Raw genomic sequence first — 111,983 nt, forward strand, 5'->3', positions numbered from 1 at the left:
TCTGACGCTTCACTAGCGGGTGTTTCTTCATCACCGCCTTGATGGTCTCGCCAGGCGGGAGCGGTAGGGTTGGGCCTTTGCCGAGGCGTTTGAAGTTAGTCCAAGAAAAATCGTACGGGTCGAACTCAGGCTGCGCTGCGGTCACTAGTCTTCTCTCCCAATGCGACGCCAGCGGCGCGCACGATTTCTTGTGCTACTTCAGTTTGAAAAGTCGCTGCGGCCGAGCCGAAAGCGGATGGCGCAAAGACGCGTCGCGAGCCGTCTGGCCGCTCCATCAGTTTCAGGTTGTACAGCCGCACGCCGCCGACCAACTGAAGGTCGAAGCGCGCTAGCGTTCGCCCGCCCGTTTCCGGCCGGATTGCAATGATTTGCACTGTCTGGGTATCCCTGTTCTGGGCGCGCGTCACAAATATCTAAAGGGACGCTGGCAAGCAATATCAATAACTTATCACAGGATGCGGAACTGCTCGCGCGCCTCGAAGGCCATGGCTGACCGGCAATAGTCGAGAAGCTGCTGCCAAGAGGAGAGGATTTCGCGGCCATGGACCTCGCTGCGCGCCATGCGCTGGGCCGTCGCCGCAATGACCTTCAGGTCGAGCGCTACCACCGGGCCCACGCCCTTGACCTCCTGGAGGAGGCCGACGGGCGCGCCAAGCACCTCGGCCAGGGTACCGAAGCGGGAGAGCAGCGCCTTGGCGACCGGCTTGGTGTCGGCGCGCGGGATCAGGCGGAAGAGCAGGAGTTCCAGAAGCTCATAGTCGGGCAGGGCGTCGGGACCTGCCGAGGCGAAGCGTTCGCGCAAACGGTCGCGATGGCCGAGATAATGCGGCTTCTCCTCGATCCCCTTGGTCTTCGCGGCAGGCCCGGCTGTCCCAGGAGAGTGCATGGTCGCGGAAAGCTGCGCAGGCTTTTCTGCAAAGAAACTGCGCTCGTCGTCGTCACCTGACATCTCGTCTGCCCCCCAGCTCCCCGACTGCGAGCGCCGGGAGAACGAAACATTAGGCCGGCAGGCCGGGGCGGTCGAGCTTTTTGGGGGAGAGCGTGAAGATCTCGCAGCCGGTGTCAGTCACGCCGATCGTGTGTTCGTATTGCGCCGACAGCGAGCGGTCGCGTGTCACCGCGGTCCAGCCGTCCGACAGGACTTTCACATGCGGCCGGCCGAGGTTGATCATCGGCTCGACGGTGAAGATCATGCCGGGCCGCATCTCGACGCCCTCATTGGCGCAGCCATAATGCAGGATGTTGGGCGCGTCGTGGAACAACTGGCCGACGCCGTGGCCGCAGAAGTCGCGCACCACCGAGCAGCGCTCGCCCTCGGCATAGCTCTGGATGGCCGCGCCAATGGCGCCGGTGCGGGCGCCGGGCCTGATCGCGGCAATGCCGCGCATCAGGCATTCGTGGGTGACTTCGAGCAGGCGTTCCGCCGCGCGTTTTATGGTGCCGACAGGGTACATGCGCGAGGAATCGCCGTGCCAGCCGTCGAGGATGTAGGTGACGTCGATGTTGACGATGTCGCCATCCTTCAGCGGCTTGTTGTCGGGGATGCCATGGCAGACGACATGATTGATCGAGGTGCAGGAAGACTTGGTGTAGCCGCGGTAGTTGAGAGTCGCCGGCAGCGCGCCATGATCCATGCCGAACTCGAAAACGAAACGATCTATGGTGTCGGTGGTGACGCCGGGCGCAACCATCGGCACCAGTTCGTCGAGGCAGCGCGCCGTGAGGTCGCATGCCTTGCGCATGCCGGCAAAACCTTCCTCGCCATAGAGGCGGATCTGGCCGGTGTTTCTGAGCGGTGCCGTGGCGGCGTCGAGATAAGTGACCATTGGTGTCCGTCTTGCCGGTGTGGCTCTGCAAGGGAGCCGGCGTGAAAATCTCCCCAGATTTGGCACTTGAGGGCAAAAGGTTCAAGGAAGAACTGCCCGGACACGACCAAGCGGCAGGGATATTCGGCGCGCCCCGGTGTCCTTGACGCCCTTGTTCCTTCCCTTTCAGTCGACCGTGCGGTAGGGCGAGGGAGGTTTTTGGAGATTTCATGAGCGTCGAGCACGCCAGATTGCCTGAAGCGCCGTTGAAGGCGGCCTGCTCATTGCTGATGAGCCTTGTGCTGCTGGCGATGCTGTCGCTTGGCCGGGCGGAGGTGCCCGTCTTTGCCGGAGCAGCCTCCGGTGTCGCCAGCGCCGGCGTGGAGCGGTCCGGCGAAGCGGCGGCGCTGCTGCGCATCACCGGCAAGGGGCAGGCGCTGGAAGTTCGTTCCGGCCGGCCGGCCCTGGTTAAGTTCGCCGGCGGCCATCCGGCCCTGCCGGCTCGGGACACCGTCTTTTCCTGGTTTGTTTCGGTTCCGCCGGCAGAGGTCGTCGCCGCCGACAGGGACGCCCGCACACCGTGGGCGACTGCCAATCAGCCGCGCGCGCCGCCATCGGTTCCGGCCTGAGCGGTTTCAACCGCTCCTTCACTCAAACCACTTCCTGTTCGCGCCTCGATCCGCGCGGCGGCTTCGGTCGCGCAGCGGTGCGTAGCGCGTCATTTCCGGATTGTTTCCATGCAACGTATCAAGACACTCAAGAGCCTTTCGCGCGCGGCCTGCGCCGCCATTTTCCTTTCCGTCCAGGCGCTCATCTGTATCGGAACCGTCTACTGGGCGCTGACGGAGACGCTCGGCCTTTCGGCGACAGGGGCACTTGTCCCTGGCGGGATTTTCGCTGTGCCGTCTGCTCTCGTGCTGCTTACGGCGGTGCGCATGGCCTTCGATGCGGAGACCGATCCCGCCAACCAGTAGCCGGACCGCCAAGGCGCCCGCGCTCGACAAGGCCGGGCGCCTTGGCGCTTGCTTGCGGCGGCTGCGGCAAAACGTCCATGACCGCGGAGACGCCACATTCCTGCGGTAGCGACCGGCCAGAGCAACTTTTTACGACGGATGGCGTTGCCGCTGGTGACGACAGTTCGGGAGATGGCGGATGGACAGACTGCAATTCGAGGTGCCGGTGCGTATCGCGCCCGGACCCGGCCTGCCTGTCGAGGAGATCTACAGCGTCGAACAGGCCCTTGATTTTCTCCAGGCCTGGCCGCTGCGCCGGCAAGGCCCGATTTACCAGAAGGCCTTCAACGCCTGCTTCGGCGCCACCGTGGACGTGGTCAAGACCGAGGATGCCTGCCGGGCGTTCATGGCGTTCTGCCGGGTGACCGGGCTGATGGCCCGGGACATGATGGCGCCGCGCAAGCGCGGTGGCCAGGCGAGAGGGCTGCAAGCCTGAGGTACGCTGCGCTCTTCGTTCTCCTGGCCGAACGAAGCATCGATGCCGATGCCATTAAGCTTCCGTTTCCACTTTCGCGGCTACGCCATGCTTGTTCGGCAATGGTTGATTCGTTGCGTCAGTCTCGTGGTTCGGAAGATGTCCCCAGAAAAAATCCGTGCATTCCCGATCGACCGTCAGGCATTCCTGGTTCGGGAGGTGGCTGCCAGGCTCGACAGTTTGCATGGCGACAGCGCCACCTCGTTCTGGAGGGCCAAGGCGACGGAGTTGTTCGATCTCGTCGTCAGGTCAGGCAGGGACAGGGCGGCGGCCAGCGACGAGGTGCGCAGGTTCTTCTTCGCCGTGCAAAAAGAGATATCGGCCGGCGCGGCCACTGAGCCGATGCCAATTCTTTCCGCCTGAAGTGCTCCGCAAGGCGTCCCACAGCCGGTCCATGCCACCGCTAGCGGAACAGATATTTTGAAACTTCGGGGTTGCCGCGTCGCCACATGACGTTGTCAAGGAAGTAGTGGTGCACGTTGATGAAGATCAGCACTATGAAGAAGAACAGCGACGAACCCAGGACTTCCTTGTCGTAAGGGATCAAGGCAGTCAGTGCCGCCGGGATCAGCCAGAAACCGAGACCGCCGAGGACCCCGCCGGCGACGACGAACCCCAGGACTCGCGTCCTGTAGATCGGACCAAGAACGGACAGGATTCTGGAGTCCGGAACCTTTTGTGCATCGGGACCGTCACGCTCGACATTGCTTTGATAGCGCCAGACCACGGCCAGGTACTGCAGCGAATGGAGAGCCGGCACCACGAGCAGCCACAGCGGGTTTATTCTCACGACCAGGATCCAAAGATATAGGGACGCGATATAAGCGACGACGCCGTTATACGGCAGGCTGCCGCCATTTTTACTCCAGCGATTGATCAGCATCACGACGGTGGCGGCCGTGGAAGCGGCCGCGGCCGACAGCGCAATCGTGTTGAGCCACGCAGGCGTAGCAAACGTATAATATTCCAAGCCGTAATATTTTGCTTGGCTGACCGCCGTGTTCGTCTGAAGCCATGCGAACAGCCATACGGCATAGCTGTTGACCAGCAAGATTTTCTTGTCCGGATTGGTGAAGAACCTGCGCTTCAACACGGCGTCCACCATCAACATGCCGTAGCCTTGCTTGACGTAGTGCCAGCCCACGAAAAAGAACATCGCGTTGGCTGCGTTTCCGAGCAGCCGGGCGTTCGCCGTTATCGAGCCGTAAGCAAAAAACCCGACCATGAGCAGGGGAACGACAATGCCGGCGAAAATGTAGCGGATCTGGAGGCCCCTGTCGTATCCCTCGCCGCGCACCTTGCTTCCAAAATTGCGATAGAAGAGTTGGTAAGAGTGGGCGAAATGCGGATAGTTTATCAAGTAGGCCAGGAAAAACATCGCCGCCGCAACAAGGCTGTCGTATTTGGTAGGCACGAAGAACAGGGCCGGCAAAATCAGGAATGCGCTGCCGCCAAGCATGAGGAAGTCGGCCAGCGGGCCAAAGAGATATCTTTGTGGCGGCGTCGCCGCAGGAGCTCGAGCATCCGCCGAAAGGTGAACTGCCATATTAGCATCCCCTGGGAAAGCCGATTTAACCATCGAGCCTTGCCCTCGACAAGGTCGAGGCGGCGGAATGGTCAACACGTAAAATGACGTTTCGGAAGGGGGTGTTACCCTGTCCGGCGCAATAGCTCTTGACGCCGAAAGGAGCGGAGGGGACATCGAGTGAAGCTGGTACGCCCAAGGGGAATCGAACCCCTGTTACCGCCGTGAAAGGGCCTATTCAACCTGCCGCCATTGTCCGCCATTGTTCGCCGAAAGCCGCAGAAACAAAGGTGTTGAGCATTGTCTCGCCGCTGTTGTGCGCTAGCGTACGGAGCGGTATATTTGACCCATATTTGACGGTTTTGCGGAAAGTCGTTTGTCAAAGTCCCTTCAGGAATCCCCCATAACGACTCCAAACGCGCGCGCAGCGCTCGACCTCGGCGTGCACTGGCGCGGCATCGACCCCGAAGTCCATCTCGGCTACCGCAAAGGAAAACGCGGTGGCGTCTGGCTTGTGCGCTGGCGCCACGGCTCGGGATATAGGCAGGCGCCGGTCGGCACAGCCGACGATAAGGGATCAACGAAGGGCGGTCTGACCTATGAAGCGGCGGGCAAAGCTGCGCGCCTTCACGTCGAGACGCAGCGGGCGCAGGCTGAAGCAGACGCGAGAGGGCCAGCCCTAAAGGTGAAGGGGGCTGTTGAGGCCTATGTTGGCGCCCGCGATGCGCGGGAAGGCAAGCGTGCCGGTCGGGATAAGCGGTCTGATGCCGGTCAACGCCTCGGCCGGTATGTTCTCGGCGAAGGCGAACGCGGTGACTTGGAAACTATTCCCTCGGCCGCCCCGCTCGCTGATGTGGATCTTCACGCCTTAGAAGAAAGCGACCTGCTGTCCTGGCGAAATGGCCTGCCGGCAGCGATGAAGGCCACGACGCGACAACGACTGGTCAACGACCTGAAGGCAGCGCTGAACGCTGCTTATGCCGCGAACAGGGGCAAACTGCCGTCAACGCTCCCAGGAACCATCAAGCAAGGGCTCCGAGCCGCTGTCGCCGAAGAGACTGACGCCGTCGCAAGAGACAACCAGATATTGCCTGACGCTGACATAGGCCGGCTTCTCCGCGCTGCTCGGGAAGTCGACGCCGAACAGCAATGGGATGGGGACCTGTTTAGGCTGGTGCTGATCCTTGCCGCTACCGGGGCGCGCCTATCGCAAGTAGCTCGGATGCGCGTTGCCGATTGCCAAATATCACAAAGCCGGCTGATGGTGCCTACGAGCCGCAAGGGTAGGGGCGCGAAAAGCGGCACGATTACCGTTCCAGTCGGGCGTGATGTAGTAGATGAGCTAGTCCCGATAACAGCGCAGCGGTCGCCTGATGCTGTCCTGCTCGAACGCTGGCGACATGAGCAGGCGCCTGGCAAGATCGAATGGCATCGATCAGGGCGGGGCTCGTGGCAGTCTTCCGCCGAACTCGCTCGGCCATGGCAAGCGATCCGCGTCCGCGCCGGCCTGCCTGATGTCATTCCCTATGCGCTGCGTCATTCGAGCATCGTGAAGGGCATCCGCGCCAACTTGCCCATCCGACTCGTTGCCGCAATCCACGACACCAGCACAGCAATGATTGAGCGCCACTATTCGAAATGGATAACCTCGGGCCTAGAAGAACTGGCGCGCTCTGCCATCGTGCCGCTGGTGCCTCATAGCGGGGATGCCCAAGTCCTCCGATTGAAGGTGTGACCGGTGCATGTCGGGGAAAACCCAAAATAGCCGTTCGTTGGCATGCGTTGGTGCTTGACCGCTGATTCGGTCGGGCCGATACTGCCAAATCAGTTTTGAGGGACCGGGTTTGAGGACCACGATTCGCGGCATTGTTGCTGCGATGGCCGGCAGGGATGGCGGCTGTTCTCTCATTCTCCATTGCATATCAGGGACGGGCGAAGTCGAGATTTTCTTGACTCGTTTTACCGTGGCTAAAGACCAGAACCAAAAGGGAACAAATCCTTTGGGGATAAGCTGTGGAAAAGTCCCTTGTTTCTCGACCTAACTTATTGAAAAAACGGAGATAATGACGGGTTGAGAAATAATTGTTAACACTATTTTCTGTGTTCGACAGCGAGTCACAGCAAGTGATAATATGTACGCGTTAGTTCGGACCAATTCGCCGTGAACCGAAAGGAGATTGAAGAATATGGAAGTTACGCCAAACGCCTTCACCATCAAGCGGCTTTGCGCCGCCTACGGTGTCGGTCGGACCTTCGTTTACGAAGAAATCAAAGCCGGCCGGCTTGAGACCCGCAAGGCGGGGCCACGCAAGGTACTCGTCCGCAAGGTCGACGCCGATGCCTGGCTGGACAATCTGCCGAAAGGGAAACTGAAACCTGCCCTAGCAGGGGAAGCTTGAGCGGCGGTCGCCAAACCAAAGCCGCTCAAGCCGATCTGATCCCGATAGTTTTCACAACCCCTTGCAGATTACGAAAGGAAGCAGACCAATGAACGACATAACAGGGGAATTTCCCCACGCGAAATCAATTCCTGCGACAACGCCGAAGAAATCCACAGTCACGGTGCGCATCGAGCCCGATGGCCGGACCATGCGTCTTGATGGTCGAGCCGGATGGATGTTGACCAAACTGGTGGAAGCCGGAAAGCGTGGCGTCACGACACTCGAACTTCCCGCAGGGATTAGGGTCGCGCATGCCGTGTATTTGTTGCGCCGTGACGGATTTATCGTTTCCTCGGAAAATGAAACTCACGGCGGCGATTTTCCAGGGCGACATTCCAGATATCGAATCGAAACGCCGCTCAGCATCGTTGATGCAGCCGTCCAGGTGAGCGCATGAGCGCCGAAGCTGGCAAGACGCAAACCCCCGTCGACCTCGCAGCCTCGTGGCTGGCTACCGGCTCGGCGGACCGGACAAAGGCAATCATTCCCCAAATTCAAGAGCGGTTCGCCTTGCCGCTCAAAGACGCGGTCGAGGCCTGCCGGCAAGCAGCGCTGATCCGGGCGAGGGCAAACTGATGGTCGACAAGTACGATTGGGGCAAGGCTTGCCGCTTCTTCCCAGGTTTTCGCGAGTCGCCCGGCGTCCAGCGCACGGCATGGACTCTGATGGACCTCTACAATGAAAAGGTCCATTGCGCCTACCCAACCAGGGAAACGCTTTCCCAGCAGCTCGGGGCGGCGCCGGAAACGGTGTCGAAATGGGTTGGCATGCTCAAGGAAGGCGGGGCGCTTGGTTGCGCTCCGCTGCACGTCCTTCCTGCGGAATCCCAGGAATTCATCGGACGCTCCGCAAAAAGAGCGCAGGTCTATCTTCTGAATTTCTCATGGGCGGTCGACGTGTTAAGCCTGCTGGACGAGTACACATTCGATCGCCAGCAACAGCTTTTGCGTAAGGTAATCGTTCGATCACCTTTGCCTTCGATAGGTGATCAGGTGGTTACCTCCATAGGTAATCAGACAGCCACTTCGTCAGGTAATCATGTGGCCACCCTTATACCTTATGATCAAACCTTATGTGATACCTTAGAAGATAAAAGGGGCTCCGAGGCTTCAAATCTTAGCGTCTACACACGCGAGAGGGCCGCCTGATGCCCTTTCACCTGAAAAACGCTCGATCCAGAGAAAATTCTCTCGCGAAGCAATGCGACTGCATGGCTAGAATACAAATGTATTCAAAGGGTTATGCGTTTTGCCATAGCAAAATCGTAGCAAATGCTAGGCGTGACCTCAACGAAATCAAAGGCTTGCGCCCGATATCCCCTTCTTGGAGGGCTTCACCATGCCATGCGTTGTGATCTGCTTCCCGATGCGCCGCCGGGTTGGCAAAATTCGGAAGACGGCCAAAACCTTGGCCGGCCTGAAAGGGAAGGGTGCTGACCACTATTGGCGCCAGACCGTGGCCGGCCTCGTCGGGCAACTCACCAAGGTGGGATTCTCCGAACCGGAAATCCGGGCGCACATCGGCGCCTTCAATGATGCGGTGCAAAGCCAGTTGCAGAGGGTGCCGGTCCAGAACGATGGTGACGCGGCATGACCGGGCGCTGGCAGGACGTGGAACACGGCTGGGTTATTCTCGACAGTCGGCAGAAAATATGGGGCAAGCAATTCTTCCCCGTGCAGGATGGGGCAGACGGTACGGCCCTACGCTGCGTGGCGCCGCCCTATACGGTTGTACCGGCTCGGCGGGTGAGCTACTTCACGCGCGTCAGTCGGTATAGTCGCCATTTCAACACGCGGTCTGACGTGCTGCTGGGTGCCGGCCAATGACGGTCATCGAGACAGCGGACGGCTTCATCGTGGCCGATGGTGCGGCGACGCTGGCCGGTCCGTTCCCGACCAACTCCGAAGCATGGCGCGCGGCCGATCGACTGGAGGGCTCACCCATATCGCCGGCTGAAAAGCGGGCGGACTGGATATCGAACAAGATCCTTTCAGCGGGTCCGGCTCCTCGACGGCCGGCAAAGCGGAATTCTGCGGATTCCGGTGGAATTCCTGGGAAGTCCGGTCGAAAGGCGAAGCGGGCGGCCAAAAAGCAGCGCAAGGCTGAGAACCGGCTGAAGGTCAATGCGGCCAAGGCCCCGGCCTGGTTGCGGAAGGGTGCCTCGGCGAAGTTCGACCCACAAGGCAAGCGGGCTTTCAACACCTCGCAGCTCGGCACATTCGGCGCCGCCTCGCCAGTGCGGAACATAAACCTGGCGGATTATCTGGCTTCGAAAGGGCAGACATCGTGACCATTGCGGAGCGAAGGGCGAGGGAACGGCAGGAACGAGAAAACCCCTGGCGGCCGATCGGCGAGGCGAAAGCCGATGGCATGATCTGCGAATTGCGAATGAGCAACCTCACGGAACTCGGATTTCAACGGTACTTCTTCCACGGCGGTATCTGGTATCGGATCGATCCTCCGAAGAGGATGCACGCTCGTTATGATGGGCTGGTTGAATACCGACCCACAGGCATCACACTGAGCAAACACCGCCGGGAGAACGCTGTCTGGCTGGCGGAAGAAGGTGGGGCCTATGAGTATCGAGGGGGAGAATATCTGCCGAAGCCGAAGCCCTATAAATCCTACTGGCGGGCTCCTGACGAGAAAGGCGACCAATGAACCAGCACGCGCAAGCTAGCCTCTGGTACGTGGTGGAATCGGCGCCATCGGCTGAGCGCAAGGCGCGCGATGAACTGCTGCGCGCCAACTACGATGTGTTCTGGCCGTTCTGGCGGAAGGAAATCAAGCATCATCGAACGAAGAAATGGATGATGAAAGATTTCCCGCTGTTTGTCCGCTACGGGTTTGTTCGCCTGGCGTCACCTGACCGCTGTTCCGAGCTGGATGATGTCGACGGCGTCAACAAGGTGCTGCGCGTCCAGGGTTTCCCGGTGCCGGTCAATGACGATGTGATTGTGCGGATTCGGCGGGCAGTGGACAGCGGCGCCTTCGATGAAACGCGGGAACAGGGCTACCGGCTCCATGCCGGGGACAAGGTGCGGATCGCCGAAGGGCAATTCCTCGGGCTTGAAGGCCTCATTGACGCGGTGAAGGACAACAGGAAGGCAAAGGTGCTGGTCTCGATTTTCGGCCGATCGGTGCCGACATCGATAGAACTTGAAAATCTGGCGAAGGTAGCGTAATACCACACACAGGCGATTTGCGGCTGACTGAGCGGGATCTTCGGATCACTCGCCGGGCCGATGCGGGGCAACAATTTCGCCGCCCCCGCGCTCCGGGACATATTCCAAAAAACAAACGTTAGCTGCTGTTTGCAAACGTTGGTCGCGTGACTGTCACGCACCGGTCACGTGACCGTAACGCGTTATGTAACGTTACGTGGCGTTACCGAGACGACTTACGATGTCATCCATTCGCTCGGCCACAAAATAACCAACGCCTGGCCCGCAAAAGATTTCAGTGCCTTGTCCGCTATGATGCGGGTTCATCGAAATGGCTTGATCAAAGTTGATCGCGACGGGTGTGTTCAGATCTTTGTCTGTGAGTGTGAGCCACATAGCGCCCTCCCAAGTTGATGAGACCAGCAAAGCACCTGGCTCAACGCTGCGCCGACCGCTGCAAGCATATTAGTCTACGCTAATATCTTAACGTCCCGCCAGTGGCTTTGTTCCTCCAAACCATGTCGCAATTGGCGGGTTTGGGCTCATCCGTGGAATCGCCGATAGCCATCACCGAGGCCTGGGTTTCGAACAACCGGCCTGTGTGAGGACTGAAGATCCATAGGCAACTCACGTACGCGACCGCAACGGAGATCAGCAGAGCGGTCGCGACGGATAGGAGGTGCATAGGTGGGCCTCTTTGTTGCAGACCCGCTCACAACCGCCTGCAACCCGTTCGGTTCGACATGAAATATTTACCGTGTTGGCATGGTTTACGAATGGTTTAGCCGGCACGTCGGTCGAATTGAGCAATTTTGTAAAAGCTCAGCAATTTCTCCCAAGAGTCGATCTCACCAACGCGGACAGCCAGCCACATGGCCGCTGATGCCGCAGAGGGCCAAAGCATGTCACGACCAACACTGTTCACTGAAAACCTCGCGGACACGATTTGCGAGAGGATTGCAGACGGCGAAAGCCTTCGCTCGATATGCGATGGCGACGACATGCCGAACAAGTCGACGGTATTTCGCTGGCTGGCCGCCAACAAGCCTTTCGCGACCAGGTACGCGCACGCGCGCGATGCCCAGGCCGACACGTTCGTCGACGACATGGTGGACATTGCCGACGACGGCCGAAACGACTGGATCGAGCGCAAGAACGCTGACGGCGCGGTTATTGGCTGGCAGGAGAATGGGGAGGCGCTTCGCCGGTCGACATTGCGGGTCAGCACGCGACAGTGGATCGCGGAGAAGATGAAGCCGAAAAAATACGGCAGCAAGCTTGCGCTCACCGATCCTGACGGCGGCGCTTTGACTGTCAACGTGGTGAGCCGTGCCGAGCGTCGACCTTCCGAGTAATTGGGAGCCGCGCGACTATCAGAAACCGGCATGGGATTCGTGGCTTGAGGGCTGCAACCGCCAGCTTCTGATCTGGCATCGCCGCGCCGGCAAGGACGACATCAATCTTCGAATGCATTCGGTCGCCGCGTTCAATCGTGTCGGCACCTATTGGCACATGCTGCCGGAATATGCCCAGGCAAGGAAGGCGATCTGGGAAGCGGTCAATCCGAACAGCGGCCAGAGGCGGATAGATGAAGCGTTCCCGCATGCGATCCGGGCGAACACCCGCGAGAACGATATGTTCATCCGTTTCAAGAACGGGTCGACATGGCAGCTCGTCGGGTCTGACAACTACAACGCCCTTGTCGGGTCTCCGCCAGTCGGTCTGACGGCTTCGGAATGGGCGCTGGCGAACCCGTCGGCATGGGCTTACCTCTCACCGATCCTCGCCGAGAACGGCGGCTGGGCCTCATTCATCTCGACGCCACGCGGCAACAATCATCTGAAAGGGATGCTGAAGCGGTTCGCAGGTGACGACCGCTGGTTTACCCAAGTCCTGACGGCGAAGGACACCGGGGCGATATCGCTACAAGCGATCGAGGATCAGCGCGGGGAATACGAAGCACTCTTCGGCAAGGCCATGGCCGATCTGCTCATTGAGCAGGAATTCTACTGCTCTTTTGCCGGCGCGATGGTCGGTTCCTATTGGGGAGCGGAATTAGCCGCGGCTGAAGTGGAAGGCCGCATCGGCGTCGTGCCGATCAACTGGAAACACCCGGTCCATACCGTCTGGGATCTTGGCAAGGCGGCAAACAACCCGATCTGGTGTTTCCAGGTCATCAACGGCAAGCCCCTGATCGTCGATTTCTACAGGCCGGAAAGCGACGATCTGGAAGACTGGTGCAAGTGGCTGGACAACAAGGGCTACCACGGCACTGACTATGTCCCGCACGACGCCATGCAACCGAATTGGGGAGCCAAGCGCACCCGGTTCGACACGCTGAAGCTGCATGGCCGCAAGCCGAAAATGGTGCAGATGGTCAGCGTGGCCGACGGCATCAACGCTGCGCGCGAGACGATCAAGGTTGCAGAATTCGACGAGGGTCGCTGCGGAGAAGTAGGCATCGAAGGGCTGAAGGCTTTCCGGCGCCTGTGGGACGATGAACGAAAGTGCTTTCTCGACATTCCGGTCAAGGACTGGGCCGAGCATATCGCATCAGCCTTTCGCTATCTCGGTCTGGCTTGGAAAGACGCGGCGCCAGTCTATGAGCCGCCGCAGAAGCCGAAAGAACTCGCCTACGAAGTCACCAAGGACGGCGTGATCCGGTCGAACATGACCGTTCGCGAAGCCGTCGACGCTCGGATCAAGCGCCGGAAGCGGCGCGGCGGGGTTTGACAGGAGCCGGCATCCTTCATGGTAAAAAACAAAAAGACCTCATACGTCAAGGGCAGCGCCGGGACCGCCGTCGGTCAGGCTCTGCGCAAGACCGGCAAGAAGTGGCTGGACAAGATCCAGGCCGCTGGCAAGGCGGAAAAGCATTGGCTGGACTGCGCGGCCATTGCGGTCAAGGCCTACACCAGCGAAGGCAATCTCGTTGACACCGACGAGGCCACAGGCGCGGCCTACGATTTCAACATCCTCTACGCCAATGTCGAGACCATCGTCCCGGCCGTCATCAATTCCGCGCCGATGCCTGACATTCGCCGTCGGTTCGGCGCGGACGATCCGGTAGCGCGCGATTTCGCGCAGATAATTGAGCGGTCTATCCGCATTCAGGTCGACGACAGCAAGCTTCAGGTCGAAATGGAAGCCATGGCACAGGACGCGTTCCTTGCTGGCCGTGGCGTCATCCGGCTTCGCTTCATGAGCGATATCGTCGGTGGGGAAACGACAGACGACGAGTTGCGCGACCTGGCCGAAGCTGATGGCGTTGTCGACGGCACGGAAGACGACGAACAGGACGACGCGTCGGCCGACGCAGCAGCCACGCCAGCCAGCCCTGAACGCTCAGAGAACGAGCGGCTGCGCTTCGAGGCCGTGAGCTGGAAAGATTACCGTCACGGCCCTTCGAAGCGCTGGGATGACCGCCCATGGGATGCATTTCGCCATTCGATCGCCTGTGACGACTACGAAGACTTCATCGACGGCGATCTGGTCGCCAGTCAGCAGGCCGACGGCGATACCGACCAGGAAGCCGACACCGACTATGACGTCTGGGAAGTGTGGGACAAGAAATCCCGAACCGTCCTGTTCGTCAGTGTTCGCGATGGCAAGGTGCTGAAGAAGGTTCCCGACCCGCTCGGGCTTTCCAATTTCTTCCCGATCGCTACGCCCGTGCAGCCGATTGAGGTCAACGGCCGGTTGATGCCGGTCAATCCGTTCTCGATCTATCGCCGGCTTGCTGACGAGCTCGACACGACGACCAAGCGCATCCAGATCATCACCAAGCAATTGAAGGTGAAAGGCTGGTACGCGATCAGCCCGGCCGACATTCAAAACGTTCTCGATGCCGACGACAACGAATTCGTGCCGATCGCGGATGCCGAGATTTGGGCGGCCAAGGGCGGGCTACAGAATGCCGTACTGTTCTGGCCGGTCGAAAAGCTGATCGTCGTCCTGTCCCAACTCTACGGCGTCCGCGACCAGTCCAAGCAGGCCATTTACGAAATCACCGGAATTTCGGACATCGTGCGGGGCGCCAGCAAGGCGACAGAGACGCTTGGTGCTCAGCAGTTGAAAAGCCAGTGGGGTTCGCTGCGCATCCAGAAGATGCAGCGCAACATCGAGCGCGCTGCCCGCGACCTGTTCGTGATGATGTCGGAAATCATCCCGGCGAAATTCTCGCCCGAGACCCTTCAGAAGATGACCGATATCCAGATCCTGCCGACCCAGCAGGATCTGACACCGGTCCCAGTTCCACCGCCGCCACCGCCACCTGCGCCCGGCCAGCCACCAATGGCGCCCGAACAGATGCAGCAGTTGCAGCAGCAGGCGATGCAGGCGCAGGAAGCGGAGAAGGCGCGGCAGGCAAAGCTTCAGCACCTGAACCAGTTGCAAGCGCTCATGCAGGACCACGCCAACGCCTATTTCAGGATCGATGTCGAGAGCGACAGCACGATCCAGGCCGACCTTACGCGGCAGAAGGCAGAGGCCACCGGCTTCATGCAGGCGGCCAGCCAATACTTCCAGGCGGTTGGTCCGCTGGTGCAGCAGGGCGCGCTTCCGATGGAACTGGCGATGGAAATCTTCGGTTCGTTCTCCCGGTTGTTCAATCTGGGCAAGAGCGTCGAAGACGTGGTTGACGAGCTGGTTCAGATGGCAAAGGCGAAGGGCAAGCAGCCGGCCGGACCGAAGCTCGATCCCAAGGCTGAGGCCGCCGCTGCCGACCAGAAACGCAAGGTCGAGGATGCCCAGGTCGATCGCGACATCAAAACTCAGGATGCCGAAACGGACCGGAACATCAAACAGCAAAACGCCGCGCTCGATCAGCAAATCAAAGGCACCGAATTGCAGATCAAGCAGGCCCAGCTTGCCATGGTACAGCGGCAGACGGCGGCTCAGCAGTTCGGCATGACAGGAGCGATTTGATGGGTGAGCGATTTGTCTGGCGCGATGGTCGGATCGTCAATCGCGAAACCGGGGCGCCGATGAGCGTTCCGGACGGACCGCTTTCCGCGCCGATGATCATGCCGAACATGCCGGAATACGCCAGCCCGATCAACGGCAAAGTCATCACGTCAAGGCGCGAGCGGCGCGAAGACATGAAACGGAACAACTGTGTCGAGGCCGGCGATCCCGGCTGTTCCCCGACGGGCGGCAAGCTGAAGAACAAGGCCTTTTGCGCGAAGCGAGGCCTGAAAGTGAGCGAGGAATTTTTATGAGCGTCGAAGACCTGAACAATGCCGCGGCTGCGGACCTGAACAACGGTGCGGTGGCGATCAGCGAGGATGAGGCGCTTGGCGCTCTCTATGATGAGGCCGAACAGGAAGACGACGCCGGCCCCACCCGAGACCAGGGCGGCAAGTTCACGGCCGCAGACGGCAAGACCGCTGCGGACAATGCCTCACTGGAAGGTGAGGGCAAGGGAGAGGCCGGCGACGACGCCGCTGGTTCGACGCTCGCGGCGTCCGTCGTGCCTCTCCCGGCTAACTGGAACGGCATGGATGCCGATTGGGCGAAGATTCCGCCAGACGTTCAGGCCAAGATTGCGGCGCGCGATACGGACATCCACAAGCGCATGTCGGACCAGGGTCGGCAACTGACGGCATTTCAACCGATCGCCGAGAGCATCGAGCGCAACAAGGATCTGTTGGCCGGCAAAACCACGCCGGACGGTCGCCCCTTCACGGCGCCCGCCGCCATTGACGCCTTGCTGAATGCGCAGCGCCGGCTGGAAACCAATCCAGTCGCCGGCCTGCTTGAAATTGCCCAACGGTTTGGAGTGATCGAGCAAATTGCTCAGGTCCTCGCCGGGCAGGCCAAGGTTCCCGCCGATCGACAAACAGCCGCCCTCGGGGCCGCTGATGTTGAGCGCATCGTGCGAGAGAAAATGAACGAGAGTGCAACCGCGTCTGCGATGGAGGCGGAACTTAGCCGCTTGTCGAAGGACAAGCCGCTTTATTCCGAAATTCCTGAAGAAGACATGGTGCACTCGATTTCCAAGGCACGCGCAAAGCTCGGCGATAGCGCTTCCCCGGAAGCCCTGTTCGACCTGGCCTATGACATCGCCGTGAACGCCGATCCCGATCTGAGGACGAAGGCAGCCAGCTTGAAAACAGCCGCTGCGCACGACCCGAAACGAACGGCAGACGCGAAGCGGGCGAACTCGGTCAACGTGACCTCCAAATCCACGGGCAAATCGAGAGAACTCACCGAAGACGAGAAGCTCTCTGCGCTCTACGACGAAATCCAATCCAAAGGATAATCAGCCATGGCAACGCCATCGACTATCTTTACGCAGATGGTCTCTTCGACCATGCGTAACGTCGCGACCGAAGTCGCCGACAACGTGAGCAAGCACACTCCCGTGCTGAAGCGCATGAAGCAGAAAGGCAAGATCCTTTCTGGCGGCTATGAAATCCAGATCCCTCTGGAGTATGCCGAAAACGAGACCTACCAGCGTTACAGCGGTTTCGACACGCTGAACACCAACGCGTCGGACATTCTGACCTCGGCGAAGTACGACTGGGCACAGATCGCCCTGCATATCGTCTCGTCGGGCAAGGAACTGCGCCAGAACTCCAGCAAGGAGAAGATGGTCCCCTTGGTGAAGACCAAGAAGGGCAATGCTCTTCGCACCGCCACGAACAACTTTTCCGTCGACATGTTTTCCGACGGTTCGCTGGCAAATCAGGTCGGCGGGTTTGCCCACCTGATCCAGACCAACGGCCAGGGTACGGTCGCGGGGCTGGATTCGTCGCAGTGGACGTTCTGGCAGAACAAGTTCCGCGAGATGACCGGAACCAACGCCTACACGAAGGACACCATCCTCGGCGAAATGAACCTGCTCTGGATGGACACGACCAACGGCGCCGACCATACCGACCTGATCGTCTTCAGCCACGATCTGTTCTCGGTGTACGAGGCGTCGCAGCAGCAGTTCCAGCGCTACATGGATGCCGACCTCGCCGAGACCGGCTTCAAGTCCTACAAGTACAAGACCGCCGACGTGGTGTTCGACGAGAACGCCAATTTCACGACGACGGCCGAAAAGGGCTACTTCCTCAACACCGACTATCTGTACCTGTTCCAGCACAAGGACGCGCAGTGGTCGATGGATGACGAAAAGAAGCCGGTCAACCAGGACGCGGTGGTTATCCCGCTGCTCTGGATGGGCAATTTCGCCTGCTCGAACCGTTCGCGGCAGGGTGTCCTGCTGGACGCGGCATAAGGAGATCAGACCATGACTGCTTTTGTTGGCGCCAAGCTTGGCGCGACCTACACCGCTGCGCAGTTGAAGGGCGCGGAAGCGTATGCCGTGCCCGGCATCGGCGATGTCTATGTCAGCCACGACAACAAGACCTATCGTTTCGTCCAGTACAATGGCGGAGCGGGTGCGATTGCTGCCGTGGCCGGCAACGTCACCTATCTCTATGCGCCGGCCGGTGTCTCTACCGGCGCGTCGACTGTCGTTACGTCCGATCTGTCGGATTCGGCGGAACTCGGCGCGGGCGTGCTTCAGGCGGCCCCGGCCAGCGGTGATTACTGCTGGATCCAGGTCAAGGGCGTTGCCACGCTCAACACTGCACTGACCGCTGGCGCCGACGGCGATCCGCTGACGCCTTCGGGTTCGACGGACGGCACGCTCGACACCGTTGCAGCCGCGACCGACGCGGTTTGCGCCTATGCGATCGACGCTTCGGCGAAAATCGTCATGTGCGCCTTCCCGCACTAACCACGCGACAATCTGACGAACGAAGCGCGGCGGTCCTTGGTGGGGTCGCCGCGTCCCTTTCGCTCACCTTCCAAAGGACAGAACCATGACCACCGAAGGCACTCCAACTTTCATCATTCACGGCTTTAAGCAGACATTGGAACTGCTGCCGAAACGCGCGGCCGACCCGATGTCCGAAAAGACCGACGCCCAGGGTTTCCTGCTCAATGCGGGCGGCTTCCGCGTCATGGAACGCGTGGCGGAGGATTGGGTGATCTACACCACCTCGCTGGCGCCGCAGAACACGAAGCAGACGGAACGTGTTCGCCACATGATCCCGGACCTCGAGAAGCTGGGGAAGAACCCGACCTCGCCGAAACTCCGCTTCATGACCGAACGCTGGTCTGTGATCGAGCCGGCATACGCGGCATGGAAAGAGGGCAGGGAAGTCCCGACCAATGGTACGCCGCTTGGCGTCTGGCCCGGCGTCGAACAGGGCCAGGTGGATGTTTTCCGCCGCTTCGGCATCAACTCAGTCGAAGGTGTTCGCGATCTGCCGGAAGCCTACATTGAAAAACTTCAGATGCCGAACGTTCGCGCTCTGAAGAAGCAAGCTGGCCTGTTCCTCGACAACCTGGGCGCGGCCAACGCAACGCAGCGAGAAACCGAAAAGGACAACCAGCTTACGGCACTGCGCGAGCGGCTGGCTGAAATGGAAAAGCTGCTTGATCAGCGCACGGCGCCGACCGATCAGCCGGCCGACGACGAGGTGACGGAACTTCGCGCCCAACTCGACGCCAGGGGCACGCCCTATGACAAGCGCTGGGCTGCTCCGAAGCTCCGGGCAGCACTTCAGACGGAAGCCGCCTGACCATGACTATCCTGACCGTCATCCAGCAGGCGGCAATGCCGGTCGGGCTCGACAAGCCGCTTGCCGTGTTTACGAACACAGATCGCGAGTGGCAGGAAATGCAGGTCGTCGCCAACGAGGCGGCGACCGTCATTGCGGAGGCCTTCGACTGGCAAAAGCTCCGCAAGATTGCGACCGTCACAGGTGACGCTGTGGCGGAGGGCTTCGACCTCCCGACTGACTATGGTCGCATGCTGGCCACGTCGTCTCTCTGGTCAAGCCGCTTCACTTGGGACATGCAGCATGTCGTCAGCAGTGACGACTGGCTGGGCATGGAAGTCTGGCCCGCAACGCCGATTTATGGCCGCTGGACCATCTTCAGCAACCAGATACATATCCTGCCTGTGATGGCGGTGAGCGAAACCGCGAAATTCTTCTACATCCAAAATCAGATTGTTTCCGGCGGTCAGACTGAATTCCTGACCGACACCGACACGTTCGTGTTGAGCGAGCGGCTGTTGAAGCTGGCAATCATCTATTTGTGGAAGCAGTCCAAAGGGCAGGACTTCGCCGCGGAACTTTCCGACTATGAAATCGCGCTTGCCCAGGAGATGGACAAGGACGGCGGCTCCAAGCCGGTCGTTTCCGGCAATAGCTGCGGTCGCTCGTTCCGCCGCACGAACGTCTGGCCCGGAACTGTCACGGGCTGATCGGTGAAAAGCGCATATCTCGCCAAATTTGCGCAGCCCGGCCGGGCGCGCAATGCGCAGATGCAGCCTTTGCCGGTGCCGCGCGGCGGCTGGTATACGTCAGGCAATCTCGCCCAAATGCCGCCTGCAACGGCGCAGAGGCTTGAGAACTGGCGGCCAACCACGACAGGCATCCAGCAGCGCGGCGGTTCGCTCACCCACGCCAGCATCACGGATGGCAGCGAGGCCACCATTTCGCTGATCACCTACAATGCCGCGAGCAACAAGCGCCTGTTCGCCGCGAGCGAGACTAAAATCTTCGACGTCACAACAGTGGTCGACCCGCTGGTCCCGCCGTCGCCGGATGTTACTGGTCAAACCAACGGCTACTATTCCTTCCTGAATTTTACGACAGGCGGAGACGAATACCTCACCGTCGTCAACGGCTCCGACCCGCTGTTGCTATACAATGCCATCGATGGCTGGATCCCGATCACAGGCATCTCTAGCCCCGCCATTACCGGCGCTGACACGTCAACGCTCTCCTTTGTCTGGGCCTATCGCAATCGTGAGTTCTTTATCGGTCCGGGCCTGATCGCATACTGCCTGCCGGTTTCGTCGATTGCCGGTCCGCTGACCACGATCGATCTGAACGGCGTGTTCATGAACGGCGGTGCGCTGGTCTTCGGTGCCACCTGGTCGACCGATACGGGAGACGGGCTCGACGATAAATGCGTGTTCGTGACCAACCAGGGTGAAGTCGCAGTATTTGAAGGGGCAGACCCGTCAACAGCAGCAGACTGGAACCTTGTCGGTCGCTATGACCTGGCAAAGACCATGGGGCCGCGCTGCACCATGCGATCTGGCGGCGACCTGCTGATTGGCGTCGAAAACGGCATCGTTCCCCTGTCGGCGGTCGTTACAAAAGATATCGCGTCGCTGGAGTCTGCACTGGTTACGGCGGCGATTTCGCCGGACTGGCGGCGCGAGGCAGCGGCTCGCGACAGCTTGCCCTGGGAAATCGTCAAGTGGCCGCGGAAGTCCTATGCGATTGTTTCCTTGCCTGCTACGGCCGACGAACAAGCGCTCTGCTATGTGGTGAACACCGATACCGGGGCATGGTGTTCCTACACGGGTTGGGACACCCGCTGCATGGTGCTCCACAACAACGAGCTTTATTTCGGAACCAATGATGGCCGTGTGAAGCGGGCGGAAGTGACCGGCTCCGACGACGGCGCTCCGATCTATTACACCTGCATCGCCAATCCCGACGCAGTTGGCTTGCCAAGCGTTTTGAAAACGGTCCTTCAGGCGCGCGTCATCTTCAAGGGCACGACACCCTATAACGTCAGGCTCTCGGTTTCCATGGACTATGCCGTCGACTTGCCGGCACCGCCCGATGCTGCACCGGACACGGGCGGGGGGAGCCTTTGGGGAATCGGTCGTTGGGGCATCGCGCGATGGGGCGCAACCGTGGCTTCGCCAATGATCGGTTCGCAGATCAAGTCGCTCGGGCGAACTGGCTACACGATGCAATGGCAACTGCAGATCACGGGTGCGCAGTCGATCACGCCCAATCTGGAAATGATCAGCATCGACGTAGCGTATGAAACTGGCAAACCGGTGATCTGATGACGGATTATACGATCAGCAAGGAAAGCTTCGTGGCCGCGTGGCCGGAGATTGAACCTTTAGCGCGGATGCATTTCGAGGAAACGCGAGCACGCTTCGCCACCGAAGGCATGCCGATGGGGGCGTTCAATCCCCGGCTCGATGTCTACAAGAAAGCCGACGAAGGCGAGTACCTGCACACGTTCGTTGTCCGCACTGAAACGGGCCAGGCCGTCGGACATTCGACGGTCTATATCCAGACCGATATGCACAATCGCGAGCTGATCGGGAAAGAAGACACGATCTACATTCACCCCGATCACCGAAACGGTGTTGGCAGGCGCCTGACCAAACACATTCTCCAATTCCTGAAATCGCAAGGCGTTGTTCGCGCCACCATTGATGCCCGCACAGATCCCCGCGCCGTCGCGCTTTGGCGCCGCCTTGGTTTCAAGCCGGTTGCCGAAGTCATGATGATTACTTTCGAGGAGCGCTCCGATGAACATGCATCTTAAATTCGGTCTCTATGATCGAGTGCTGCGTTGTGCGCCGGACATGCCGGAGCCGCCCGATCCGAAGGAAACAGCAGCGGCCCAGACCGGGACGAACATCTCGACGGCCCAGGCCAATGCTGCGCTCGGCAACGTCAATCAGGTCACGCCCTATGGGAACCTGACGTACACCCAGTCAGGCCAGAAATTCATCAGCGATGCAACCGGCGGCCAGACCTATTGGCAAGGCCCAAACGGCCAAATCCAGTCGGCGGCGCCCCAATCGATACAGGGTGCTTCCACAACGACCAAGCAGCCAATCTACCAGACCGTGAACGGCCGGAATGGCGACCGCCAAATTCAGGTCGGCACGAAGGATGTCACGACGCCCGGCGCATCCTCCATGCCTGCTGGTTGGTCTCAGGTGCAGGGCTACTATGTCCCGCAATATACCGCGACACAGACGCTCTCACCGTCGCAGCAGGCGATTTTTGACCAATCGCAGGCGGCCCAGGGCAATCTCGCCAAGCTGGCAAACAGCCAGTCTTCGTTTTTGAACGACTATCTCGGCAAGCCGCTGGATTTGTCGAAGATCCCGGCCGCAGGTAATGCTGCCAACCTTCAGACGCCAAATTATCAGCAGTTCGCCAATGGGCCGCAGCTCGCGACCAGCTTCAACAATGGCGGCAAGATCCAGAACCAGATCGCGGGCGCTGGCGATATCCAGAACCAGATCGGCGACGCAGGGCAGATCACCAGGGATTACGGCCCCGCTGATGGCTACGCCGGCAACGTTCAGCAGGTACAGGACGCGCTTATGTCGCGCCTCAACCCGCAGATCGACCAGCAGCGCGCAGCCCTCGAAACGCGCCTTACCAACCAGGGCATCCGCCTTGGCTCGTCCGCTTACGAACAGGCGATGAACCAGTTCAATCAGGGCTTGAACGATCAGCGGACATCGGTGCTGTTGCAGTCTGGTCAGGAACAGTCGCGTCTTGCCAACCTGGATGCCCAGCGCGCCGGGTTTCAGAACTCGGCCCAGCAGCAGGCCTATAACCAGCAGCTCGGCAATGGTCAGTTCGCCAACGCTGCGCAGGCCCAACAGTACAGCCAAAACGCCAACAATGCGCAGTTCGGCAATGCGGCGCAGCAGCAGGGCTTCAATCAAAACCAGGCGTTGGCCGGTTTCAGCAACTCCGCGCTTCAGCAGATGTTCGGCAATTCGAATCAGGTCACCGGGCAGAACAATCAGCTTCAGGATCAGCGCTTGAATGCGCAGCTTGCGCAGTTCAACGCTCAGAACCAGCAGCGCAGCCAGGCACTGAGCGAAGCCTACGCGCAGCGCTCGCAACCCATCAACGAAATCGGTTCCCTGCTTTCAGGCGCCCAGATCCAGCAGCCTACTTTCGTCAACGCCAATATGCCCAACATTCCGACTGTCGACTATGCTGGGCTGGTCAATGACAACTACAACCAGCGGCTGGCCATCGCCCAACAGCAGGCCCAGGCATCACAGGGCATCCTGGGCGGCCTGTTCGGCCTCGGCTCTGCCGGCATCATGGCATCCGACCCCGATTTGAAGAAAAACAAGCGCAAGGTGATCGACCTCGACGACGACGGAACGGGCTTGTGGACCTACAACTACAAGAACGATCCGAAGGGCGCGCCGAAGCGTCTCGGGCTCATGGCCGACGAGATCGAGCGAAAAGTACCGGATGCCGTTTCGTTGCGTCCTGACGGATATCGTCAGGTCGATTATCCCAAGGCGCTTACAGGCCTCTTTGCCATGGGTGCGGCGGCATGAGCTCCTACATTTTCGACGGCAACAAGCCGCGCGCACCGATGACGCGTGACGAGCAGATGCGCGCTCAAATGGCGATTGCCGGACAGATGCCGACTGACATCGGATCGGGCATTTCGGCAGTTGGTCAGGCGCTCATGTACCGAATGAACAAGAACGGCAGCTTTCCAAAGGCGCCGGGCGGCGGCAACCCACTTTTGGGCTTGTTCGGCCTTGGCGCAGGCAGCGGGGGTCTTTCCTGATGATCTCCTACATCTTCGGCCCCGATCAGCAATACAAGACGCCCGGCGAACGGGCGAAGGCGCGCGCGGTTGCGAATGCAATATTGATGAACCAGGGCGCGCCGAAAAACGTCGGCGAAGGCTTGTCGGCAATAGGTCAGGCGCTGCTGTTCCGCTCGATGATGGGCAAGGCGGACGCGTCGGAAGCCGCGGGCAAGACTGCCGCCGATGCCGCGTTCAATCCCGTGCTGGCCGCGCTTGGCGGCTCGACCGCTTTCCCGGCCGCGCCCGGCGTGTCGAGCAAGGTTGCCGACGCAGTGGCTGGAAAGCCAAAGGCCGACAACCCGAACCTGCCGTCGAGCATGGATTTCGCGAATGCCCAAGCGGACGCCAGCCAGACAGCCGATGAAGCCGGTTTGCCGCCGACCGCCTTCGCTGGCGTGACCCGGGCAGGGAAGGGCTGGACTGAAGTCCAAACCGCAGACGGTCAGACAATCCGGCGCGAAGGTGCCCGCAACTGGCGAAACAACAATCCCGGCAATATCGAATACGGGCCACTTGCGCGAAGCATGGGCGCGGTTGGCACGGACGGCCGGTTCGCTGTATTCCCCACCTTGGAGGCCGGCCGCACAGCCAAGGAAAAGCTGTTGTTCGATGGTCCTGGCTATCGCGGCAAGACATTGGCGGGTGCTATCTCGCGTTGGGCTCCCCCGAGCGAAAACGATACGCCCGCCTATATAGGCGCGATGGCGTCGGCGGCAGGTGTTTCGCCTGATACGCCGCTCTCGGCTTTCTCTCCGGAGCAGCGTTCGCGTGCGCTTGTGGCCATGGAGCATATCGAAGGATTTCGGCCCGGTCGGGAAATCCCGTCCAGTGGCGGAGCTCTTGCGGCTGTCAATGCCGAAGCGGCCGGCCAGCCGGTACAAGTCGCGAGCCTCGATCCAAGCGCCGGTATCGGTGGCGGCGCCCGCCCGCTGCCTGCCGAATATGCCAGCAACGGCACGACACAGGCGCAATGGGCTGCGATGAACCGGCCCGGCGAGGATCTAGCGCCAGTTGCCAACGCTGCACCGGCTCCTATGCCCATGCAGGGGCCGCAGGGTCAGGCAGCGCCAGCATCGGCGAGCCCGATCGCTCAGGCGTTGTTCGGCAAGCCAGCGGCACCGCAGCCACAGATGACCGCCCAAACCGATCCGTCGATGGTTCCTGCCGCCGCTGGTGGCGCTGCGGACACGTTTAACGCTGCCCAAGGCCCAAACATGCAGCAGCTTTACAACGCGCTCCAGCAGCCGTTCCTGAGCGATGCCCAGAAAGGCATCATCGAGGCCGAAATTCAGCGCCAGCAACAGGCGGCGGACCCGCTGCGCCAGTTGCAGTTGCAGAAGGCGCGCCGCGACCTGACCAACCCGCAAAAGAACTGGCAGCGGCTGGACGATACGCATTTGTTCGACCCGGAAAGCGGCGAGATCAAAGCGGCCGACGGCGGCGCGAGCAATGGCAAGTTCCGTTTCAAGGGCAGTTCGGTCGAGGCTCAGGGTCTCAATGGCCTGATGGATGCCGGCCAGATCACCGAAGACCAGGCCCAGCAGCTTGCGGCCGGCAAGACCATCACCGATCCGACAACGGGCGCCATCATCTTCATGACGCCGCAGGGTGTTTTCGGTCAATCGCCACAGGGCGGCCAGCCTCAACCGGTGATGCCGTCGCCGCAGGCGATGCCTCAGCCCCAGGGGCAGCCCCAGAGCGCGCCGATGGCACCGCCGGCCCCGAATGCCGGCCAGCAGCAAGCGCCCGCTGTGGCCCCTCCCGCTGCCGATCCTGCCAACCCGCAACAGCAGGGAATGATCCCGTTGACGGGGCCGAAACCGGTCAAGCCTCCGACCGAACAGCAGGTGCGCAATCAGCAGCTCTATCAGGTGGCCGCACCCGAACTGAAAATCGTGGAAGACAATTTCGGCGCGCTTTCCAACCTGAGCGATCAGGCTTGGTCGGCGATTCCTGGCGCCGGCAACTACGGTGCAAACTATTTGCAGACGCCGCAATATCAGCGCGCCAACAACTCGCTGAAAACGATCATCGCGACGTATCTCTACAGCACGTCAGGCGCCACCGCGAACCCCGGCGAAGTTGAAAATCAAGCCTCCATTCTCATGCCGAAACCGGGCGAAGATCCCACCTCTGTCGCGGATAAACTTGCGCGGGTCCGCGTCATGGTCGACTCGATCAAGACGGCTGGCGGCGGCGGGGGTCAGGCGGGCGATCCTGCTGCCGATCCGAAGGCGGCACTTAAGCAGAAGTACGGGCTCGACTAATGGCTGACCTCGCGCGCATCAAGAACAACATCGGCAAGATGGTCGCTCAGGACGCACCTGAAACGGACATCGACGCCTACATCGCGTCCGAGGGCGTCACTCTCGACGACGTGCGCGCATTCCGACCGGGAGGCACGGCGGATGTCGCTCGGGCCGACGCCAGCGCCAGGGCGGGCATCGAACAGGCCACGGCCATTGCATCGTTGTCACCAGAGGAACGTCGCGCGCGGGTCAAGATCGATCCTGAAACCGGCGAACCTCCCGGCGTTCCGACCTACCAGCCGAAAACTTCGTTGGAGGACAAGGCAGGCGCATTCTCAACGGGCGGCCTTCAGGGTGTCCCGATTGTCGGGCCTTATCTCGACAAGGCCTCCAGCGCCGCCGCTGCGGCCATGGCTATGCCTTTCACGGGACGGTCGTTCAATGAGCTCTACGATGAGGGAGACCGCTACAGCCAGGACGTGAGGCGAGACAATCCGCACACGGCCACGGCTGGCGGCGTGACCGGCGCCGTTGCTGCCACTGTCCCGGCCATGGTGGCGGCGCCGGCAGCGTTTGGCATCGGAGTGGAATCCCTGCCACTACGGCTAATGGCATCGACGGGAAGCGGGGCAGTCATCAATGGCTCTGACGCCGCTGTTCGATCGGGTGGCGATCCAATGCAGACGGCAATTGGGACGGGGCTCGGGGCGGGTCTTGGCATGGCCGCGCCCGTCGTCGCGCCGCTGGTCGGCAGGGGCGTGAAGGCCATCGCCGACAATGTGCAAATCAGCGCAATCGCTCGGGCGCTCGGGCTCGACAAGCGCGCCGTTTCCGTTCTGGCAAAAGCTGCAAAGGACGACGCCATTGACCCGGCCGCGCTGCCCGATCTCGGTGCCAATGGCATGATGATGGATCTTGGCCCGAATATGCGGCACACGGCCGGCGCAATTGCCGCCACGCCTAGCGAAGGAAAGCAGATCGTTCGCGGCGCTATCGGATCGCGTGATGCAGAAGCGAATTGGCGCATCCGGTCAACTCTTGACGATACCCTTGGCTCGGCTCCCACGCCGTCGCGCGTCGCTGAGCGGATCGATCGCAATCAGCAGCATTTGCAGCCTGAGTACCGGGAGGCCTTGCGGGACGCTGCGCCGGTCGACACGCTGCCGATCGCCCGCTACCTCGAACAGGAAGCCCAGAGTTTGCGAGGCGAACCGCAGCGCGTCGTCCAGCGTGTCCGCTCGATGCTCGACCATCAGCCTACGCCGGCAGATATCGCCCGTGCTCGCGCTCTGGGTGAGCCGCCTCCCGGTACTTCTCTGGTGAGCGACGCCGCAGAACTGCTGAACACCCGTCACGCCATTGACGATATGCTGGAGACGACGCAGGGATCGAATGCGGTCAATGCGCTTACCACAGCCAGGCAGGCGGTCGACGATGAGCTTCGCGCATCCGTGCCCGGCATCAAGGAAGTCGACGCAAAATATGCGGAGCTGGCCCGCCAGCGCACGGCACTTCAACGCGGCCAGACGGTGCTTTCCGATGGCAGGGAAGCGCCCCGGCCTGATGAGCTCGCGGCGGAAGTGAGGCAGGGCGCCTTGCCGCAGGGTATGCAAATCGGGCCGTCAGCCGTTCCGCTACGCCTGCGCGAAGGTGCCCGCGCAGAGATTGAGCGCATTGTCGGGACCAGGGCGAACGACCGCGTTGCGCTTCAGCAGATCATCAAGGGCGAAGGCGATTGGAACCGGGCGCGCTTGTCGAGCCTGTTCGGCGCCGACAAGGCGAGCGCGATCATCGATCTGCTCGACCGGGAGCGGCTGTTTGCCGATACGTCGAACATCGTGACGCGGAATTCGGAGAGCGCCGCGCGACTGGCTGCTCAGCGAGCCGTTACAGGCGACGAGGGGTACAGCTTTGGCGTGCCCGAAGCCTTCATGGCTGGTGGCGTTCGTGGCGTGGCGCGAGCGTCAGGCTACAAGGCGGCGGAGAACATAATCAATGCGCTGCGCAGCGGTGGAAATGAGAAAGCGATATCGGATATGGCACGGTCGCTGACGGCCGGACAGCAGAGCCCAGTGTTGGCAGCACTCATGAAAGCCAGCCGGGGATCTCCGCTGCAACAGTCACAGGTCGATCGTGTTGCGCGCGCGTTGCTGCTCTCGGGTCCGTCCGCCGGTCGCTAGTGACTTATCTTTGCGGTCTTCAAAATACCAGATCAGCAGCACTGAAAAGGTGCCAATCAAAAAGCCCGCGACTAAGCCCATCATAAACCTGGGCTCCAAGCTGCTGAGAAACCAGTCCAGTCCCTGATGCAACACCGCAAGCACCGCGACGGTGATCACGGCGGCAATGATTTGCAGGACGGTCGTTCGCGACATTCGCCCTTCTAACTGATTTTCGGCCGCTCGGTAAGAGCCGGCCATTCACAGCCAAAAACCTTCAGCGGAGAAAACGCCGATGCCCTTCGTCAACGGTCTCTATCAGTTATTGCCTGGCGTCTATGGTGTCTTTGATCAGCCGATCGACGAAACCGACTACAACGCCCAGATCGACGACTTCGCCGCGGCTTTCAATTCGGTCCGCACCATCGCATCTGGCGGCACCGGCGCATCGACCAAGCAAGGCGCGATAAACAGTATTTTCAGCGGCGCGGAATACATCAAGGACAACGCGTTCCTCCTTGCCGATCCCGCCGATGTGACGAAGCTTTTCCGCATCGATGTCGGCGCCGTGGCTGGCGGCACGACGCGAGTCCTGTCCATGCCAGATGCCGATGTCTCGATCAGCGGCTACATGGGGGGCCTGCTGAACACGGCGAGCAGCTTTGCCCTGCAAACGGCGCTCGGGATCACGCCGGTTCCAGTTATTAAGAATGTCGTCGGGGCCGTGAATGCGGTTAAGGCCGACAACGGTGCCTTCTGGAGAATTACGGGAACCACGACAAGTGTTACCCTCGCAGCCGCCGCTACGCTGGGCGCGGGCTGGACCATTCTGCTGCGAAATGACAGTCCTTCCAGCATCCCGATCGATCCGAACGGCGCGGAAACCATAGACGGCGCAGCGACGTTGACCCTGATCAAAAATGCAAGCGTTCTGATTACCTGCGACGGAACGGCCTTCGAGACCATGTTCCTCAATCAGGCGGTAGTCGATGCTGCAATCGCGGCTCTGAAGGCCGGCGCAAATACATGGTCTGGCCAGCAGTCATTCTTCACTGCCGGCACGCCCGTTCTAGTCAATTCGAACGACGGCACCGAGGCGAAAATTCGACTGTCCGATATCGGAGTGGTCCGGGGATATATCGGTTCGAACGCGGCCGGGGTTGGGATTTACAACCACCTTGGCGCCTTGCTGGCACAATTCCTCAATACTGGCTCGTTTTTCCAGATGGGCACATTTTCATCTACTGGCGCGTCCGATGGATTTAGGGTGAGCGCTGCCGGCCAGGCCAACTTTTCAGCGACATCGGTCGGCACTGTCACGCGCGCAACGTTCACCAACCCCAACAATACGGTCGGAAGCATTTCGACTACTGGCAGCGCGACCACCTATGCGACCACCTCCGACGAAAGACTGAAAGAGAATTTCCAATCCTTCGACAGCGGCGCGCTGATCGACGCCCTCAATGCCTATCACTTCGACTGGAAGGTCGGCGGCACCGGGTATGGCGTCAAGGCGCAGCAAACATACGCGATTTTCCCTGACGCCGTGGCCGTCGGCACCGGAGAGCCAGGAGATGAAGAATTTATGCCTTGGGGCATCGATTATTCGAAATTCGTCCCGATCCTCCTGGCTGAGGTAAAGGCGCTGCGCGCCCGTGTCGCCACACTCGAAGCTTAAGAATCCCCAACGAAAGGCTATTATCATGGCAACCGTGGCAATCACGCTCGGCAGCATCGCACAGCGAACCTACAACGACGCTCCAGTCTATGCATCTGTAGCACTGGGCAGCCAGGCGCTCGCATCTAGCGGCGCGTCCCAGCAATCCACCGTCGTTTCCGCAGCTCCCGATTTGATCGACAAGACCTTCCCGGTTTGGTCGATTACCGCTTCGGGTGGCAAAGTCTGGGTGAAGTTCGGCGCAAATCCGACCGCGTCGGCCGGCGATGGCTGGCTCATCCTTGATGGTCAGACGCGGGATTTCGGCGCAGCCATGACGGCTGAAAAAGTCGCGGTGATCGACGGATGAGCCCGATGTCTCTCGGGCTCGGCTTGGGCCTCACACGCCAGTTCAAAGCCAGCGGCGGCGCCCCGCCGGCTTTCGATCCCACCTCGCTCTTTGGCGTCTCGGATGACGGCGGCTGGTACGATGTCTCCGATCTGGCCACCCTGAAACAGGATTCGGGCGGCACCGGAGCCGTCTCGGCGGACGGCGATCCTGTCGGCTTCATCGGGGACAAGAGCGGCAAGGGCCGTCACCTGCTGCAAACCACAAGCGGGGCTCGGCCTACATTGCGGATTGCCGGGCCTCTGAAATGGCTGGAGTTTACAACCGGCAAATTCATACTTGAAAATTCGGCCGGTTTTGTTCCGGTTCCGGGGACCTACCTTGGTGCTGCCTGTAAGCCGCAGGACAATAATACCGGAGGTATCATTGCGGCGCTAGACCAAGGGTCTCCAGGCTCAGTCCAATTTGTCATTACTCGCTCTAGTGGAACTGCAACTACCGCGTACTATTTCGGTTTGGATGACCGGTCTGTTGCGTCTATATCCGGCCCAAACAACATCAACATGTATGCCGACGCTCAGAGCTTCAATGATGCAGGCCGGGGCAATAGTGATCTGAGGGTAAATTCCGCAAACGCCAACGGAACCACCAATGCGGACGTGATCCCGATTACGATCAATCAGTGTCGGATCGGTCTAAATCTGTTCGGTTCCCTGGGTACCGCTAGCGGGGCCTATAACTTCTACGCCGGTATCGTCATTAACCGCGCCCTGACTGCGCCAGAGCGCGCCGCCTGCACCACCTTCTTCGGCGCCAAAGCCGGGCTGACGCTCTAGCCTTTATCTTCCCTGTCTTCGATCACCTTCAAGCGTTCAAGGCTTTCGATTGGCAAAGCTAGACGATCGGTAGATCGGTTGCTGCTTAAAGACAACATTCTCAATATGTCCAAACCAACGCCAGCTTTCAGCTTCTCATCTGACACCAGCGCTACGACAAGCTGAAGTAAAGCACCTTCTACAGCCAAACTCCGCTTCGTCGTTTCGTCGATCGATATCTCCAAAATTCCCTCCTTTGCTCGATTTTTGCCGATTCCCACTTAATCCCAAACCGTGAGGAAAAACCATGGACCGCAACTTCGCGCGGGCGCTTGCGCTCGTCTTGAAATCCGAAGGTGGATGGAGCGACAACCCGAAAGACCCCGGTGGCGCCACCATGAAGGGCGTCACCCTTGCCAATTCCGCCGCTACGTGAAGGCGGACGCCGCCAAGGCGGATCTCAGGAAGATCAGCGATGCCCAACTCGCCACGGTGTACCGCCGCTTCTACTGGGATGCGGTGGCTGGCGCCGAGTTGCCCGACGGCGTGGATTACGCAGTGTTCGATTTTGCCGTGAACAGCGGGCCAAGCAGGGCGGCGAAATATCTTCAAGCAGTGGTCGGCACCGCCCAGGACGGCCGCATCGGGCCCGAGACGCTCGCTGCCGTCGGTTCCAGACCGGCCGCCGTCGTCATCGACAATCTCTGCGATGCCCGCCTGGCTTTCCTGAAGCGTCTTTCGACATGGGGCACGTTTGGCAAGGGCTGGCAAAGCCGCGTGGCGTCAGTGCGCGCCAATGCTCTGAAGATGTCGGCACAGCCAGTAGCAGCCCCGCCAGCGCCCGTTAAGCCTGTGCCGTCCCAGCAGACGCCCGCGCCGGCTTCAGCCGCTCCTGTCCCGCCCGCGGCGGTGCAGCCCGGCACTGGACCGGCATCAGAGCCGCCCAAGGCCGGCAATCGCCTCATCGCCAGCATCATCGCCGCTCTCGCTCTTACCGCCATGGCCGCTGCTGGCGCGTGGCATCACGTAACCATGTTTGTTTCGAACCTCTTCTGAAGGGAACCCCGCCATGTGGGAAAAGCTGAAAGCCTTCTTCGCCCATAGCGAAACTATCCTGTTGGCGCGTGTCCAGATGTTCGCCGGCATCGTGTTCGGTGCGTTCCTGGCGCTCGATCCAAGCCTGTTCCAGGCCTATGTGCCAGCGGAGTACGTCCCGCTCTACCTGCTGGCGATCGGCATCCTGACGGAATATGCGCGCCGCCGCCGTGCCGATCTCGGCAAGGACCAGTGAGATGGGCTCAATTCGCCTTCGACTTGTCGACTGGCTTCAGCGCATCCGCGATCACATTTCCAAGGGCCGCATGCAGGCTTTGCGCGACTCCCAGGTTCATGCGCAGTCTTGCGCAAATTCTGGCCTCGGGTGCATTCCCGGCATCTATGACCGCAGTGGCCAAGGACAGGTAGAGATTGCCGCCGTATTGGCGGATCTCTGTGATCCAATCAACAAACTCGACGCCAATGTCGCGCTCGACAATCACCCAAGTCTCTTCGCCTATCTTAAGGGTCTTGCCGGTCCCAAGAACCGCCTTGATCTCGTCAGTCAATTCAACCTCCCTCAAAACCAGAATCTCAATGTTTCAAACCTGAACGCGAACGCGGTGGGTGTCGAGTCATGACCGCGCTCCTGGCATTCCTACTCACCCATACCTCGATCGCCATTGCCGCCCTTGGCGCTCTGGCAACCGTCCTTGGCATCGGCTGGGGCAATCTGCGGGGCGCCAAGCGTGAGCGCGACAAGCAGGCCGTGGCTGAAGTCGCGGCCCGAGACATCAAGGACCAGGTGCAGAACGATGTTGGCGCTTTGCCGGCCGATGCAGTGCGAAAGGAGCTCGGCACATGGTCAAGGGATTGACGCTCGCTCTGCTCATCGCGCTTGCCGGCTGCGCCACCACAAAAGGCAGCTTCTGCGCCCTCGAAAGCCCCACGCGGCTATCGGCTGCGGCCATCGTGGCCCTGTCGGATGCTGAGGCGAGGGGCATTCTCGCGCACAATCTTACTGGCCAGAAACTCTGCGGATGGAAGCCGTGATGCATGATCTTTTCGACCTCCTGGGCATCAAAGGGCCGGTTGTCGTTGCGGGCCTCGCCGGAGGCATCCTGCGCGCATTGTCCCGCCATCGATACAAGCTGCGGGAAATGATCGCTTCGCCCATCTGCGGAGCCCTGGCGGCGGCGTATCTCACGCTGCCGGCGGTCGCCTACTTCCAGGCAACGGGCTTGCCGATGCCGGACCCAACCAATGACACGACCACACTGGCCGCCGCCTTCCTGATCGGCGTCTCGGCTATGTGGATATCGGACATCCTGTTCGAGTATGTCGTGCGGAAGATCAAGCCGGCGCCTGAAGACTAGCTTTGCGTCACCGGTATGGCAGCAGCGGCGGCGTCGGTTCGCTCGTCACCGCCTACTGGGTTTGGCGCGTTCTACGGGCGGGGTGAGAATCCCTAACATCTGGAGAAAATGGAAAGATTAGTGCCTCTCTTAAGGCTAACAAAGCACCTAGTCGGCTTTCCAGTTTAGTGTAAAAGCGTCTGCCGGTGGGTGATTTGGGCGGATGAAGAAACTTTCAGCGAAGCAGAGACGACGCCAGATTTATTGGGCGAGGAGACATTTTAGGAAGCCAAGGCGCAAACCTGCCATGGGATTTGTGGTTTCTGCTGCCGGCCAGGAGCGCGTTTTCCTGTCGGCGCCTCGGCGATCGATGCCGTCAAATTTTTGCGTCGTGGAAAACACGACCGAAACCATCAATTTCATCAACAGTCTACGCCAGAGACTTGTAAAGCCCCCCGTGTCCGGAACTAGGGCTGTTCGCTCCCGCCTTGACCCTAGCCGCCGCTCGCCGGGCGCGCCACGGTGGATTGGTCCCTACATCGACTTCGCAACGATGCAGCACATTTCTCCCGCTTCGGCGCTGATCCTTGCAGCGGAATACGACAGGGCTCGCAGTCTGAGGGCAAGTCGGATTGGGGAACTCGGCAAGCTTTTCGTCGTGAATCCGCAAGATTGGGACGAGAGTGTGCTCGAGACGCTGTTTGAGGTCGGCTTTTTCGATATTCTCGACATTGCTCATACAATCTCGGCCCCCGACGGGGAACGCCGCATTCTACGATTCCGCAGTGGCAAGGAGAATGATGCGACAGCGATCGGGGCCATGTTGGATGAGATCGAACGCATGTTTAAGGACGTCGGTCTGAACGCAAATGACGCGTGTTTCGAACTGAACGGCGCTTTGGGGGAGGCAATGGAAAATACCGTTCGCTGTGCTTATCCGTCAGGCGGTTCGTTCCACATCCCGCACGTAGGCCGATGGTGGATGACCGGCGCGCTCTCCAAGTCGCTCCGGCGAATGAATGTCGCTATTTTTGATCAAGGTGTGTCGATTCCTGGATCGTTGAAGGGATGGAAATTTTATGGTGGGTTTGCGGAGCGATTTCTAAATGCAGTAGGCATCCCGCCCGATCTGTCGGAACCGAGATATGACGGCAGAGTTATTGAGCTGGCCATTGAGGAGTCGGCAACCTCGACAAATTTGGAAAAACATGGCAAAGGCTTGGGTCACATCAAAGCCTTCGTTGACAGTTGTCAGAGCGGTCGGCTCACCATAGTTAGTAGGTACGGCTTTTACATGTACGAAAAAGGCCGGAAACCAGTCGTCAAGAGTCTCAATGCCAATCTTGGCGGTACGTTGGTAGAATGGGATGTGATGATATGACAGCACTGAGCGCTCATACCGGAAGCCTCCCCAAACGCAATTCAGCGATCGACCAGGTCGATGTTGGGAGGGATTTCAGCAAAACGACGGGGGGCCGCTATCGTAAGCTAGGCCCCTTCAGCGGCGAGCAGTTTCGTCAGGAATGGCTTGTGCCGAAAATGAAATCGGCCATTGAGACCGGTGAACGTTTCCGAGTACGGATCGACACAGTGAGCCGGAGCTACCAGCCCTCTTTCCTCGACGAGGCATTTGCAGGATTGGTCCGCGATGAAGGATTTTCAAAGCCCGATGTTCAGCGGCTTCTTGTGATTGTAAGCGATGAGCCGAGGTTCCAGAAATATAAGGCGTTGGCCGAGTCTTACATCAACTCGGTGAACTGATCTGGCCCAAGCGGACTATTGGTGGATCGTTCCGGTTATCAGTTTTCTCGCATCGCTCTTGGGTGCGGGCGCGGCTTTTGCCGGCTTAGTGTGGCGATATCGTGCCGATTATAAGCGGGACGTTTTATCGAAGCTTTTGTCGGACATTCAAGCGGCGGCTGATCTTTCCACTGACTATTGGACTAGCGACCCGTCAAAAGGCGACCTGGAGGTGATCTCGCAGTGCGCCATACTTGAAGCTCGAATCGGTGGCTCGTTAGAGCGGCTCGAGACGGCGATTGACGCGGCGAGGCCGATGCTCAATCGCATCGACACTCTCGGAATGGAGCTCCCATGGGCCGCATTCTTCGACAATATGGCAGGCGGGCAGTTCGGCGAGCCTGACCGCGGACCGGATCTTGAGCGAGCAAAAGAAGTGCAGTTCGCAGCAGCTGTGCTCGTTAGGGACCTCCGCGTGGCCACAGACAGAAAAATGCTCGGTGGTCGTGCTTGAACGTCGCACCGCATGATCCTTGGAACATTGGCTGAAGAGCTTCGGCCCTTGCACTGTTCCCATTCAGTGCCATTCCCCGATGACACTTGCCCGCGGCCGAAAGGTGGCGGGCTTTTTTCATTCGGCCCGGAACGACCAGCGCCGTGAGAGGTTAGGCGTCTGGCCGATGCTCCTCCCTCCCGCCCCCCTCCCTCCCGCAACGTCGGCTCAAAAGCCCGTCTCGGCTCGCGCCGGGGCGGGCTTTTTGTTTGCCAAGCGAAACGAAACGGCTTCCGGGAAGTTGGAACCCAGAGGAGGCTCCGATGAGAGATACCGGCGACGGACGCGAGGATGATCCGGGCATTCAGTTCCTCGCCCGGAGGCTGGCCAGAGAGGTTGACATCTCCGTGGCCGAGGCGCGCGGCCTGATCAAGCTCATCGGCACCGACTGGAATTCCCTGGTGCGCGAAGCCAAGGTTTGGAGAGAATTAAAGGGCTCTGCCAGTTAACCAAGGGGAAGGTTTCGTCAAGGCTTCGATCCCTCTGAGGATGCTGTCAGTCGAGCAGCATGCGCGTTCTGGCTCCGAGCAGCAGCTCGCTGTCGGGCTGCCGAGACACTCTCGCTCATTGTCGTCGGAAAGCCAGCTAGGCCATACGCGCTCACGACCGACCCGAAGCGCTTGATGAAAAGTTTGTGATTTGGGAGGTGGCGGTCCCTGTCGATCAAAGCGATTGTGATGTAGCCGAACTTTGCGTGTAGTCGGCGGACGCCATCTAGCAGATCGTCATCCGAGTAGTATCTACCTCGTTGGCCGGTTGGCGGGCATATAAACCCAGCCGCATTATATGCGGCCTGTAGGCTCCCGAAGTGCACCCAATATGCATGCGCCGATGGTGTGTAGGGGCAATTGTTTATTATCGCCTGCGAGAGCTTCTTTTTCTCTCGTAACAGGCGCTTCAGATTTCTGATCATGTCGGGTTCCCGGAGGGCAAAGACCCGTCCCAACCTGAATTCCCGCTGCACTCGGGCAAATGTTTTGGGGTCGATAATCGGCTCCATCACCCTGGTCCGGACCCAAAGATCCGGAGGGTTGTGGCGCACCGGATTTTTCATTTTGTGGTTGGTCCGGTTAAAGACGTAGTATCCAGTCATCAACTCGGTTCGCAGCACGCCTTTGACCCGTCCCCAACGCCATAAGTCGCCATCCGTCGACGGTATCTTTTCGTCATTCAACGTCTTAGCGATGTTCGCGATGCTTTGTTTCTGCTTAAGAAACATGCGAAAAATTCGCCGTACAATTTTGAGCTGCTCGTCAGGCCCAGGCATAAAAACAACGCGGTCTGATTTGAGACCCTTGCGGTCGCCCGGTCCGAGGAACAATCGCGGCGTTCCATCCTGGCTAATCAGAAACCGTCTGATGCCATAAGGCACAGGGCCGCCCTGTTTAAATCCGAGGCAAGCTTGCTGGATTTGCGCTCTGTAGATTTTGCTTGAGAGTTCGCGGCTGTACTCGGCTGCCATTACCCGCTTCAGGTTCTTTACAATGCTGGCCACCATGCTGCCGTCATTATCGAAGGGCTCACCACAGTAATGGACATTGACCCCGGCATTGCGGCAGATAAATTCGTAGTGCGCGGCTTGGTCCGTGTCCTGAAACCGTCCCCATCTGCTGACATCCAGTACGAGGATCGCGGAAAAACCGCCTTGGCCAGTCACAGCATCTGCGAGCAGCCGCTGAAGTCCGTCTCGTCCTTTCAGGCTCAGCCCACTCTTACCCGCGTCGGCATAGGTCTTGACGATAGCGAAGCCTCTCATCTCGGCATACCCCGAAATGGCCGCTCTTTGGTTTTCCAGCGAGTAGCGCTGATGTTCGGTTGACATGCGAAGGTATTGCGCTGCCGGGACGCGGAGCGCAGTCGAGAGTTCGGGCATCGCCGGCCCTCCTTAATACCATTTGGCGGTATTCAAGGGAGAGTAACACGGGGCGAGTTTTTCAGATTAAAGAAACTTGCGATATCCATTGTCTCAGATCATTTAGCGCACTGTAGTGCGCAGGATCAGATCGGCGCGGTGCAGCTTGCCGGGGACCGGCCCGGTGGTGCGACAAGCAGTTTCAAAGCCGTTCCCGGGGTTCGAAGGCGCTGCCGCTCGAACTATCCGCCATCAATGCCGATCCGACCGACGCCCTGGACGCCCTTCGTCTGATGTGGCATTTTATACGCGTTCGCGCATATCACCATTTTATACGCATTGGCGTATCGTCGGAGGACCATCATGCTTGATGCGATAGCGCGCAATGAAAAGCAGATCGGCGCCATCCTGCGGCGCGCCCGTCGCAAAGCAGGGCTTACGCAAGAGGCGCTTGGAGATCGAGCGCACCTCCGCCAGGGCACAATATCGCACCTTGAGGCCGGTAAGCCTACGGTGCAGCTGCGCACCTTGATGGCAACGCTTTCTTCCCTCGGCCTGGAAATTGTCGTTCGTCGGCGCAGCAGGGGCAACCCTGCTGATTTCGAGGACCTGTTCTAACGGATCTACCGTGCCGACGTTTGCCGGCATGGCGACGTGCTATAACATTTGGTGCGGTGTCGATCCCCGAGCTGAGGTTCGCTTAGAGTAAGCCTTGACTGAGCATTAGCTATCGCTAACGATTATGTTTGGGCAGGTGGTGCCCTTTATCGCCTGCCAAGATCGGCGTCACCCCGATCGGGGCCCGTGTCCTCCGCCGAGGCGCGGGCTTTCGCTTGCCCAAAGCGAAGCGCCCTAAGCGCTCCCGTCCGTTTCGCTGTCCTCATCGATTTGGCGCACCGGGAGATAGGCGTTTGTCTCCAGCCACTCGCGTAACACAATCTGGATGAGGTCTGACCGGCCGATCTTCATCTCAGCGGCGATCGAGTTGAGCGCATCGTCCGTCGCCGGCTCCAGCGGGACGCCAGCTACGTTTCGGAGCATCAGAGCAGCGCGACGAAGAATGATTTGAAGATCCGCCCGCGGAATGTCCGCAATTCGGTCGGCGGCACTTTCTAGCTCTTCGGCGAAGGATGCTCGGGTCATGGGTCCAAAGGGGAGGGGGCAGTTTCGCGTCAGGCCACCTTGGCCGTGCGTTTCGCAGGAGCCTTCTTCTGCGGAACCGGCTTCCGCCCAAGGCCCGAGGCCTTCGCCAAAGCGGACCGCTGTTCCGCATAGTTCGGCGCCACCATTGGATAGTCGGCTGGCAGCTTCCACTTGGCGCGATATTCGTCCGGGGTCATGCCGAGTCCAGCGAGGTGACGCTTCAGCGATTTGAACTTCTTGCCGTCGTCAAGGCAGACGATGAAATCTCGCGTGACGGACTTCTTTGGATTAATTGCTGGGCTAAGTTGCTCAGCAACCGGCGGCACATCCTTGCTAAGCGAAGAAAGCGAAGCGTGAACAGACGCGATCAGATCGCCTAAATTCGAGACTGGCAGGGCATTGTTGCTCACGAACGCTGAAACAATATCAGCCGTCAGTTCAATAAGCTCCTCGGCGTTTCCGTCTTTCACTTCTGGCATTTGGTATTTGTCCTGGTTTGCGTTGATGTATCTTTATTTGTTGCGCTGAGAGAGCGCAACCTTCGGAAAACGTGCCTCAGGGCTTCTTCAACCTGACGCCTGGGCTTCCATGATTCAGGAACTCGATGCCGGCTTCCTCAAGAACGGTCATCACCGCGCGCACTTTGTCCAGTCCGCTAGTCAGCCCCGCAGCGCCTCGCTTCTCCATGGCGCTTACGGTGTTGATGTTGATCCCGGCACGCTTCGCAAGCGTTCCCTGGTCCATGTCAGCCAAGGCGCGCGCGGCGCGAAGCTGGTTTCCGGTTGTGAGCATTCTGTGTTCCTCTCTTACCTGACTAGTAATTTTTCATACTTTGCTGTTGACGGCAAGCTAATTCCAATTCATGGTGAACTGGTAAATATTACTAGTTAATAAGGAAACAACCCATGCCGAACACCGCTGTTCGGGCTGCCGCCGAAGGCATGCCCAATCTGAACCGCCGCACCGCACTCGCAGCTACCGCTGCCCTCATCGTCACTGCGGCCGGCAGCGCGCCTGCCCAGGCCTCGCCAGTGTCCGCCGAATTGCTTGCTCTGATTGCGAACAAGCATACGCAATACGCTCGCTTCATCGCCGCGATCGATCTGACCACCGAACTGGAAGACGCGTATCTGCCGAAGACCGCCGAACTCTACGTCCCCCTGTCCATTGGTGGCGGGCAGTCACGTACGCTGCGCTATGGGGACCTCGAGGAAGTCGAGGCCGATTTGCGGGTTGAGATCCAACGCCGTTACGCGGAGCAGCGGCAGAAGCTCGTGGCACTCGCCAAAGTGGCGCCGGATCTGGGCAAGCAATCGGTCGCCGCGCTCCGCAAGGCCGAGCAGGCTGATTTGCGGACGTTGAAGCGGCTGATCAAGGGCGAGCGCGCACGGCGTAGCGCTGTCGGGCTTGAACAGGCGATCAACGAGCGCAACGAGGCTTCCGACGCCGAACGCTACGCATTGAATGCCGTCTGCGCCTATCGTTGCACCACCATGGAGGAACACCGCGTCAAGGCCGAGTTCTTGCTGGAGTTCGCCACCGGCAAATTCGGCGACCTCCAGCCCGAGGACGTTGACGCGCTGCTTTGGTCCTTCCTGCCGGAGGAAGCCTTGGAGGAAGCGGTCAAGGCCGTGGAAGGCGGTGTAGCGTGACCGGCCCGAGCGATAACCTTAACGACCTTGAGGGCGATATCGCCAACTTGGCTACGCTGGTTAACACAACTGTCGATATCGCTGTCGAAACCGACACGGACGCTAATGTCCAGCGGCTTCTTTGGATTGCCCGCGCTCTGGCGAAACAATTGACCGAGACAGCGGCGGCCTGCCACCACAAGGTCATGAGCGAGCGCAAAGCAACCGCCTGATCAATTGCCCTTCGGACATTTAAGCCCGCTGCCTCACGGTGGAGGGCTTTTCATTTGGCGGTGGAGCGTAGCGGGATTAGCGGGCGGAACTGCGCCTAGTCTGTTGTGCAAACCGCCGATAAGGGAGCCAAATCCAGGATGGTCGATCTGGTCAAACCCGAAGGGCAGCGGCGGCACAGAGTGTGGAAGGACAGGTCCGAAGAACAACGAAGATACCGGGCTAAGCACAAGGAAGCGCACGCCGCATACATCAGGGCGTATCGCCTAGCTCACGCTAGCGAGATTGCTGAGAGGAGCAGGATTTATCATATTGAACACCGCGATAAGATCATTGCGGGCAAGAAAATTTATTATGCTAAAAATCGTGTTCGGATAGCAAAGCAGTGGGCCGAAAAACAACTCAGATTGAAATCCATGAACGCTATTCGCCACGACCCGGACACGGTCTATCGGGTGGTCAGTCGGGCAGTCAGTTCCGCACTCCCGCGCTTCATGCGCGACGACGTCATTAACTCGATGCTCCTGGCCGTCCTTGAAGGGGAACTGCTACTCCAGCATGTCGGCTCTCGCATGAAGGACTATCTCGGCCGCTACAACCGGGAATACGACACCTTCAAAACGCTATCCCTTGATGCGCCTATGGGAGGTACGGACCTCAGGCGAATCGATTTGCTGGAGGCGCCGGCCCCTTACGAAGCAGAGGACGAGGACGAGGATATCCTGATGTTGAAAGGGCAGCATTTTCGGCTGTGAATGTACGCCAACGTCCGCCGCGATTTGCTGCGCTTATTCCACGCTTATTGGACGGATCGGCGCTCGAAGCTGCTAAGTATCTGAAATTGCTGGTACGCCCAAGGGGAATCGAACCCCTGTTACCGCCGTGAAAGGGCGGTGTCCTGACCGCTAGACGATGGGCGCGCTCAGATGAAAGCGGCTTATACTGGCGTTGTGCGCAACCGGCAACCCGTCAGGTGCCGGCTTGGACAACTTTTTTCCTGCCTGCCGAAGCGAGTGATTCACGCAGCGCCAGCGGCAATTTTTCTGGCGGCCGTCACCAGCCGCTGCGTGGATTTCCGGGCACTTTTCAGACGATTGCGGAAGCGGCCCGATGCAAATGCATGGCGCTCAAAAGTGAGCTCCGTTTCAGCGCGACGCGCTTTGGCGCGTCCAGCCGAACCGGCCCTGGTCAGCCTTCGCCACCGCTGCGCCGGCGGCAGCGCCAGTTCCAGTCGCGCTCGGGGCCGACGTCGACATGGACCGATTCGGTGTGGCAGTAGGTGCCGACGCCGCCGCGGCCGGGCATCGTCCTGACGTAGCTCGCCAGCTCCCATTTCGAGACGCCCGGCACCTGGATGTCGGCGGCGGCGCAATACATGTGCAGCGAATTCTTGGCGCCGTTGGCACGGCGGTTGCGGGCGGGGTCGCGATAGCCGGAGGTGACGACCATCTTGCGGCCGTAGTGGCCTTCGATCGTCTTGAGCACGCGCACCAGCGAGGGCTTGAGGCACGCCACGTCGACGCTCTCGTTCTGCTTCAAGAGGCCGTTAGGCGCGAGGCGCGCCATGCCGGCGGCGGAGGCTACCTGGTAGAGGCCGCCCGAACCTTCATCCTCGTTGAGGTCGACGTCGCTTTCGTCGTCGAGGCCGGATTTGCGCTTGATCTCGAACAGCGCCGTCTGGCGGACGCCCGGCAGGGCATCGCTGCCGGTGATGTGACCTGAGTCGTCGCCGAGCGAAGCCAGCTGCACCGGTTTCGCCGTGGAATCGGCCGAGGCCAGTGTAATGATCGGCTTTGCCGCCGCCGGGGCGGGCTTGGCCTGCACAGCCGGCTGTTCGCCTGCGCGCGTGTTGACCAGTGGAGCGGGCTTCGCCGAAGCCGGCGTGGCGCCAAACATCGAGGCCAGGAAACCCCTTTTCTTCGGCGCCTCCGCTTGCTGCGCCTCGCCAGCGGTCACATAGACCGGATTGTTCATCGCCGGTGTGGCGGCCTGCTTCGGCGCCGTCACGGCCGCGTCGGCGGCGGCGATCTTCTGCGCCGCCGCATCGGTCTGCTGCGCCGTCTGCGGCTGCTGCTCCAGCGATTGCGGCGTGTTTCCGGCAATCGTTTCAGCTTCAGCCGGCGCGGTGAGCGGGAAGGCCGCCTGCGGCTTGGTAATCGGCACGTAGGCGACCGTCTCGGGCAGCGCTGTGTCGCCTTCCGCCATCACTGTGGTCTGCGTGGTCGCCGTCTGCGACGACGAATCGCCGGCCACGATCGGCTTGTTTGTCGAGGCTGCGTTGATGTCCGACGCGGAGGCATTGTAGCCGGGCATGCCAACCGACATTGTGGGGTCGCCGGCCGAGGTGCAGGAGGCCAGGAGCACGGAGCAGAGCGCCGCCGCAATGGTGCGGCGTTCTCCCTTCGCGAGGCTCCACCCTGCTGATTTCAAAGTCAAATTCCCCCTCGATATCCGATCGGTATATCCTTGGCGCGGCGTCCGAACGGCTGCGTCGAGGTGCCCCTTGTCTCCGATCCGGAAACGAGACCTGTGTCAAATCAGCAAGCCTGGAAGTATTTTTGCGGCAATTGCCGAATTTAGGCGGCAAGATGGTTGACGACACCATTTCGCCCGCTTTTACGGGTCCGTCAACTCACCAGACATTACAGTCGGTTACACACGCACCTTGACATAGGTGCCGGGGGCATCACCAAAAGTTTTCATATGCTTGCCTGCTTTGCGGGCAGGCACGCGATTATTGTCCTTAGCCTCTATCCAGCTCTGCCAGTGCGGCCACCAGGAGCCAGGATGGTCGGTGGCCCTTGCGATCCACTCGCCGAAGTCGCCCTCCGGCTTGCCGCCGGTCCAGTACTGGTACTTGCCCGATGCGGGCGGGTTGACGACGCCGGCGATATGACCGGAGCCCGCCATCACGTATTCGACCTCGCCACCGAAATATTTCGAGCCGAGGAAGACGGACAGCGCGGGAGCGATGTGGTCTTCCCTGGAGGCGAGGTTGTAGACGGGGATCTTGATGTCGGCGAGCGAAACGGTGCGTCCGGCAAGTTCCATCCTGCCGCGCGAGAGGTTGTTCTCGAGATAGCAGTTGCGCAAATAGAAGGAGTGGTTGGCCGCCGCCATGCGTGTCGAATCGGCATTCCAGTAAAGCAGGTCGAAGGGCAGGGGATCCTTGCCGCGCATGTAGTTGTTGACGACATAGGGCCAGATCAGGTCGCCCGAGCGCAGCATGTTGAAGGCGGTCGCCATCTTGGTGCCGTCGAGATAGCCCTTTTCGTTCATCGCCTTTTCCACCGCCGCGACCTGTTCCTCGTCGACGAACACCTTGAGGTCGCCGGCATAGGTGAAATCGACCTGGGTGGTGAAGAAGGTCGCCGATTTGATGCGATCGTCACCCTCCTGCGCCAGCAGGGCAAGTGCCGCCGCCAGCAACGTGCCGCCGACGCAGTAGCCGATAGCGTTGACCTCTTTCTCGCCTGTGGCCTTCTCGATAGTGTCGAGGCCGTATTGCAGCCCCTCTCTTGTATAAGCCTCCCAGTTCTTCATGCCGTGGCGTTCATCAGGGTTGATCCAGGAGATGACGAACACGGTGTGGCCCTGTTCGATCGCCCAGCGGATGAAGGATTTCTGCGGGTTGAGGTCGAGTATGTAGAACTTGTTGATCCAGGGCGGGCAGATCAGCAGCGGCCGTTTCAGCACCGTCTCGGTGGCGGGATCGTATTGAATGATCTCGGCGACGTCGCTGCGGCCGACCACCTTGCCGGGGGTGGTGGCGATGTTGCGGCCGATCTCGAAGGGCGAGTAGTCGGCCTGACGCAGCTTCAGGTCGCCCTTGCCGGCCGCGATGTCCTCGGCCAGCATCTTCATGCCGCGCACAAGATTTTCGCCGTTCGAGGCGATGGTTTCGCGAAACAGTTCCGGATTGGTCAGGATGAAATTCGACGGCGAGATGGCGTTGGACACCTGCTTGACGTAGAAGCTCGCCTTGTGGCGGGTGTGGTCATCCAGGCCTTCGGCGTGCTCGACAAGATCAGCCGCCCAGCGCGAGGTGACGAGATAGGCCTGTTTCAAGAAATCGAAGAAGGCGTTGCGGCCCCATTCCGGATCCTGGAAACGCTTGTCGCCGCGCTCCGGCTTGACCGCGTCCTCGGTTCGCTCGGCATCGGGGCTGACGCGCCGGATGGCGTTCGCCCAAACCGTCATATAGCCGGCGAACAGCCGCGTCTGCGCTTCGAGCGCGCGTTGTGGGTCGGCAAGCCAGTATTCGCTGAGCTTGGAGAAGGTCTTCACCATGTCGACGACCGGTTCGGCGACATGGTCGCGCACTTCGCCCTTCTCGCGCGGCTCGGCCCAGGCGGAAGCCGCCTTGCCGGCCTGCTCGATCATGCGCGCCATGTTCAGGGCGAAGCGTTCCGGGTCCTTCACCAGATATTGCTCGACCGTCGAAGGTCCGCCATCTTCCGCTTTGCCCGAATCGGGTGTTTTGGACATGGTGCGCGGGGTTCCTCCCGAAGCGTTTTCTTGACATATTACCATGGGACATCCGACTGGGTCCAACCTCGCTCTACCCCGGCTGCCAAGGAAACAATATGACGATTAACATTGGCGAGACTGTTTTTTTCGGCGCCGGTCGTTTTTGCCGCATCGGTGCGGCAATTGCCCTGCTGTGCCTTGGGGCCTGCTCGAGCACCAATACCAGCGGCCCGGTGCCCATCGCCACATCAGCGGGACCGAAGGATACCGGCACCTTTCCGAACCTGAACATCCCGCCGAAAGTAGCGGCCAAACAGTTCACCGATGCCGAGAGGAATGCCAGGCTCGCGGAATTGAAGGGGGACGAAAGCGCGCAGGCAGCCAATGGCGGCGCCCCCAACGTCACCAATCAGGCGGCGCTGACGGACCTGGCCAGCAAGCATGGCGCGCAGACGCTGAAGCAGATCGAAGGCAAATGCGACCCCACCCTCGACCCTACCTGCAAATAAGTATATAGCGCGCGCCCAAGGCACTTGCCGACACGGTGCGCCTTGCCAAACGCCAAGTGATGTCTGGAACTGCCATGGAAGAGTTTCACAAGGTCCGCCGGCTTCCGCCCTATGTCTTCGAGCAGGTCAACCGGCTCAAGGCCAGCGCCCGCTCGCGCGGCGCCGACATCATTGACCTCGGCATGGGCAATCCGGACCTGCCGACGCCCAAGGCAATCGTCGACAAATTGTGCGAAGTGGTGCGCGATCCGCGCACCCATCGCTATTCCTCCTCGCGCGGCATTCCGGGCCTGCGCCGCGCCCAGGCCGCTTACTATCAGCGCCGCTTCGGCGTGAAGCTTGATCCCGATACGCAAGTGGTGGCAACGCTGGGTTCGAAAGAAGGCTTCGCCAACATGGCGCAGGCGATCACCGCCCCTGGCGACGTGATCCTGTGCCCGAATCCAACCTACCCGATCCATGCTTTCGGCTTCATCATGTCGGGCGGCGTCATCCGGTCGCTGCAGGTGGAACCCGATGACGGTTTCATCCCGGCGGTCGAGCGCGGCATCCGCCATTCGATTCCGAAGCCGCTGGTGCTGATCCTCAACTACCCGTCGAACCCGACGGCGCTGGTCGCCTCGCTCGATTTTTACAAGGACGTGGTGGCGTTCGCGAAGAAGAACGACATCATCATCCTGTCGGACCTTGCCTATTCGGAGATCTATTTCGACGGCAATCCGCCGCCTTCGGTGCTGCAGGTGCCGGGCGCGATCGACGTTTGCGTCGAGTTCACCTCCATGTCGAAGACCTTCTCAATGCCCGGCTGGCGCATGGGCTTCGCCGTCGGCAACGAGCGGCTGATCTCGGCGCTGACCCGGGTGAAATCCTATCTTGATTACGGTGCGTTCACCCCGATCCAGGTGGCGGCCGCGCACGCGCTCAACGGCGACGGCGCCGACATCGCCGAAGTGCGCGACATCTACCACAAGCGGCGCGACGTGATGGTCGATGCTTTCGGCCGCGCGGGCTGGACCATTCCGGCTCCGGCTGCGTCCATGTTCGCCTGGGCTCCGATTCCGGAGCCGTTCCGCCATCTCGGCTCGCTCGAATTCTCCAAGCTGCTCATCGAACATGCCGACGTTGCGGTGGCGCCAGGCGTCGGCTTCGGCGAACATGGCGATGATTTCGTGCGTGTCGCGCTGGTCGAGAACGAGCACCGGATCCGGCAGGCGGCGCGCAACATCAAGCGCTTCCTGGCGACCAGCGCCAAGCAACCCAACAATGTCGTGCCGCTTTCCGCCCATCGGTAAGCTTTCCGCACACAATTTCGTTTGATCTTTCGGGGGACATCGCCGGCCATGGCTGAAGCTCTGCGTGTTGGAATTGCCGGCCTCGGCACGGTCGGCGCGTCAGTGGCGCGCGTGCTGCGCGACAAGGCGGCGGAACTGACACGGCAGTGTGGGCGCGACATCGTCGTGTCGGCGGTTTCGGCGCGTGATCCCAAGCGCGACCGCGGGGTCGATCTCAATGCCGCGAAATGGTTCGACGATCCTGTCAAGATGGCGCAGGCCGCCGAGATCGACGTTTTCGTCGAGCTGATCGGCGGCGACGAGGGGCCAGCGTTTGCGGCTGTGAAGACGGCGCTCGAGGCCGGCCGTCATGTCGTTACGGCGAACAAGGCGCTGCTGGCCAAACATGGTGTCGCACTGGCCGAGATCGCCGAGAAGAAGGGCGTGCTGCTCAACTACGAGGCCGCGGTGGCGGGCGGCATTCCCGTTATCAAGACCATGCGAGAGGCGATGGCCGGCAACTCGGTCACCCGCGTCTTCGGTATTCTCAACGGCACCTGCAACTATATCCTGACCCGTATGGAGGCCGAAGGGATCTCGTTCGATGCCTGCCTCAAGGACGCGCAGCGGCTGGGCTATGCCGAGGCCGACCCGACCTTCGACATCGAGGGCCATGACACCGCGCACAAGCTGTCGATCCTGACCAGCCTGGCCTTCGGCACCAAGATCGCCGCCAACGACATCTACATGGAAGGCATCTCCAACATCACCCAGGCCGATATCCGTGCGGCCGGCGATCTCGGCTACCGGATCAAGCTGCTTGGCGTTGCCCAGCGCACCGACAGCGGCATCGAGCAGCGCGTGCATCCAACCATGGTGCCGACAGCCTCGGTGATCGCGCAGGTCCACGGCGTCATCAATGCGGTGGCGATCGAGACCGACATCCTCGGCGAACTGCTGCTCTCCGGCCCCGGCGCCGGCGGCAATGCCACCGCCTCGGCCGTCATCGGCGACATCGCCGATATCGCAAAGAGCCGTCCCGGCTTCCAGCACGGCCCGGTCTTCGGCAGGCCGGCGAGGGAATTGAAGCCTTACAAGAAGGCGCAGATGCGCAGCCATGCCGGCGGCTATTTCATCCGGCTGACCGTGCATGACCGCATTGGCGTGTTCGCGGCCATCGCCAAGCGCATGGCCGATAACGATATCTCGCTGGAATCGATCGTCCAGCACGCGATCAGCGGCGAAGTGGCGGCGCAAAAGACGGTGATCCTCGTCACCCACGAGACCACCGAAGCCGCGGTGCGCAAGGCCGTGGACGGTATCACCAAGGATGGTCACCTGACCGACAAGCCGCAGGTCATCCGGATCGAACGGGCAGGATAGATATTTCCTTCCGTCGCGCACCACTGGATTGCTGCGACGATACTGTTGCGGCCGATGCCGCTGCCTGGCTCGCCGGAACCAATCCCGGCCAGCGCCGTTCTCACGAGGTGCAAACCGAGGGAATGCCAATGGCCGAAACATCGAAATCCGACACCCCCCAGATCGACGACATCCAAAAGACGCTCGAAAAGCAGATCGCCGACCTGCGCAAGGAGATCACCAGGATCAACAAGAGCCTTTCGGAGCGAGGTGCGGAACTGGTTGACGAGGCCTCGGCTCAGGCATCCGACGTCTACGACAGCGCGGCGAGCCGTGCGTCGCGAACGGCTCAGCAGTTGCGCAGCCACGCCCAGGCGGTCTCGGAGGTCGCGCGTGAAAACCCGGGCACGACGACGGCAGTGGTCGGCGTCATCGGGCTGCTGGGTTTTCTGGCCGGCCTCGCCGTTGGCCAGTCGATGAATGACAGCCAGCGCCGCTGGTATTGATCCGGTAACGACCGAGCCGGTTTTTGCCGGCTTACCTGTCCGTCGAGCAATTTCCAGGGGAGCACTATGGCTTCTTCCGTCCTGATCGGCATCCTGATCACGTTCCTGGTGATCATTCTGGTGCTTTACCTCATTCAGCGATTGCCGCTGGACGCCAGGATGCGGCAGATCGCGCAGATCATCGTCATCATCATCGGCATCGTTTCGCTATTGAAATATCTGGCCGTGTTTTAGATCTCGATACCTACTTTGAAAGCGGCCCAGGTTCGCCGGAATCGTGCTATCCATAATTTAATCGGTTGATATTGCAGGCTTTTCGAGAAAACCTTCGAGAGGTCTTGCCGTTGTCATGCTCGTTTGACACAAGAGGCGCGCCTCCGGCGGGAGGCGGCATGCGAACGAGGATCGACCTGATGAACGTGGCCCACAACATTATCGCCGGACTTGACCGGATACTCACCATGGAACTGGTGCGCGTCACCGAACGCGCCGCCGTCGCGGCCGCCAGGCTGCGCGGACGCGGTGACGAAAAGGCCGCCGACCAGGTCGCGGTGGACGCCATGCGCCAGGAGCTCAATCGCCTCGCCATCAAGGGCACGGTGGTGATCGGCGAAGGCGAGCGGGACGAGGCGCCGATGCTCTATATCGGAGAGGAGGTCGGCACCGGCAAAGGCCCGGCGGTCGACATTGCGCTCGACCCGCTTGAAGGCACCACGATCTGCGCCAAGAACCTGCCCAACGCGCTGGCCGTCATCGCCATCGCCGAGAAGGGCAGCCTGCTGTTCGCGCCCGACGTCTACATGGACAAGATCGCCATCGGCCCGGGCTATGCCGAGGGCGTCATCGACATCGATGCCTCGCCGGCCGAAAACATAGCCAGCCTGGCAAAGGCCAAGGGCGTCGCGGTGTCCGACGTTACCGCTTGCATCCTCGACCGTCCGCGCCATGGCAAGCTGATCGACGCCGTGCGCGCCACCGGGGCGGCAATCCGGCTGATCGGCGATGGCGACGTCGCCGGTGTCATCCACACCACCGATCCCGAGGAAACCGGCATCGACATCTATCTCGGCATTGGCGGCGCGCCGGAGGGCGTGCTGGCCGCGGCGGCGCTGCGCTGCACGGGTGGCCAGATGCAGGGCCGCTTGATCCTCGATACGCCCGAAAAGGTCGCCCGCGCCGGCAAGATGGGTATTGCCGACCCGAAGCGGGTCTACCGGGCCGAGGACATGGCGCGCGGCGATGTGTTGTTCGCGGCCACCGGCGTCACCGACGGCAACATGCTGGCAGGGGTCAAGTTCGGCCGCAACTACATCACAACGCACACGATCGTGCTGCGCTCGTCGTCGCGCACCGTGCGCGAGATCAAGGCCCGGCATCAGGACCTGGAAAAGTTTTGATGCATTCCTGACTGGCCGTCGCATATTGTGGGCAATGATCATCCGCAAACGTCGCCTCGCATGACGGGCGAGAGACGCCTTTTTCTCGATGTCCGACAGTCGGCCACCGGTGTTTCCTGGGAACATCGGCTGACCGAGCGGCAGGACATGGTCGCGCTTGCCATCGCACAGGGGCACGGCGTGCCCGATATCGTCGCGCGCGTGCTTGCCGGACGTGGCGTGACGGCGGAACAGGCGGAGCGCTTTCTCGACCCGACGATCCGCGACCTGCTGCCGGACCCGGCTTCGCTGACTGACATGGACAAGGCGGCCATTCGAATAGCCGCCGCGGTGATGGCCCGGGAGAAGGTGGCGATCTTCGGCGACTACGATGTCGATGGCGCCGCCTCGTCGGCCTTGCTCAAACGCTTCCTCGCGCATTTCTCGATATCGTCGGAAATCTACATTCCCGATCGTATCTTCGAGGGTTACGGTCCCAATCCCGAAGCCATGCGCGAGCTCGTCTCGCGCGGCGCGACGCTGATCGTCACCGTCGATTGCGGCACCAACAGCGCGGCTTCCATCGACGCGGCCAATGCCGCCGGTGCCGATGTCGTGGTGCTCGACCATCACCAGGTCGGCGGCGCCTTGCCGGCGGCACACGCGGTGGTCAACCCCAACCGCGACGACGACCTTTCCGGGCAGGGCCATCTCTGCGCCGCCGGAGTGGTTTTTCTCGCGCTGGTGCAGACGGCCAAGGTCCTGCGCGGCCGGCTGGCCGACGCCACGCCGCCGGACCTGCTCTCGCTGCTCGATCTCGTGGCGCTGGCCACGGTCTGCGATGTAGTGCCGCTCACCGGCGTCAACCGTGCCTTCGTCGTCAAGGGCTTGCAAGTGGCGCGCCAGCAGAAGAACGAGGGAATGTCTGCGCTGGCGCGGGTCTCGCGCGTCGGCGAGCCGCTCAGCACCTTCCATCTGGCCTACCTGATCGGACCGCGCATAAACGCCGGCGGGCGCATCGGCGACGCCGCCCTCGGCAGCCGGCTGCTTGCGACCGACGATCCGGTCGAGGCCCGCACCATCGCCGAGACGCTCGATCGGCTCAACCAGGAGCGGCAGCTGATGGAACACGAGATGCTGGCCGCGGCGCGTGCCGAGGCCGATGCCGAGCTTGCCGGCGGCAGCGGGCCGGCCATCGTCGTTACCGCTAGCACCAACTGGCATCCCGGCATCGTCGGCCTGCTTGCCTCCAGGCTCAAGGACCATGCCCGACGGCCGGCCTTCGCCATCGCCTTCAACGCCACCGGCACCGGCACCGGTTCAGGTCGCTCGGTGTCGGGCTTCGATCTCGGCCGGCTGGTGCGCGAAGCCGCAGATGCCGGGCTGATCGTCAAGGGCGGCGGCCATGGCATGGCAGCCGGCATTACCGTCGAGCGCACGCGGCTCGGCGAGCTCAGGGCATTTTTCGAGGAGCGCGCAGCAGCCGACGTGTTCCGATTGCAAGACGAGGAAAGCCTGGCGATCGACGGCGCGCTTGCCGCCGAGGGTGCGACGCTGGCCTTGCTGGATGCGCTGGAAAAGGCCGGCCCGTTCGGTGCAGGGCATGTCGCGCCTGTTTTCGCGCTGCCTCGCCATCGGCTGGCCGACGCCCGGCTGGTTGGCACCAACCACATCCGCGCCGACCTCCAGTCGGGCAGTGGCGGTCGCATCCAGGCGATCGCCTTTCGTGCCGTCGACACGGTGCTCGGCGACTTCCTGTTCAAGAACCGCGGTAAGACGATCCACGTCGCCGGCTCATTGTCGGGCAATTACTGGAACGGCAATCGCAGCGTGCAGTTCCGCATCGTCGACGCGGCACGCGCCTGATGCGTCTTTGATCAGGCGAGAACCGTCTGAAGCCGGGTCAGTTCGCCGATCTGTGCCATCGTTGCCCTATAGCCGATCTGGATCGCCTCATCGGCGCGGTGGAATTCGGTCAGACCGATGTGGCTGAGCTTGGGCTGCAGCGACATGTCCGGCGGATCGCCGGCAAGCCTGGCGCGCGAGATTCGGTCTTGGATGATGTTGAAGGCCTCGACCATGACGCCGGTGATGCCAAGCCGCGTCTGATGCGCCCGGTGCTCCGGGTCGAATTGGCCACTGCGCGGTGCATCGTTCTCGACGACCAGTTCGCCGGCGCTATGCTTGATGACGGCGGCACGGCCGAACAGGTCGTAATGAAGGTTGACCGCGACAACCAGCGGCTGCTCATAGGCACGGCAGACCGACACCGGCACCGGATTGACCAAAGCTCCGTCGACCAACACGCGGCCATTGCAAGTCACCGGCTCGAACACGCCAGGCAAGGCATAGGAAGCGCGCATGGCTGTTATCAGCGAGCCGTTCGACAGCCAGATCTCATGGCCGGTGCGGATTTCGGAAGCGACCGCGACGAACGGCTTGGACAAATCCTCAAAGCGAATGCCGGCCACATGCTCACGCAGGCGAGCATCCAGCTTCATGCCGCCGAACAGACCGCTGCCGCGCAGGTTTAGATCGAGCAGGCCGAAGATGCGCCGCCTGGTCAGGCTGCGGGCGAACTCTTCCAACTCGTCCAGTTTTCCGGCGAGGTAACAGCCGCCGACCAGCGCGCCGATCGAGGTGCCGGCAATCATCGAAACCTCGATGCCGGCTTCATCGAGCGCGCGCAGCACGCCGATATGCGCCCAGCCTCTTGCGCAACCGCCGCCCAGTGCAAGCGAGATGCCAGTTTTCTTTGGTGATGTTGTTTCGGACGCGCCTCCGGACGAAGCGGGACCATTCGCCTCTCGTACGTCCGCTCTGTTACGCAATGACGCCCACTCGAGCATCATGATCTCCCTTGTCCCACAGCTAATATATAGGCGGGCCGTATCGAAATGGTGAATCTATGTGGTTGGCTGCGGGCAAAAGGTTCAAGCTGGTCATTCACGGGAGCTTCCGATACGTTTTTTCCGCATCGAACAAGGGCTCGCTGCCATCGTCGGCAAGCATCGCCTTGCCGTCGATCAGCCCCACCGTCCGATAGAAGCAGGAACGCCGGCCTGTGTGACAAGTTGCGTCGTGGCCTAGCACTTTGACGCGCAACCATATGGCGTCCTGGTCACAATCCGTGAGCACCTCGATGACATGCTGGAGATTGCCTGACGTTTCGCCCTTCTTCCACAGCGCATTCCGTGAACGCGACCAGTAGTGGGCGATACCTGTTTCAAGCGTCAACGCCAGAGCCTGCGCATTCATGTGCGCGACCATCAAAAGCATGCCGTCCGCCGCATCGGTGACGACGACGGTGACCAGGCCGGCGGCATCGAAGCGCGGTGAAAACACCCCGCCTTCTTCCAGCGCTTTCTTGTCTGAGGGAGCCTTCGGAAATTCCAGTGCCGACATCGCCGGGCTATCTTCCTGTTTGACCATGACTATCCGAAAACCGGTATCCACTTTCGGAATCATGGTCCGGCGATGCTGGGCGAGGCGGCTTACACCCCACCGCCACGCACCATGGTGACGAAACGAACCTGTTCTTCGGGAGTATCCTTGAACACGCCGGTGAAGGTCGAGGTCAGCGTGGTGGAGCCCTGCTTGCGGATGCCGCGCATGGCCATGCACATGTGCTCGGCCTCGATCATCACTGCAACGCCGCGCGGATTGAGCACATCCTGAATGACGCCGGCGATCTGCGCGGTCATGGCTTCCTGGGTCTGCAGGCGATGGGCGAAGATATCGACCACGCGCGCGATCTTGGACAGGCCGACGACCTTGCCGTCCGGCAGATAGCCGACATGGGCCTTGCCGATGATCGGCACCATGTGATGTTCGCAATGCGAATGGAACTGGATGTCCTTGACGATGACAAGGTCGTCGTAACCTGCCACTTCCTCGAAGGTGCGGCCAAGCTCTTCGGCCGGGCACATGTCATAGCCGCCGAACATTTCCCGATAGGCCTTGGCCACCCGCTTGGGCGTGTCGACCAGCCCTTCGCGATCGGGGTTGTCGCCGGTCCAGCGCAAAAGCGTGCGTACCGCAGCCTCGACCTCGGCCTCGCTCGGCCGGTCGGTGACGGGCTTTTCCATGTAGGCCGACTGGGGCATGAACTTCTTGATAACGGCATCCATAAAGGCGTCTCCCGTAGTCCCTCTCTCAGGAGGAACGAGTTGAACGGACCACGACCTTTCGGCGTCGGAAACTCGTCCGGTTTCCAGCCCCGTAAGCGGCGTGAGCAAACTGCGGCAAAGACGTGGGCTTTTCGTCGCCTTGTCGATACCGGACTGCCACCATTATATATGGTCATGACGAGCGAAAGAAAGACGCGTCAGCGGCAAACGCTGTTCGCTTGGCGGCGACGGACTGGAAAATAATGATCAACGACGTCTACAATGCGAAAATTCTCGGTTTTGCCGGAAATATCACACGGATCGGCCGGCTCGATCATCCCGACGCCAGCGCGAGGGCACATTCCAAATTGTGCGGCTCTACCGTTACCGTCGATCTCAATATGGCGGACGGCGTGGTTACCGATTTCGCACATGACGTGAAGGCCTGCGCGCTCGGCCAGGCCTCGTCCTCCATCATGGCGCAGCATGTGGTTGGCGCTACGGCCGACGAATTGCGCGCGGTGCGCGAGACCATGCTGAAAATGCTGAAAGAGAACGGAGCGCCGCCGGAAGGCCGCTTCGCCGATCTCAAATATCTGGAACCGGTGCGCGACTACAAGGCGCGCCATGCCTCGACCATGTTGACCTTCGACGCGGTGGTCGACGCGATCGGTCAGATCGAGAAGAAGCGCGCCGAAGAAGCCGCCTGATAGCCCCTTTGGCGGCCTATCGGGGCCGTCTGCTTTCGGCGAATTCGCTTCTCACCCAGTCGGCGAAGGCGGCGGCTGGCTCGGGGAGATCGCGCAGGCTTCTGGCCACCAGCCAATAGGCGCCGGACGCGACGTCGATGTCGAACGGCTTGACCAACGTGCCGGAGGCGAGCTCTTCACCGATCTGCAGGAGATCGCCCAGCGCCACCCCGTGTCCGAGCAGAGCGGCCTGCTTCGAAAGCGATGCATCCGCCAGCATGGGACCGCGCGCGGGCACCGCGTCGGCAGGCACACCGGCCGCCTCGAACCAGCGCGCCCAACCCTGTCGGTTTTCCTCATGCAACAGCGTATAGCGGCCAAGGTCGGCCGGCTTGTCGAGGGGAGGCCCCGCGGCAAGCAGCGCCGGCGACAGAACCGGTGAATCAACCGTCGAGGCAAGCTGCTCGGCCTCGCTGCGCGGCCACGACACAGCATGCGCACTGAAGCGTAACGCAAGTTCAGGCTGGTCGCCGCGAAACTCAATCAGCCTTGGATCGACTTCGAGCGCGACGTCGATGTCGGGCCGCAATTGGCGAAAACGGTTGAGCCGCGGCACCAGCCATACCGATGCCAGAGACGGCTCGACGCTGACACGAACCACTCTCTGGGCGGGCGCCGCCACCAACTCGGAAAGCAGCGCGTCGATGGCGTCGAAACTCCTGACCAGCTGACTGAGCAGGCGGCGGCCCGCATCGGTCAGTTCGACGCGGCGATGGTGACGTTCGAACAGGGGCCGGCGCAGAAAGATCTCGAGCTCGCGGATCTGTCGGCTGATCGCCGCCTGCGAGACGAAGAGCTCCTCGGCCGCCCTGCTGAAGCTCAGGTGCCGCCCGGCTGCTTCAAAGCTCCTCAAGGCCGTCAGCGGCAGTCGCCCACGCTTCATTCGCATAACCCAGGATTATCCGAAGTGGAAATTATACTCGTTTGAAGGCGAAGGCCAGCGGCGGTCTACTCGTCGTCAAGGAGATACGGCCATGATCCAGTTGCTGGAGATTTTTGGCGATGTGATGCGGATTGCAACCTATCAGTGGCGTGACGAAAGAACCCGTCGGAAGCACCACGAAGAGCAGTCTAGCCCCCGCCGATGGGCACTGCCGGCTGATCGGCAGCCACTTCGCCGCTTCCGCCCGTGAAAGCTCAGCAAGCAGGGGCGGGATTGCGTTCTCCCGATGTAGCCCACATCTATCGTGTGGAAAGACGGAGATCGCAGTGGGCGACCAGCATGGGCATGCACATACAGCCGGGCCGCCGCGGCAAGGCCGCAACTGGTCCGGCCCGTGGCGCAAGACCCCCGGCCGGGTGTTGGGCACGTCGCTGGTGCGCCTCTATCAACTGACGCTGTCCAGCTTCATCGGCAATTCCTGCCGTCACCTGCCGACCTGCTCGGAATACGCGCATGAGGCGATCGCCCGCCATGGCCTTTGGGCCGGCGGCTGGATGGGATTTTTCAGGGTTCTGCGCTGCGGACCATTCGGCACCCATGGCGTCGACCTTGTTCCGGAGGTTCTGGCGGATCGGTATGTCTGGTTTACGCCGTGGCGATATTGGCGGATCGGCGGCAACCACGACGAGGCGCGAAGCTGACTGCCGGTCAGTTCTTCAAGGCAACCGTTTACGATCTGGTAGGGTTAACGGCAGCCTGCACAACAACTGCGAATTTGAGACAAAATCGAGACAAGAGACCTCGCTAAGCCGCTCGCCGAACCCCCCTCTGGAGCGAGCATCCAATGCGCAATGTCGACCGTCTTCCCTTCATCCTTGCCGGAGTCCTGTTCCTGCTTGCCTGGCTTCTGGGATTTCCGATGCGCGCGCAGTCGGCGCCGCTCGGGGATGTGCAATGCACGCTAATCGCCGATGCGCAGAGCGGCAAGACGCTTTACCAAAACGGCGTCTGCGATCAGCGGTTCAGCCCGGCCTCGACGTTCAAGGTGCCGCTGTCGCTGATCGGTTACGATGCCGGCATACTAAGCGACGAGCACACGCCGAGCTGGGACTACAAACCTGAATTCAAGGCGGTCAAGCGGGACCACAAGACCGTCGATCCGATGATCTGGGAGCGGGACTCGGTGCTGTGGTATTCACGCGAGATCACCCGCCGGCTTGGACCGGAGAGCTTTGCCGGCTACGTCTCGAAGTTCGGCTATGGCAATGCGGACGTTTCCGGCGATCCCGGCAAGAATGACGGCCTGACTCATTCCTGGGTGAACTCCTCGCTCAAGATCACGCCGGTCGAGCAGGTCGATTTCCTGCGTAAGCTCCTCGCCGGCAAGATGCCGGTCTCGGCCAAGGCTCACGACATGACGAAAGCCATCCTACCCAGCTTCAAGGCCGGCGACTGGACCGTCCAGGGCAAGACGGGCAGCACCAGGGTCGGCGAGGGCGGCAAGGACAGGCGTTCACTCGGCTGGTTCGTCGGCTGGGCACAGAAAAACGGCCGCCAGATCGTGTTTGCCCGGCTCGTCGTCGATACGAAGCGGAGCGATATGCCGAAGGGGCTCGCGACGCGCGCGGCCTTCCTGAAGGACCTGCCGCTGCTGATTAAATAGCCGAGGCTTTACGGCGGCGGCGTCTGCCCATAAAAGACTGCCGCCGCCGGACGCCTCCGGCTATCTGGCAGGCCGCAGCCTCGAACGGCTGACGACCTGCATTTCACCACCCGCGCTCGTTTGCGGGACTGGATAGGAGAATACCTGATGCTGAATGCCGTTTCCCTGACATTTCCCGATGGCTCCGTGCGCGACTACGATGCGGCGATGACCGGTGCAGGCCTTGCCGAATCGATCTCCAAGTCGCTGGCCAAGAAGGCCGTGGCCTATGCCATCGACGGTACCGTGCGCGATCTCTCCGATCCGCTCGGCAAGTCCGGCAAGATCGAGATCATCACCCGCGACGATCCGCGCGCGCTGGAACTCATCCGCCATGACGCGGCACATGTGCTGGCGGAGGCCGTGCAGGAGATATGGCCGGGAACGCAGGTGACCATCGGGCCGGTGATCGAGAACGGATTCTATTACGACTTCGCCCGCAACGAGCCGTTCACCCCGGACGACTTCCCGGTGATCGAGAAGAAGATGCGCGAGATCATCGCGCGCAACAAGCCGTTCACCAAGGAAGTCTGGTCGCGCGACAAGGCCAAAAAGGTCTTCGCCGACAAGGGCGAGCGCTACAAGCTGGAACTGATCGATGCCATTCCTGACGATCAGGATCTCAAGATCTACGCGCAAGGCGACTGGTTTGACCTTTGCCGCGGTCCGCACATGGCCTCGACCGGGCAGATCGGCAATGCCTTCAAGCTGATGAAGGTGGCGGGCGCCTATTGGCGCGGAGATTCGAATAACCCGATGCTGACGCGCATCTACGGCACGGCATGGGCTGATCAGGCGCAGCTCGACGCCTACCAGACAATGCTGGAGGAAGCCGAAAAGCGCGACCACCGAAAACTCGGCCGCGAGATGGATCTGTTCCACTTCCAGGAAGAGGGGCCGGGCGTCGTCTTCTGGCATGCCAAGGGCTGGAAGATGTTCCAGAACCTGGTCAACTACATGCGCCGCCGCCTCGACGAGCAGGGCTACCAGGAGGTCAACGCACCGCAGGTGCTCGACAAGAGCCTGTGGGAGACGTCGGGCCATTGGGGCTGGTACCGCGACGCCATGTTCAAGGTCACGGTTGCCGGCGACGATACCGATGACGACCGCGTCTTCGCGCTGAAGCCGATGAACTGCCCTGGCCATGTGCAGATTTTCAAGCACGGGTTGAAATCCTATCGCGACCTGCCGGTAAAGCTTGCGGAATTCGGCAATGTGCATCGCTACGAGCCGTCGGGCGCGCTGCATGGGCTGATGCGCGTGCGCGGCTTCACACAGGATGACGCGCATATTTTCTGCACCGAGGAGCAGCTGGCGTCGGAGTGCCTGCGTATCAACGATCTGATTCTGTCGACCTATGCCGATTTCGGCTTCGACGAAATCAGCGTGAAGCTGTCGACCCGGCCGGACAAGCGCGTCGGCACCGACGAGGCCTGGGATCACGCCGAAGCGATCATGGGCGGCGTCCTGGAGACGATCAGGACGCGATCGGGCAACCGCATCAAGACCTCGATCAATCCTGGCGAGGGCGCCTTCTACGGGCCGAAGTTCGAATATGTGCTGAAGGATGCCATCGGTCGCGAATGGCAATGCGGCACCACGCAGGTCGACTTCAACCTGCCGGAGCGTTTCGGTGCCTTCTACATCGGCTCGGATTCCGAGAAGAAACAGCCTGTTATGGTGCACCGTGCCATCTGCGGCTCGATGGAGCGCTTCCTCGGCATCCTGATCGAGAACTATTCCGGCCATTTCCCGCTGTGGTTCGCGCCGCTGCAGGTAGTGGTGGCGACGATCACTTCGGACGCCGACGGCTATGCGAACGAAGTGGTGGCGAAGCTGAAAGCCGCGGGCTTGTCCGCCGAGGCGGATCTGCGCAACGAGAAGATCAATTATAAGGTCCGCGAGCACAGCCTAGCCAAGGTTCCGGTCATTCTTGTCTGCGGCAAGCGCGAGGCGGAGGAGCAGACGGTCAACATGCGCCGGCTCGGATCGCGCGACCAGGAGTCGCTGGGTCTCGCCCAAGCGGTCGCGCAGCTGACCGAAGAAGCGATCACGCCCGATCGCCGGCGCCAACGCGCCGCCTGATCAGACAGTATTTGAAGCCGAAATGGCGGTGGAGCAGTCCACCGCCATTTTTATACCCCGCCGTTCTCACATCCCGCCGTTTTCACATCCTTGTCACGGCAGTCTTGTAACAAGCCCTCATGCTCAAGCTGAAAATGCGCGAAAAACCGTTTCCCGAGCTTTCCTATGCCAATCCACGACAGCCGGTCCTGACGCGGTGGGTCATCCATTCCATCGAAGGCCTGTCCGGACGCGATCGGTTTGCAGCGCTTTATGATTTTTGGCGCCGCCAGGTGGTCCCGACCGGCGAGCGCGTGTTCAGTCGCATGCTCGAATTGATCGACGTGCGGGTGCGAACCCCCGACCAATGGCCCCCGAAGAACCTGCCCGACACGCCGCTGGTGATCGTCGCCAATCATCCCTTCGGCATCGGCGACGGCATTGCCGCGCTGTCGCTGGCCGAGCAGCTTGGGCGGCCGTTCCGGGTCATGATCCACAAGGATCTGCTCAAGATCAGCGAGATGGAGCCCTACTCGCTGCCGATCGACTTTTCCGAGACCAAGGACGCTCTGAAGAACAACATGGCGGTGCGTCACGAGGCTGTGCGGCTCTTGAAAGAACGTGTCACCATCGTGGTGTTTCCGGCCGGCGGCGTCGCCACCGCGCCGAAAGGTTTTGGCCAGGCACGCGATCTGCCATGGAAGATGTTTCCGGCCCGTCTCGTGCAGGATGCCAAGGCTTCCGTAGTGCCGATGCATTTCTCCGGCCAGAACGGCAGGCTGTTCCATCTGGTCAGCGGCCCCATGAACATGGCCGAGCGCGACGGGCGCGTGGCGAAGTTCGTCGGCAAGGCATCGCTGACGCTGCGCATTTCGTTGCTTATCCACGAGTTCGCCCGGCTTTCCGGCAAGTCGATCGACGTGCGTGTCGGCGATGTGCTGAGTTGGAATGAACTGGAGCCCGTGCGCGACCGCAAGGCGCTGCTCGAGCGCCTCTATAGAGGCGTCTTCGATCTGGCGCCGCCGGTTCCTCGCCGCCGGATTCCATTCCTGCCGGCACGAGCCAAGCTGGCGGCGTAGGTCCATTTCGTGGAGATCCGAAGGGAAAGCGGCTCGAGGCTTTCCGGAATTGACTAATCCGCGCCTTCTTCCGGATCCATCGCGGCGGCTTCCGTCGCGAGAACCTCGATTTCCTGGTTCTGTCCGGCCACGACAGTGAAATCCTTCTGGTAGATGCGGTCGCGGTTCTTGGCGATGATGGTGTAGTCGCCTTCGGCCAGCACCATCGAGGCGAAGGCGCCGACGGTTTCCTTGATCGGATCGCCGGATTCGTTGAGCAGCGACCACGACGTGTCGGCGATCGCTTCGCCGCCCGCTTCACGCACCAGCTTCAAGGTAATCTCGGCGGCGTGATGCTCGACGGTGGCTTCGGTCAGCTTGCCGGCCTCGACGCGGATGTCGGAGCGGATGACGGCATTGACCGCGCCATAGGTCGAGACCACGTGGTAGATGCCGGCATTGAGACGCACGACGCTGTTGGGCTCGACGTCGGGAATGATCAGCGCGCGATCGCCATTGGGTTCGGCATTGCCCTCATAGATCGAGAAGCGCAGCTTCTTTGGCGGGATGCGCGCCCCTCCCGAAAGGACGGCATCGAGCTTCAGGCCGCCGGCATCGAGCACGAGGCTCTCGCGCTTGGCGTCCTTGCCAACGGTGATGCGCTTGGTGGCACCGGCCCGGCCGTAGGAAGCGTGAACCAGATAGCTGCCGGGTTCGAGCTGGAAGACCGCCGTGCCGCCATGGGCGGAAGCCACCATCGGCAATTTGCCGTTGACGGCCTCCGGCTTGAAGACGCGCCAGACGATACCGCGAGTGATATCGCCTCCCTTGTCGGTCAATTGCGCGGACAAGGTGATGGCGCCGCCGCCACCAAGCGCCAGCGATGTCTCGCCTTTCGGCGTCGCGTAGCTCGAAATTCCGGGAAGTTTCAGGTCGCTGACGCCATCCACATTCTGCGCCACGGCAAAGGAAACCGGCGCCATGAGCAGCAGGGTGCAGACCCAGATCAGGAAAAGACGCAAAGTCCCCTCAAACATGCCTTGCGTTGAAGCCCATGGCGGTGGCAATTTCAAGGCTTAAGAGTCCGACCGATACGACTCTCCAGCCTGGCGCGCCCGCGTCGATGCCCGAGCCGCCCCGCATTCCCATGGCGCGCTTCAGCTCAAAATCGAACTTAGGAGACTTGCGCCCATGGCGTCCCCGATCATCGACTTCCTGCTGACCCGCAATTCAGCGCCGATACCGGAGTTGAAGGAGCCCGCGCCCGGCGACGCCGAGATCGCCACGATGATCGCCGCCGCCACGCGCGTGCCCGATCATGGCCGGCTCGAGCCCTGGCGCTTCATTCTTTATCGCGGCGATGCCCGCATCGAGATCGGCAGGAAGCTGGCGGCCCTTGCCGAACAGCGGGAGGGACCTTTACCGGATGGCCGCCGCAACCAGGAGCTGGCGCGCTTCTCGCGCGCGCCGCTGGTGATCGGCGTCGTGTCGGTGCCGAAGGAAAATCCAAAAATCCCGCAATGGGAGATGTTCCTGTCCGGCGGCATGGCGGCGATGAACCTGATGATTGCCGCCAACGCACTGGGCTATGGCACCAACATGATCAGCAACTGGTATTCGGACGTGCCGGAGGGCAGGGCGATCTTGGGGCTGGCGCCGCAAGAGCGCGTAATCGGCTTCGTCCATATCGGCTCCTATGGCGGCCCGGCGCCGGAGCGGCCGCGCCCCGATCCGGCAAAGCTTTATGCGGACTATGCCGGGCCCTGGGCGGGCTAAGTGTTCTACGAGCCGTCAAAGGGGCACGGACTGCCGCACGATCCGTCGAAGGCGATCGTGGCGCCGCGCCCGATCGGCTGGATCTCGACCCTGAACGGGGCCGGCGAGATCAACCTCGCGCCCTATTCCTTCTTCAATGCCGTTTCGACAAGGCCCTTCATCGTCTGGTTTTCCTCCGAGGGCGAGAAGGACAGCGCCTCCTTCGCCCAGGAGACCAGCGAGTTCGTCGCCAATCTGGTCGGCCGCGATCTCGCCGAGAAGATGAACCGGACGTCGGTCGACGCGCCGCGCGGCGTCAACGAGTTCGTTTATGCCGATCTCGCCATGGCGCCGTCGCGTCTTGTCGCGCCGCCGCGCGTGGCGGCCGCACCCGCCGCACTCGAATGCAAGGTGACCGAAGTGTTCCGGCCAAAGGCCCTGGACGGAACGCCGACCAGCGCCGTCGTCGTGGCCGGCGAAGTGATCGGCGTGCATATTGACGATGCCTACCTGAAAGACGGCCTGTTCGATATCAGCAAGGCCGGCAATGTCGCTCGCCTCGGCTACATGGATTATGCCAGCGTCAACGAAGTGTTTTCGATGCGCCGGCCGCGTTGGGGCAAGGATTAGCCCGCAAGGGGGCCCAGTCACTGTGCTTTCCTGACGGCGAGCCGTCATCACGACGCGCCCTGAGCTTGATGACGCGGGATGACGAAACCTTCTGCACACCAGGACCGTTTCGTCCAGGCGCGGGATGGGCGATAGTCCGCTGAGGGGCGGCGGTAGTCTGTTGCTGGTAAATGCCGACGGCAAATATCATGGAAGGTTGATCATGGTCTCGAGATTGATCCTCCAGACGTTCGTGTGGTTCGGCGCCATGGGCGCGCTGCTTTTCCTGACAGCGGGTACGCTGACCTGGCCGGGAGCCTGGGTATATCTGGCGGTGATGACCGGGCTGAGCCTGACCCTTGGCGTGACGCTGGCCCGGCGCGATCCCGGGCTGATGAACGAACGGCTGAGCTCTCCCATCCAGAAGGACCAGACCGCGGCCGACAAGGTTCTGTTGAGCATACTCCTGCTCGGCATATTTGCCTGGCTGGCCTTCATGGGTTTCGACTACCGCTTCGGCTGGTCCGTCGTTCCGGTCTGGGTACAGGCGATCGGTGCGCTGGTTCTGCTGGTCGGACTATGGATCAGCTATCTGACGATGCTGGAGAATAGCTTCGCGGCGCCCGTCGTGAAGATCCAGGCGGAGCGCGGACAGCAAGTGATCACAACGGGTCCCTATAGCTATGTGCGCCATCCCATGTATGCCGGCGCCATCCTCTTCTTTGCCGGCACGGCTCTCCTGCTCGGCTCCTGGTGGGGGCTGGCACTGGTCGTCGTGTTCATCGTTCTCTTGGCCATCCGCACATTCATCGAGGAAAAAACGCTTCGCACCGGCCTGCGCGGCTATGACGACTATGCGGCCCATGTCCGCTACCGCCTGATCCCGTTGGTCTGGTAGCGGTCAGGCGGAGATTCCGGCTGCCCGGGCGCGTGCCAGAAGCCGCTCGGCCAGCCGCAGATGCGGCCGGTCATACATCTTGCCGTCGATGCCGACGACGCCGGGATTTCCCGCCGCCTGGAATGCCGCGACAATTGCCGCCGACTGTTGCACCGCTTCCACCGAGGGCGTGAAGGCGGCGTTTATGACCGGCACCTGATCAGGGTGGATCGCCATCTTGCCGGTGAAGCCGTCACGTTCGGCCTCCCTGCATTCGGCCTCGAAGGCCGCCATATCGCGGAAATTCGGGAAGACGGTGTCGATCGCCGCGACTTCCGCCGCGCCGGCGGCGAGAATGGTCATGGCGCGAGCGAAGCGGAATATTTCGGTGTAACGGCCATGTTGGTCGCGGGTGGTGCGCGCTCCGATCGCCGCCGACAGGTCTTCCGCGCCCCAGGTCAGCCCGGCAAGTCGCGCGCTTGCCCCGGCGTAGCTCGCCGCCGCCAGCACGGCCGCCGGTGTTTCGGTAATGATCGGCAGGATTTTTGTCGCGCCGTCGGCCAAGCCGTTCTCCGCTTCGCGCAGCCTGAGCTTTGCCGAGAGGTGCTGGACATCCTGGCCGCCAGCCGATTTGGGCAGCATGACGCCGTCGGGTTTTGCCGGGATAAGCGCCGCAAGATCGTCGTCCGTCAATCCCGTCGAAAGGTCGTTGACCCTGACGTAGATTGCCGACCTTGTTTTCGCCCTGTGGCTGGCGATGAAGCGCGCCGCGGTCATTCGCGCCGATGCCTTGTTTTGGGGCGCCACCGAATCCTCGAGGTCGACAATGACCACGTCTGCGCCGGCGCCAAAGCCCTTCTCCAGCTTCCTCTCGGAATCGCCGGGAACGAACAGCAGCGAACGCATCAGGCTACCTTCTTCAGCATCATGGCCTGTCTCGTGCACTTGGCGACGAGGTCGCCGTTCTGGTTATAGGCCCGATGTTCGAACTCGACGATGCCGCGATCGGGCTTCGACCTGGATTCGCGCACCGAGACGACAGTGGTCTCGACGCGGATGGTGTCGCCATGGAAGACCGGATGCGGAAACACCGTTTCCTTCATGCCGAGATTGGCGACCGTCGTACCGACGGTGATGTCGTTAACCGAAATGCCGATCATCAGGCCGAGCGTGAACAGCGAGTTGACCAGCGGCTTGCCCCATTCGCTCCTGGCGGCGAAATCGAAGTCGATATGCAGCGGCTGCGGGTTCAGCGTCATCACCGAGAACAGCATGTTGTCGCTTTCGGTGACAGTCTTGCGCAGCGTGTGCTGGAAGACATGGCCGACGACGAACTCCTCGAGATAAAGCCCAGCCATTTCATTCTCCTCCGCTGCTGGACGGTTGATAGGCGCTGCATCCAGCGCTCGCAAGCCAGTTAACGAACATGGTGAACGCTTCATAAACCAATTCGGCCTAACGTCCGGCACGGGGTCGGAAACCTTCCGGCAAGGGGCGAAGCAGGCGGTATGGTTGTTGTCTCGCATTTCCTGAAATGGATCTACACGGCCAGGGTATCGGAGCGCGCCGCGGCGGCAAGCGCGCTCGCCCGCGCCTATGTCGACGCGGAATTGCCGTTCGAGGATCGCTGCGCCGCCGCGGCGGCGCTGACCTTGCTGCTCGACGACGCATCGTCGAAGGTACGGCTGGCGATGGCCGAGCCGCTGTCCATGAGCCATCACGCACCGCCCCAGATCATCAGCGCGCTTGCTTCCGACCAGCCGGAAGTCGCCGGCGTCGTGCTGACGCGATCGCCACTGCTTACCGACGCAGACCTGATCAATCGCGTGGCTTCAGGTCCGAAGGCGACGCAAAAACTGATCGCCGATCGGCCATTGGTCTCGATGGCGCTGTCGGCGGCTATCGCAGAGATCGGCGAGGCGGAGGCCTGCGCCGTGCTTTTGGCCAACAGCGGCGCCGATATCGCTTCGTTGAGTTTCCGCCGCATGGCCGAGCGCCACGGCCATCTGCCGCTGGTGCGCGAGGCGCTTATATCGGATGCACGCCTGCCTGCCGACTGCCGGCACATGCTGCTCGTCAAGCTCGGTGAGATGCTAAAGACCTCGCCGCTGGTCATGGCCTTGATGGGAGCCGCCCGGGCCGACCGCGTCATGCGCGACGCCTGCGTTAAGGCCTGCGTGACGCTGATCGAGGGCACGCGCCAGGAAGAACATGCAGCACTGATCGAGCATCTCAGGCTACGCGGCGATCTCACCGCGAGCTTCCTCATTCGCACCATCGCGCATGGCAAGGTCGACTTCTTCGGCTCGGCGCTGGTCGCGCTCAGCCAGCAGTCCGCCCAAAGAGTGAGGGCGCTGCTGGCCGGCGGACACGACGTGGCCTTGCAGGCGCTGTTCCGCAGTGCCGGCCTGGCTGCCGCCACGCACGCGGTCATCTTGCGCGCGCTGAAAATCTGGCGAGAGGTCGCCAACGGCAAGCGCGTCGCCGGCGTGCAGGAAGTCAGCTGGCTGATGCTGAAGGAATTGGGCGGACAGTCCGCGGAAGGCGATCTCGCCGCGCTGATCAAGTCGATCCATCTCGCTGCGTTGCGTGAAAATGCGCGCGGCCATGCGCTGGCGATTGCCGCCGCTTAACTTAGCCTTTATCCCTGGCAAAAAAATCCGGGAAATCCTCCATCGCCGCCGCGATAATCCGTAGTGACGCCGCAATCTGGAGCATTTCACCAGTGGCGTTTCGCTGAGCGATGCCGGCGGCATACTGCCGGGCGACGGCAATGGTGGCTGTCTGCGGGTCGCCCGGGGCGCGGAAGAGCAGTTCGCGTGCCAGTCCACGCAGGAAGTTGGCGATCGAAAGCGTCGTCTCGGCCGGAACCGCGTGCGCCTGCTGCGCGGCACGTAGCCGCAGGATCTCCAGACCGACGGTGACGGCGGCGACACTGCCGCCCAGAACCGCTTCACCCTTCCTGCCGCTGGTCTGCACCAGCGGCATCAATTGGTTGATGCGGTCATAGGCGAGGCTCTCGAAGGCCGAACGCCTCGGCACGCGCTCGTGCAGGCAAAGCCGCGCCAGATCCTCGCGCATGGCCCGCACGATGCGGTGCGCCGCGAGCCATGGGTCGGCGGGCAGCACGATGATGAAGACGCCGATTGCCAAAAGGATGCCGACCAGGATCGAGGCCGAGCCGGCGAAGAACGGGCCCGGGTCGTAGGTCATCGCCTGGTGCGGGCTGAGGAAAGCAAGAAAATTGATGGCGAAGGCCGTCGCCACGCCGACATAGCGGGGATTGGCCATGGCGAGCGCCGCCGGCACCAGGATCGGTACGACGAACAGCATGAACCAGCCGAAACCAGGAAAAACGGGAAGCGCGATCTGGCCGACGAGAAAGGCAAAGGGCAGAGCCAACAGCGTTCCCTGGAAGAACCCCCAGGCTACCCGCACCGGATCGGGGCGGGCGGCAAACAAGCTCGACACGACGGCAACCAGAATGACCGTGCCGGCGGCTTCCGACCATCTCGTCGTCAGCCAGAAAGCGGCGACCAGCAGCGTTGCAAGTGCCGCGCGGACCGCGTTGCGGCTCGCCCCGTGATAGTCGCGATGTACAACCAGCGCCGGGGGGCTGCGTTCGCGTGAAGGCCGCGTGACGGGCGCACGCAAGGCATCGAGACCGCGCAGCGTCTGCTTCAGCGCTTCGGCGAAATCGGCGGCGATGGTGAGCCGGGTGACGGTGCCGACTCTGTCGCCGTCCTGGTCGGCCAAGGCGTCGGGCATCTGCGTTGCTTTGGCGCCGATCGCGTCGAGCCGTGCCAGCCAGGGCGCCGTGTCGTCGAGCGCGCCTGGCGTCGCCGCCATTTCAGTGACGAGGGCTTGCAGCTCCGAGCGCACCGGAATGAGCGCCGCGTTCTTCGGTGCGGCGTGTGAATGCAGCGCGCGGGCCGCGGACAGGGCTGAAAGCAGTTGTCCGATGGTGCGCCGGACCGGATGGGCGCGCGGCGCGAAGCTCGGGGCCTCCAGCCTGGCGTAGGCGCGCATCTCGGCGAGCGTCTGGGTGTCGGCGACCAGCTTCCGGTGCAGGCCGGAAAGCATTGCCGTGTCGCCGCCGGAAAAGGCGCCGCCGGCATAGGTGGCAAGGTCGAGAATGCTGCGCTTCAGCCGCGAGATGATGGCCTCGCTGGCTAATTTGGGCAGGATCAGCCGACTGGTCAGGCCGGCGCAGACAATGCCGAGTACGATCTCGGCACAGCGCGCGACCGCGAGGTCGACGACGAGATGCGGCTGGCCAAACGCCGGCAAGCCGATGATCATCGCGGTATAGCCGGCCAGCGCCGCCCCGTAGGCTTCCGGGTTACGCAGCAGCGACGAGACGAAGGTGCAGAGGCCGATCCATAGGGCAAGCACCGTCACCAGCACCCAGGGATTCGTGCCGAAGACAGTGGTGATGGCAATTGCGGCAACACCGCCCGCCAGCGTGCCGAGCAACCGATAAAAGCCTTTCGCCAACACCATGCCGGCGACCGGCTGGGCAACGATGAACACCGTCATCATCGCCCATTGCGGGTGATCGAGCTTGAGGGCGTAGGCGGCCATAAGCGCGATCAGGCCGGCCGAGACCGTGCGCAAGGCGAAAATCCAGTCCGACCGGGTCGGCTGTGTCAGCCCGGCAAGACCCGCTTCGAAATAGCCTTTCAGCCGTTGCCAGCTCACACGCGCGTCTCCGCAAGCCTTGATCGACCGGCCTGCGCTCAGATATCCAGCACTTCCGTTTCCGCGAATTCGGCGCGTTCCTGGATGAATCGGAAACGAGCCTCCGGCTTGGTGCCCATCAGCGCATCGACCGCGTCCTTGGTGGCGGCCTCGGCATCGATCACATCGACCCGGAGCAGCGTACGCTTCCTCGGGTCCATTGTGGTCTCCTTGAGCTGCGCGGCCATCATTTCGCCCAGGCCCTTGAAGCGACCGATCTCGACCTTGCCGCGCCCGGTGAACTCGGTGCGCAGCAATTCGTCCTTGTGCGCGTCGTCACGCGCATAGGCGACCTTGCCGCCCTGCCGGATCGAATAGAGCGGCGGCACCGCCAGGTAGAGATGTCCGCCGCGAACCAGGTTCGGCATCTCCTGGTAGAAGAAGGTGATCAGCAGCGAGGCGATGTGAGCGCCGTCGACGTCGGCGTCGGTCATGATGATGACGCGGTCGTAGCGAAGATCCTCGTCGCGGTATTTCGACCGCGTGCCGCAACCAAGCGCCTGGATCAGATCGGAAATCTGCTGGTTGGCGGCCAGCTTGTCGTTGCCGGCGCTGGCGACGTTGAGAATCTTGCCGCGCAGCGGCAGCACCGCCTGGCTGGCGCGGTCACGAGCCTGCTTGGCCGAGCCGCCGGCCGAATCGCCTTCGACGATGAAGAGTTCGGCGCCGGCGGCCGCATTCTGCGTGCAATCGGCAAGCTTGCCCGGCAGGCGCAGCTTGCGCACCGCACTCTTGCGCGACACTTCCTTTTCCTGGCGGCGTCGTACCCGCTCGTCGGCGCGTGCGATAACCCATTCGAGCAGCTTCGACGCTTCCTGCGGATTGTCGGCCAGCCAATGGTCGAAAGGGTCGCGAATCGCCGTCTCGACGATACGGATCGCCTCGATCGTCGCCAGCCTGTCCTTGGTCTGGCCGACGAATTCAGGCTCGCGGATGAACACCGACAGCATGCCCGCCGCCGAGATCATGACATCCTCCGACGTGACGATCGAGGCGCGCTTGTTGCCGACGAGGTCGGCATAGGCGCGCAGGCCGCGCGTCAAGACGTTGCGGAAGCCGGCCTCGTGGGTGCCACCTTCGCCGGTCGGGATGGTGTTGCAGTAGGAGTTGATGAAGCCGTCGCCGCCGAACCAGGTCACTGCCCATTCCAGCGAGCCATGGCCGCCTTGCCTGTCGCTCTTGCCGGCGAAGATTTCGCGCGTCACCTGGAATTCGTCGCCAAGCGACGCTTTCAGATAGTCCTTGAGGCCGCCGGGAAAATGGAATTCGGCCTTGGCCGGAGTGGTGTCCTTTTCCTTGATCAGGGAGGGATCGCAGGTCCAGCGGATTTCGACGCCGCCGAACAGATAGGCTTTCGAGCGCGTCATGCGGTAGAGCCGCGCCGGTTCGAACGCGGCGCCCTTGCCGAAGATCTGCTCGTCGGGGTGGAAACGGGTCCTGGTGCCGCGCCGGTTGTGAACTTCGCCAAGATGCTCGAGGCCGCTGACCGGAATGCCGCGCGAGAAGCGCTGCCGGTAAAGTTGCCGTCCGCGCGCGACTTCGACTTCGAGATGATCCGACAGCGCATTGACCACGGAGACGCCGACGCCGTGCAGGCCGCCCGAGGTTTCATAGACCTTGCTATCGAACTTACCGCCCGAATGCAGCGTCGTCATGATCACTTCGAGCGCCGGCTTCTTGAACTTCGGATGCGGATCGACGGGAATGCCGCGGCCATTGTCGGTGACGGTGAGAAAGCCGTCAGCCGAAAGCTCGACATCGATGAATGTGGCATGGCCGGCAACCGCCTCGTCCATCGAGTTGTCGATGACCTCGGCGAACAGATGGTGCATGGCCTTGTCGTCGGTGCCGCCAATATACATGCCCGGACGGCGCCGCACCGGCTCCAGGCCTTCGAGTACCTCGATATCGGCGGCGCTGTAGCCCTCTGAGCCGTCACGAGACGCGGCCGCCGGACGCTTGGCTGCCGCCTGCACCAGCGGATCGGCCGGACGCGCCGGTGTGCGAACCGGTTGCGGCTGCTTCTCCAGATTGCCGAAAAGATCGTTGTTGTCGTCCATGCCTGCCATAGAGCCCAAGCTGCGAATCACCCGCCGATACTGCCACGCATTTCAGCGCCAAGCGACGGAGGTTCCTGTTACGTTCGGGGATTAACCCCCTCTTATCCTAAAACCATTCGATAACCAAGCCGGCGGAAATCGGGCGGATAGCCAGCGAGAAGATTCCTGATTCTTTAACAATGCCGCCTAGCGTGAGCCAACATAACAAGAAACTACGGGCATCAGGGGTTTGGGCGTGAGGGGCAAGGCCATAACGATGATCGGCATCGCCGCCGTTTTCGGCGCGATTTCGATCTTTGCCGCCGATTTCTGGGTCAAGCGCCAGGCCAGGGCCGACGCCGAGGAGAAAACCGCGTCGATCACCGCTCCGGCCGCACCCAGGGTTGAATTCAAGACAATCGTGGTGGCGAATGCACCGTTGCGGTACGGCATGGATCTCGACCGCACGAAACTCAACGAAATCCCCTGGCCGCAGGATTCGCTGCCGCAGGGCGCCTTCGCCACCATCGATGGACTGCTCGGGGACGGCAACCGCGTGGTGCTGTCGCCGATCGAGGTCAACGAACCGGTGCTGCTTACAAAGCTGTCCGGCCCGAATGGCCGCGCCACGCTCTCCAACATGCTGACGCCCGGCATGCGGGCCGTCACCATCCGCACCGACGAGATCGCGGGCGTCGGCGGCTTCGTCACGCCGGGCGACCGGGTCGATGTCGTGCTGACGCGCGATGCCGGCGAAATCCAGGAAGTGGCCAAGAATGCGCAAGGCGCCGCCGGTTCGACCATCACCTCAGAGATCGTCGTTGCCGACGCGAAGGTACTGAGCGTCGGGCAGGGCGCCGACGAGCGCCAAACGACGCCGCAGGTGGCCAATTCCATAACCATCGAGGTGACCACCGAAGGCGCGCAGAAAGTGGCGCTGGCCCGCACTGTCGGCACGCTGTCGCTGTCGCTTCGCTCCGCCAGCGAGGGCGGCGAGGGCAAGGACGGTGTCACCACCATCTCCTCCTTTGGCGGATCGGTGGCGGGCAAGGCGCAGGCCGCGGCCGGCTCGCTGTTCGACGCCATGGCAAAGGAGCCTGAGAAGCCGAAATTCAAGACGGTCATCGTGACGCGTGGAACGACGGCCGAGGAATATCAGGTTCCTGCGCGGGACCAGAAATAGGAATATCAGGTTCCTGAGTGGAACCAGAGCAGGACCGGTGGGGACCGGACGGGACGGGAACAATGTTCAGGCAACTTCAATATCGAACGACAGGCCGGTTGCACGTCGCGCAGGCGATGGCGATGGCGATGGCGGTGACGATGGCGGCGGCCGGCATCTTCGCCGGCCCGGCCAGGGCGGACAACGACATCGTCTATGTCTCGGCGACCAAGAACGCCTCGATCAAGGTCGCCAAGGGCAAGCCAAAGACGATCATGACGAGCGCGGCCTTCTACCAGATCGTCATCGGCGATCCGGAGATCGCCAACGTCAACCCGTTGACCGACAAATCCTTCTATGTGCTGGGCAACAATCTCGGCACCACTGGCATTGCGCTGTTCGACGAGAACAAGCAGCTCGTCGGCACCGTAGACATCGAAGTGACGCTCGATACCGACCAGTTGGCCGACACCATCCGCGCCAGCGTGCCGGACGCCAAGATCAAGGTCGGCTCCGCCAATGGGCGTGTCGTGCTGTCGGGCGAGGCGGATGACGCGGTCGCCGCCGAAAAGGCCAACAAGATCGCCACCCGCTTCTCCGGCAATGAGGAGGTGATCAATTCGGTCAACATCTCGTCCTCGCAGCAGGTCCAGCTCAATGTCCGCTTCGTCGAGATCAACCGTCAGGCCGGACAGGACCTCGGCGCCAAATACAGCGCCAATTTCGCTTATGGCATGGGCGGACGCGACGTGACGATTGCTCCCGGCACCATTGAGCCGGCGGGGACCGGCGAGATCATCGGCAAGCTGTTGTCGAATGGCGTTTCCATCGACATCGCCATCAAGGCACTGGAAGAGCGCGGCCTGGCTCGTCGGCTGGCCGAGCCGAACCTGATCGCCCGGTCCGGCGAGACCGCGAGCTTCCTGGCCGGCGGCGAGTTTCCGATCCCGGTTTCCGAAGACAACGGCAAGATTTCCGTCAGCTACAAGAAGTACGGCGTCAGCCTGGATTTCACGCCCACGGTTCTGAAGGACGGGCTGGTCAGCCTCGACATCGCGCCGGAAGTCTCCTCGATCGACGCGTCGGCTTCCTACAATATCGGCAGCATCTCGGTGCCCGGCTTCATCGTGCGCCGCGCCAGGACGTCGGTCGACCTGAAGAACGGCCAGAGCTTCATGATCGCGGGGCTGCTGCAGTCGCAGAACGACATCACCACCTCGCGCATACCGGGCCTCGGCAAGATGCCTGTGCTCGGGGCCCTGTTCTCGTCGAAATCCTACCAGCGGCGTGAGACGGACCTGGTGATCATCGTCACGCCTTACCTGGTCAAGCCGGTGGATCCGTCGAAGAAAATGGCCGAGCCGACCGATGGCACGCAGCCTGCCAGCAATGTCGACTATTTCCTCAACAACACCGAGGAGGTGAGGGCGTCGGACACCAATCGCGCGCTGGCGCTGGCTGACGGCAGCGCCGCGCGTGCCGCTCCCGCCACCAAAGTCGGGCATTTCCTCGACCTGCCGAAGGACTGAAGCCATGCGTCTGGTCTTGAGCTCGAGCGTCGCCTTGCTGCTTGCCGGCTTCACCGCCGGATGCACGAGTGACGACTATGTGCGCAGCGAAGGCGTGACGAGCGGCGCCGGGGAGGCCCAGGCCGCCAACACCGTCATGCAGATGGTCGATCCCTGGAAATACGGCGTCCAGAACACCAGGCTTCTCGTGCCTGCCCAGCGCGGCAGCACGGAACCCGCCACCGCCGAGCAGGCGGCCAGCGCCAAGGCATCGCAAGCCAGCGCCGACAATTGATCCGAGATCACAGGCTGACAAGTAATGGCAAACGGCATCAAGACCAGGAAAATCCTGCTCATATCGACGGACAGAACCTTCGCGCAGGACACGCGGACGGCGTTTGCCGCCTCGGAGATCATCCAGCTCTCGACGGTGGAAAAGAACATCACCGAACTTCGCGGCGAGGTCCAGGAGGCCGATCTCGGCGCGATCATCGTCGATATGGACGCAGCGAAGCTTGAGGAGATCGATGCGCTGCAACGCGTCATGCGTCGGCTGGAAGGCAAGGCGCCGGTCGTGGTCGTCACCCAGGAATTCAACGCCGCCGCCGCGCGCATCCTCGTGCAGCTCAAGGTCGCGGATTTCCTGGTCAAGCCGATCACCACGGCCGATCTCGTACGTTCGGTGGTGCGTGCGCTGCAAGGGCCGGGGCGTGAGGAAAACACCGAGTCGCAGATCTATACCTTCATGCCCGCGGCAGGCGGCGTCGGCACCACGACGCTGGCTTTGCAGACCGCGTTCCAGCTGCATCATTCAGTGACGCGCGGCGCCTCGACCTGCGTGGTGGACCTCAATTTCCAGCAGGGCGCCTGCGCCGAATATCTCGACCTGGAGCCGCGTTTCGACATCACCGAAATCGAGAACCAGCCGGAGCGTCTCGACAGGCAATTGCTCGACGTGATGCTGTCCAAGCATGCCAGCGGGCTTTGTGTTCTGGCCGCACCGACGCAGCCGGCGGAGATGCGCTCGTTCAAGACCGACGTCGTGGTGCGGATGCTGGACCTCGTCTCGGCCTATTTCGACAATGTCGTCATCGACATGCCGCGCACCTGGTTTCCGTGGACGGAGACGGTGCTGCTCGGCTCCAACAAGCTCTACATCGTCGCCGAAATGACGGTACCGTGCCTGCGCCACACGCAACGCCTGATCCAGGCGGTCTACGAGACCGCCGGCAAGGAAGTGAAGCCGAACGTCATCGTCAACCGTTTCGAGCAGAAGATGTTTGACAGCGGCATCAAGCAGGCGGACGTCCAGGAAATCCTCGGCGAGCATTTCGTCGGCGGCATCGCCAACAATTACCGGCTGGTGCGCGAGGCCGTCGATCGCGGCGTGCCGCTGCACGAGATCGATGCCAATGCCAACGTCGTCAACGACCTGAAGAGGATCATCCTTCCGGAGGAAGTGGCGGCGGCGCCGGGCAAATCGAAATCGCTGTTCGGCTTCGGCAAGAGCCTTTTGAAGAGGAAGGCCGGATGAGCAGCCGCTTTTCCACCTTGCAGAACCGCGATGCGCGTCCGCAGCGCTCCGCCGAGCCGACGGCGGTTGCGCACCACGCGGTCGTCATCCCGACGAGCCGGAAGGTCTTGCCGGCGAAAATCGAAGCCGTGCCGGGCAAGAGCGCCAACAAGGTGCTCGATGCGCGCGTGCGTATCCACCGGTTGCTGCTCGAGGAGATCAATCTTGTCGCGCTGGAGCGGCTGCCCAGGGACGAGATGCGCCGGCAGGTGCATGATTTCGTGTCGGAAAAGACGCGCGAAGAGCGGATGGCGATCAACACCGTCGAACTCGATGCCCTGGTCGACGACATCGTCGACGAGATGGTCGGGCTCGGCCCGCTCGAGCCGCTGCTCAAGGACCCCGACATCAATGATATCCTGATCAACGGCCATCAGAACTGCTTCGTCGAAAAGAAGGGCAAGCTGCAGCAGGTCCACATTCCGTTCAAGGATGAGGCGCATCTGCTTAGAATCATAAACAAAATCGTTGCCGCGGTCGGCCGCCGCGTCGACGAATCGCAGCCGATGGTCGACGCCCGCATGCTGGATGGCTCGCGTTTCAACGCCGCCATCCGTCCGGTGGCGGTCGACGGGCCGCTGGTGTCGATCCGCAAATTTTCCAAGAACAAGCTCGGCCTGCACCGGCTGGTCGAATTCGGCGCCATCACCCAGAACATGGCCGAAGTGCTTGCTGCGGCAGTACATGCCCGCAAGACGACGATCATTTCGGGCGGCACCGGTACCGGCAAGACGACCATGCTCAACGCGCTGTCGGCCTTCATTCCCGAGGACGAGCGGCTGATCACCATCGAGGACGCGGCGGAGCTTCAGTTGCAGCAGCCGCATGTCGCGCGCATGGAAACCCGGCCGGCCAACATCGAAGGCCATGGCGAGCTCAAGCAGCGCGACCTCGTCAAGAACGCGCTGCGCATGCGGCCTGATCGCGTCATCCTCGGCGAGTGCCGCGGCGAGGAGGCCTTCGACATGCTGCAGGCCATGAACACCGGCCATGAAGGGTCGATGGCCACCATTCACGCCAATACGCCGCGCGATGCCATTTCGCGGCTCGAGCAGATGCTGGGCATGACCGGCATGCCGATGACGGTGCAGTCGATCCGCAGCCAGATCGCCAGCGCCATCGACATCATCGTCCAGTTGACCCGGCTCTCCGACGGCAAGCGCAAGGTGACGAGCGTCGCCGAGGTGACGGGCATGGAAGGCGACGTCATCCAGATGCAGGAGATCTTCCGCTTCGTGCGCACCGGCATGGACGCCGATGGCACGATCCTCGGCCATTTCGAAGCGACCGGGATCCGGCCGCGCTTCCTGGAGGACCTGCGCGCCATGGGCATCGAGTTTCCCGGGCGCTATTTCGAACCCGGCCGGCCGCAGGAGTAACCAGGTGTTGGACGGATTCAGCGCGATCTATGTCGTCTATGCCGGGGCTGCATTGACCGGCATCATGATCGCCGAGGCCGTTTACCTGCTCTACGCCGGCCGCAGCGACAGGCGCACCGCCATCAACCGGCGCATGAAGCTGCAGGAAAACAGGATCAGTCAGGAACAGGTGCTGATCCAATTGCGTAAGGAGCGTGGTCTCGATGCGGGCACGTCGCTGTTCTCGCCTGACCGTTTTCGCGCCCTGCGCGCCCAGTCGGGCATGATCATGCCGCTGTCGAAGTTCCTGATAATCACTTCGGGGATGGCGCTGGCTGCGGCCCTTGCCGCCATCTGGTATGGCTTGCCGCTGCTGATGGGCGCCATTCTGTTTGTCGTCGTGTTGCCGGTGCTGCCGGTGATGGCGATGCGCTCCATGCGCAAGCGCAGGCTGAAGCGGTTCGGCATGCAGTTGCCGGAAGCGCTGGAACTGATTACGCGCGGCCTCAAGGCCGGCCATCCGGTACCGGTGGCCATCGCCATGGTGTCGCGCGAAATGCCCGACCCGATCGGCACCGAGTTCGGCGTGATTGCCGATGAGGTGACCTTTGGTTCGGATCTGGTTTCGGCGCTGAATTCGCTGTTCGACAGGGTCGGCCATGAGGATCTGCCGCTGTTCGTCACCGCCGTGTCGATCCAGACGAGTTCTGGCGGCAATCTGCGCGAAATCCTCGACGGACTGTCGACGACGATCCGCGAACGCGGCAAGCTGCGCCGCAAGGTGCGCGCCATTTCAACCGAAGGCCGTCTGTCGGCCTATATCCTGACGGCCGTGCCGGCGCTGCTGTTCACGACCATCATGGCATTCATGCCTGGATATTACAGCGACGTCTGGGGCGTGCCGAAGACGTGGTACATGGTTGGTGGCTCGGTCACCTGGCTGATGCTGGGCAATCTGATCATGTTCAAAATGTCGAACTTCAAATTCTGACATGCAGAAGGTCGTTGAATTCCTCGCCTCGCTCGCGCCGACCTCGCTGATGCCGGTGGCTGTCCTGCTGCTGGCCGTGGGCGCTGCCGCTTTTGCCTGGCCGATGGTGGTGGCAAAGGGCGATCGCAACGAAGTCAGGCGGAGGCTCAAGGTCGACGACGGTCCGGTGGCCGCCAGGCCGGAACCGGTCCAGAAGAAGAATACCGGCGTCGTTCGCGAGAAGGCGGTGAAGAAGGCGCAGGAATTCTACGCCAAGAGCGATCCCGAAAACGTCGCCCGCCTGCGTTTGAAACTCATCCAGGCGGGCTACATGGAGCCGCGCGCCGTCGGCATGTTCTTCCTCATCCGTTTCACGGCGATGGTGGGCATCGCGCTCGCCGTCTTCGTGCTCAACCGCTGGATGGCCAGCCCCGACGCCACGATGACCAGCCGCTGGGCCTTCGTCGTGCTGTCGGGCGTGGCCGGCTATTTCCTGCCAGGGCTGGTGCTGACCCAGAAGATACGGGAAAAGATGCGCGAATACCGCAACGGCTTCCCCGATTTCATGGACCTGATGATCGTCTGTTCGGATGCCGGCATGAGCATGGAAGCGGGCGTCGAGCGCGTCTCGAAGGAACTCGCAAAGACCTACCCGTCGCTCAGCCAGAACCTGCAGCTCGTGTCGCTGGAGCTGCGGGCCGGGCGCAGCCTCGACGATGCACTGAAGGCGCTCGCCGATCGCCTGAGCCTGGACGAGGTGCGCTCCTTCGCCACGCTGCTGCAACAGTCCAAGGAGCTTGGCACCAGCCTGTCGGGGGCGCTGCGCGTCTTTTCCGACGAAATGCGCCACAAGCGCATGTCGCTGGCCGAGGAAAAAGCGCATGCCTTGCCGGCCAAGATGTCGGTGCCGGTCGTGGTTTGCATCCTGCCGGTGGTGCTGATGATCGCGGTCATTCCGATCATCGTCAAAATGACCGGCCACTAGGATTTGCTGATACTCAGTGAAGCCGGCGATCTGCAAAGTCCGCAAATGAATGAGAAGTCCATGCGAATGCTGTTGCGCGCTCTTGTCCTCGGCCTTGCCGCGGCCAGTCTGTCGCCCGTCTGGGCTGCAGCCGATTGCGGCGATGCCGCTGCCCTGGTGCAGCAGGCCTATCCCAACGCCCGCAAAAGCGCTGACGGTGCCTCGTTCACGCTCGAACCCTACACCAGCATCGCCCTGACGTCTGCATTTGGCGACCCGCCGGGGCTGGTCTGCAAGATATGGCCCGCCCATGACGACCTGCTGTTGGTCGCGGTGCCGCTGATGGACAGCTCGCAACCCAGCGACTACGCGCATGCCGGCGATATCGAGCTTCTGGTCATCGACAGGAAGAGCCGGCAGGTGCGCCAGCGCCTGCTGCAGCCCGGGCTGATGAATGATGATGCCATCGCCATCCGCAAGGTCGAACTCGATACCGGCCGGTATGCGCTGGCGCCCGATGTCTCCGCCTTCGGCCTGCGCATCGAAATGGCGAACAATTCGCTGCCTAACCCTTTCAGTGAAATCGACCTGCGGCTCTATGCCATCGACAACGATGCCCTGCGGATGGTTCTCGATGGCCTGGTCGTGGCCGGCAATGGCGGCGAGGGCGATACCAATTGCGCCGGATCCTTCCATACCAGTCAGGTGAGCCTGGCGATGAGCCCGGCCAAACATCATGGCTACCACGACATGGTGGTGGTCGAACGGATGGACACCGACAATCCGTTGCCCGACAACAATGGCGAGTGCCAGTCCCATCCCGGCAAGTCCGTGAGCCAAACCTACCGACTGCGCTATGACGGCAGCCGGTATACGGTTCCGGCGGGGCTCAAGGCCCTGGAACCGTGAGAACGCCGCTGGCCATGGCTGAGGCGTTGCGGCCTGGTGGTTAATAGCTGGTGTACCCAAGGCCTAATTTTGGCGGCGTTTCGGCACCTAAGTTTAATTGCTCTGGAATAGTGTGTTTCCTGAAGAACGACCCGGCAAAAAACCGGGCGATGGGGCAGGGGCATGCGTCACAGCAATTTAACGGCAATGGCCGCGATGGCGGCCGTCTTGATGATGTCTGGTTGTACGACGAGTGGCGTCGACACCACCAAAACCACCGCCATTCAACCGGCCGCGAAGGACGTCGGCACATCCGATCTGGCGGAAGGCAAGGCGCAGTTTCGCGACGCGAATTACGGCCTTGCCGAACAGCGTTTCCGCAAGGCCGTCGAGTTGAAGGCCGACAATGCGGAAGCCTGGATGGGGCTCGCCGCTTCCTATGACGAACTCGGCCGTTTCGACTTCGCCGATCGTGCCTACGACCAGTTGCTCAAGATCGCCGGGCGCAAGCCGCAGATCGTCAACAATATGGGCTATTCGCAATTGCTGCGCGGCAACAGGAAAAAGGCAAGGGCGCTGCTGCTCGAAGCCAAGGCCGGCATGGCCGACCCCACGGTCGTCGATGCCAATCTTGCCCTCCTGAACAAGGGCTGACGGCTGTCTGGTGGCCATGATGTCGCGAGGACGATTTTGGGACACTCGGCGTCGACGCTTTGTAAACCCTATCCGAAGGTCTCAGCCGAAAGATCAGTTGAAAATCATGTCTGATGGCTGTCGCTGACCTAGAATGCAGCGGTAAGGCCGACGCTCAGGGAACCCCCGCCCAATATGCTGGATTTCAGTTCGCTCCTGCTCGCAGCCGCGCTGTCGGGCATCTGCCTCAGCATCACCATGTTCGCGATCTGGTTCGCCGCGCCCCGGGCCAGCTTCGTGCTGACGGTGGGGTGCGGCATTCTCGTGCTCGTTGTGCATGTCATCCTGTTCTGGCGATACACGAAGGAGCCTGATCCGCTGCTTTGCCAGGTCGCGCTTGCATTGCTCAGCCTCGGTTTCCTGGTCATCTGCCTCTCGGCCATGCAGTATCTCGGCGTGCCGGATTACCGGCGTGCCATTTTGCCGACATTGGCCGCCATGACGATCTGCGCGGCGGTGACTTCCCTCGGTCTCGACGGGGTAGGCTTCATCGTTACCTATGTAACGGTGACTGTGCTGCTCTCGGCGATCGGAACCATGTTCTGGCTCAACGGCAGTCATGATCGCAAAATCCTGCTGGTGGTTTCGTTCCTAGGCGGCACCTGTGCGGTGTCGTTTGCACTTTGCGCGGTCGTCCTGGTGGCCAAGGGGCAATGGACGCTCGGGGCAGCCCCCGATAACTGGGCCGAACGCCTGAACTCGGTCGTGGCCGTGGCCTGCATGACCGGTCTCGGCGCATTGACGCTTTCCCTGCATCACCTGCAGGCGCAGATCGAGCTGAAGGCCGAGACGATGACCGATCCGTTGACCGGGCTGATGAACCGCCGGGGATTGATGTCGCTCCATGGCGAACGGGCCTTCGGTCCGTTCACGGCGGTCGTCATGTTCGACCTCGATCATTTCAAGAAGACGAACGACATCTATGGTCACCCGGTGGGGGATCAGGTTCTGTGCCGGTTCGCCGCAGTCATCAGAAAATACGCCAGAACGGGCGTCGACGCCTTTCGCCTCGGCGGCGAGGAGTTCGCGATCGTCATGTCCCGGGTGACCGAAGAGAGGGCTTACGAGCTCGCAAGCAAGATCGGCGTCGCCTTCGGCACCGAGATCGTTGCGACCTCCCACGGTCCCTTGCGCAGCACTGTCAGCGGAGGCATCGGCTTTGGCGGCGCCAACGGCAACAGCCTCGGCGAGGTGCTGGCCGAGGCGGACGCAGCGCTCTATGCCGCCAAGCGCGCGGGCCGCAATTGCGTCGTCAGCCACAAAAGGATGGGCAAGGCCGAGCCGATCAAGCCGGCCTTGCGCTCAGCATAGTTTGCGAGACTATTCGGCCGCGCCCAAATAGTCCGACAGCGGCGGGCATGAACAGACCAGGTTGCGGTCGCCGGCGACATTGTCGATGCGCGATACCGGCGGCCAGTATTTCGCCGCCATGTCGGCGTCTCCGGCGGGGTAGGCCGCTTCCAGGCGCGAATAGGGATGGCTCCACTGGCCGGCCAGCGCCTCCGCGGCGGTGTGCGGCGCATTGACCAGCGGATTGTCAGCCAGGGGCCACTCGCCCCTCGCAACCTTGGCCGCTTCGCCCGCGATGGCGATCATCGCCTCGCAGAAGCGGTCGAGCTCGCCCTTGGGCTCGGATTCGGTCGGCTCCACCATCAGCGTGCCGGCGACCGGGAACGACATGGTCGGCGCATGGAAACCGTAGTCGATCAACCGTTTGGCGATGTCCTCGACACTGATGCCGGCGCTCTCCTTGAGCACGCGGGTGTCGAGGATGCACTCATGGGCAACGCGGTCGCTCCTGCCCTTGTAAAGGAGCGGGAAGTGTGGGGCGAGCCGTGTCGCGACGTAGTTGGCCGAAACGATCGCCGTCTCGGTCGCCTGCTTCAGGCCGGAAGCGCCCATCATGCGGATGTACATCCAGGTGATGGGCAGGATAGAGGCACTCCCGAAAGGTGCGGCGGCCACGGCATGCGCGGAGCCTTCGGTGACATGGCCCGGCAGATAGGGCTTCAGATGCGCCCTGACGCCGATCGGGCCGACACCCGGGCCGCCGCCGCCATGGGGGATGCAGAAGGTCTTGTGCAGGTTCATGTGGCAGACGTCGGCGCCGATGTCGCCCGGGCGGGCGAGGCCGACCAGAGCGTTGAGGTTGGCGCCGTCGAAATAGACCTGGCCGCCATGCTCATGGATGAGGGCGCAGAGATGTCGCGCGCCCTCTTCATAGACGCCATGCGTCGAGGGATAGGTGAACATCAGCGCCGCGAGATTCCTGGAATGCTCGTTGGCCTTGGCCCTCATGTCGTCCATGTCGATATTGCCGTCCTCCAGGCAGCGAACGACGACCACGCTCATGCCGGCCATCGCCGCGCTCGCCGGATTGGTGCCGTGCGCGGAGGACGGGATCAGACAGACCGTGCGATGGCCCTCGCCGCGCGAGCGGTGATAGGCGCGGATGGCCAGCAATCCGGCATATTCGCCCTGGCTGCCGGCGTTGGGCTGCAGGCTTACCGCATCGAAGCCGGTAATCTCCGAAAGCCAGCCTTCCAGATCGTCGATCATGGCGCGGTAGCCTGCCGAGTGCGCGGCCGGCGCGAAGGGATGCATGTTGGCGATTTCAGGCCAACTCACAGGCATCATCTCGGCCGCGGCATTGAGCTTCATGGTGCAGGACCCCAGCGGGATCATCGCGCGGTCGAGGGCCAGGTCCTTGTCGGCCAGCCGGCGCAGGAAGCGCATCATCTCGGTTTCCGACTTGTTCTCGTGGAAGACGGGCTGGGTGAGAAACTCCTTGCCGCGCGGCTTGCCGGGCGTGGTGGCGGCGGCCTCCGCGCTCGGCTTGGCCCGAAACAAGGCGGCAATGGCTTCCAGGTCGGTTTCGTCAGAGGTCTCGTCGAAGGCGATGCCGACACGGTCGGCATCGATGACGCGCAGAAGCCGGCCGCCCTTTTCGGCGGCGGCGGCAATCTGCGCGGCCTTTCCCTTCGTCTCCACCGTCACCGTGTCGAAGCGGCTCGTGCCGATCACCGGCAAGCCTGCCGCCTTGAGCCCGGCTGCCAGGCGGCTGGCCAGCGCGTGGATGCGCCCGGCGATTGCCTGAAGGCCGGCGGGGCCGTGCCAGATGGCGTAGGCTGTCGCCATGTTGGCAAGCAGCGCCTGGGCGGTGCAGATGTTGGACGTTGCCTTGTCGCGGCGGATGTGCTGCTCGCGCGTCTGTAGGGCAAGCCTGTAGCCTGGACGGCCCTTACTGTCGGTCGACTGGCCGACCAGGCGGCCGGGCATCAATCGGGTCAATTTGTCGGCAACCGCGCAGTAGGCGGCGTGCGGGCCTCCAAAGCCCATCGGCACGCCAAAGCGCTGCATTGGACCGACGGCAATGTCGGCGCCAAGCCTTGCCGGCGTGTCGGTCAGTGTCAGGCCGAGCGGGTCGGCGATGAAGACGACCAGAGCGCCGGCCGCGCGCGCCTTGTCGATGGCCGCCTTGTGATCACCATAGACGCCGAAAGTGTCCGGCCAGGAGACGAGCAGGGCGGCTGTGTTGTCGTCGATTGTCTCGCCGTCGATCTCGATGCCGAGCGGCTCGGCGCGGGTGCGCGCCACATCCAGCGTCTGCGGGTGCGGCGTGCCGGCGAGAGCCACCTTGGTGCGCTTGTCGCGGTGATGGCGCAATGCGATGCCGATCGCTTCGGCGACCGCTGTCGCTTCGTCGAGCAACGAAGCCGATGCCACAGGCAGGCCGGTCAGTTCCGCAACCAAAGTCTGGAAATTGAACAGCATTTCCAGGCGGCCCTGGCTGATCTCCGCCTGGTAGGGCGTATAGGCCGTGTACCAGGCCGGGTTCTCGAACAGGTTGCGCTGGATGACCGGCGGCACGTGCACGCCGTGATATCCGGCGCCGATGAAGCTCTTCAGCACCGTGTTCCGGGCCATGGTCGCCGACAATTCGGCCAGCGCTTCGGCTTCGCTGGCCGGCGCGGGCAGGGACAGCGGCTGGTCGAGGCGGATCGATCTCGGCACAGCCTGGCTGATCAGCGTCTCGACCGAGGGCACGCCGATGACGGCCAGCATGGCTCTCACATCGGCAATGCCGGGTCCGATATGGCGGGCCGAGAAGGGGTAGGGTGCTGCGGTCATGTCAATGCGTCCTGATTTCAGCCGATATGGGCTTTGTAGGCGGCCTCATCCATGAGGCTGGCGAGCTGGCTTTCGTCGGCAAGCTTCATTTTCCACAGCCATCCGGCGCCGGTCGCCGCCGAATTGACCAGCGACGGATCGGACGACAGCGTTGCGTTGGCCTCGGTGATCTCGCCGTCGACCGGCGCGTAGACGTCGGAGGCCGCCTTGACGGATTCGACCACGACGGCGGTGTCGCCCTTGGCGAGCTTCTTGCCTGTTTCGGGCAGTTCGACGAAGACGAGGTCGCCCAGCTGCTCCTGCGCGTAGTCGGTGATGCCGACGGTGGCGATGCCACCCTCGACGCTGAGCCACTCGTGATCGGCGGTGAAATAGGTCTTTGCCATATGAAAATTATCCTTTGCGGTAGCGATGCGGGAGGAAAGGCAGGGAAGAAACGTCGACGGGAATCTTCGTTCCGCGCACGTCGGCGAAAATCCGAGTTCCGGGTTTCGCCAAGGGCGTCGGGACATAACCCATGGCGACGGGATGGCCGGCAGACGGGCCGAAACCGCCCGAGGTTACGTGGCCGGCGGGATTGCCGTCGGCGTCAAAGAGCGTGGCGCCGGCGCGCACTGGCTGGCGGGCATCCGGCCTCAGGCCGACGCGCTTCTGAGCGGAGCCGCGCTCGACGGCGGCGCGCAGCGCGTCGGCGCCGATAAACGTGCCGTTGGCGCGGATATCCTTCGGGATGGCCCACATCAGCGCCGCGCTTGCCGGATCGGTTTGCGCGGTGATGTCCTGGCCGTGCAGGCAGAGGCCGGCTTCCAGCCGCAGGCTGTCACGGGCGGCAAGGCCGATCCACAGCACGCGCTCGTCTTCGAGCAGCTTCGCCACGAGACCGCGCGCGTCTGCCTCAGGCAGGCCGATCTCAAACCCGTCCTCGCCGGTGTAGCCGGACCGGCTCATGAACCAGTTCTTTCGCGGTTCGATGCCATGCATGAACAGCAGCGACCCGGTCTCGATACCGGCGCGGGAAAGCGCCGCCCAGGCCTCGGGACCCTGGATGGCGAGGAAGACCCGGTCGAGCGGTTCGACCTTGACATCGAAGCCGGTCGCAAGCTCGCGCAAATGCTTCTCGTCGGCGATCGCGTTGCCGGCATTGGCGACGACCATGAAGTTGGTATCGCCCAGCCGGGTGACGATCAGATCGTCCAGGATGCCGGCGGCCTCGTTCAGGAAAAACGTCAGCTTCGACTGGGAGATTTCGAGCGCGCCCGCATCGAGCGGACAGGCACGGTCGAGCAGGGGAACCGCGCCCGGCCCGCTGACCTTGAACAGTTTCATGTGCGAGATGTCGAACAGGCCCGCATGTTCGCGGGTGTGAAGATGCTCCTTCATGACGCCGGCCGGGTAGGTCAGCGGCATCGACCAGCCGGCAAAGGCGCCAAAGCGCGCACCGGCAGCTGCGTGGACGTCTTCGAGAGGAAGGTGTTTGGTGTCGCCCGTCATGTGTTCTCCAGAGTCGCACGCAATCGGTCGCGAATGGCGACCAGTCCGTGCCCCTCTGTCTGAAGCCTGAGAGACTCGCGCCCCGTAACTCTGTCGGCAGCGCTTACACCTTCGGCGCGGGGGCAGGCCCCGACTTTCCAGAGTGTCTTTCCCGTCTACGGTTCTTTTGCCTGAGAGATTTCGGGCGATTTCCCCTTCGGCGACAGCTCTCGCTGCTCTCTCCCGCAAACAGGTAGGGCTCGCAAAAGCCCTCGACTCGTCATCCATAGCCCGTCAACGACGGATTGTCACCTGCATGCGACGTGCAAAATAAAATGGCGGCATCGTGCCGATTGCGATCAGATCCCGCCATACCAGTCGTAGCCATTGTCTTCCCAATAACCGCCACGTCCCGCTCCTACGGCGGCGAAGCCGTCGACCAGCTCGATCTTGTAGAGATATTTCGGCATCTTGTAGCCGAGCTGGCGCTCGACCCGGACACGCAGCGGCGCGCCGTTCTCGACCGGCAGCGGCTTGCCGTTGACGCCGTAGGCCAGGATCGTTTGCGGGTGGCGGGCGTCGATGAGGTCGATGCTGCCGTAATATTTGATGTCGCCCGAAAGGCTGCGGTCGATCGTGTCCAGGCAATGGAACATGACGTAGCGCGCCTCGGGTTTGACCACCGCCTGGTCGAGCACCAGCGACAGCGGCGTGCCGGTCCATTTGGCGATACAGCTCCAGCCTTCGACACAATCATGGCGGGTGATCTGCGTTCGGCTCGGCATGTTCATGAGCTGCTCGCGGGTCAGCGACAGCGGCTTTTCGACCAGACCCGAAACCTCCAGTCGCCAGTCGGCGAAGTTGTTGGCGAGCAGGGCCTTGTAGGTATCGTCGTCGGGTGACGTCACGCCGTTGGGGCGCATCGGCTGACGGATGTCGGCTTCAGTGAACTCCGGCGCCAGCGAATCGCGGCCCGCGAGCAGACGTTGCGCGTGGTGTGTGAGATCGTTGGCGTTTTCGAGGAAGCTGCGCAGGCCGTCGCCCACGCCGAGCTGGCTGTCGAAGGCATCGCAGCCTGAAAGCGTGATACCGGAAAGGCCAAGGCTGGCCGCGGTCAGGAATTTCCTGCGGTTGATCTCGAATTTTGCCATGTCAGGCGCTCCTTTCGGAGGATTTTGCGTCATGATGCGCCGGCGGGTCGGTCCGATACCATCCGGTGACGATCGAGCGCAGTTCGTTGATCGGGCCGGCGGCGACGATCATCAGAATATGGATGATGAAGAAGCCCACGAGCAGCACCATGACGGTGAAATGGATGGTGCGCGCCGTCTGCCGGCCGCCGAGCAGGTCGTTGAGGAACGGCAGCACCGAATTCATGCTTGGCGACATTGCGAGCCCGGTGAGGATCATCAGCGGCAACAGCACGAACAGCACGCCGCCATAGGCCATTTTCTGCAGCGTGTTGTATTCGCGCGTGTGGTGGAACTTCAGCCTGGCGTGATTGACGATATCTTGCGGCAGGCGCCTGAGATCGTCCAGGCGAGGGGCGAGGTCACGTCTGATGTGGCCGTTGACCAGGCTGGCGACCAGCCACACAAGCAGCGTCGTCGTCAGTACCCAGGCGAAGAAGAAATGCACGACGCGTGCCGTGCCGAGGTCGTAGTATGACGGGATCGTCGCCCAGGACGGGAAAGCGCGGGGCGTCTCTTGTCCTGCCGGCCCAGACCAGCCGAGCACGCCGGTCGTGTCGAAGCGGTGTCCGAGGATTTCGGTATAGCCGCGCGGCCCGGCATTCGTATTCTCGGCGCCGATAGCGAAGACGGTGTTGTTGTAGTCGAAGCCGGACTGCTTGCCGAGATAGAGCTGCGGACGGGCGTTGAAGATCTGGAGGCCGGAAAGCAGCATGAAGAACAGCGAGATGGCCCACAGCCAGTGCGTCAGCCGCGTCCAGGCCGATTGCCGGTAGATCAATGTCGTGGCCTTCGTAGCGTCACTGTCTGCGCTGGCGGCGGGTTGGTTCATGGCAACCGATTCCATCTGGTCTCGCTTCCTGGCCGTTCCATCCGGCGCGGCCGCTGTCTGCATCATTCTCCTCCTGATACGTCGCCAGCCAAGCCGATGTTTCATCGATCACGAAAATATCAGGTCGAAGCTCAAGGGCCGCCCAGGCTGACGGCGAGATTGACGGCGGCGGCGACGATGACCGTGTTGAAGAAGAACGACAGGATCGAATGAACAAGCACGACGCGGCGCATATGGGTTGTCGAGATGTTGGTGTCGGCGGTCTGCGCCGTCATGCCGATGACCGTCGAGAAGTACAGAAAATCCCAGCCTTCCGGCCGTTTGTCGCCGGGGAACAGCAGCCCGCCGACCGGGATTTTCTTCTTGGTTCCGGCATCGACCAGGTCGCCGTCCATCCAGTACACATGCGCATAGTGCAACGCCGCCATGGCATGGATTGTGAACCAGCCGAGGGGTATCGACAGCAGCGCGAAGGTGAGTTCGATGGGATGGCCCTTGTCCTTCTGGTTGATCAGCAGGAACAATGAGACAAGGGCAACGCCAACGACGACCAGCGTTACGGCGAAGATGACCAGCACGGGCTGATCGGCGGCCCGCGCATTCTTGCTGAGATAAGTGCCGGTGAATTTGGGCATCTGGGCGACCACCAGCGTGACATAGGCGGCAAAAAAGGCGTTGGCGCCGATCGAATAAGCGAGCGGCGCATGAAGCAGCAGCGCCATCAGAAGCGCAAAGACGCCGACACAAGCCGACACCGCGAACAGCATGTGCCGGTGCATGGGCGTGCTGGAGGGGATTTCGGCGGCCATGATGGTTCCGAATGGCGCTGGGCTTCTACTGCGGTGTGGCGGATTTTAGAGCGCGCCGCAAGATGCGGTCGAGTTCGCCGAGAAACCGTGAGCGGTCTTGCGGTGCGAAGCTCGCATTGTAGCCCTTGCTTTCGCCGGTCTCGCGCAGATGCTGCTTCAAGTCGCGCATTGCCACCGCCATGCCGATCGTTTCCGGCGTGAAGGGACGTCCGGTCGGCCCCAATACATGGGCCCCGAGCGCCACCGTGCGTGCGGCCAGTGGAATGTCCGCGGTCACCACGATGTCGTTGGGTTTTGCGTTTTCCACGATCCAGTCGTCGGCGGCGTCGGCACCCTTGGACACGACGACATTGCGGATCATGGGGTCGCGGGAGGGGCGCAGGCCGCCATTGGAAACATAGGTGACGACGACGCCGTGGCGCTCGGCAACTTTTTCGACTTCGGCTTTGACCGGGCAAGCGTCTGCGTCGACGAGGATGGCGGGTGCGGGCATTGTCTCTCCAAATGAGCATGGGGCCGGCAACCCGTCCGGCCCCATGCCTCAAATCTCATGGTCGTCAGGCCGGAAGCGCTCCCGACCTCTTGGCGGTCCAGGTGGCGATATAGTCCATCAGGCCGGGGTTGAGGCAGTCATAAGGTTCGAGGCCGATCGATTTCAGTTGGCCGCGAATGCTGTCCATGCGGCTCGGGTCGACTCCGGATTCGATGATCGAAGAAACAAAGGCGGTAAAGCCCGGCGGCGACCAGCCATCCTCCTCGAAGCGCTCGGGATGGATGAAGGACAAGCCCTTGAACGGATGGTCGCGCTCGACGGGTCCATGCATGTGGACGCCGCAGCCGGTGCAGGCATGGCGCTGGATCAACGCGCTCGGGTCCACCACCTTCAGCTTGTCGCCGTTCTCGGTGACGGTGACGTCGCCGGTGCCGGCTACGGCCACCACCGAGAACACCGCCCCTTCGGGCTTCCAGCATTTGGTGCAGCCGCAGGCGTGGTTGTGGGCGATCTGGCCCTTGACCTTCACCTTGACCGGATTGCTGGTACAGGCGCAGACCAGCGTGCCGCCGATAAAGCTCGCACTCTCCCTGGGCAGACCATTGTCGATTTTCGGATGCAGTTTTTCCGCCATGCTTTTCTCCTCCCATTTTTGACCACAGAGGTCGCGGGCCCGTGCCCGCGGCGTGTGGCCGCCCTCAATAAACCACGACACTCCTGATCGACTTGCCCTCATGCATGAGGTCGAACCCCTTGTTGATGTCCTCGAGCTTGAGCGTGTGGGTGATCATCGGGTCGATCTCGATCTTGCCGTCCATGTACCAGTCGACGATCCTGGGCACGTCGGTGCGGCCGCGCGCGCCGCCGAAGGCGGTGCCCATCCAGGTCCGCCCGGTGACCAGCTGGAAGGGCCGCGTCGAGATCTCCTGGCCGGCGCCCGCCACACCGATGACCACCGACTTGCCCCAGCCGCGATGCGAAGCCTCCAGCGCCTGGCGCATCACCTTGGTGTTGCCGGTGCAGTCGAACGTATAGTCGGCGCCGCCGATCTGGTCGGCGCCGCGCTTGGTCATGTTGACGAGATGGGGAACGATGTCGCCGTCGATCTCCTTCGGATTGACGAAATGCGTCATGCCGAAGCGCTCGCCCCAGGCTCGTCTGTCGTTGTTGAGATCGACGCCGATGATCATGTCGGCGCCGGCAAGTTTCAGGCCCTGGATGACGTTGAGCCCGATGCCGCCGAGGCCGAAGACCACCGCGGTCGCGCCTTGCTCGACCTTGGCGGTGTTGATCACCGCGCCCACGCCGGTGGTCACCCCGCAGCCGATGTAGCAGATCTTGTCGAAGGGCGCGTCGGGATTGACTTTGGCCACGGCGATCTCCGGCAGCACCGTAAAGTTGGAGAAGGTCGAGCAGCCCATATAGTGAAACAGTTTTTCGCCCCCGATCGAGAAGCGCGAGGTGCCGTCCGGCATCAGGCCTTGCCCCTGCGTGGCGCGGATGGCGGTGCACAGATTGGTCTTGCGCGACAAACACGACGGGCACTGCCGGCATTCGGGCGTATAGAGCGGGATCACATGGTCGCCCTTTTTGACCGAGGTGACGCCCTTGCCGACATCGACTACCACGCCGGCGCCCTCATGGCCGAGAATGGCGGGAAACAGGCCCTCGGGATCGGCACCCGACAGCGTGAACTCGTCGGTGTGGCAGATGCCGGTCGCCTTGATCTCGACCAGCACCTCGCCCTCGCGCGGGCCGTCGAGGTCGACCTCCATGATCTCAAGCGGCTTTCCGGCAGCAACGGCAACAGCGGCGCGGGTTTTCATCTGGCAATCCTCCAACGCAATTTTGCGCTCAGGCTTTCAGGTTTTGGCCTGCTCATCAACCGCCAGATGAGACGAAATATCGGCTTTCTTGACGCAGGTAGCATACCCTTGACCGCAGGCGTTCGCGCCACGCACACGGTACTTGAGACATGGCGACATAATCCATAGAACTGGACCGTCCGCCGGAGGGGAATTTGCCCGCATGTTCACCAAAATCCTGATCGCCAACCGTGGCGAGATCGCCTGCCGCGTCATCAAGACCGCGCGCAAGATGGGCATCGCCACGGTCGCCGTCTATTCCGACGCCGATCGCGATGCCGTGCATGTCGAGATGGCCGACGAGGCGGTGCATATCGGACCGTCGCCAGCCGCGCAGAGCTATCTCGTGCCCGAGAAAATCATCGCGGCGTGCAAGGCGACCGGCGCTCAGGCTGTGCATCCCGGCTATGGCTTCCTGTCCGAGCGCGCATCCTTCTGCGAGGCGCTGGAGAAGGAGGGCATCGTCTTCATCGGGCCGAAGCCGAAAGCCATCAAGGCGATGGGCGACAAAATCGAATCGAAGAAATTCGCCAACGCCGCCAATGTTTCGACGGTTCCCGGCTGGCTCGGCGTCATCGAGAACGCCGACCACGCGGAGAAGATCGCCGGCGAGATCGGCTATCCCGTGATGATCAAGGCCTCGGCCGGTGGCGGCGGCAAGGGCATGCGCATCGCCTGGAACCAGGCCGAGGTGCGCGACGGCTTCGACCGGGCGCGCTCGGAGGCCAAGAGCTCGTTCGGCGACGACCGCGTGTTCATCGAGAAGTTCATCGTCGATCCACGCCACATCGAGATCCAGGTGCTGGCCGACGCGCATGGCAACGCACTCTATCTCGGCGAGCGCGAATGCTCGATCCAGCGCCGCAACCAGAAGGTGGCCGAGGAGGCGCCATCGCCTTTCCTCGATGCCAGGACGCGCAAGGCCATGGGCGAGCAGTCGGTGGCGCTGGCCAGGGCCGTCGACTACCAGAGCGCCGGCACGGTGGAATTCATCGTCGACGCTGAGAAAAACTTCTACTTCCTTGAAATGAATACACGATTGCAGGTCGAGCATCCGGTGACCGAGCTTGTCACCGGTATCGATCTGGTCGAGCAGATGATCCGTGTGGCCGCCGGCGAGAAGCTCGCCTTGAAGCAAAGCGACGTGAAACTGAATGGCTGGGCGGTGGAGAGCCGGCTCTATGCCGAGGATCCGTATCGCAACTTCCTGCCGTCGATCGGCCGCCTGACGCGCTATCGACCGCCGCAGGAAGGGCAAGTCGGCGACGTCGTCATCCGCAACGACACCGGCGTCACCGAGGGATCGGAGATTTCGATGTTCTACGACCCGATGATTGCCAAGCTGTGCACCTGGGCGCCGACCCGGCTGGAGGCAATCGACGCGATGTCCGAAGCGTTGGACAGTTTTGTCGTCGACGGCATCGAGCACAACATCCCTTTTCTGGCGGCGCTCATGCAGCATCCGCGCTGGCGGGAAGGGCGGATTTCGACCGGATTCATCGCAGAGGAATATCCCGACGGCTTTGCGCCGATCCTGCCCGACCATGACGACAAGGCCGTGTTGGCGGCGGTCGCCACCGTGGTCGAATTGCTGCGCCGCGACCGGCTCGACCGGCTGGGCGGGCGCTTGGCGCCGCATTCGGGGGCACTCAAGCGTCACTGGGTGGTGAAGATTGGCAAGGACTATCTGTCCGCGTCCATCCTGGAGGGCATGATCTCCATTCCGATGGAAGTCGACTTGTCCATCGAGGGCGGCAAGCCGCTGACGGTTTCGTCGGCCTGGCGGCCGGGCGAACTGGTCTGGCGCGGCAGCGTCGGCGGGCACGAAATGGTGGCGCAACTGCGCCCGGCGCCAAACGGCCTTCGCATCGCCTGGAAAGGGCTTTCGGTGACGGCGCGCGCCATGCTGCCGCGCATTGCCGTGCTGGAAAGGCTGATGCCGGAAAAGCTGGAGCCCGACACGTCCAACCTGCTGCTATGTCCCATGCCCGGCCTCGTCGTCTCGATCGCCGTCGCCGAAGGCCAGGAGGTCAAGGCCGGCGAGACTCTGGCCGTCGTCGAGGCGATGAAGATGGAGAACGTGCTGCGCGCCGAGCGCGATCTCGTGGTGGCGAAACTCAACGTCAAGCCGGGCGACAGCCTGGCCGTCGACGCGGTGATCATGGAATTCGCCTGAAGCGAGGGCGGGCGGAAGCCTGTGGCCGATGTTCGTTTGTGCTGGACTGGCATCGCCCGGTGCCGGACAATACATCTTGATCGACTCAAGTCCTTCGGGAAACGCGAAAAACCATGGCGGATGACAGACTTCCACGCGACCCCTTGCTGCGCGAAGCGGCAGTGAAGGCGGCGGCGCCAGAAGCGCCGGCGCGTCCTTTCGTGCATCTTCGCGTGCACTCGGCCTATTCGCTGCTGGAAGGCGCGCTCCAGCTCGGCAAGATCGTCGGCCATGCGGTCAAGGACGAGTGTCCGGCAATCGCGGTCACCGACACCAACAATCTGTTCGGCGCGCTCGAATTCGCGCAGAAGGCGGTGAAGGACGGCATCCAGCCGATCATCGGCTGCCAGATCGCGCTCGCCTTTTCCGGCGAGAACGTCGACGGCCAGCGCGACCGCCGGCGGCAGGGGCCCGAGATGCGGCCAGTCGTGCTTATCGCGGCGACCGAGGCCGGCTATTCCAATCTGGTCAGGCTGGTAAGCCGCGTCTATCTGGAGACGCCGCCCGGCGAGGCGGTGCATCTGACCAGCGAGATGCTGGAGGGCCAGGCCGACGGGCTGATCTGCCTCAGCGGCGGTCCCCGCGGCCCTATCGGCGCGGCTCTGAAGGAGGATCGACGCGATCTCGCGGAGACCCGGCTGTCGACCCTGAAAGCCCTGTTCGGCGATCGGCTCTATGTCGAACTGGAACGAGTTTCCGGTTACGACCGGCTGATAGAACATTCCACGATCGATCTCGCCTATGCCCACGAATTACCGCTCGTCGCCACCAACGAGGCGTTCTTCTCCTCGCGCGACGATTATGACGCGCATGATGCGCTGATCGCCATAGCGGAGGGCTCGGTCGTCGCCGTGGACAATCGCCGCCGGCTTTCACCGGATAACTTCCTGCGTAGCCAGGCTGAGATGGCAGCGTTGTTCGCCGATCTGCCGGAAGCGATCGACAACACGGTCGAGATCGCGTTGCGCTGCTCCTACTATCCGAAAACCCGCAGCCCGATCCTGCCGCGCTTTACCGGCGGCGACGCGTCGGACAAGGACGCAGCCGAGAAGGCCGAGGCCGCCGAACTTGCCCGCCAGGCGCGTGAAGGGCTGGAGGCCCGGCTTGCCGCGCACGGACCGACGCCGGGCTATACGGTCGAGCAATACCGCGAGAGGCTCGAGTTCGAGCTCGGCATCATCGAGAAGATGAAATTCCCAGGCTACTTCCTGATCGTTGCCGACTTCATCAAATGGGCCAAGTCGCAAGGCATTCCAGTCGGGCCGGGGCGCGGCTCGGGTGCGGGCTCGCTGGTCGCCTATTCCACCACCATCACCGACATCGATCCGCTGCGTTTCTCGCTGCTGTTCGAGCGCTTCCTCAATCCGGACCGCGTGTCGATGCCCGATTTCGACATCGACTTCTGCCAGGACCGCCGCGAAGAGGTGATCCGCTATGTCCAGCAGAAATATGGACGCGACCAGGTCGGCCAGATCATCACCTTTGGAACGCTGCAAGCCCGCGCCGTGCTGCGCGACGTCGGTCGCGTGCTGCAAATGCCTTACGGCCAGGTCGACAAGCTGTCCAAGATGGTGCCGCAGAACCCGGCCAATCCGGTAAAACTGGCGGACGCCATCGCCAACGAGCCGCGTTTTGCCGAGGAGGCCGAAAAGGAGCCGATCGTCCAGACGCTGCTCGACATGGCACAGAAGCTGGAAGGGCTTTATCGCCATGCGTCGACGCACGCCGCCGGCATCGTCATCGGCGACCGGCCGCTGTCGGAGCTGGTGCCGATGTACCGCGATCCTCGTTCGGACATGCCGGTCACCCAGTTCAACATGAAATATGTCGAGCAGGCCGGGCTGGTGAAGTTCGACTTTCTCGGCCTGAAGACGCTGACGGTGCTGGAGACGGCGGTGAAGCTGATACGCCGCCGCGGCATCGACATCGATCTTGCGACGATACCGCTCGACGACCCCGAGACCTACGCCATGCTGTCGCGCGGCGAAGTGGTCGGCGTGTTCCAGGTGGAAAGTGCCGGCATGCGCAAGGCGCTGATCGGCATGCGGCCCGACTGCATCGAGGACATCATCGCGCTGGTGGCGCTGTACCGGCCGGGGCCGATGGAGAACATCCCGACCTACAACGCCAGGAAGCACGGCGAGGAGGAGATGGCGTCGATCCATCCCAAGATCGACCATCTGGTGAAGGAGACGCAAGGCGTCATCGTCTACCAGGAACAGGTGATGCAGATCGCGCAGGAATTGTCCGGCTATTCGCTGGGCGAAGCCGATCTTTTGCGCCGCGCCATGGGCAAGAAGATCCGCGCCGAGATGGACAAGCAGCGTGAGCGCTTCGTCTCGGGCGCGGTCGAGCGCGGCGTGGCCAAGCCGCAGGCCGACTTCATCTTCGACCTGCTAGCCAAGTTCGCCGACTACGGTTTCAACAAATCGCACGCGGCCGCATACGCCGTCGTCTCGTACCAGACCGCCTATCTCAAGGCGCATTATCCGGTCGAGTTCCTGGCGGCGTCGATGACGCTCGACATGGGAAACACCGACAAGCTCGCGGATTTCCGCCAGGATGCGCTGCGCCTCGGCATCGAGGTGGTGGCACCGTCGGTGATATCAAGCTTTCGTCCCTTCGAGGTCGGCGAGAACCGCATCTACTATTCGATGGCCGCGCTCAAGGGAGTCGGCGACGCGGCGGTGGAGCATATCGTCGCCATGCGCGGCGAGAAGCCGTTCAAGAGCCTGGCCGATTTCTGCGAGAGGGTCGATCCGAAAATCGTCGGCAAGCGCGTCTTCGAAAGCCTGATCATGGCCGGAGCGCTGGACTGTTTCGGCCATGACCGCGCCGCGATGATGGCTGGCGTCGAGCGGATGATGGGGCTGGCGTCACTGGCGCAGCAGAACGCCGTCTCAGGCCAGGCCGACATTTTCGGCGCATCCCTGGGGGCGCAGTCGCAGGCGCTCAACCTGCCGGTGACGGAACCGTGGCTCGCCGCCGACCGCCTGCACCGCGAATTCCAGGTGGTCGGTTTCTATCTCTCCGCCCATCCGCTGGACGAGTACAAGGCGGCGCTGCAGAAGATGCGGGTGCAGAACTGGGCGGAGTTTTCGGCCGCGGTCAAGCGCGGTGCCACCGCAGGGCGCCTCGCCGGCACCGTGACCACCAAGCAGGAGCGCAAGACGCGGACCGGCAACAAGATGGGCGTGGTGCAGTTCTCGGACACGTCCGGCCAGTATGAGGCGGTGCTGTTTTCCGAAGGATTGGCGCAGTATCGCGACATGCTGGAGCCGGGCCGCTCCGTGGTCATCACCGTGGCGGCGGAGGACAGGCCGGAGGGCGTCAACCTGCGCATCCAGACAGTGCAGTCGCTTGAGGACGAGGCCAGCCGCATCCAGAAGGCACTGCGCATCTTCGTCAGAAACGATGCGCCTGCCTCGATCATTCAATCGCAGCTTACCCAGCGTGGTGAAAGTCAGGTGAGCATCATCGTTATCAAGGAAGAAGCGCAGGGCGAGGTGGAGATTGCCCTGCAGGGGGGCTACCGCGTCTCGCCGCAAATCGCCTCGGCGATGCGCGCCGTGCCAGGCGTGGTCGAAGTGGAGCTGGTGTGATCGCCCCTTCCGGGGACTGGTGGCAATCCGCCGGGCGGCATCCGCCGCTCAAGTCACCGCAATTGCCATGAAGACGAAAGACAGCGACGGATTGCAGGACCGTTCCACAATGGCGTGGCTGCGCGACACGCTGCGCAAGCTCTACCACGGCCGCACGCCGGCGGCTTTTCGGTTTCAGCTGGTTGCGGTCATCATCGACCTGGCCATCATTGCCTTCTTCATCGCCACGCCCGTCATCCAGCAGTCGGCCTCATTCCTGTGGCTCGACTATGCGGTGGCGGCTCTGGTCGCCGCCGACCTGGTTGCCAGGCTGCTTGCCTCGAACGACATGCTGCGGCTGATGAAGCAGCCGACCTCCTGGGTGGACATTTTCATCCTTTTGACGCTGCTGATGCCGACGGCGCTGGCCAATCTCGGCTTTCTGCGCATTCTGCGGCTGTGGTCGCTGTCGCGCAGCGGTTCGCTCTGGCGGCATTTCGAGATGCAGGGCCTGCGGCCCTGGCGCGAAGCGAGCCACGCGGTGATCAATCTCTTGACGTTCCTCTTCGTGATCACCGGTTTCGTCTACACTTTCTTCTTCCGCAGCGGAGCGGGGCTGGAAAGCTACATCGACGCGCTTTACTTCACCGTCGCGACGGTGACCACGACCGGGTTCGGCGACATCGTGCTGCCGGGAATGGCGGGGAAACTGACGGCGATCGTGACCATGATCATCGGCATATCGCTGTTCGTCAGGCTGGCGCAGGCGATCTTCCGACCGGCCAAGGTGTTCTTTCCCTGTCCGCAATGCGGCCTGCAACGGCACGAGCCGGACGCCGTTCACTGCAAGGCCTGCGGCCACCTCCTCAACATACCCGACAGCGGTGATTGAGGGGCGATTGAGGCGCGCTACGATGCCGCCGCTTGCGCCGGCTTTGGCTGCCGGCGCTGCAGGTTGAGCATATTGCCCATCAGGATCAGCAATGCCCCGCCTGCGGTGAAGGCGTCGATCTGCTCCTGGTAGAGCAGCCAGCCGATCAATGCCGACAGCGGCACGCGCAGGAAATCCATCGGCGAAATGACGGTGGCATCGGCGTAGCTCAGCGCCCAGGCCATGCAGAAATGCGACGACATGCCGGTGAAGGCGATCAGCAGAATCCACGGCCACAGCTCGAGCGACGGGTTGCGCCATTCGTAGAGCGCCGGGACCAGGCCGAGCACCGACTGGATGATCAACATCCAGAAGATGATTCGCACAACGCTGTCGGTCCGCGTCAGCGACTTGACCAGGACCAGCGAGATGCCGAAGCACATTGCCGCGCCCAGCACGACCAGATGTCCCGGATCGACCGAGCCGACGCCTGGGCGCACGATGATCACGACGCCGATCAGCCCGAGCGCCACGGCGCCGAGCTTCGGCCGGGTGAGCCTTTCGCCGAGAAAGGTGACCGCAAGGATCGCCGTCCAGATCGGCGTCGTGAATTCGATCGAGATCAGCACCGCCAAAGGGATCAGCGTCAGGGCGTAGAGCCACGCCGCCTGGCCGGTATAGTGAACCACGTTGCGCGTGACATGGGCGAGGGGGCGCCCAGTGCGCATGGCGGCAAAGCCGCCATTTTGCATGACCAGCGGCAGCAGGATGAAAAAGCCGATCACCGAGCGCAGCTCCAGCACCTGGAAAACGTTGAGCTCGGCCGTGGTGGCGCGGCCCGCGACCGACATCGCCAGGAACGAGGCGATCGACAGCGCCATCCAGAACGCGGCCTTGGGGATGGAAGGGGTGGGTGCCATTTCCGCTATGTCGCAGGCCGTGGCTTTTGCCGCAACCGCTAGCAGCCGCATTCTTCTGGGCCAGCCGGATGTTGCAAAACAGTCATGTTGAAGGCGGAACCTGGCACGGCAGGGGGCGTTGAGTTCCGAATATCGGAAGTGCTTCGCAGGTGCTTTTCAATGTCGATAGGAGAATTTCGATGAGATCATTTGCGCAATTTGCGCTTGCTGGCTGCCTGTTGGTCACGGCAGGCGCGGCACATGCCGACGAGTCCAGATTTCTCCAGTCGTTCAAGGGCAATTTCACCGGCAAGGGCATCGTCAAGGTGACTACCGACGCGCCGACGGTGAATGTGTCCTGCACGTTCAGGTCAAACGCGACGTCGACCTCATTGTCGCTCGATGGCAATTGCCGAGGGCTTATCGTGGTGACGCGCGCCATCAGCGCGGACCTGAGGACTGCCGGAGCGAAATATAGCGGCACTTATGTCGGGTCCCGTACCGGGCCTGCGCAATTGAACGGCACCCGTTCGGGCAACGCGATCAATCTCGGCATCCGTTGGGCCAAGGAGGTCAATGGTGACCGAAAGGCGCAGATGAAGGTCGAGAAACGAGGCGAGAACGGCATGCGGCTGACGGTGATCGACACTGATCCGAAAACCGGCAAGAGCATGGTGACAAGCAGGATCGATCTGCAGCGCACCTAAATCTCGACAGCTGATATCCATTATCAGTCTTCCAGCGGCTCTGGCGGGTGGGTGTCGCGGCCTTTGCCGAACGTATAGCCAGTTTCCACCGCCTTGCGGCCGAACTTGTCGCGCAGCGCGTCGATGGCGCTTTCGGCCATGGCCCGCTTGCGCGACTGGATATCGACCAGATCGGGCGGATCGGCCTTGTCATCGGCGGAAAGATCGCTGACGCCGATGCCGAGCAGCCGGTATTTGGTGCCGTCGGTTTCCTTGCGCAGCAGCTCGACCCCGGTCGAAAAGATGCGGTCGGCGAGCCGGGTCGGGTCGCCGAGCTGGCGGTTGCGGGTGCGGATCTTGAAATCCTGCGTCTTCAGCTTGAGCACCACCGTGCGCCCGGCGATGCCGGATTTCTTCAGCCGCGCCGAGACCTTTTCCGAAAGGCCCCGTAGCACCGAGACCAGCTCGTCCAGCGAAGCGATATCGGTGTCGAAAGTGGTTTCGGCCGATACGCTCTTGGCGTCCTGGTCGGGATCGACGCGGCGGACGTCCTCACCGCGCGAGAGCCGGTAAAGCCGGTCGCCCATCACGCCATAGCGGCGCATGAGGTCGCCACGGTCCATCTTCTGGAGCTGGCCGATGGTGCGGATGCCGTCCTGTTCGAGCGTGGCGTTGAATGCCTTGCCGACCCCCCAGATCATGCTCACCGGCTGTGCGGCGAGGAAACCCACGGCTTCCGCTTCGCCGATGACCGAGAAGCCGCGCGGTTTGCGGAAATCCGACGCCACCTTAGCCAGGAACTTGCAGTAGGACAGACCTGACGAAACGGTGATGCCGATCTCCTTCTCGACGGCCAGCGCGAAACGGGCCAGCACCACGGCCGGCGGCAGGCCGTGCAGCCGTTCGGTTCCGGCAAGGTCGAGAAACGCCTCGTCGATCGAGAGCGGCTCGACCAGCGGCGTCAGCGCCTGCATCATGGCGCGCACCTCGCGCCCGACGACCACGTATTTTTCCATATTGGGCGGGATAACCACCGCTTCGGGGCAAGCCTCGAGCGCCTTGAACATGGGCATGGCGGAACGCACGCCCCTTATCCGGGCGATGTAGCAGGCGGTGGAGACGACGCCGCGCTTGCCGCCGCCGATGATCAGCGGCTTGTCCTTCAGCGCCGGGTTGTCGCGTTTTTCGATTGCCGCATAGAAAGCGTCGCAGTCGATGTGGGCCAGATGCAGCCGGTACAGCTCGGGATGACGGGCAAGCCTGGGGCTGCCGCATCGCTCGCAGCGCCTGGCGTCGCTGCGCTGAAAGGCCAGGCAGTCGCGGCAGAAACCGTGATCAGGATTATTGACAGGAGCCGCCATCGCTGCGAACATAAAGAGAACAAACACAATGGTACGACAGTGCAAGGCTAGCGACAAGCTTGGCCTGGGGAGAACGCATGAGCACGACCATAGTGCCGCTGGCGCCTGAGCTCTGGCCTGAATTCGAAGATCTCTTCGGCAAGCAGGGCGCCTGCTACGGCTGCTGGTGCACGCATTTCCGGCTGGCGCCGGCGGCTCGTCGCGAAAGCAGCCGCGAACGCAACAAAGACCACATCAGGGCGCGCATCGAAGCAGGCCCGCCACCGGGCATGCTGGCGTTCGAGGACGGCAAGGCAGTCGGCTGGATGCAGATCGGGCCGCGCGCCGACGTGCCCGAGTGGAACAACCGGGGCCGGGGCTCGGCTCCGGTCGATCCCGCGGACGCATCGGATCCGAGCGTCTGGGCAATTTCCTGTTTCTTCATCCGCGCCAAGGCACGGGGCCGGGGCATCAGCCATCGCCTGGTCGAAGGCGGCATCGATTTCGCCCGCAGGAACGGCGCGCGAATGGTGGAAGCCTGCCCGATAGACCTGTCGAAGGATTCACGCTCCATCGGGCTGTTCGTGGGCTCGTCGCGCGTGTTCGAGAAGGCCGGGTTCGAGCGGCTCCTGGAACGCAAGGCGGGCCGGCCGTTGATGCGGCTGGTGCTGGAGCCGAGCGCCTGAACTTCGCCGTCTTGCAGTTGTGACGGTCTTTCCCTACCAGAAGTAGGAGACAATTTTGCCTTTTCGACCAAACGGAGAATTCTACGTGAACCGGATGTTGCCAATCGCCTTTACCGCGCTTCTGCTCAGCGCGCCCGCTTTCGGCCAGAGCGTCGACAGCCAGGGTGCGAAGCAGCTATCCGAGAACCTGTCCCGCTATGTCGGCAAACAGGCCCTCGACAAGGGCATCCTGAAGGTCTCGGTCGAAGGCGGCGCCTACAAGATCATGTTCGATTTCAAGGCGCTCGCCGGCACCTTGCCCGACCAGAAGCCGTTGAAATTCGACTTTGCGCCCTACGCCCTGCTGGTCAAGCCGCGCAGTGACGGGACCTGGGATGTCTCGATGGATCTTTCGCACAGCGCCTCCTTCGAGTTCAACGGGCCGCAGGGGCTGCAGAGCACGCAATTTTCTATCAAGGACGGCAAGGGTTCCGGTGTCTACGACCCCAATCTGGCGGCCTTTACCAGCGGCACCAGTTCGATGGCGGGCATGACGATGGTGTCGCAAGATGCCAAGCAGCACATGGAAGTCAGCGCCGACGCCGGCACCGCGACCATGGCCGCCACCAAGGCTGCCAATGGCGGGGTCGATTTCGCGTTGTCGCAAAAAGTGTCGAACTTTGTCGAGGCGATCAAATTCGACGATCCCGAAAGCGGACTGAAATTCCCGGTCACCGTCAAATCACCGGAACTGTCGGTGGATGCCAAAGGCAAGGGCGTGCAGACCAAGCCGCTGCTCGATCTCCTGGCATTTGCCGTCGCCAATGAGAATGAAGCCACGCTGAAAGCCAACCAGGCGCAGCTCAAATCGCTTCTGCTCGCCGCGCTTCCGGTGTGGGAGCGCATCGACGGGACATACGGGTTCAAGAATTTCGCGGTCGAGAGCCCGGTCGGCACGTTCGGCGCGGCGCAGCTCAGCACCGCCTTCGGAATGGATGGCGTCGCCCAGAGCGGTACGATCGGCTACGGGATCAAGGCATCTGGGTTGACCGTGCCGCAGCAGCTTCTGCCGAACTGGAGCATAGCGCTGCTGCCGACCGATATCGACCTGAACTTCGGCGGCGCCAATATCGATCTCGACAGCATGGCGAAGAAGGCAATCGAAGCCTTTGATCTTAACAAGAACCCGCCGCTGTCGGCCGAATTTGGAGAGCAGCTCAAAACCGATTTCATGGCCAAGACGCCGAAGGTGGTCATTGGCCATAGCACCATCAAGAACAAGGATACCGAAATCGCCTTGGAAGGCGAAATGACGTTTCCTGGCGAGAAGCCGGAAGCCAATGTGACGGTGGACGTCGCCGGCTTCGACAAGATCGTCGAGGGCTTGCAGGAAGCGGCGAAATCGGAACCGGAGGTGGCGCAGTACGTGCCTGTGGCCCTGATGGTGAAAGGGTTCGGCAAGACCTTGACGGACGGCCGCATGGAATGGGTCGTCAACGCCAAGCCGGACGGTTCGGTCATTGTCAATGGCGTCATGCTGAAGCCGGCCGATCCTGCCGAGGACGACAGCATTGACGATGGCGGCGACGAGACGGACCAGGCGGATCCGACACCGTAGCCACTCGGCTCACCAAAGCGCGTCGCCTTCGAACGGATTGGCGCGACGCGCCTCAAGCCTTCGTTTTATACTTGTCGCTCAAAACGGGCGGGCGACAAGAGTCAGACTTCGCTCGACCTGGCGATCGGGGCGCCGCCTTGGGATCGTCACTCATATGGAATGCTCGTGGTTATCGTCGCCCAGCGGCAGCGCGCGCAACGCCTTGCCGACGGAGGCCGGTGGCGTGCCGGTTTCCTCAGCAAAACGCAGCAATGTGGGTTCGTGGGCGAGAACGAACTGCAGCACACCGGCCAGAAATCCCGGCTCGCCGGCAGCTTTGCGGATCGAATGCGCCTCGATGCCGGTGATCGCCAGGAAGCGAGGCAGCAGTTCGGGATCAGAGGCGACGAAGGCCAGAGCCTTCACGGCAATGGTTTCGGCCTCTTCGCGCATTGACGCTGCGTTTGCCATCATTACCTTTCAGGGTATGCGGAATGTGAGTCTCTTCCGCAGTAATGGCAAGCGTCGCTTGCGGCAAGTCGTTACCTCTTCAGTGCGGGACCCGAGGTGGAAACGGAGCAGCTTTTCTCGCCGCAGGTTTCCGTTTCGTCAATCATATTGCCGTAGAGTCGACCAGGGTTTGGTGCGTCCCGGAAGGGCGCATAACGGCCGCCTTCGAGCGGAACAGCGGCCGGGACGGGATATCGATGCCTAAGAAGGTCATGATCGTCGAGGACAATGAGCTCAACATGAAGCTCTTTCGGGACCTCATCGAAGCAAGCGGTTACGAGACAGTTCGCACCCGCAACGGTCTGGAAGCGCTCGATCTGGCGCGTCAGCACCGGCCGGATCTCATTTTGATGGACATCCAGTTGCCTGAAGTGTCTGGGCTGGAGGTGACGAAATGGCTGAAGGAAGACGACGACCTGCACGTCATCCCGGTCATTGCCGTCACTGCCTTCGCGATGAAGGGCGACGAGGAGCGCATCCGCCAGGGCGGCTGCGAGGCTTATATCTCCAAGCCGATCTCGGTGCCGCGCTTCATCGAAACCATCAAGTCTTACCTGGGTGATTCCTGATGCACCTTGCCGCCAAAGCCAGAGCCTTGTGAAATGACCGCTCGGATTCTCGTCGTCGACGACATCCCTGCCAATGTCAGGCTGCTGGAGGTTCGGCTGCTGGCCGAATATTTCGAGGTGTTGACCGCCACCAACGGCCCGGATGCGATCGAGACCTGCGAGAACGGTAAGGTCGACGTCGTGCTGCTCGACGTCATGATGCCGGACATGGACGGCTTCGAGGTCTGCCGCCGCCTGAAGAGCGATCCGGCGACGTCGCATATTCCAGTGGTAATGATCACCGCACTCGACCAGGTTTCCGACAGGGTGCGCGGGCTTGAGGTCGGCGCCGACGATTTCCTGACCAAACCCGTCAACGACCTGCAACTGATGACGCGCGTCAAGAGCCTCGTCAGGCTGAAGTCGCTGACCGACGAGTTGCGGCTGCGCGCTTCGACCACGCGCAACATCGGCATCGAAGAGTTGCTCAGCCGCAATTTCGCCTCCGAGGACACGACGCCGAAAGTGCTTCTGATCGATGAGCGCAAATCGTCGATCGAGCGCGTCCAGAAGATGCTGCGCGACTGTGCTGACCTGGATGTCGCCAGCGATCCGCATGCCGGCTTCTTCCAGGCGGCGGAGACGCCCTATGAATGCGTGATGATCTCGACGAGCTTCGCCGATTTCGATCCGCTTCGGCTCTGCTCGCAACTGCGCTCGCTCGATCGCACACGCTTCCTGCCGATCATCCTGCTGGCGGAGGAGGGCGAGGAGGAGCGCATCATCCGTGGTCTCGAACTCGGCATCAACGACTATCTGATGCGGCCTATCGACCAGCAGGAACTGACGGCGCGGTTGCGCACCCAGGTGCGCCGCAAGCGCTACAACGACCAATTGCGCGCCAGCGTGACGCAGACGATCGAAATGGCGGTGACCGACGGGCTGACCGGGCTGCACAACCGCCGCTATCTCGACAGCCATCTCCAGACGCTGTTCGACCGCGCCGTGGCGCGGCGTCGGCCGCTGTCGGTGATGATCACCGACCTCGATCGCTTCAAGTCGATTAACGACACGCACGGCCATGACGGTGGCGACGAGGTGCTGCGGGAATTCGCGCGGCGGCTGCGCAAGAACGTGCGCGGCATCGATCTGGCCTGCCGGTTCGGCGGTGAGGAGTTCGTAGTGGTCATGCCTGACACCGATGGAGCGATCGCCGAAAAGGTGGCCGAACGCATCCGCGCCGAAATCGCCCAGATGCCGTTCGTCATCGGGCCTGACGGCAAGGCCATCGAGGTCACCGTCAGCGTCGGCGTGTCGTCGGTGCTGAAGGGGGTGGATACGGTGGCGGCGCTGATGAAACGCGCCGATCTGGCGCTCTATGAAGCCAAGAGCGGTGGCCGCAACCGCGTCGTCGCCAAGGCTGCCTGACGGACCGGGTAAGAGTATCCGTCAATCCGGCAAGGTTACCCATTTACCTTAATCCAAGCGATTCACGAGGCTTGGTTAAGAAACTGTTGATTTTCATAAGCTCTTGCGCAAATGTGCGGCCACAGACAGAGCGACGCCGGCACGAGGACAGACAGCCGGGTCGATCAAAAAATACCCCATGATGCTCAGGTCCGCCGCATCTCCTGGGTCCGTGGGGTCGGCCGGCCGGCGCTGGCACATAGTGGCCTCCTCGTACCGCTGCCAAACGCCGACCGGCCCCCTTTCAAAATAGCATCAGGATTCTGCGCCAAGCTCCGGAAATCAGGGGCTTTTTGCGCACGAGATGTCGACAGCGCTTCCTGGCCTGTAAAAGGCGAGCTCCGATGTGAAGAGCTGCGGCGTACGCTCTCTTGCCATTCGGCAGAGGGCGTTGCTCCTCACTTCATACATATGGCGCCCAGGGGGCTTGCTTCAAGCCTGGGTTCCTCCCGTAAAACCGCGGCCCTAGCCAATGGGAGCGGAGTGACGGGAATGCGTGCACCGACAGATGGATCGCGTCGAAATCATGCGGTGATTGTCGCCGGGGGCGGCCCGACAGGATTGATGCTGGCAGGCGAACTCGCATTGGCGGGCATCGACGTCGCCATTGTCGAGCGGCGCCCGACCCAGCAACTGATTGGCTTGCGCGCGGGTGGCCTGCACGCACGCACAATCGAGGTGCTCGACCAGCGCGGGATCGCCGACCGGTTCCTCTGCCAGGGGCGATGCTTCCCGACCGTCGGCTTCCACATGATCCGTTTGGACATCAGCGACTTTCCCACCCGGCACAACTATCTGCTGGCGCTGCGGCAAAACCACATCGAGCGGATATTGGCCGACTGGATCAGCGAATTGGGGGTGCCGATCCATCGCGGACAGGAAGTCACGGATTTCATGCAGGACGACAGTGGCGTGGATGTGGGGCTTTCCGATGGCCGACGGATGAAGGCGCAGTACCTCGTCGGATGCGACGGTGGACGCAGCACGATCCGCAAGGCGGCGGGCATCGAATTCGCTGGATGGGATCCGACGATGAGCTGGATGATCGCCGAGGTCGAGAAGTCGGAAGAACCGCCATTGGGCTTTCGCAGCGACGCCCGCGGAACCCATGCGATAGGCAAGATCGAGGACGGCGACCGGTTGGGCATCGTGCTGACCGAGAAACAACTGATCATCGGTGGTGAACCGACATTGGACGATCTCCGCGAGGCGCTCACCGTTGTCTATGGCACCGATTTCGGCGTCCACAGTCCGACTTGGCTCTCTCGTTTCACCGATATGACGCGCCAGGCTGCCGCTTACCGCGACAGACGTGTCCTGCTGGCCGGCGACGCTGCGCATATCCATCCCCCAATGGGCGGACAGGGCCTCAACATCGGCGTGCAGGACGCGGTCAACCTGGGATGGAAGCTGGCCCAGGTCGTCAAACGGGCATCACCGGACAGTCTGCTCGACAGCTACCATGCCGAGCGCCATCCGGTCGCCGCCCGCGTGTTGCGCAACACGATGGCGCAGGTCGCGCTTCGCCGCATGGATGATCGCACCAAAGCCCTGGGCGACACCATCGCCGAACTGCTCGCCATGGATGAACCACGCAAACGAATCGCCGCAGAGATGTCCGGCCTGGGTGTCCACTACGACCTCGGGGAGGGGCACGCGCTGCTTGGGTGGCGAATACCCGACCTCGATCTGCTCACCGCCAGCGGGCCGGTGCGGCTGTTTACCTTGCTGCACCATGCCCGGCCGGTGCTGATCAACCTCGGCACGCCCGGCAGACTTGACATCAAGCCGTGGGCGGATCGGGTCCAGCAGGTCGACGCCGTGTACGACGGCGACTGGGAGCTGCCAGTTCTCGGGGCCGTCGCCGGGCCCGACGCGGTGCTGATCCGCCCCGACGGGTACGTGGCATGGGTTGGTTCCGGAAGCCAACAGGGACTGGCCGATGCGCTGACCACCTGGTTCGGGCCGCCCGCTGCTGTGGCGTAGCAGGGTCGAGGCCGGCCTGGCGCATCGCCCGCAAACGCGTGCTTGTCATGCGTTGCGAGCTTTTACGGTGCTAGGTCTCCTGACATCCCGTTGACAGGAGGTACCATCTGTGCAGAAATTGGTTGGACCATTGGACCACTTGGAACGCGCGTGGATCAAAACAGCCTGCCACCTATTCAGACGACGGCGCGTGACGACGCCGTGCTGAAGGCGTTGGTAGGCTTTGTTCGTGCCGAGGCCCTCCAGCCGGGCGAGCGGCTGCCAACGGAACGCATCCTGGCCGAGCGGCTGAAGGTCAGCCGCAACACGGTGCGCGAGGCGCTGACGCGCTGGGAAGGGCTCGGGCTGGTCGAGCGCCGGCAAGGCAGCGGCACCTATCTCAAGGCAGCCGTTTCGCCGGACATGTTGCATCTGCCGCTGACGCTTGCGGGCGGCAACGACTTCACCAGCCTGATGCAGACGCTTGAAATCCGTCGCGCGCTGGAGGCGGAAGCCGCCGCCCTTTGCGCCGAACGCGCGAGCCAGACCGATATCGCCGAAATCGAGCGCAAGCTCGACATCATGGAGCAGGCGTTCCGCACGCGCGAGGGCATGTCTTCGGAAGAGGACTGGGAGTTCCACCAGGCGATCTACAGGGTTTCCGGCAACCCGCTGTTCGAACAGATCATCGCCGCCATGCACGAATTGTTCCACCGCTTCTGGGAGCATCCGCTGGGCGTGCGCGATTTCGGCCACGCCAGTTTTCCCTATCATCGGACCATTTACGAGCGCATCGCCGCGCGCGACCCGCACGGCGCCCGCGCCGAAGCGCTCAAGCTGATCGCCACCGTCGAGGACGATCTCAAGCGCGGCGCCGCCAAACTCAAACTTTCGAGCCAGACATGAACGAGCATCCCTCAGGTTTCGATCACGACTATCTTGCCGAGGCGGCGACGCTTCTGGCGCATGACGAACCTTTCCCCGGTGGGGCGGTGGTGCCGCCGATCTACCAGACATCGCTGTTCACCTTCGCCAACTATGCCGAGATGGCGGATACTTTTGCCGGCAAACGGAAGCAGCCGATCTATTCGCGCGGCGACAATCCGACGGTGATGGAGTTCGAGGCACGCGTCGCCGCGCTCGAGGGCGCCGAGGCCGCGCGCGGCTTTTCCAGCGGCATGGCGGCGATCAGCGCCACGGTGCTCGCCTTCGTCGGCGCCGGCGAGCGCATCGTTGCGGTGCGCAATTGCTATGGTGATGCCTATCGGCTGTTCGAGCGGCTTTTGCCGCGGCTCAACATCAGGGTCGACTATGTCGACGGCTCCGATCCGGATGCGGTGGCGGCGGCCCTTCCGGGCGCCAGGCTGCTCTATCTGGAGAGCCCGACCTCGATGATGTTCGAGTTGCAGGACCTGGCTCACCTGACCCGGCTGGCGAAGGAGCAGGGCATCGTCACCACGATCGACAATTCCTGGGCGACACCGGTGTTCCAGAAGCCGATCACGCATGGCGTCGATCTGGTGCTGCATTCGGCTTCGAAATATCTCGGCGGCCATAGCGATACGGTCGCCGGCGTGGTGGCAGGCTCGGCCGCCCACATCAAGCACATCAACGAGCAGACTTATTCCTATCTCGGCGGCAAGCTTTCGCCCTTCGAGGCCTGGCTCTTGCTGCGCGGGCTGCGCACGCTGCCGCTGCGCCTGCCGCACCACATGAAGAGCGGGCTTGCCATCGCCGAACGGCTGAAGGCGCACGGCAATGTCGAGCGCGTCAACCACCCCGCCTATTCGAACCATCCGGGCAAGGCGACGCTTGCTGGTTACGCGGGGTTGTTCTCCTTCGAGGTCACCGAGGATATCGACATCCCTGTCTTCGTGGATGCGTTGAAATATTTCCGCATCGGCGTGAGCTGGGGCGGCCATGAGAGCCTGGTCGTGCCCGCCAAGGCGTCGCTGGAGCAGACGCCGGGACTGAATTCGATGGCGCGCTTCGGCGTCAGCCCCCGAACCATCCGCTTCAATGTCGGATTGGAGAATGTCGAGGACCTGTGGGCCGACGTGGCGCAGGCCTTCGAAAAAGCCAGAAAATAACAAGCCGCTTCAAAATGGGAGTCTTGAAGATGAAAAAACTGACCGCCATGCTTGCCACAGCCGCGGGATTGGCAATTTCCGCCGGAAACGCGCTGGCCGATTCGACCCTGAAAATGGTCGAAGTCATCACCAGCCCGCCGCGCACGGAGTTCCTGAAGAAGCAGATCGCCGAATTCGAAAAGGCCAATCCCGGCATCAAAGTCGAGCTGGTCTCGCTGCCCTGGGGCCAGGCCTTCGAGAAATTCCTGACCATGGTGCAGGCCGGCGATACGCCCGACGTGGTCGAGATGCCGGAACGTTGGATGGGCCTCTACGCCAACAATGCCCAGCTCGAGGATCTCGGCCCGTACATGGCCAAGTGGGACGACGCCAAGACGCTCGGCGACCGTGCCAAGCAGTTCGGCTCGACCGTCAACAACACCCAGTTCATGATCCCTTACGGCTACTATGTGAACGCGTTGTTCTGGAACAAGAAGCTGTTCAAGGAAGCCGGCCTCGACGGCCCGCCGGCCACGCTCGACGAGTTCGTCGCCGATTCCAAGAAGATCTCGGCGTTGCCCGGCAAATACGGCTACTGCCTGCGCGGCGGGCCCGGCGCCTTCAACGGCATGCACATGTTCATGAACATCGCCGCCGGCAAGGGCGGCTACTTCAACGAAGACGGCACGTCGACCATAAACGAGGAGGGCTCGGTCAAGGGCCTGCAGATGCTGGCAGACATGTACAAGCAGGGCCTGGCGCCCAAGGATGCGGTGAGCTGGGGTTTCAACGAAACCGTCACCGGCTTCTATTCCGGCACCTGCGCCATGCTCAACCAGGATCCGGATGCGCTGCTGGGTATAGCCGACAAGATGAGCGCAGACGACTTCGCCGTGGCGCCGCTGCCGGTCGGGCCGAGCGGCAAGTCCTATCCGACGCTCGGCTATGCCGGCTGGGCAATGTTCGCCAATTCGCAGCACAAGGACGACGCCTGGAAGCTGATGGCGACGCTGCTCTCGCCCAAGGACAATCTGGAATGGGCCAAGGAAGTCGGCGTCGTCCCGATCCACAACGGCGCCGACCAGGATCCGCATTTCAAGACCGAGCAGTTCAAGGGCTGGTTCACGGAGCTCAGCGACAGCGCCAAATATGAAATGGTGACGCCGCCGACGCATCTGGAGAATCTCGGCAATTTCGTCGACCAGGTGGCGATCAAGAATTTCCAGGAAGTGCTGCTGGGCCAAAAGACGGCCAAGGAGGTTGCCGACCAATGGGCCGCCTTCCTGACCAAGGAACAGCAGGACTGGATGGCGAAGAACAAGAAGTAGTTTTTCTTCCTTCTCCCCGTTCACGGGGAGAAGGTGGCCCGATAGGGCCGGATGAGAGGCGGCGCTACGTTCTGTCAGCCTGGCGCTGCCCCTCATCTGCCTGCCGGCATCTTCTCCCCGTATATGGGAGAAGGGTGCTGTCGCCTTCGCCGGCACCCACTCACCACTGTTGAGCCCAAATGACCTATGCCGTTTCCGAAATACGACCCGCCGGGAGGCCGCGCCGCAAGCGGCTGACGCACGCTGCCACCGAACCCTGGCTTTATCTCAGCCCGGCGATCATCCTGCTGGTCGTGGTGCTTTTGGTGCCGCTGGTCATCGGCATCAGCTATTCGTTCCGTAAGTTTTCGGCCTTCAAGTCGGAATATGTCGGGCTCGGCCAGTACCAGGCGATGCTGTCGGATGCCGTGCTCGGCCAGGCGCTGGTCAATACGTTGTGGTGGACGCTCTCCAGCCTGTTCTTCCAGTTCTTCCTCGGCCTTGGCCTGGCGCTGCTGCTCGACAAGCCGTTTCGGGGCCGCAAGGTGGTGCAGGCGCTGGTGTTCCTGCCCTGGGCGGTGCCGTCCTTCCTGTCGGGCCTGACATGGGCATGGCTGTTCAATCCGATCATCGGGCCGCTGCCGCACTGGCTGTTCGCGCTGGGGCTAAAGGCCGAGCCGACCAACGTTCTCTCCGATCCCTCGACCGCCATGTGGGGGCCGATCGTCGCCAATGTCTGGTTCGGCATCCCGTTCTTTGCCATCACGTTGCTGGCGGCACTGAAATCCATTCCCTCGGAACTGCATGAGGCGGCAGCGATCGACGGCGCCTCGCCCTGGCAACGCTTCACCAAGGTGACGCTGCCGTTCCTGGCGCCGACCATCGCCATCACGGTGATGCTGCGTACCATCTGGATCGCCACTTTCGCCGACCTGATCTTCGTCATGACCGAGGGCGGGCCGGCCGGGTCGACCAACACGGTGCCGGTCTACATCTATGTCAGTGCCTTCAAGTCGCTGGACAAGGGCTACGCATCGGCGGTTGCCGTGCTGCTGCTCGTCCTGCTCATTGCCTATGCGATCGCGCTGATCGCCATCCGCCGCTCCCTGGTGAGGCACGTCTGATGATTGCGGGACGCTCATCTTCGCAGCGCTTCTTCGGCGGCGTCGGGCTCTATGCGGCCATCGCGGCCTATGTGATCTTCGCCCTGTTCCCGATCTTCTGGACGCTGAAGATATCGGTTACACCGGAACGGCTTCTCTATTCCGAAGGCATCACCTTCTGGCCGTCGCAGATGACGTTGCAGAACTTCGTCACCGTGCTCGAGGCGACCGACTTTCCGCGCTATTTCCTCAACAGCGTCATCGTCTCGGTTTCGACGGCTGCATTGGTGACTGTCATCGCGACGCTTGCCGGCTATGCCATGTCGCGCTTCACCTTTCGCGGCAAGGCGGCACTGGCGCTGATGCTGCTTTTGACCCAGACTTTCCCGCTAGTCATGGTCATTCCACCGATCTATCGCGTGATGGGCCAGATCGGCCTGATCAACAGCCTGACCGGGCTGATCATCATCTACACCGCCTTCAATACCGCGTTTGCAACCTTCCTGATGCAGTCCTTCTTCGACGGCATACCGAAGGACCTGGAGGAGGCGGCGATGATCGACG

General features: G+C 62.0%; 119 protein-coding genes, 1 tRNA gene, 2 pseudogenes and 1 riboswitch (2 of these 123 cut by a window edge). Of the genes and pseudogenes, 85 read left to right on the plus strand and 37 right to left on the minus strand.

The features are described 5' to 3' along the window. The 4 genes and pseudogenes from LB547_RS02410 to map all read right to left on the minus strand — a co-directional run. Positions 1-145, minus strand: partial view of an AAA family ATPase gene (locus LB547_RS02410; protein WP_140764203.1) — the beginning only. 1,283 nt of this gene lie to the left of the window's left edge; only the first 145 of its 1,428 coding nucleotides appear in the window; the start codon lies at positions 143-145; its stop codon lies beyond the left edge, outside the window. After that, positions 126-374, minus strand: coding sequence for a hypothetical protein (locus LB547_RS02415; protein WP_140764206.1), 249 nt, complete (start codon positions 372-374; stop codon positions 126-128). Before LB547_RS02415 ends, LB547_RS02410 begins: the two co-directional genes overlap by 20 nt. A 77-nt stretch (positions 375-451) precedes the next feature. Further along, positions 452-886: pseudogene (locus tag LB547_RS02420) on the minus strand (UPF0758 domain-containing protein); the annotation flags it as partial. Positions 887-998: 112 nt separating this feature from the next. Then, positions 999-1,826 (minus strand): type I methionyl aminopeptidase, encoded by an 828-nt coding sequence (map, locus tag LB547_RS02425; RefSeq protein WP_140764209.1) that lies wholly within the window; start codon positions 1,824-1,826, stop codon positions 999-1,001. Between the two features lie 209 nt (positions 1,827-2,035). Here map and LB547_RS02430 point away from each other — a divergent pair, with 209 nt between their 5' ends. The 4 genes from LB547_RS02430 (at position 2,036) to LB547_RS02445 (ending at position 3,656) form a co-directional block, all read left to right on the plus strand. Then, positions 2,036-2,434 (plus strand): hypothetical protein, encoded by a 399-nt coding sequence (locus LB547_RS02430; RefSeq protein WP_140521011.1) that lies wholly within the window; start codon positions 2,036-2,038, stop codon positions 2,432-2,434. A gap of 108 nt (positions 2,435-2,542) precedes the next feature. Then, positions 2,543-2,779: a hypothetical protein gene (locus LB547_RS02435; protein WP_140521010.1), complete on the plus strand. Its 237-nt coding sequence runs from the start codon at positions 2,543-2,545 to the stop codon at positions 2,777-2,779. 178 nt (positions 2,780-2,957) lie between these two features. Then, positions 2,958-3,254 (plus strand): DUF982 domain-containing protein, encoded by a 297-nt coding sequence (locus tag LB547_RS02440; RefSeq protein WP_140517077.1) that lies wholly within the window; start codon positions 2,958-2,960, stop codon positions 3,252-3,254. A gap of 138 nt (positions 3,255-3,392) precedes the next feature. Beyond that, positions 3,393-3,656 (plus strand): DUF6074 family protein, encoded by a 264-nt coding sequence (locus LB547_RS02445; RefSeq protein ID WP_140495883.1) that lies wholly within the window; start codon positions 3,393-3,395, stop codon positions 3,654-3,656. A 40-nt stretch (positions 3,657-3,696) separates the two neighbouring features. On the opposite strand, the gene LB547_RS02450 is transcribed toward LB547_RS02445, so the two are convergent. After that, on the minus strand, positions 3,697-4,839 hold the full coding sequence (locus LB547_RS02450; RefSeq protein WP_140685929.1) for a hypothetical protein: 1,143 nt from the start codon (positions 4,837-4,839) through the stop codon (positions 3,697-3,699). Between the two features lie 355 nt (positions 4,840-5,194). Between LB547_RS02450 and LB547_RS02455 the strand changes: the two genes are divergently transcribed. From LB547_RS02455 to nusG, 9 genes are all read left to right on the plus strand, one after another. Then, positions 5,195-6,553: a tyrosine-type recombinase/integrase gene (locus tag LB547_RS02455; RefSeq protein WP_140764212.1), complete on the plus strand. Its 1,359-nt coding sequence runs from the start codon at positions 5,195-5,197 to the stop codon at positions 6,551-6,553. Positions 6,554-7,004: 451 nt separating this feature from the next. Next, positions 7,005-7,217 (plus strand): helix-turn-helix transcriptional regulator, encoded by a 213-nt coding sequence (locus LB547_RS02460; protein ID WP_140764215.1) that lies wholly within the window; start codon positions 7,005-7,007, stop codon positions 7,215-7,217. Positions 7,218-7,305: 88 nt separating this feature from the next. Next, complete coding sequence (locus LB547_RS02465; protein ID WP_224655891.1) at positions 7,306-7,656, plus strand: hypothetical protein; 351 nt, start codon at positions 7,306-7,308, stop codon at positions 7,654-7,656. Then, entirely contained in the window at positions 7,653-7,835 is a 183-nt protein-coding gene (locus LB547_RS02470) for a hypothetical protein (RefSeq protein ID WP_140764218.1), read from the plus strand. Before LB547_RS02465 ends, LB547_RS02470 begins: the two co-directional genes overlap by 4 nt. Continuing rightward, positions 7,835-8,407 carry a hypothetical protein gene (locus LB547_RS02475; RefSeq protein ID WP_140764221.1) on the plus strand — a complete coding sequence of 191 codons (573 nt, stop codon included), beginning with the start codon at positions 7,835-7,837 and terminating at the stop codon, positions 8,405-8,407. Before LB547_RS02470 ends, LB547_RS02475 begins: the two co-directional genes overlap by 1 nt. A gap of 175 nt (positions 8,408-8,582) precedes the next feature. Continuing rightward, complete coding sequence (locus tag LB547_RS02480) at positions 8,583-8,852, plus strand: DUF6074 family protein (RefSeq protein ID WP_140764224.1); 270 nt, start codon at positions 8,583-8,585, stop codon at positions 8,850-8,852. A 229-nt stretch (positions 8,853-9,081) separates the two neighbouring features. Continuing rightward, on the plus strand, positions 9,082-9,549 hold the full coding sequence (locus LB547_RS02485; protein ID WP_140764227.1) for a hypothetical protein: 468 nt from the start codon (positions 9,082-9,084) through the stop codon (positions 9,547-9,549). Next, positions 9,546-9,920: a hypothetical protein gene (locus tag LB547_RS02490; protein WP_140764230.1), complete on the plus strand. Its 375-nt coding sequence runs from the start codon at positions 9,546-9,548 to the stop codon at positions 9,918-9,920. The genes LB547_RS02485 and LB547_RS02490 overlap by 4 nt, the downstream gene beginning before the upstream one ends. Further along, a complete protein-coding gene (gene nusG / locus LB547_RS02495) occupies positions 9,917-10,444 on the plus strand; it encodes a transcription termination/antitermination protein NusG (RefSeq protein ID WP_140764233.1) in 528 nt (175 codons plus the stop codon). The genes LB547_RS02490 and nusG overlap by 4 nt, the downstream gene beginning before the upstream one ends. 192 nt (positions 10,445-10,636) lie before the next feature. On the opposite strand, the gene LB547_RS02500 is transcribed toward nusG, so the two are convergent. Further along, entirely contained in the window at positions 10,637-10,819 is a 183-nt protein-coding gene (locus tag LB547_RS02500; protein WP_140764236.1) for a hypothetical protein, read from the minus strand. A gap of 506 nt (positions 10,820-11,325) precedes the next feature. Between LB547_RS02500 and LB547_RS02505 the strand changes: the two genes are divergently transcribed. From LB547_RS02505 to LB547_RS02575, 15 genes are all read left to right on the plus strand, one after another. Further along, complete coding sequence (locus LB547_RS02505; protein WP_140764322.1) at positions 11,326-11,778, plus strand: terminase small subunit protein; 453 nt, start codon at positions 11,326-11,328, stop codon at positions 11,776-11,778. Beyond that, positions 11,753-13,156: a hypothetical protein gene (locus tag LB547_RS02510; protein WP_140764240.1), complete on the plus strand. Its 1,404-nt coding sequence runs from the start codon at positions 11,753-11,755 to the stop codon at positions 13,154-13,156. The genes LB547_RS02505 and LB547_RS02510 overlap by 26 nt, the downstream gene beginning before the upstream one ends. Positions 13,157-13,174: 18 nt before the next feature. Next, a complete protein-coding gene (locus LB547_RS02515) occupies positions 13,175-15,349 on the plus strand; it encodes a hypothetical protein (RefSeq protein ID WP_140764243.1) in 2,175 nt (724 codons plus the stop codon). Continuing rightward, a complete protein-coding gene (locus LB547_RS02520) occupies positions 15,349-15,642 on the plus strand; it encodes a hypothetical protein (RefSeq protein WP_140764246.1) in 294 nt (97 codons plus the stop codon). The genes LB547_RS02515 and LB547_RS02520 overlap by 1 nt, the downstream gene beginning before the upstream one ends. Further along, the gene (locus tag LB547_RS02525) at positions 15,639-16,685 is read left to right on the plus strand and encodes a hypothetical protein (RefSeq protein ID WP_140764249.1); all 1,047 of its coding nucleotides are present in this window, start codon (positions 15,639-15,641) and stop codon (positions 16,683-16,685) included. Before LB547_RS02520 ends, LB547_RS02525 begins: the two co-directional genes overlap by 4 nt. A 6-nt stretch (positions 16,686-16,691) precedes the next feature. Then, positions 16,692-17,651, plus strand: a complete 960-nt coding sequence (locus tag LB547_RS02530; protein WP_140764254.1) for a phage major capsid protein — start codon at positions 16,692-16,694, stop codon at positions 17,649-17,651. 12 nt (positions 17,652-17,663) lie between these two features. After that, positions 17,664-18,155 (plus strand): hypothetical protein, encoded by a 492-nt coding sequence (locus tag LB547_RS02535; RefSeq protein ID WP_140764257.1) that lies wholly within the window; start codon positions 17,664-17,666, stop codon positions 18,153-18,155. 85 nt (positions 18,156-18,240) lie between these two features. Continuing rightward, positions 18,241-19,005, plus strand: coding sequence for a hypothetical protein (locus LB547_RS02540; protein ID WP_140764260.1), 765 nt, complete (start codon positions 18,241-18,243; stop codon positions 19,003-19,005). A 2-nt stretch (positions 19,006-19,007) separates the two neighbouring features. After that, entirely contained in the window at positions 19,008-19,694 is a 687-nt protein-coding gene (locus LB547_RS02545; RefSeq protein ID WP_140764263.1) for a hypothetical protein, read from the plus strand. 3 nt (positions 19,695-19,697) lie between these two features. Beyond that, positions 19,698-21,305 (plus strand): hypothetical protein, encoded by a 1,608-nt coding sequence (locus LB547_RS02550; RefSeq protein ID WP_140764266.1) that lies wholly within the window; start codon positions 19,698-19,700, stop codon positions 21,303-21,305. After that, positions 21,305-21,799 (plus strand): GNAT family N-acetyltransferase, encoded by a 495-nt coding sequence (locus LB547_RS02555; protein WP_140764269.1) that lies wholly within the window; start codon positions 21,305-21,307, stop codon positions 21,797-21,799. The genes LB547_RS02550 and LB547_RS02555 overlap by 1 nt, the downstream gene beginning before the upstream one ends. Beyond that, positions 21,783-23,579, plus strand: a complete 1,797-nt coding sequence (locus tag LB547_RS02560) for a tail fiber domain-containing protein (protein WP_181178052.1) — start codon at positions 21,783-21,785, stop codon at positions 23,577-23,579. Before LB547_RS02555 ends, LB547_RS02560 begins: the two co-directional genes overlap by 17 nt. Before the next feature lie 38 nt (positions 23,580-23,617). Then, positions 23,618-23,818, plus strand: coding sequence for a hypothetical protein (locus LB547_RS02565; protein WP_140764273.1), 201 nt, complete (start codon positions 23,618-23,620; stop codon positions 23,816-23,818). After that, complete coding sequence (locus tag LB547_RS02570) at positions 23,818-26,109, plus strand: hypothetical protein (RefSeq protein WP_140764276.1); 2,292 nt, start codon at positions 23,818-23,820, stop codon at positions 26,107-26,109. The genes LB547_RS02565 and LB547_RS02570 overlap by 1 nt, the downstream gene beginning before the upstream one ends. Then, positions 26,109-28,271, plus strand: coding sequence for a hypothetical protein (locus tag LB547_RS02575; protein WP_181178053.1), 2,163 nt, complete (start codon positions 26,109-26,111; stop codon positions 28,269-28,271). Before LB547_RS02570 ends, LB547_RS02575 begins: the two co-directional genes overlap by 1 nt. Here LB547_RS02575 and LB547_RS02580 read toward each other — a convergent pair. After that, a complete protein-coding gene (locus tag LB547_RS02580) occupies positions 28,212-28,466 on the minus strand; it encodes a hypothetical protein (RefSeq protein WP_140764279.1) in 255 nt (84 codons plus the stop codon). The two genes, LB547_RS02575 and LB547_RS02580, sit on opposite strands and share 60 nt — an antisense overlap. A gap of 79 nt (positions 28,467-28,545) precedes the next feature. Here LB547_RS02580 and LB547_RS02585 point away from each other — a divergent pair, with 79 nt between their 5' ends. Genes LB547_RS02585 through LB547_RS02595 form a run of 3 tightly spaced genes read left to right on the plus strand, consistent with a single transcriptional unit; the run spans position 28,546 to position 31,092 of the window. Continuing rightward, on the plus strand, positions 28,546-29,928 hold the full coding sequence (locus LB547_RS02585) for a tail fiber domain-containing protein (protein ID WP_140764282.1): 1,383 nt from the start codon (positions 28,546-28,548) through the stop codon (positions 29,926-29,928). A 25-nt stretch (positions 29,929-29,953) separates the two neighbouring features. Further along, positions 29,954-30,277, plus strand: a complete 324-nt coding sequence (locus LB547_RS02590) for a hypothetical protein (RefSeq protein WP_140764285.1) — start codon at positions 29,954-29,956, stop codon at positions 30,275-30,277. A gap of 5 nt (positions 30,278-30,282) precedes the next feature. Further along, entirely contained in the window at positions 30,283-31,092 is an 810-nt protein-coding gene (locus LB547_RS02595; RefSeq protein WP_140764288.1) for a hypothetical protein, read from the plus strand. Here the strand turns inward: LB547_RS02595 and LB547_RS02600 are convergent. Continuing rightward, positions 31,089-31,316 (minus strand): hypothetical protein, encoded by a 228-nt coding sequence (locus LB547_RS02600; RefSeq protein ID WP_140764291.1) that lies wholly within the window; start codon positions 31,314-31,316, stop codon positions 31,089-31,091. The two genes, LB547_RS02595 and LB547_RS02600, sit on opposite strands and share 4 nt — an antisense overlap. A 62-nt stretch (positions 31,317-31,378) precedes the next feature. On the opposite strand from LB547_RS02600, the pseudogene LB547_RS32605 reads away from it, so the two are divergent. Together LB547_RS32605 and LB547_RS02615 are read left to right on the plus strand one after the other, a co-directional pair. After that, positions 31,379-32,127: pseudogene (locus LB547_RS32605) on the plus strand (glycoside hydrolase family 108 protein). A 13-nt stretch (positions 32,128-32,140) separates the two neighbouring features. Then, entirely contained in the window at positions 32,141-32,362 is a 222-nt protein-coding gene (locus tag LB547_RS02615) for a hypothetical protein (RefSeq protein WP_140764294.1), read from the plus strand. A 7-nt stretch (positions 32,363-32,369) separates the two neighbouring features. Here LB547_RS02615 and LB547_RS02620 read toward each other — a convergent pair whose 3' ends face one another. Continuing rightward, positions 32,370-32,675, minus strand: a complete 306-nt coding sequence (locus tag LB547_RS02620; protein ID WP_140764297.1) for a hypothetical protein — start codon at positions 32,673-32,675, stop codon at positions 32,370-32,372. A 68-nt stretch (positions 32,676-32,743) separates the two neighbouring features. Between LB547_RS02620 and LB547_RS02625 the strand changes: the two genes are divergently transcribed. The 7 genes from LB547_RS02625 (at position 32,744) to LB547_RS02655 (ending at position 36,203) form a co-directional block, all read left to right on the plus strand. Next, complete coding sequence (locus LB547_RS02625) at positions 32,744-32,983, plus strand: ABC transporter permease (RefSeq protein WP_140764300.1); 240 nt, start codon at positions 32,744-32,746, stop codon at positions 32,981-32,983. Then, entirely contained in the window at positions 32,968-33,159 is a 192-nt protein-coding gene (locus tag LB547_RS02630; protein WP_140764305.1) for a hypothetical protein, read from the plus strand. Before LB547_RS02625 ends, LB547_RS02630 begins: the two co-directional genes overlap by 16 nt. Continuing rightward, positions 33,159-33,482 carry a hypothetical protein gene (locus LB547_RS02635; RefSeq protein WP_140629948.1) on the plus strand — a complete coding sequence of 108 codons (324 nt, stop codon included), beginning with the start codon at positions 33,159-33,161 and terminating at the stop codon, positions 33,480-33,482. The genes LB547_RS02630 and LB547_RS02635 overlap by 1 nt, the downstream gene beginning before the upstream one ends. A gap of 286 nt (positions 33,483-33,768) precedes the next feature. Continuing rightward, positions 33,769-34,842, plus strand: a complete 1,074-nt coding sequence (locus LB547_RS02640; protein ID WP_140764308.1) for a hypothetical protein — start codon at positions 33,769-33,771, stop codon at positions 34,840-34,842. After that, entirely contained in the window at positions 34,839-35,222 is a 384-nt protein-coding gene (locus LB547_RS02645; protein ID WP_140737800.1) for a DUF4325 domain-containing protein, read from the plus strand. The genes LB547_RS02640 and LB547_RS02645 overlap by 4 nt, the downstream gene beginning before the upstream one ends. A 58-nt stretch (positions 35,223-35,280) precedes the next feature. Further along, the gene (locus LB547_RS02650) at positions 35,281-35,715 is read left to right on the plus strand and encodes a hypothetical protein (protein ID WP_140764311.1); all 435 of its coding nucleotides are present in this window, start codon (positions 35,281-35,283) and stop codon (positions 35,713-35,715) included. A gap of 302 nt (positions 35,716-36,017) precedes the next feature. Next, positions 36,018-36,203: a hypothetical protein gene (locus LB547_RS02655; RefSeq protein WP_140761917.1), complete on the plus strand. Its 186-nt coding sequence runs from the start codon at positions 36,018-36,020 to the stop codon at positions 36,201-36,203. A 17-nt stretch (positions 36,204-36,220) separates the two neighbouring features. Here the strand turns inward: LB547_RS02655 and LB547_RS02660 are convergent, their stop codons facing one another. Beyond that, entirely contained in the window at positions 36,221-37,627 is a 1,407-nt protein-coding gene (locus tag LB547_RS02660; RefSeq protein ID WP_140761914.1) for a recombinase family protein, read from the minus strand. Positions 37,628-37,969: 342 nt separating this feature from the next. On the opposite strand from LB547_RS02660, the gene LB547_RS02665 reads away from it, so the two are divergent. Then, complete coding sequence (locus LB547_RS02665; protein WP_140761911.1) at positions 37,970-38,224, plus strand: helix-turn-helix domain-containing protein; 255 nt, start codon at positions 37,970-37,972, stop codon at positions 38,222-38,224. A gap of 234 nt (positions 38,225-38,458) precedes the next feature. Here LB547_RS02665 and LB547_RS02670 read toward each other — a convergent pair whose 3' ends face one another. From LB547_RS02670 to LB547_RS02680, 3 genes are all read right to left on the minus strand, one after another. Then, the gene (locus LB547_RS02670; RefSeq protein WP_140761908.1) at positions 38,459-38,749 is read right to left on the minus strand and encodes a hypothetical protein; all 291 of its coding nucleotides are present in this window, start codon (positions 38,747-38,749) and stop codon (positions 38,459-38,461) included. Between the two features lie 29 nt (positions 38,750-38,778). Beyond that, positions 38,779-39,228, minus strand: a complete 450-nt coding sequence (locus tag LB547_RS02675; protein ID WP_140761906.1) for a MucR family transcriptional regulator — start codon at positions 39,226-39,228, stop codon at positions 38,779-38,781. A 76-nt stretch (positions 39,229-39,304) separates the two neighbouring features. Then, a complete protein-coding gene (locus LB547_RS02680; protein WP_140761903.1) occupies positions 39,305-39,541 on the minus strand; it encodes a helix-turn-helix domain-containing protein in 237 nt (78 codons plus the stop codon). Between the two features lie 113 nt (positions 39,542-39,654). On the opposite strand from LB547_RS02680, the gene LB547_RS02685 reads away from it, so the two are divergent. The 3 genes from LB547_RS02685 to LB547_RS02695 all read left to right on the plus strand — a co-directional run bounded on the left by LB547_RS02685 (position 39,655) and on the right by LB547_RS02695 (position 41,366). Further along, complete coding sequence (locus LB547_RS02685) at positions 39,655-40,401, plus strand: hypothetical protein (RefSeq protein WP_181177998.1); 747 nt, start codon at positions 39,655-39,657, stop codon at positions 40,399-40,401. Further along, positions 40,398-40,613 carry a hypothetical protein gene (locus tag LB547_RS02690; RefSeq protein ID WP_140761900.1) on the plus strand — a complete coding sequence of 72 codons (216 nt, stop codon included), beginning with the start codon at positions 40,398-40,400 and terminating at the stop codon, positions 40,611-40,613. Before LB547_RS02685 ends, LB547_RS02690 begins: the two co-directional genes overlap by 4 nt. A 138-nt stretch (positions 40,614-40,751) precedes the next feature. Next, positions 40,752-41,366 (plus strand): hypothetical protein, encoded by a 615-nt coding sequence (locus tag LB547_RS02695; RefSeq protein WP_140761898.1) that lies wholly within the window; start codon positions 40,752-40,754, stop codon positions 41,364-41,366. Positions 41,367-41,456: 90 nt separating this feature from the next. On the opposite strand, the gene LB547_RS02700 is transcribed toward LB547_RS02695, so the two are convergent. From LB547_RS02700 to phaC, 3 genes are all read right to left on the minus strand, one after another. Further along, positions 41,457-41,531 (minus strand) — tRNA-Glu (locus LB547_RS02700). 268 nt (positions 41,532-41,799) lie between these two features. Continuing rightward, entirely contained in the window at positions 41,800-43,047 is a 1,248-nt protein-coding gene (locus tag LB547_RS02705) for a YcbK family protein (protein ID WP_140495817.1), read from the minus strand. 216 nt (positions 43,048-43,263) lie between these two features. Beyond that, complete coding sequence (gene phaC, locus LB547_RS02710; RefSeq protein ID WP_140761895.1) at positions 43,264-45,099, minus strand: class I poly(R)-hydroxyalkanoic acid synthase; 1,836 nt, start codon at positions 45,097-45,099, stop codon at positions 43,264-43,266. Positions 45,100-45,197: 98 nt separating this feature from the next. Here phaC and LB547_RS02715 point away from each other — a divergent pair, with 98 nt between their 5' ends. From LB547_RS02715 to recJ, 7 genes are all read left to right on the plus strand, one after another. Next, positions 45,198-45,590 carry a hypothetical protein gene (locus LB547_RS02715; RefSeq protein WP_140495819.1) on the plus strand — a complete coding sequence of 131 codons (393 nt, stop codon included), beginning with the start codon at positions 45,198-45,200 and terminating at the stop codon, positions 45,588-45,590. A 74-nt stretch (positions 45,591-45,664) separates the two neighbouring features. Beyond that, the gene (locus tag LB547_RS02720) at positions 45,665-46,882 is read left to right on the plus strand and encodes an LL-diaminopimelate aminotransferase (RefSeq protein ID WP_140761892.1); all 1,218 of its coding nucleotides are present in this window, start codon (positions 45,665-45,667) and stop codon (positions 46,880-46,882) included. A gap of 48 nt (positions 46,883-46,930) precedes the next feature. Beyond that, the gene (locus tag LB547_RS02725; protein WP_140495821.1) at positions 46,931-48,244 is read left to right on the plus strand and encodes a homoserine dehydrogenase; all 1,314 of its coding nucleotides are present in this window, start codon (positions 46,931-46,933) and stop codon (positions 48,242-48,244) included. A 128-nt stretch (positions 48,245-48,372) separates the two neighbouring features. Beyond that, complete coding sequence (locus LB547_RS02730) at positions 48,373-48,729, plus strand: hypothetical protein (RefSeq protein WP_140495822.1); 357 nt, start codon at positions 48,373-48,375, stop codon at positions 48,727-48,729. A 66-nt stretch (positions 48,730-48,795) separates the two neighbouring features. Further along, the gene (locus LB547_RS02735) at positions 48,796-48,963 is read left to right on the plus strand and encodes a Thivi_2564 family membrane protein (RefSeq protein WP_140495823.1); all 168 of its coding nucleotides are present in this window, start codon (positions 48,796-48,798) and stop codon (positions 48,961-48,963) included. A gap of 179 nt (positions 48,964-49,142) precedes the next feature. Continuing rightward, complete coding sequence (gene glpX / locus LB547_RS02740) at positions 49,143-50,126, plus strand: class II fructose-bisphosphatase (protein WP_140495884.1); 984 nt, start codon at positions 49,143-49,145, stop codon at positions 50,124-50,126. A gap of 60 nt (positions 50,127-50,186) precedes the next feature. Continuing rightward, complete coding sequence (recJ, locus tag LB547_RS02745) at positions 50,187-51,971, plus strand: single-stranded-DNA-specific exonuclease RecJ (RefSeq protein ID WP_140517061.1); 1,785 nt, start codon at positions 50,187-50,189, stop codon at positions 51,969-51,971. A gap of 11 nt (positions 51,972-51,982) precedes the next feature. On the opposite strand, the gene LB547_RS02750 is transcribed toward recJ, so the two are convergent. The 3 genes from LB547_RS02750 to folE form a co-directional block, all read right to left on the minus strand. Next, entirely contained in the window at positions 51,983-52,954 is a 972-nt protein-coding gene (locus tag LB547_RS02750; RefSeq protein ID WP_140517059.1) for a patatin family protein, read from the minus strand. A gap of 97 nt (positions 52,955-53,051) precedes the next feature. Beyond that, positions 53,052-53,510 (minus strand): phosphoribosyl-AMP cyclohydrolase, encoded by a 459-nt coding sequence (gene hisI / locus LB547_RS02755; RefSeq protein ID WP_140633616.1) that lies wholly within the window; start codon positions 53,508-53,510, stop codon positions 53,052-53,054. A gap of 89 nt (positions 53,511-53,599) precedes the next feature. Next, complete coding sequence (gene folE / locus LB547_RS02760) at positions 53,600-54,235, minus strand: GTP cyclohydrolase I FolE (RefSeq protein WP_140517057.1); 636 nt, start codon at positions 54,233-54,235, stop codon at positions 53,600-53,602. Positions 54,236-54,477: 242 nt separating this feature from the next. Between folE and LB547_RS02765 the strand changes: the two genes are divergently transcribed. After that, the gene (locus LB547_RS02765; protein ID WP_140495827.1) at positions 54,478-54,924 is read left to right on the plus strand and encodes an iron-sulfur cluster assembly scaffold protein; all 447 of its coding nucleotides are present in this window, start codon (positions 54,478-54,480) and stop codon (positions 54,922-54,924) included. Positions 54,925-54,940: 16 nt separating this feature from the next. Here the strand turns inward: LB547_RS02765 and LB547_RS02770 are convergent, their stop codons facing one another. Next, positions 54,941-55,846 carry a LysR substrate-binding domain-containing protein gene (locus LB547_RS02770; RefSeq protein ID WP_140761890.1) on the minus strand — a complete coding sequence of 302 codons (906 nt, stop codon included), beginning with the start codon at positions 55,844-55,846 and terminating at the stop codon, positions 54,941-54,943. Between the two features lie 91 nt (positions 55,847-55,937). On the opposite strand from LB547_RS02770, the gene LB547_RS02775 reads away from it, so the two are divergent. The 5 genes from LB547_RS02775 to LB547_RS02795 all read left to right on the plus strand — a co-directional run bounded on the left by LB547_RS02775 (position 55,938) and on the right by LB547_RS02795 (position 60,691). Continuing rightward, the gene (locus tag LB547_RS02775; RefSeq protein ID WP_181167410.1) at positions 55,938-56,096 is read left to right on the plus strand and encodes a hypothetical protein; all 159 of its coding nucleotides are present in this window, start codon (positions 55,938-55,940) and stop codon (positions 56,094-56,096) included. A gap of 76 nt (positions 56,097-56,172) precedes the next feature. Continuing rightward, complete coding sequence (yidD, locus tag LB547_RS02780; RefSeq protein WP_140555348.1) at positions 56,173-56,547, plus strand: membrane protein insertion efficiency factor YidD; 375 nt, start codon at positions 56,173-56,175, stop codon at positions 56,545-56,547. 143 nt (positions 56,548-56,690) lie between these two features. Beyond that, positions 56,691-57,509, plus strand: coding sequence for a class D beta-lactamase (gene blaOXA, locus LB547_RS02785; protein ID WP_140495830.1), 819 nt, complete (start codon positions 56,691-56,693; stop codon positions 57,507-57,509). Between the two features lie 147 nt (positions 57,510-57,656). Continuing rightward, a complete protein-coding gene (gene thrS / locus LB547_RS02790; protein WP_140761887.1) occupies positions 57,657-59,633 on the plus strand; it encodes a threonine--tRNA ligase in 1,977 nt (658 codons plus the stop codon). A gap of 119 nt (positions 59,634-59,752) precedes the next feature. Then, positions 59,753-60,691: a lysophospholipid acyltransferase family protein gene (locus LB547_RS02795; protein ID WP_140761884.1), complete on the plus strand. Its 939-nt coding sequence runs from the start codon at positions 59,753-59,755 to the stop codon at positions 60,689-60,691. Between the two features lie 53 nt (positions 60,692-60,744). On the opposite strand, the gene LB547_RS02800 is transcribed toward LB547_RS02795, so the two are convergent. Next, entirely contained in the window at positions 60,745-61,707 is a 963-nt protein-coding gene (locus tag LB547_RS02800) for a hypothetical protein (protein WP_140495833.1), read from the minus strand. Between the two features lie 154 nt (positions 61,708-61,861). Here LB547_RS02800 and LB547_RS02805 point away from each other — a divergent pair, with 154 nt between their 5' ends. The 3 genes from LB547_RS02805 (at position 61,862) to LB547_RS02815 (ending at position 63,932) form a co-directional block, all read left to right on the plus strand. Then, positions 61,862-62,446 carry a nitroreductase gene (locus LB547_RS02805; RefSeq protein WP_140520997.1) on the plus strand — a complete coding sequence of 195 codons (585 nt, stop codon included), beginning with the start codon at positions 61,862-61,864 and terminating at the stop codon, positions 62,444-62,446. Further along, positions 62,447-63,055 (plus strand): flavin reductase family protein, encoded by a 609-nt coding sequence (locus LB547_RS02810; RefSeq protein ID WP_140520996.1) that lies wholly within the window; start codon positions 62,447-62,449, stop codon positions 63,053-63,055. A gap of 202 nt (positions 63,056-63,257) precedes the next feature. After that, positions 63,258-63,932, plus strand: a complete 675-nt coding sequence (locus LB547_RS02815; protein WP_140495836.1) for a methyltransferase family protein — start codon at positions 63,258-63,260, stop codon at positions 63,930-63,932. 3 nt (positions 63,933-63,935) lie between these two features. Here the strand turns inward: LB547_RS02815 and LB547_RS02820 are convergent, their stop codons facing one another. Both LB547_RS02820 and LB547_RS02825 read right to left on the minus strand, forming a co-directional pair. Continuing rightward, entirely contained in the window at positions 63,936-64,817 is an 882-nt protein-coding gene (locus LB547_RS02820; protein WP_140495837.1) for an HpcH/HpaI aldolase/citrate lyase family protein, read from the minus strand. Next, positions 64,817-65,269, minus strand: a complete 453-nt coding sequence (locus LB547_RS02825) for a MaoC family dehydratase (RefSeq protein WP_140495838.1) — start codon at positions 65,267-65,269, stop codon at positions 64,817-64,819. Before LB547_RS02825 ends, LB547_RS02820 begins: the two co-directional genes overlap by 1 nt. A 150-nt stretch (positions 65,270-65,419) precedes the next feature. Here LB547_RS02825 and LB547_RS02830 point away from each other — a divergent pair, with 150 nt between their 5' ends. After that, positions 65,420-66,544 carry a DUF2336 domain-containing protein gene (locus LB547_RS02830; protein ID WP_224655892.1) on the plus strand — a complete coding sequence of 375 codons (1,125 nt, stop codon included), beginning with the start codon at positions 65,420-65,422 and terminating at the stop codon, positions 66,542-66,544. 1 nt (position 66,545) lies between these two features. Here LB547_RS02830 and LB547_RS02835 read toward each other — a convergent pair whose 3' ends face one another. Then, positions 66,546-68,612, minus strand: a complete 2,067-nt coding sequence (locus LB547_RS02835; RefSeq protein ID WP_140761882.1) for an FUSC family protein — start codon at positions 68,610-68,612, stop codon at positions 66,546-66,548. A 38-nt stretch (positions 68,613-68,650) separates the two neighbouring features. Next, positions 68,651-70,711, minus strand: coding sequence for a DNA topoisomerase IV subunit B (gene parE / locus LB547_RS02840; protein ID WP_140495843.1), 2,061 nt, complete (start codon positions 70,709-70,711; stop codon positions 68,651-68,653). Positions 70,712-70,946: 235 nt separating this feature from the next. Between parE and cpaB the strand changes: the two genes are divergently transcribed. The 10 genes from cpaB to LB547_RS02890 all read left to right on the plus strand — a co-directional run bounded on the left by cpaB (position 70,947) and on the right by LB547_RS02890 (position 81,117). Further along, positions 70,947-71,873, plus strand: a complete 927-nt coding sequence (gene cpaB, locus LB547_RS02845) for a Flp pilus assembly protein CpaB (protein ID WP_246678585.1) — start codon at positions 70,947-70,949, stop codon at positions 71,871-71,873. A 62-nt stretch (positions 71,874-71,935) separates the two neighbouring features. Further along, positions 71,936-73,381, plus strand: a complete 1,446-nt coding sequence (locus tag LB547_RS02850) for a type II and III secretion system protein family protein (RefSeq protein WP_140761879.1) — start codon at positions 71,936-71,938, stop codon at positions 73,379-73,381. A gap of 4 nt (positions 73,382-73,385) precedes the next feature. Continuing rightward, positions 73,386-73,655, plus strand: a complete 270-nt coding sequence (locus LB547_RS02855) for a hypothetical protein (protein ID WP_140495845.1) — start codon at positions 73,386-73,388, stop codon at positions 73,653-73,655. Between the two features lie 24 nt (positions 73,656-73,679). Then, positions 73,680-74,894 carry an AAA family ATPase gene (locus tag LB547_RS02860; RefSeq protein WP_140561477.1) on the plus strand — a complete coding sequence of 405 codons (1,215 nt, stop codon included), beginning with the start codon at positions 73,680-73,682 and terminating at the stop codon, positions 74,892-74,894. Further along, positions 74,891-76,312 carry a CpaF family protein gene (locus tag LB547_RS02865; RefSeq protein ID WP_140495847.1) on the plus strand — a complete coding sequence of 474 codons (1,422 nt, stop codon included), beginning with the start codon at positions 74,891-74,893 and terminating at the stop codon, positions 76,310-76,312. Before LB547_RS02860 ends, LB547_RS02865 begins: the two co-directional genes overlap by 4 nt. A gap of 4 nt (positions 76,313-76,316) precedes the next feature. After that, positions 76,317-77,282: a type II secretion system F family protein gene (locus LB547_RS02870; protein ID WP_140517027.1), complete on the plus strand. Its 966-nt coding sequence runs from the start codon at positions 76,317-76,319 to the stop codon at positions 77,280-77,282. Position 77,283: 1 nt separating this feature from the next. Then, entirely contained in the window at positions 77,284-78,246 is a 963-nt protein-coding gene (locus LB547_RS02875; protein WP_140564047.1) for a type II secretion system F family protein, read from the plus strand. Positions 78,247-78,306: 60 nt separating this feature from the next. Further along, positions 78,307-79,134 (plus strand): hypothetical protein, encoded by an 828-nt coding sequence (locus tag LB547_RS02880; RefSeq protein WP_181177997.1) that lies wholly within the window; start codon positions 78,307-78,309, stop codon positions 79,132-79,134. A 162-nt stretch (positions 79,135-79,296) separates the two neighbouring features. Next, positions 79,297-79,767, plus strand: a complete 471-nt coding sequence (locus tag LB547_RS02885; protein WP_140495850.1) for a hypothetical protein — start codon at positions 79,297-79,299, stop codon at positions 79,765-79,767. 174 nt (positions 79,768-79,941) lie between these two features. Then, positions 79,942-81,117 (plus strand): GGDEF domain-containing protein, encoded by a 1,176-nt coding sequence (locus tag LB547_RS02890; RefSeq protein WP_140761876.1) that lies wholly within the window; start codon positions 79,942-79,944, stop codon positions 81,115-81,117. Positions 81,118-81,126: 9 nt separating this feature from the next. On the opposite strand, the gene gcvP is transcribed toward LB547_RS02890, so the two are convergent. From gcvP to LB547_RS02935, 9 genes are all read right to left on the minus strand, one after another. Continuing rightward, positions 81,127-83,937: an aminomethyl-transferring glycine dehydrogenase gene (gene gcvP / locus LB547_RS02895; protein ID WP_140761874.1), complete on the minus strand. Its 2,811-nt coding sequence runs from the start codon at positions 83,935-83,937 to the stop codon at positions 81,127-81,129. A 17-nt stretch (positions 83,938-83,954) separates the two neighbouring features. Then, positions 83,955-84,323, minus strand: coding sequence for a glycine cleavage system protein GcvH (gene gcvH, locus LB547_RS02900; protein WP_140495853.1), 369 nt, complete (start codon positions 84,321-84,323; stop codon positions 83,955-83,957). A gap of 7 nt (positions 84,324-84,330) precedes the next feature. After that, on the minus strand, positions 84,331-85,428 hold the full coding sequence (gene gcvT / locus LB547_RS02905) for a glycine cleavage system aminomethyltransferase GcvT (RefSeq protein WP_140761871.1): 1,098 nt from the start codon (positions 85,426-85,428) through the stop codon (positions 84,331-84,333). A 148-nt stretch (positions 85,429-85,576) separates the two neighbouring features. Beyond that, a riboswitch (glycine riboswitch) is annotated at positions 85,577-85,663 on the minus strand. Positions 85,664-85,766: 103 nt separating this feature from the next. Continuing rightward, positions 85,767-86,558, minus strand: a complete 792-nt coding sequence (locus LB547_RS02910; RefSeq protein WP_140685944.1) for a molybdopterin-binding protein — start codon at positions 86,556-86,558, stop codon at positions 85,767-85,769. 1 nt (position 86,559) lies between these two features. After that, positions 86,560-87,444 (minus strand): cytochrome b/b6 domain-containing protein, encoded by an 885-nt coding sequence (locus LB547_RS02915; RefSeq protein WP_140738823.1) that lies wholly within the window; start codon positions 87,442-87,444, stop codon positions 86,560-86,562. 116 nt (positions 87,445-87,560) lie between these two features. Further along, positions 87,561-88,238, minus strand: coding sequence for a DUF1345 domain-containing protein (locus tag LB547_RS02920; protein WP_140761868.1), 678 nt, complete (start codon positions 88,236-88,238; stop codon positions 87,561-87,563). Positions 88,239-88,263: 25 nt separating this feature from the next. Then, positions 88,264-88,731: a YaiI/YqxD family protein gene (locus tag LB547_RS02925; RefSeq protein ID WP_140495857.1), complete on the minus strand. Its 468-nt coding sequence runs from the start codon at positions 88,729-88,731 to the stop codon at positions 88,264-88,266. A 64-nt stretch (positions 88,732-88,795) separates the two neighbouring features. Continuing rightward, positions 88,796-89,365 carry an S-(hydroxymethyl)glutathione synthase gene (gene gfa, locus LB547_RS02930; RefSeq protein ID WP_140495858.1) on the minus strand — a complete coding sequence of 190 codons (570 nt, stop codon included), beginning with the start codon at positions 89,363-89,365 and terminating at the stop codon, positions 88,796-88,798. A gap of 64 nt (positions 89,366-89,429) precedes the next feature. After that, on the minus strand, positions 89,430-90,557 hold the full coding sequence (locus LB547_RS02935; protein ID WP_140497529.1) for an S-(hydroxymethyl)glutathione dehydrogenase/class III alcohol dehydrogenase: 1,128 nt from the start codon (positions 90,555-90,557) through the stop codon (positions 89,430-89,432). A 202-nt stretch (positions 90,558-90,759) separates the two neighbouring features. Here LB547_RS02935 and LB547_RS02940 point away from each other — a divergent pair, with 202 nt between their 5' ends. The 3 genes from LB547_RS02940 to LB547_RS02950 all read left to right on the plus strand — a co-directional run bounded on the left by LB547_RS02940 (position 90,760) and on the right by LB547_RS02950 (position 97,284). Next, positions 90,760-92,772, plus strand: a complete 2,013-nt coding sequence (locus tag LB547_RS02940) for an acetyl/propionyl/methylcrotonyl-CoA carboxylase subunit alpha (protein WP_140761865.1) — start codon at positions 90,760-90,762, stop codon at positions 92,770-92,772. Between the two features lie 113 nt (positions 92,773-92,885). After that, positions 92,886-96,413: a DNA polymerase III subunit alpha gene (dnaE, locus tag LB547_RS02945; RefSeq protein ID WP_140555365.1), complete on the plus strand. Its 3,528-nt coding sequence runs from the start codon at positions 92,886-92,888 to the stop codon at positions 96,411-96,413. 67 nt (positions 96,414-96,480) lie between these two features. Beyond that, positions 96,481-97,284 (plus strand): potassium channel family protein, encoded by an 804-nt coding sequence (locus LB547_RS02950; protein ID WP_140501525.1) that lies wholly within the window; start codon positions 96,481-96,483, stop codon positions 97,282-97,284. Positions 97,285-97,301: 17 nt separating this feature from the next. On the opposite strand, the gene LB547_RS02955 is transcribed toward LB547_RS02950, so the two are convergent. Further along, positions 97,302-98,183 carry a DMT family transporter gene (locus LB547_RS02955; protein ID WP_140501527.1) on the minus strand — a complete coding sequence of 294 codons (882 nt, stop codon included), beginning with the start codon at positions 98,181-98,183 and terminating at the stop codon, positions 97,302-97,304. 179 nt (positions 98,184-98,362) lie between these two features. Here LB547_RS02955 and LB547_RS02960 point away from each other — a divergent pair, with 179 nt between their 5' ends. Continuing rightward, complete coding sequence (locus tag LB547_RS02960; protein WP_140501529.1) at positions 98,363-98,869, plus strand: hypothetical protein; 507 nt, start codon at positions 98,363-98,365, stop codon at positions 98,867-98,869. Positions 98,870-98,892: 23 nt separating this feature from the next. Here the strand turns inward: LB547_RS02960 and LB547_RS02965 are convergent, their stop codons facing one another. After that, positions 98,893-100,221 carry a DNA polymerase IV gene (locus tag LB547_RS02965; RefSeq protein ID WP_140761862.1) on the minus strand — a complete coding sequence of 443 codons (1,329 nt, stop codon included), beginning with the start codon at positions 100,219-100,221 and terminating at the stop codon, positions 98,893-98,895. 65 nt (positions 100,222-100,286) lie between these two features. On the opposite strand from LB547_RS02965, the gene LB547_RS02970 reads away from it, so the two are divergent. Both LB547_RS02970 and LB547_RS02975 read left to right on the plus strand, forming a co-directional pair. After that, positions 100,287-100,874 carry a GNAT family N-acetyltransferase gene (locus LB547_RS02970; RefSeq protein WP_140518294.1) on the plus strand — a complete coding sequence of 196 codons (588 nt, stop codon included), beginning with the start codon at positions 100,287-100,289 and terminating at the stop codon, positions 100,872-100,874. Positions 100,875-100,968: 94 nt separating this feature from the next. Then, on the plus strand, positions 100,969-102,471 hold the full coding sequence (locus tag LB547_RS02975; RefSeq protein WP_140562446.1) for a hypothetical protein: 1,503 nt from the start codon (positions 100,969-100,971) through the stop codon (positions 102,469-102,471). Between the two features lie 150 nt (positions 102,472-102,621). On the opposite strand, the gene LB547_RS02980 is transcribed toward LB547_RS02975, so the two are convergent. Continuing rightward, positions 102,622-102,921, minus strand: a complete 300-nt coding sequence (locus LB547_RS02980) for a DUF3572 domain-containing protein (RefSeq protein WP_140501536.1) — start codon at positions 102,919-102,921, stop codon at positions 102,622-102,624. A gap of 236 nt (positions 102,922-103,157) precedes the next feature. Between LB547_RS02980 and LB547_RS02985 the strand changes: the two genes are divergently transcribed. The 8 genes from LB547_RS02985 to LB547_RS03020 form a co-directional block, all read left to right on the plus strand. Further along, a complete protein-coding gene (locus LB547_RS02985; RefSeq protein ID WP_140501538.1) occupies positions 103,158-103,529 on the plus strand; it encodes a response regulator in 372 nt (123 codons plus the stop codon). A 33-nt stretch (positions 103,530-103,562) separates the two neighbouring features. Next, positions 103,563-104,936, plus strand: a complete 1,374-nt coding sequence (locus tag LB547_RS02990) for a PleD family two-component system response regulator (RefSeq protein ID WP_140562440.1) — start codon at positions 103,563-103,565, stop codon at positions 104,934-104,936. A 531-nt stretch (positions 104,937-105,467) separates the two neighbouring features. Then, entirely contained in the window at positions 105,468-106,961 is a 1,494-nt protein-coding gene (locus LB547_RS02995) for an FAD-dependent monooxygenase (RefSeq protein ID WP_140562442.1), read from the plus strand. A gap of 150 nt (positions 106,962-107,111) precedes the next feature. Continuing rightward, positions 107,112-107,846 (plus strand): FadR/GntR family transcriptional regulator, encoded by a 735-nt coding sequence (locus LB547_RS03000; RefSeq protein ID WP_140501544.1) that lies wholly within the window; start codon positions 107,112-107,114, stop codon positions 107,844-107,846. Further along, a complete protein-coding gene (locus tag LB547_RS03005; RefSeq protein WP_140555370.1) occupies positions 107,843-109,030 on the plus strand; it encodes a PLP-dependent transferase in 1,188 nt (395 codons plus the stop codon). Before LB547_RS03000 ends, LB547_RS03005 begins: the two co-directional genes overlap by 4 nt. A gap of 29 nt (positions 109,031-109,059) precedes the next feature. Beyond that, the gene (locus LB547_RS03010; RefSeq protein ID WP_140562443.1) at positions 109,060-110,337 is read left to right on the plus strand and encodes an ABC transporter substrate-binding protein; all 1,278 of its coding nucleotides are present in this window, start codon (positions 109,060-109,062) and stop codon (positions 110,335-110,337) included. A gap of 179 nt (positions 110,338-110,516) precedes the next feature. Beyond that, positions 110,517-111,440, plus strand: a complete 924-nt coding sequence (locus LB547_RS03015; protein WP_140518289.1) for a carbohydrate ABC transporter permease — start codon at positions 110,517-110,519, stop codon at positions 111,438-111,440. Continuing rightward, a protein-coding gene (locus LB547_RS03020; protein WP_140501552.1) for a carbohydrate ABC transporter permease crosses the window boundary here: on the plus strand, positions 111,440-111,983 show its 5' portion. The gene runs 305 nt beyond the window's last position; 544 of the gene's 849 nt are visible here — the first part of the coding sequence; its start codon is at positions 111,440-111,442; its stop codon lies beyond the right edge, outside the window. The genes LB547_RS03015 and LB547_RS03020 overlap by 1 nt, the downstream gene beginning before the upstream one ends.

Source organism: Mesorhizobium sp. B264B1B (assembly GCF_020165765.1).
Classification (GTDB): Bacteria; Pseudomonadota; Alphaproteobacteria; order Rhizobiales; family Rhizobiaceae; genus Mesorhizobium.

Bases quoted from the DNA above. Each gene is read 5' to 3' on its own strand.
- LB547_RS02530 (WP_140764254.1), top strand. From the start codon at position 16,692: ATGGCAACGCCATCGACTATCTTTACGCAGATGGTCTCTTCGACCATG.
- LB547_RS02435 (WP_140521010.1), top strand. From the start codon at position 2,543: ATGCAACGTATCAAGACACTCAAGAGCCTTTCGCGCGCGGCCTGCGCC.
- LB547_RS02640 (WP_140764308.1), top strand. From the start codon at position 33,769: ATGGGATTTGTGGTTTCTGCTGCCGGCCAGGAGCGCGTTTTCCTGTCG.
- thrS (WP_140761887.1), top strand. From the start codon at position 57,657: ATGCTGAATGCCGTTTCCCTGACATTTCCCGATGGCTCCGTGCGCGAC.
- LB547_RS02940 (WP_140761865.1), top strand. From the start codon at position 90,760: ATGTTCACCAAAATCCTGATCGCCAACCGTGGCGAGATCGCCTGCCGC.
- LB547_RS02875 (WP_140564047.1), top strand. From the start codon at position 77,284: ATGCAGAAGGTCGTTGAATTCCTCGCCTCGCTCGCGCCGACCTCGCTG.
- map (WP_140764209.1), bottom strand. From the start codon at position 1,826: ATGGTCACTTATCTCGACGCCGCCACGGCACCGCTCAGAAACACCGGC.
- LB547_RS02555 (WP_140764269.1), top strand. From the start codon at position 21,305: ATGACGGATTATACGATCAGCAAGGAAAGCTTCGTGGCCGCGTGGCCG.
- LB547_RS02795 (WP_140761884.1), top strand. From the start codon at position 59,753: ATGCTCAAGCTGAAAATGCGCGAAAAACCGTTTCCCGAGCTTTCCTAT.
- nusG (WP_140764233.1), top strand. From the start codon at position 9,917: ATGAACCAGCACGCGCAAGCTAGCCTCTGGTACGTGGTGGAATCGGCG.
- LB547_RS02735 (WP_140495823.1), top strand. From the start codon at position 48,796: ATGGCTTCTTCCGTCCTGATCGGCATCCTGATCACGTTCCTGGTGATC.
- gcvP (WP_140761874.1), bottom strand. From the start codon at position 83,937: ATGACCGCAGCACCCTACCCCTTCTCGGCCCGCCATATCGGACCCGGC.
- LB547_RS02560 (WP_181178052.1), top strand. From the start codon at position 21,783: ATGAACATGCATCTTAAATTCGGTCTCTATGATCGAGTGCTGCGTTGT.
- LB547_RS02535 (WP_140764257.1), top strand. From the start codon at position 17,664: ATGACTGCTTTTGTTGGCGCCAAGCTTGGCGCGACCTACACCGCTGCG.
- LB547_RS02880 (WP_181177997.1), top strand. From the start codon at position 78,307: ATGCGAATGCTGTTGCGCGCTCTTGTCCTCGGCCTTGCCGCGGCCAGT.
- LB547_RS02565 (WP_140764273.1), top strand. From the start codon at position 23,618: ATGACGCGTGACGAGCAGATGCGCGCTCAAATGGCGATTGCCGGACAG.
- parE (WP_140495843.1), bottom strand. From the start codon at position 70,711: ATGGACGACAACAACGATCTTTTCGGCAATCTGGAGAAGCAGCCGCAA.
- LB547_RS02575 (WP_181178053.1), top strand. From the start codon at position 26,109: ATGGCTGACCTCGCGCGCATCAAGAACAACATCGGCAAGATGGTCGCT.
- LB547_RS02645 (WP_140737800.1), top strand. From the start codon at position 34,839: ATGACAGCACTGAGCGCTCATACCGGAAGCCTCCCCAAACGCAATTCA.
- LB547_RS02825 (WP_140495838.1), bottom strand. From the start codon at position 65,269: ATGGCTGGGCTTTATCTCGAGGAGTTCGTCGTCGGCCATGTCTTCCAG.
- LB547_RS02855 (WP_140495845.1), top strand. From the start codon at position 73,386: ATGCGTCTGGTCTTGAGCTCGAGCGTCGCCTTGCTGCTTGCCGGCTTC.
- LB547_RS03005 (WP_140555370.1), top strand. From the start codon at position 107,843: ATGAACGAGCATCCCTCAGGTTTCGATCACGACTATCTTGCCGAGGCG.
- LB547_RS02660 (WP_140761914.1), bottom strand. From the start codon at position 37,627: ATGCCCGAACTCTCGACTGCGCTCCGCGTCCCGGCAGCGCAATACCTT.
- LB547_RS02655 (WP_140761917.1), top strand. From the start codon at position 36,018: ATGAGAGATACCGGCGACGGACGCGAGGATGATCCGGGCATTCAGTTC.
- LB547_RS02800 (WP_140495833.1), bottom strand. From the start codon at position 61,707: ATGTTTGAGGGGACTTTGCGTCTTTTCCTGATCTGGGTCTGCACCCTG.
- recJ (WP_140517061.1), top strand. From the start codon at position 50,187: ATGACGGGCGAGAGACGCCTTTTTCTCGATGTCCGACAGTCGGCCACC.
- LB547_RS02885 (WP_140495850.1), top strand. From the start codon at position 79,297: ATGCGTCACAGCAATTTAACGGCAATGGCCGCGATGGCGGCCGTCTTG.
- LB547_RS02720 (WP_140761892.1), top strand. From the start codon at position 45,665: ATGGAAGAGTTTCACAAGGTCCGCCGGCTTCCGCCCTATGTCTTCGAG.
- LB547_RS02725 (WP_140495821.1), top strand. From the start codon at position 46,931: ATGGCTGAAGCTCTGCGTGTTGGAATTGCCGGCCTCGGCACGGTCGGC.
- LB547_RS02540 (WP_140764260.1), top strand. From the start codon at position 18,241: ATGACCACCGAAGGCACTCCAACTTTCATCATTCACGGCTTTAAGCAG.
- LB547_RS02695 (WP_140761898.1), top strand. From the start codon at position 40,752: ATGGTCGATCTGGTCAAACCCGAAGGGCAGCGGCGGCACAGAGTGTGG.
- blaOXA (WP_140495830.1), top strand. From the start codon at position 56,691: ATGCGCAATGTCGACCGTCTTCCCTTCATCCTTGCCGGAGTCCTGTTC.
- LB547_RS02460 (WP_140764215.1), top strand. From the start codon at position 7,005: ATGGAAGTTACGCCAAACGCCTTCACCATCAAGCGGCTTTGCGCCGCC.
- LB547_RS02935 (WP_140497529.1), bottom strand. From the start codon at position 90,557: ATGAAAACCCGCGCCGCTGTTGCCGTTGCTGCCGGAAAGCCGCTTGAG.
- LB547_RS02440 (WP_140517077.1), top strand. From the start codon at position 2,958: ATGGACAGACTGCAATTCGAGGTGCCGGTGCGTATCGCGCCCGGACCC.
- LB547_RS02685 (WP_181177998.1), top strand. From the start codon at position 39,655: ATGCCGAACACCGCTGTTCGGGCTGCCGCCGAAGGCATGCCCAATCTG.
- LB547_RS02680 (WP_140761903.1), bottom strand. From the start codon at position 39,541: ATGCTCACAACCGGAAACCAGCTTCGCGCCGCGCGCGCCTTGGCTGAC.
- LB547_RS02485 (WP_140764227.1), top strand. From the start codon at position 9,082: ATGACGGTCATCGAGACAGCGGACGGCTTCATCGTGGCCGATGGTGCG.
- LB547_RS02995 (WP_140562442.1), top strand. From the start codon at position 105,468: ATGCGTGCACCGACAGATGGATCGCGTCGAAATCATGCGGTGATTGTC.
- LB547_RS02445 (WP_140495883.1), top strand. From the start codon at position 3,393: ATGTCCCCAGAAAAAATCCGTGCATTCCCGATCGACCGTCAGGCATTC.
- phaC (WP_140761895.1), bottom strand. From the start codon at position 45,099: ATGTCCAAAACACCCGATTCGGGCAAAGCGGAAGATGGCGGACCTTCG.
- LB547_RS02865 (WP_140495847.1), top strand. From the start codon at position 74,891: ATGAGCAGCCGCTTTTCCACCTTGCAGAACCGCGATGCGCGTCCGCAG.
- dnaE (WP_140555365.1), top strand. From the start codon at position 92,886: ATGGCGGATGACAGACTTCCACGCGACCCCTTGCTGCGCGAAGCGGCA.
- LB547_RS03010 (WP_140562443.1), top strand. From the start codon at position 109,060: ATGAAAAAACTGACCGCCATGCTTGCCACAGCCGCGGGATTGGCAATT.
- LB547_RS02585 (WP_140764282.1), top strand. From the start codon at position 28,546: ATGCCCTTCGTCAACGGTCTCTATCAGTTATTGCCTGGCGTCTATGGT.
- LB547_RS02450 (WP_140685929.1), bottom strand. From the start codon at position 4,839: ATGGCAGTTCACCTTTCGGCGGATGCTCGAGCTCCTGCGGCGACGCCG.
- LB547_RS02730 (WP_140495822.1), top strand. From the start codon at position 48,373: ATGGCCGAAACATCGAAATCCGACACCCCCCAGATCGACGACATCCAA.
- gcvT (WP_140761871.1), bottom strand. From the start codon at position 85,428: ATGACGGGCGACACCAAACACCTTCCTCTCGAAGACGTCCACGCAGCT.
- LB547_RS02430 (WP_140521011.1), top strand. From the start codon at position 2,036: ATGAGCGTCGAGCACGCCAGATTGCCTGAAGCGCCGTTGAAGGCGGCC.
- LB547_RS02980 (WP_140501536.1), bottom strand. From the start codon at position 102,921: ATGGCAAACGCAGCGTCAATGCGCGAAGAGGCCGAAACCATTGCCGTG.
- LB547_RS02520 (WP_140764246.1), top strand. From the start codon at position 15,349: ATGGGTGAGCGATTTGTCTGGCGCGATGGTCGGATCGTCAATCGCGAA.
- LB547_RS02830 (WP_224655892.1), top strand. From the start codon at position 65,420: ATGGTTGTTGTCTCGCATTTCCTGAAATGGATCTACACGGCCAGGGTA.
- LB547_RS02570 (WP_140764276.1), top strand. From the start codon at position 23,818: ATGATCTCCTACATCTTCGGCCCCGATCAGCAATACAAGACGCCCGGC.
- LB547_RS02820 (WP_140495837.1), bottom strand. From the start codon at position 64,817: ATGCGTTCGCTGCTGTTCGTTCCCGGCGATTCCGAGAGGAAGCTGGAG.
- LB547_RS02635 (WP_140629948.1), top strand. From the start codon at position 33,159: ATGCATGATCTTTTCGACCTCCTGGGCATCAAAGGGCCGGTTGTCGTT.
- LB547_RS02675 (WP_140761906.1), bottom strand. From the start codon at position 39,228: ATGCCAGAAGTGAAAGACGGAAACGCCGAGGAGCTTATTGAACTGACG.
- LB547_RS02915 (WP_140738823.1), bottom strand. From the start codon at position 87,444: ATGGAATCGGTTGCCATGAACCAACCCGCCGCCAGCGCAGACAGTGAC.
- folE (WP_140517057.1), bottom strand. From the start codon at position 54,235: ATGGATGCCGTTATCAAGAAGTTCATGCCCCAGTCGGCCTACATGGAA.
- LB547_RS02670 (WP_140761908.1), bottom strand. From the start codon at position 38,749: ATGACCCGAGCATCCTTCGCCGAAGAGCTAGAAAGTGCCGCCGACCGA.
- LB547_RS02625 (WP_140764300.1), top strand. From the start codon at position 32,744: ATGACCGCGCTCCTGGCATTCCTACTCACCCATACCTCGATCGCCATT.
- LB547_RS02975 (WP_140562446.1), top strand. From the start codon at position 100,969: ATGTTGCCAATCGCCTTTACCGCGCTTCTGCTCAGCGCGCCCGCTTTC.
- LB547_RS02515 (WP_140764243.1), top strand. From the start codon at position 13,175: ATGGTAAAAAACAAAAAGACCTCATACGTCAAGGGCAGCGCCGGGACC.
- LB547_RS02465 (WP_224655891.1), top strand. From the start codon at position 7,306: ATGAACGACATAACAGGGGAATTTCCCCACGCGAAATCAATTCCTGCG.
- LB547_RS02475 (WP_140764221.1), top strand. From the start codon at position 7,835: ATGGTCGACAAGTACGATTGGGGCAAGGCTTGCCGCTTCTTCCCAGGT.
- LB547_RS02770 (WP_140761890.1), bottom strand. From the start codon at position 55,846: ATGAAGCGTGGGCGACTGCCGCTGACGGCCTTGAGGAGCTTTGAAGCA.
- LB547_RS02950 (WP_140501525.1), top strand. From the start codon at position 96,481: ATGAAGACGAAAGACAGCGACGGATTGCAGGACCGTTCCACAATGGCG.
- LB547_RS02990 (WP_140562440.1), top strand. From the start codon at position 103,563: ATGACCGCTCGGATTCTCGTCGTCGACGACATCCCTGCCAATGTCAGG.
- LB547_RS02505 (WP_140764322.1), top strand. From the start codon at position 11,326: ATGTCACGACCAACACTGTTCACTGAAAACCTCGCGGACACGATTTGC.
- LB547_RS02960 (WP_140501529.1), top strand. From the start codon at position 98,363: ATGAGATCATTTGCGCAATTTGCGCTTGCTGGCTGCCTGTTGGTCACG.
- LB547_RS02525 (WP_140764249.1), top strand. From the start codon at position 15,639: ATGAGCGTCGAAGACCTGAACAATGCCGCGGCTGCGGACCTGAACAAC.
- gcvH (WP_140495853.1), bottom strand. From the start codon at position 84,323: ATGGCAAAGACCTATTTCACCGCCGATCACGAGTGGCTCAGCGTCGAG.
- LB547_RS02920 (WP_140761868.1), bottom strand. From the start codon at position 88,238: ATGGCCGCCGAAATCCCCTCCAGCACGCCCATGCACCGGCACATGCTG.
- LB547_RS02805 (WP_140520997.1), top strand. From the start codon at position 61,862: ATGGCGTCCCCGATCATCGACTTCCTGCTGACCCGCAATTCAGCGCCG.
- glpX (WP_140495884.1), top strand. From the start codon at position 49,143: ATGAACGTGGCCCACAACATTATCGCCGGACTTGACCGGATACTCACC.
- LB547_RS02500 (WP_140764236.1), bottom strand. From the start codon at position 10,819: ATGTGGCTCACACTCACAGACAAAGATCTGAACACACCCGTCGCGATC.
- LB547_RS02970 (WP_140518294.1), top strand. From the start codon at position 100,287: ATGAGCACGACCATAGTGCCGCTGGCGCCTGAGCTCTGGCCTGAATTC.
- LB547_RS02775 (WP_181167410.1), top strand. From the start codon at position 55,938: ATGATCCAGTTGCTGGAGATTTTTGGCGATGTGATGCGGATTGCAACC.
- LB547_RS02955 (WP_140501527.1), bottom strand. From the start codon at position 98,183: ATGGCACCCACCCCTTCCATCCCCAAGGCCGCGTTCTGGATGGCGCTG.
- LB547_RS02630 (WP_140764305.1), top strand. From the start codon at position 32,968: ATGGTCAAGGGATTGACGCTCGCTCTGCTCATCGCGCTTGCCGGCTGC.
- LB547_RS02765 (WP_140495827.1), top strand. From the start codon at position 54,478: ATGATCAACGACGTCTACAATGCGAAAATTCTCGGTTTTGCCGGAAAT.
- LB547_RS02580 (WP_140764279.1), bottom strand. From the start codon at position 28,466: ATGTCGCGAACGACCGTCCTGCAAATCATTGCCGCCGTGATCACCGTC.
- LB547_RS02860 (WP_140561477.1), top strand. From the start codon at position 73,680: ATGGCAAACGGCATCAAGACCAGGAAAATCCTGCTCATATCGACGGAC.
- LB547_RS02890 (WP_140761876.1), top strand. From the start codon at position 79,942: ATGCTGGATTTCAGTTCGCTCCTGCTCGCAGCCGCGCTGTCGGGCATC.
- LB547_RS02925 (WP_140495857.1), bottom strand. From the start codon at position 88,731: ATGCCCGCACCCGCCATCCTCGTCGACGCAGACGCTTGCCCGGTCAAA.
- LB547_RS02750 (WP_140517059.1), bottom strand. From the start codon at position 52,954: ATGCTCGAGTGGGCGTCATTGCGTAACAGAGCGGACGTACGAGAGGCG.
- LB547_RS03015 (WP_140518289.1), top strand. From the start codon at position 110,517: ATGACCTATGCCGTTTCCGAAATACGACCCGCCGGGAGGCCGCGCCGC.
- LB547_RS02665 (WP_140761911.1), top strand. From the start codon at position 37,970: ATGCTTGATGCGATAGCGCGCAATGAAAAGCAGATCGGCGCCATCCTG.
- LB547_RS02965 (WP_140761862.1), bottom strand. From the start codon at position 100,221: ATGTTCGCAGCGATGGCGGCTCCTGTCAATAATCCTGATCACGGTTTC.
- LB547_RS02545 (WP_140764263.1), top strand. From the start codon at position 19,008: ATGACTATCCTGACCGTCATCCAGCAGGCGGCAATGCCGGTCGGGCTC.
- LB547_RS02715 (WP_140495819.1), top strand. From the start codon at position 45,198: ATGACGATTAACATTGGCGAGACTGTTTTTTTCGGCGCCGGTCGTTTT.
- LB547_RS02470 (WP_140764218.1), top strand. From the start codon at position 7,653: ATGAGCGCCGAAGCTGGCAAGACGCAAACCCCCGTCGACCTCGCAGCC.
- LB547_RS02910 (WP_140685944.1), bottom strand. From the start codon at position 86,558: ATGGCAAAATTCGAGATCAACCGCAGGAAATTCCTGACCGCGGCCAGC.
- LB547_RS02815 (WP_140495836.1), top strand. From the start codon at position 63,258: ATGGTCTCGAGATTGATCCTCCAGACGTTCGTGTGGTTCGGCGCCATG.
- LB547_RS02590 (WP_140764285.1), top strand. From the start codon at position 29,954: ATGGCAACCGTGGCAATCACGCTCGGCAGCATCGCACAGCGAACCTAC.
- LB547_RS02850 (WP_140761879.1), top strand. From the start codon at position 71,936: ATGTTCAGGCAACTTCAATATCGAACGACAGGCCGGTTGCACGTCGCG.
- LB547_RS02615 (WP_140764294.1), top strand. From the start codon at position 32,141: ATGTGGGAAAAGCTGAAAGCCTTCTTCGCCCATAGCGAAACTATCCTG.
- hisI (WP_140633616.1), bottom strand. From the start codon at position 53,510: ATGTCGGCACTGGAATTTCCGAAGGCTCCCTCAGACAAGAAAGCGCTG.
- gfa (WP_140495858.1), bottom strand. From the start codon at position 89,365: ATGGCGGAAAAACTGCATCCGAAAATCGACAATGGTCTGCCCAGGGAG.
- LB547_RS02595 (WP_140764288.1), top strand. From the start codon at position 30,283: ATGTCTCTCGGGCTCGGCTTGGGCCTCACACGCCAGTTCAAAGCCAGC.
- LB547_RS02985 (WP_140501538.1), top strand. From the start codon at position 103,158: ATGCCTAAGAAGGTCATGATCGTCGAGGACAATGAGCTCAACATGAAG.